Annotated in this window: 92 protein-coding genes, 1 tRNA gene, 2 pseudogenes and 1 riboswitch; of the genes and pseudogenes, 44 read left to right on the top strand and 51 right to left on the bottom strand. The window is 69.6% G+C overall.

Features of this window, described 5'->3' with window-relative positions:
* Window positions 1–93: pseudogene (locus ACK4JY_RS09815) on the top strand (IS5/IS1182 family transposase); the annotation flags it as partial.
* A gap of 24 nt (window positions 94–117) precedes the next feature.
* Here the strand turns inward: ACK4JY_RS09815 and ACK4JY_RS09810 are convergent.
* The 3 genes from ACK4JY_RS09810 to ACK4JY_RS09800 all read right to left on the bottom strand — a co-directional run bounded on the left by ACK4JY_RS09810 (window position 118) and on the right by ACK4JY_RS09800 (window position 3108).
* Window positions 118–1959 carry a DUF885 domain-containing protein gene (locus tag ACK4JY_RS09810; protein ID WP_409605150.1) on the bottom strand — a complete coding sequence of 614 codons (1842 nt, stop codon included), beginning with the start codon at window positions 1957–1959 and terminating at the stop codon, window positions 118–120.
* 89 nt (window positions 1960–2048) lie between these two features.
* Entirely contained in the window at window positions 2049–2621 is a 573-nt protein-coding gene (locus tag ACK4JY_RS09805; RefSeq protein WP_409605148.1) for a DUF6655 family protein, read from the bottom strand.
* A gap of 49 nt (window positions 2622–2670) precedes the next feature.
* Window positions 2671–3108 (bottom strand): VOC family protein, encoded by a 438-nt coding sequence (locus ACK4JY_RS09800; protein ID WP_409605146.1) that lies wholly within the window; start codon window positions 3106–3108, stop codon window positions 2671–2673.
* A 153-nt stretch (window positions 3109–3261) separates the two neighbouring features.
* On the opposite strand from ACK4JY_RS09800, the gene ACK4JY_RS09795 reads away from it, so the two are divergent.
* The 3 genes from ACK4JY_RS09795 to ACK4JY_RS09785 all read left to right on the top strand — a co-directional run bounded on the left by ACK4JY_RS09795 (window position 3262) and on the right by ACK4JY_RS09785 (window position 6101).
* Window positions 3262–3837: a YqaA family protein gene (locus tag ACK4JY_RS09795; protein WP_409605144.1), complete on the top strand. Its 576-nt coding sequence runs from the start codon at window positions 3262–3264 to the stop codon at window positions 3835–3837.
* Between the two features lie 172 nt (window positions 3838–4009).
* Window positions 4010–5065 carry a ribonucleotide-diphosphate reductase subunit beta gene (locus ACK4JY_RS09790; protein WP_409605142.1) on the top strand — a complete coding sequence of 352 codons (1056 nt, stop codon included), beginning with the start codon at window positions 4010–4012 and terminating at the stop codon, window positions 5063–5065.
* Between the two features lies 1 nt (window position 5066).
* Window positions 5067–6101: an oxidoreductase gene (locus ACK4JY_RS09785; RefSeq protein WP_409605156.1), complete on the top strand. Its 1035-nt coding sequence runs from the start codon at window positions 5067–5069 to the stop codon at window positions 6099–6101.
* 115 nt (window positions 6102–6216) lie between these two features.
* Here the strand turns inward: ACK4JY_RS09785 and ACK4JY_RS09780 are convergent, their stop codons facing one another.
* The 6 genes from ACK4JY_RS09780 to ACK4JY_RS09755 form a co-directional block, all read right to left on the bottom strand.
* Window positions 6217–7782 carry a carboxylesterase/lipase family protein gene (locus ACK4JY_RS09780; RefSeq protein WP_409605140.1) on the bottom strand — a complete coding sequence of 522 codons (1566 nt, stop codon included), beginning with the start codon at window positions 7780–7782 and terminating at the stop codon, window positions 6217–6219.
* A complete protein-coding gene (locus tag ACK4JY_RS09775; RefSeq protein ID WP_409605138.1) occupies window positions 7779–8537 on the bottom strand; it encodes a molybdopterin-dependent oxidoreductase in 759 nt (252 codons plus the stop codon). Before ACK4JY_RS09775 ends, ACK4JY_RS09780 begins: the two co-directional genes overlap by 4 nt.
* A complete protein-coding gene (locus ACK4JY_RS09770; RefSeq protein WP_409605136.1) occupies window positions 8534–9355 on the bottom strand; it encodes a cytochrome b/b6 domain-containing protein in 822 nt (273 codons plus the stop codon). Before ACK4JY_RS09770 ends, ACK4JY_RS09775 begins: the two co-directional genes overlap by 4 nt.
* 6 nt (window positions 9356–9361) lie before the next feature.
* Complete coding sequence (locus ACK4JY_RS09765) at window positions 9362–9853, bottom strand: hypothetical protein (RefSeq protein ID WP_409605134.1); 492 nt, start codon at window positions 9851–9853, stop codon at window positions 9362–9364.
* Window positions 9854–9917: 64 nt separating this feature from the next.
* Complete coding sequence (locus ACK4JY_RS09760) at window positions 9918–11378, bottom strand: sensor histidine kinase (RefSeq protein ID WP_409605132.1); 1461 nt, start codon at window positions 11376–11378, stop codon at window positions 9918–9920.
* Window positions 11379–11418: 40 nt separating this feature from the next.
* On the bottom strand, window positions 11419–12144 hold the full coding sequence (locus tag ACK4JY_RS09755; RefSeq protein ID WP_409605130.1) for a TVP38/TMEM64 family protein: 726 nt from the start codon (window positions 12142–12144) through the stop codon (window positions 11419–11421).
* A gap of 119 nt (window positions 12145–12263) precedes the next feature.
* On the opposite strand from ACK4JY_RS09755, the gene rpmH reads away from it, so the two are divergent.
* The 4 genes from rpmH to yihA all read left to right on the top strand — a co-directional run bounded on the left by rpmH (window position 12264) and on the right by yihA (window position 15381).
* Window positions 12264–12398: a 50S ribosomal protein L34 gene (rpmH, locus tag ACK4JY_RS09750; RefSeq protein WP_123288089.1), complete on the top strand. Its 135-nt coding sequence runs from the start codon at window positions 12264–12266 to the stop codon at window positions 12396–12398.
* A 130-nt stretch (window positions 12399–12528) separates the two neighbouring features.
* Window positions 12529–12933, top strand: a complete 405-nt coding sequence (rnpA, locus tag ACK4JY_RS09745) for a ribonuclease P protein component (protein ID WP_409605128.1) — start codon at window positions 12529–12531, stop codon at window positions 12931–12933.
* 5 nt (window positions 12934–12938) lie between these two features.
* Window positions 12939–14738 (top strand): membrane protein insertase YidC, encoded by a 1800-nt coding sequence (yidC, locus tag ACK4JY_RS09740; protein ID WP_409605126.1) that lies wholly within the window; start codon window positions 12939–12941, stop codon window positions 14736–14738.
* Window position 14739: 1 nt separating this feature from the next.
* A complete protein-coding gene (gene yihA / locus ACK4JY_RS09735; protein WP_409605124.1) occupies window positions 14740–15381 on the top strand; it encodes a ribosome biogenesis GTP-binding protein YihA/YsxC in 642 nt (213 codons plus the stop codon).
* Here the strand turns inward: yihA and ACK4JY_RS09730 are convergent.
* Window positions 15378–16409 carry a phytase gene (locus ACK4JY_RS09730; RefSeq protein ID WP_409605122.1) on the bottom strand — a complete coding sequence of 344 codons (1032 nt, stop codon included), beginning with the start codon at window positions 16407–16409 and terminating at the stop codon, window positions 15378–15380. The genes yihA and ACK4JY_RS09730 overlap by 4 nt on opposite strands.
* 103 nt (window positions 16410–16512) lie before the next feature.
* Here ACK4JY_RS09730 and ACK4JY_RS09725 point away from each other — a divergent pair, with 103 nt between their 5' ends.
* Window positions 16513–17484 (top strand): alpha/beta fold hydrolase, encoded by a 972-nt coding sequence (locus ACK4JY_RS09725; RefSeq protein ID WP_409605120.1) that lies wholly within the window; start codon window positions 16513–16515, stop codon window positions 17482–17484.
* On the opposite strand, the gene ACK4JY_RS09720 is transcribed toward ACK4JY_RS09725, so the two are convergent.
* The 4 genes from ACK4JY_RS09720 to ACK4JY_RS09705 all read right to left on the bottom strand — a co-directional run bounded on the left by ACK4JY_RS09720 (window position 17481) and on the right by ACK4JY_RS09705 (window position 21549).
* Window positions 17481–18953, bottom strand: coding sequence for a S41 family peptidase (locus tag ACK4JY_RS09720; RefSeq protein WP_409605118.1), 1473 nt, complete (start codon window positions 18951–18953; stop codon window positions 17481–17483). The genes ACK4JY_RS09725 and ACK4JY_RS09720 overlap by 4 nt on opposite strands.
* A gap of 95 nt (window positions 18954–19048) precedes the next feature.
* Window positions 19049–20035 carry an LLM class flavin-dependent oxidoreductase gene (locus ACK4JY_RS09715; protein WP_409605116.1) on the bottom strand — a complete coding sequence of 329 codons (987 nt, stop codon included), beginning with the start codon at window positions 20033–20035 and terminating at the stop codon, window positions 19049–19051.
* A gap of 46 nt (window positions 20036–20081) precedes the next feature.
* Window positions 20082–21023: a pirin family protein gene (locus tag ACK4JY_RS09710; protein ID WP_409605114.1), complete on the bottom strand. Its 942-nt coding sequence runs from the start codon at window positions 21021–21023 to the stop codon at window positions 20082–20084.
* Window positions 21024–21060: 37 nt separating this feature from the next.
* A complete protein-coding gene (locus ACK4JY_RS09705) occupies window positions 21061–21549 on the bottom strand; it encodes an Lrp/AsnC family transcriptional regulator (protein WP_409605112.1) in 489 nt (162 codons plus the stop codon).
* Between the two features lie 144 nt (window positions 21550–21693).
* Between ACK4JY_RS09705 and ACK4JY_RS09700 the strand changes: the two genes are divergently transcribed.
* From ACK4JY_RS09700 to ACK4JY_RS09680, 5 genes are all read left to right on the top strand, one after another.
* A complete protein-coding gene (locus ACK4JY_RS09700; RefSeq protein ID WP_409605110.1) occupies window positions 21694–22926 on the top strand; it encodes a 3-methyl-2-oxobutanoate dehydrogenase (2-methylpropanoyl-transferring) subunit alpha in 1233 nt (410 codons plus the stop codon).
* A gap of 59 nt (window positions 22927–22985) precedes the next feature.
* Window positions 22986–24056 carry an alpha-ketoacid dehydrogenase subunit beta gene (locus ACK4JY_RS09695; RefSeq protein WP_409605154.1) on the top strand — a complete coding sequence of 357 codons (1071 nt, stop codon included), beginning with the start codon at window positions 22986–22988 and terminating at the stop codon, window positions 24054–24056.
* A gap of 1 nt (window position 24057) precedes the next feature.
* Window positions 24058–25809 carry a 2-oxo acid dehydrogenase subunit E2 gene (locus ACK4JY_RS09690; protein ID WP_409605108.1) on the top strand — a complete coding sequence of 584 codons (1752 nt, stop codon included), beginning with the start codon at window positions 24058–24060 and terminating at the stop codon, window positions 25807–25809.
* Window positions 25810–25982: 173 nt separating this feature from the next.
* Window positions 25983–27377, top strand: a complete 1395-nt coding sequence (gene lpdA, locus ACK4JY_RS09685; protein WP_409605106.1) for a dihydrolipoyl dehydrogenase — start codon at window positions 25983–25985, stop codon at window positions 27375–27377.
* Between the two features lie 262 nt (window positions 27378–27639).
* A complete protein-coding gene (locus tag ACK4JY_RS09680; RefSeq protein WP_409605104.1) occupies window positions 27640–28701 on the top strand; it encodes a substrate-binding domain-containing protein in 1062 nt (353 codons plus the stop codon).
* A 181-nt stretch (window positions 28702–28882) separates the two neighbouring features.
* On the opposite strand, the gene ACK4JY_RS09675 is transcribed toward ACK4JY_RS09680, so the two are convergent.
* The gene (locus ACK4JY_RS09675) at window positions 28883–29968 is read right to left on the bottom strand and encodes a glycosyltransferase family 4 protein (RefSeq protein WP_409605102.1); all 1086 of its coding nucleotides are present in this window, start codon (window positions 29966–29968) and stop codon (window positions 28883–28885) included.
* 126 nt (window positions 29969–30094) lie between these two features.
* Between ACK4JY_RS09675 and putA the strand changes: the two genes are divergently transcribed.
* Window positions 30095–33253 (top strand): bifunctional proline dehydrogenase/L-glutamate gamma-semialdehyde dehydrogenase PutA, encoded by a 3159-nt coding sequence (gene putA / locus ACK4JY_RS09670; RefSeq protein WP_409605100.1) that lies wholly within the window; start codon window positions 30095–30097, stop codon window positions 33251–33253.
* Between the two features lie 52 nt (window positions 33254–33305).
* Here the strand turns inward: putA and ACK4JY_RS09665 are convergent, their stop codons facing one another.
* The 3 genes from ACK4JY_RS09665 to ACK4JY_RS09655 are packed head-to-tail and all read right to left on the bottom strand — an operon-like array spanning window position 33306 to window position 34739.
* Complete coding sequence (locus ACK4JY_RS09665) at window positions 33306–33800, bottom strand: hypothetical protein (RefSeq protein ID WP_409605098.1); 495 nt, start codon at window positions 33798–33800, stop codon at window positions 33306–33308.
* 28 nt (window positions 33801–33828) lie between these two features.
* Window positions 33829–34146: a hypothetical protein gene (locus tag ACK4JY_RS09660; RefSeq protein ID WP_409605097.1), complete on the bottom strand. Its 318-nt coding sequence runs from the start codon at window positions 34144–34146 to the stop codon at window positions 33829–33831.
* A complete protein-coding gene (locus ACK4JY_RS09655; protein WP_409605095.1) occupies window positions 34146–34739 on the bottom strand; it encodes a hypothetical protein in 594 nt (197 codons plus the stop codon). The genes ACK4JY_RS09660 and ACK4JY_RS09655 overlap by 1 nt, the downstream gene beginning before the upstream one ends.
* Before the next feature lie 155 nt (window positions 34740–34894).
* Here ACK4JY_RS09655 and ACK4JY_RS09650 point away from each other — a divergent pair, with 155 nt between their 5' ends.
* On the top strand, window positions 34895–35197 hold the full coding sequence (locus ACK4JY_RS09650) for an autorepressor SdpR family transcription factor (protein WP_409605093.1): 303 nt from the start codon (window positions 34895–34897) through the stop codon (window positions 35195–35197).
* The gene (locus ACK4JY_RS09645) at window positions 35194–35568 is read left to right on the top strand and encodes an ammonium transporter (RefSeq protein WP_409605091.1); all 375 of its coding nucleotides are present in this window, start codon (window positions 35194–35196) and stop codon (window positions 35566–35568) included. Before ACK4JY_RS09650 ends, ACK4JY_RS09645 begins: the two co-directional genes overlap by 4 nt.
* 22 nt (window positions 35569–35590) lie before the next feature.
* Here ACK4JY_RS09645 and ACK4JY_RS09640 read toward each other — a convergent pair whose 3' ends face one another.
* The 3 genes from ACK4JY_RS09640 to ACK4JY_RS09630 form a co-directional block, all read right to left on the bottom strand.
* On the bottom strand, window positions 35591–36865 hold the full coding sequence (locus tag ACK4JY_RS09640; protein ID WP_409605089.1) for a hypothetical protein: 1275 nt from the start codon (window positions 36863–36865) through the stop codon (window positions 35591–35593).
* Between the two features lie 79 nt (window positions 36866–36944).
* Window positions 36945–37862: a hydroxymethylglutaryl-CoA lyase gene (locus tag ACK4JY_RS09635; RefSeq protein ID WP_409605087.1), complete on the bottom strand. Its 918-nt coding sequence runs from the start codon at window positions 37860–37862 to the stop codon at window positions 36945–36947.
* Complete coding sequence (locus ACK4JY_RS09630; RefSeq protein WP_409605085.1) at window positions 37859–39532, bottom strand: ArnT family glycosyltransferase; 1674 nt, start codon at window positions 39530–39532, stop codon at window positions 37859–37861. The genes ACK4JY_RS09635 and ACK4JY_RS09630 overlap by 4 nt, the downstream gene beginning before the upstream one ends.
* 100 nt (window positions 39533–39632) lie before the next feature.
* Between ACK4JY_RS09630 and ACK4JY_RS09625 the strand changes: the two genes are divergently transcribed.
* Entirely contained in the window at window positions 39633–40361 is a 729-nt protein-coding gene (locus ACK4JY_RS09625; protein WP_409605083.1) for a glycosyltransferase family 2 protein, read from the top strand.
* A 109-nt stretch (window positions 40362–40470) separates the two neighbouring features.
* Complete coding sequence (locus tag ACK4JY_RS09620) at window positions 40471–40896, top strand: hypothetical protein (protein WP_409605081.1); 426 nt, start codon at window positions 40471–40473, stop codon at window positions 40894–40896.
* 115 nt (window positions 40897–41011) lie between these two features.
* Here the strand turns inward: ACK4JY_RS09620 and ACK4JY_RS09615 are convergent, their stop codons facing one another.
* Entirely contained in the window at window positions 41012–41761 is a 750-nt protein-coding gene (locus ACK4JY_RS09615) for a phosphatase PAP2 family protein (RefSeq protein WP_409605079.1), read from the bottom strand.
* 278 nt (window positions 41762–42039) lie between these two features.
* Between ACK4JY_RS09615 and ACK4JY_RS09610 the strand changes: the two genes are divergently transcribed.
* Window positions 42040–43923 carry a ribonucleoside-diphosphate reductase subunit alpha gene (locus ACK4JY_RS09610; protein WP_409605152.1) on the top strand — a complete coding sequence of 628 codons (1884 nt, stop codon included), beginning with the start codon at window positions 42040–42042 and terminating at the stop codon, window positions 43921–43923.
* Between the two features lie 441 nt (window positions 43924–44364).
* Here the strand turns inward: ACK4JY_RS09610 and ACK4JY_RS09605 are convergent, their stop codons facing one another.
* Window positions 44365–45654, bottom strand: coding sequence for an MFS transporter (locus ACK4JY_RS09605; RefSeq protein WP_409605077.1), 1290 nt, complete (start codon window positions 45652–45654; stop codon window positions 44365–44367).
* A complete protein-coding gene (locus ACK4JY_RS09600; RefSeq protein ID WP_409605075.1) occupies window positions 45651–46127 on the bottom strand; it encodes a cupin domain-containing protein in 477 nt (158 codons plus the stop codon). The genes ACK4JY_RS09605 and ACK4JY_RS09600 overlap by 4 nt, the downstream gene beginning before the upstream one ends.
* Before the next feature lie 48 nt (window positions 46128–46175).
* On the opposite strand from ACK4JY_RS09600, the gene dapE reads away from it, so the two are divergent.
* The gene (gene dapE / locus ACK4JY_RS09595; protein WP_409605073.1) at window positions 46176–47372 is read left to right on the top strand and encodes a succinyl-diaminopimelate desuccinylase; all 1197 of its coding nucleotides are present in this window, start codon (window positions 46176–46178) and stop codon (window positions 47370–47372) included.
* Here the strand turns inward: dapE and ACK4JY_RS09590 are convergent.
* Window positions 47369–47506: a hypothetical protein gene (locus tag ACK4JY_RS09590; RefSeq protein WP_409605071.1), complete on the bottom strand. Its 138-nt coding sequence runs from the start codon at window positions 47504–47506 to the stop codon at window positions 47369–47371. The genes dapE and ACK4JY_RS09590 overlap by 4 nt on opposite strands.
* Window positions 47507–47630: 124 nt before the next feature.
* Here ACK4JY_RS09590 and ACK4JY_RS09585 point away from each other — a divergent pair, with 124 nt between their 5' ends.
* Window positions 47631–48926 carry an MFS transporter gene (locus ACK4JY_RS09585; RefSeq protein WP_409605069.1) on the top strand — a complete coding sequence of 432 codons (1296 nt, stop codon included), beginning with the start codon at window positions 47631–47633 and terminating at the stop codon, window positions 48924–48926.
* Window positions 48927–48971: 45 nt separating this feature from the next.
* Window positions 48972–49400 carry an SRPBCC family protein gene (locus ACK4JY_RS09580; RefSeq protein WP_409605067.1) on the top strand — a complete coding sequence of 143 codons (429 nt, stop codon included), beginning with the start codon at window positions 48972–48974 and terminating at the stop codon, window positions 49398–49400.
* A 4-nt stretch (window positions 49401–49404) separates the two neighbouring features.
* On the opposite strand, the gene ACK4JY_RS09575 is transcribed toward ACK4JY_RS09580, so the two are convergent.
* The 9 genes from ACK4JY_RS09575 to ACK4JY_RS09535 form a co-directional block, all read right to left on the bottom strand.
* A complete protein-coding gene (locus tag ACK4JY_RS09575) occupies window positions 49405–50391 on the bottom strand; it encodes a type II secretion system F family protein (RefSeq protein WP_409605065.1) in 987 nt (328 codons plus the stop codon).
* Between the two features lie 9 nt (window positions 50392–50400).
* Entirely contained in the window at window positions 50401–51378 is a 978-nt protein-coding gene (locus ACK4JY_RS09570; RefSeq protein WP_409605063.1) for a type II secretion system F family protein, read from the bottom strand.
* Between the two features lie 4 nt (window positions 51379–51382).
* A complete protein-coding gene (locus tag ACK4JY_RS09565) occupies window positions 51383–52999 on the bottom strand; it encodes a CpaF family protein (protein WP_409605061.1) in 1617 nt (538 codons plus the stop codon).
* Window positions 53000–53002: 3 nt separating this feature from the next.
* On the bottom strand, window positions 53003–54574 hold the full coding sequence (locus tag ACK4JY_RS09560) for a CpaE family protein (RefSeq protein WP_409605059.1): 1572 nt from the start codon (window positions 54572–54574) through the stop codon (window positions 53003–53005).
* 7 nt (window positions 54575–54581) lie between these two features.
* Window positions 54582–55241 (bottom strand): CpaD family pilus assembly protein, encoded by a 660-nt coding sequence (locus ACK4JY_RS09555; protein WP_409605057.1) that lies wholly within the window; start codon window positions 55239–55241, stop codon window positions 54582–54584.
* Between the two features lie 11 nt (window positions 55242–55252).
* Window positions 55253–56686 carry a type II and III secretion system protein family protein gene (locus ACK4JY_RS09550; RefSeq protein ID WP_409605055.1) on the bottom strand — a complete coding sequence of 478 codons (1434 nt, stop codon included), beginning with the start codon at window positions 56684–56686 and terminating at the stop codon, window positions 55253–55255.
* Window positions 56683–57597 carry a Flp pilus assembly protein CpaB gene (gene cpaB / locus ACK4JY_RS09545; protein ID WP_409605053.1) on the bottom strand — a complete coding sequence of 305 codons (915 nt, stop codon included), beginning with the start codon at window positions 57595–57597 and terminating at the stop codon, window positions 56683–56685. The genes ACK4JY_RS09550 and cpaB overlap by 4 nt, the downstream gene beginning before the upstream one ends.
* 132 nt (window positions 57598–57729) lie before the next feature.
* The gene (locus ACK4JY_RS09540) at window positions 57730–58242 is read right to left on the bottom strand and encodes a prepilin peptidase (RefSeq protein WP_409605051.1); all 513 of its coding nucleotides are present in this window, start codon (window positions 58240–58242) and stop codon (window positions 57730–57732) included.
* 113 nt (window positions 58243–58355) lie between these two features.
* Entirely contained in the window at window positions 58356–58535 is a 180-nt protein-coding gene (locus tag ACK4JY_RS09535) for a Flp family type IVb pilin (RefSeq protein WP_409605049.1), read from the bottom strand.
* A gap of 296 nt (window positions 58536–58831) precedes the next feature.
* Between ACK4JY_RS09535 and ACK4JY_RS09530 the strand changes: the two genes are divergently transcribed.
* Genes ACK4JY_RS09530 through ACK4JY_RS09520 form a run of 3 tightly spaced genes read left to right on the top strand, consistent with a single transcriptional unit; the run spans window position 58832 to window position 60375 of the window.
* Window positions 58832–59248, top strand: coding sequence for a pilus assembly protein N-terminal domain-containing protein (locus ACK4JY_RS09530; protein WP_409605047.1), 417 nt, complete (start codon window positions 58832–58834; stop codon window positions 59246–59248).
* A gap of 3 nt (window positions 59249–59251) precedes the next feature.
* Window positions 59252–59836, top strand: coding sequence for a TadE/TadG family type IV pilus assembly protein (locus ACK4JY_RS09525; protein WP_409605045.1), 585 nt, complete (start codon window positions 59252–59254; stop codon window positions 59834–59836).
* Window positions 59833–60375, top strand: coding sequence for a TadE/TadG family type IV pilus assembly protein (locus tag ACK4JY_RS09520; RefSeq protein ID WP_409605043.1), 543 nt, complete (start codon window positions 59833–59835; stop codon window positions 60373–60375). Before ACK4JY_RS09525 ends, ACK4JY_RS09520 begins: the two co-directional genes overlap by 4 nt.
* Here ACK4JY_RS09520 and ACK4JY_RS09515 read toward each other — a convergent pair.
* From ACK4JY_RS09515 to ACK4JY_RS09500, 4 genes are read right to left on the bottom strand one after another with little or no spacing between them, the layout of a single operon-like run.
* A complete protein-coding gene (locus tag ACK4JY_RS09515; protein ID WP_409605042.1) occupies window positions 60372–61661 on the bottom strand; it encodes an anthranilate synthase component I family protein in 1290 nt (429 codons plus the stop codon). The two genes, ACK4JY_RS09520 and ACK4JY_RS09515, sit on opposite strands and share 4 nt — an antisense overlap.
* On the bottom strand, window positions 61658–62437 hold the full coding sequence (locus tag ACK4JY_RS09510) for a tyrosine-protein phosphatase (protein WP_409605040.1): 780 nt from the start codon (window positions 62435–62437) through the stop codon (window positions 61658–61660). The genes ACK4JY_RS09515 and ACK4JY_RS09510 overlap by 4 nt, the downstream gene beginning before the upstream one ends.
* Before the next feature lie 44 nt (window positions 62438–62481).
* Window positions 62482–62796, bottom strand: coding sequence for a winged helix-turn-helix domain-containing protein (locus ACK4JY_RS09505; RefSeq protein WP_409605038.1), 315 nt, complete (start codon window positions 62794–62796; stop codon window positions 62482–62484).
* A 2-nt stretch (window positions 62797–62798) separates the two neighbouring features.
* On the bottom strand, window positions 62799–63299 hold the full coding sequence (locus ACK4JY_RS09500) for a hypothetical protein (protein ID WP_409605036.1): 501 nt from the start codon (window positions 63297–63299) through the stop codon (window positions 62799–62801).
* Between the two features lie 196 nt (window positions 63300–63495).
* Between ACK4JY_RS09500 and ACK4JY_RS09495 the strand changes: the two genes are divergently transcribed.
* Complete coding sequence (locus ACK4JY_RS09495; RefSeq protein ID WP_409605034.1) at window positions 63496–64146, top strand: glutathione S-transferase family protein; 651 nt, start codon at window positions 63496–63498, stop codon at window positions 64144–64146.
* On the opposite strand, the gene ACK4JY_RS09490 is transcribed toward ACK4JY_RS09495, so the two are convergent.
* Window positions 64143–66305, bottom strand: coding sequence for an ATP-binding protein (locus tag ACK4JY_RS09490; RefSeq protein ID WP_409605032.1), 2163 nt, complete (start codon window positions 66303–66305; stop codon window positions 64143–64145). The two genes, ACK4JY_RS09495 and ACK4JY_RS09490, sit on opposite strands and share 4 nt — an antisense overlap.
* Window positions 66306–66458: 153 nt before the next feature.
* Between ACK4JY_RS09490 and ACK4JY_RS09485 the strand changes: the two genes are divergently transcribed.
* Together ACK4JY_RS09485 and ACK4JY_RS09480 are read left to right on the top strand one after the other, a co-directional pair.
* Complete coding sequence (locus ACK4JY_RS09485; protein WP_409605030.1) at window positions 66459–67235, top strand: hypothetical protein; 777 nt, start codon at window positions 66459–66461, stop codon at window positions 67233–67235.
* Window positions 67219–68016: a metallophosphoesterase gene (locus tag ACK4JY_RS09480; protein WP_409605028.1), complete on the top strand. Its 798-nt coding sequence runs from the start codon at window positions 67219–67221 to the stop codon at window positions 68014–68016. The genes ACK4JY_RS09485 and ACK4JY_RS09480 overlap by 17 nt, the downstream gene beginning before the upstream one ends.
* Here the strand turns inward: ACK4JY_RS09480 and ACK4JY_RS09475 are convergent.
* The 5 genes from ACK4JY_RS09475 to trhA all read right to left on the bottom strand — a co-directional run bounded on the left by ACK4JY_RS09475 (window position 67995) and on the right by trhA (window position 71045).
* The gene (locus ACK4JY_RS09475) at window positions 67995–68360 is read right to left on the bottom strand and encodes a hypothetical protein (RefSeq protein ID WP_409605026.1); all 366 of its coding nucleotides are present in this window, start codon (window positions 68358–68360) and stop codon (window positions 67995–67997) included. The genes ACK4JY_RS09480 and ACK4JY_RS09475 overlap by 22 nt on opposite strands.
* Before the next feature lie 32 nt (window positions 68361–68392).
* On the bottom strand, window positions 68393–68956 hold the full coding sequence (locus ACK4JY_RS09470; RefSeq protein WP_409605024.1) for a TMEM165/GDT1 family protein: 564 nt from the start codon (window positions 68954–68956) through the stop codon (window positions 68393–68395).
* Between the two features lie 53 nt (window positions 68957–69009).
* Window positions 69010–69152: riboswitch (yybP-ykoY riboswitch) on the bottom strand.
* Between the two features lie 161 nt (window positions 69153–69313).
* A complete protein-coding gene (locus ACK4JY_RS09465; protein ID WP_409605022.1) occupies window positions 69314–69664 on the bottom strand; it encodes a hypothetical protein in 351 nt (116 codons plus the stop codon).
* 2 nt (window positions 69665–69666) lie between these two features.
* On the bottom strand, window positions 69667–70275 hold the full coding sequence (phaR, locus tag ACK4JY_RS09460) for a polyhydroxyalkanoate synthesis repressor PhaR (RefSeq protein WP_409605020.1): 609 nt from the start codon (window positions 70273–70275) through the stop codon (window positions 69667–69669).
* 56 nt (window positions 70276–70331) lie between these two features.
* On the bottom strand, window positions 70332–71045 hold the full coding sequence (gene trhA / locus ACK4JY_RS09455) for a PAQR family membrane homeostasis protein TrhA (protein ID WP_409605018.1): 714 nt from the start codon (window positions 71043–71045) through the stop codon (window positions 70332–70334).
* A 197-nt stretch (window positions 71046–71242) separates the two neighbouring features.
* On the opposite strand from trhA, the gene ACK4JY_RS09450 reads away from it, so the two are divergent.
* Entirely contained in the window at window positions 71243–72418 is a 1176-nt protein-coding gene (locus ACK4JY_RS09450) for an acetyl-CoA C-acetyltransferase (protein WP_409605016.1), read from the top strand.
* A gap of 21 nt (window positions 72419–72439) precedes the next feature.
* On the opposite strand, the gene ppa is transcribed toward ACK4JY_RS09450, so the two are convergent.
* Entirely contained in the window at window positions 72440–72997 is a 558-nt protein-coding gene (gene ppa / locus ACK4JY_RS09445) for an inorganic diphosphatase (protein ID WP_409605015.1), read from the bottom strand.
* Between the two features lie 134 nt (window positions 72998–73131).
* Here ppa and ACK4JY_RS09440 point away from each other — a divergent pair, with 134 nt between their 5' ends.
* Window positions 73132–73830 carry a DUF599 domain-containing protein gene (locus tag ACK4JY_RS09440; protein ID WP_409605013.1) on the top strand — a complete coding sequence of 233 codons (699 nt, stop codon included), beginning with the start codon at window positions 73132–73134 and terminating at the stop codon, window positions 73828–73830.
* Between the two features lie 233 nt (window positions 73831–74063).
* Here ACK4JY_RS09440 and ACK4JY_RS09435 read toward each other — a convergent pair whose 3' ends face one another.
* The gene (locus ACK4JY_RS09435) at window positions 74064–74930 is read right to left on the bottom strand and encodes an N-formylglutamate amidohydrolase (protein ID WP_409605011.1); all 867 of its coding nucleotides are present in this window, start codon (window positions 74928–74930) and stop codon (window positions 74064–74066) included.
* Between the two features lie 135 nt (window positions 74931–75065).
* Here ACK4JY_RS09435 and cpdR point away from each other — a divergent pair, with 135 nt between their 5' ends.
* The 3 genes from cpdR (at window position 75066) to ACK4JY_RS09420 (ending at window position 76820) form a co-directional block, all read left to right on the top strand.
* Window positions 75066–75425, top strand: coding sequence for a cell cycle two-component system response regulator CpdR (cpdR, locus tag ACK4JY_RS09430; protein WP_055826880.1), 360 nt, complete (start codon window positions 75066–75068; stop codon window positions 75423–75425).
* A gap of 121 nt (window positions 75426–75546) precedes the next feature.
* Window positions 75547–75621: transfer RNA gene (locus ACK4JY_RS09425), tRNA-Val, on the top strand.
* Between the two features lie 56 nt (window positions 75622–75677).
* Window positions 75678–76820 carry a DNA cytosine methyltransferase gene (locus tag ACK4JY_RS09420; RefSeq protein ID WP_409605009.1) on the top strand — a complete coding sequence of 381 codons (1143 nt, stop codon included), beginning with the start codon at window positions 75678–75680 and terminating at the stop codon, window positions 76818–76820.
* Window positions 76821–76822: 2 nt separating this feature from the next.
* On the opposite strand, the gene ACK4JY_RS09415 is transcribed toward ACK4JY_RS09420, so the two are convergent.
* A complete protein-coding gene (locus ACK4JY_RS09415; protein ID WP_409605007.1) occupies window positions 76823–77041 on the bottom strand; it encodes a hypothetical protein in 219 nt (72 codons plus the stop codon).
* 121 nt (window positions 77042–77162) lie between these two features.
* Here ACK4JY_RS09415 and ACK4JY_RS09410 point away from each other — a divergent pair, with 121 nt between their 5' ends.
* The 4 genes from ACK4JY_RS09410 (at window position 77163) to ACK4JY_RS09395 (ending at window position 81518) form a co-directional block, all read left to right on the top strand.
* The gene (locus tag ACK4JY_RS09410; RefSeq protein WP_409605005.1) at window positions 77163–77357 is read left to right on the top strand and encodes a hypothetical protein; all 195 of its coding nucleotides are present in this window, start codon (window positions 77163–77165) and stop codon (window positions 77355–77357) included.
* Window positions 77358–77626: 269 nt separating this feature from the next.
* Window positions 77627–80071, top strand: a complete 2445-nt coding sequence (locus ACK4JY_RS09405) for a membrane-bound PQQ-dependent dehydrogenase, glucose/quinate/shikimate family (RefSeq protein WP_409605003.1) — start codon at window positions 77627–77629, stop codon at window positions 80069–80071.
* Complete coding sequence (locus ACK4JY_RS09400; protein WP_409605001.1) at window positions 80068–80811, top strand: cytochrome c oxidase assembly protein; 744 nt, start codon at window positions 80068–80070, stop codon at window positions 80809–80811. Before ACK4JY_RS09405 ends, ACK4JY_RS09400 begins: the two co-directional genes overlap by 4 nt.
* Window positions 80808–81518, top strand: coding sequence for a cytochrome b (locus tag ACK4JY_RS09395; protein WP_409604999.1), 711 nt, complete (start codon window positions 80808–80810; stop codon window positions 81516–81518). The genes ACK4JY_RS09400 and ACK4JY_RS09395 overlap by 4 nt, the downstream gene beginning before the upstream one ends.
* 19 nt (window positions 81519–81537) lie before the next feature.
* On the opposite strand, the pseudogene ACK4JY_RS09390 reads toward ACK4JY_RS09395, so the two are convergent.
* Window positions 81538–81990: pseudogene (locus ACK4JY_RS09390) on the bottom strand (c-type cytochrome); the annotation flags it as partial.
* 210 nt (window positions 81991–82200) lie between these two features.
* On the opposite strand from ACK4JY_RS09390, the gene ACK4JY_RS09385 reads away from it, so the two are divergent.
* The 4 genes from ACK4JY_RS09385 to ACK4JY_RS09370 are packed head-to-tail and all read left to right on the top strand — an operon-like array spanning window position 82201 to window position 86369.
* A complete protein-coding gene (locus ACK4JY_RS09385) occupies window positions 82201–82572 on the top strand; it encodes a c-type cytochrome (RefSeq protein WP_409604997.1) in 372 nt (123 codons plus the stop codon).
* Window positions 82562–83524 (top strand): cytochrome c oxidase subunit II, encoded by a 963-nt coding sequence (gene coxB / locus ACK4JY_RS09380; RefSeq protein WP_409604995.1) that lies wholly within the window; start codon window positions 82562–82564, stop codon window positions 83522–83524. Before ACK4JY_RS09385 ends, coxB begins: the two co-directional genes overlap by 11 nt.
* Window positions 83521–86058, top strand: a complete 2538-nt coding sequence (locus ACK4JY_RS09375; protein ID WP_409604993.1) for a cbb3-type cytochrome c oxidase subunit I — start codon at window positions 83521–83523, stop codon at window positions 86056–86058. Before coxB ends, ACK4JY_RS09375 begins: the two co-directional genes overlap by 4 nt.
* A 2-nt stretch (window positions 86059–86060) precedes the next feature.
* Complete coding sequence (locus tag ACK4JY_RS09370) at window positions 86061–86369, top strand: hypothetical protein (protein WP_409604991.1); 309 nt, start codon at window positions 86061–86063, stop codon at window positions 86367–86369.
* On the opposite strand, the gene ACK4JY_RS09365 is transcribed toward ACK4JY_RS09370, so the two are convergent.
* Window positions 86356–87069: a glutathione S-transferase N-terminal domain-containing protein gene (locus tag ACK4JY_RS09365; protein WP_409604990.1), complete on the bottom strand. Its 714-nt coding sequence runs from the start codon at window positions 87067–87069 to the stop codon at window positions 86356–86358. The two genes, ACK4JY_RS09370 and ACK4JY_RS09365, sit on opposite strands and share 14 nt — an antisense overlap.
* A gap of 233 nt (window positions 87070–87302) precedes the next feature.
* Here ACK4JY_RS09365 and ACK4JY_RS09360 point away from each other — a divergent pair, with 233 nt between their 5' ends.
* Window positions 87303–88691, top strand: a complete 1389-nt coding sequence (locus ACK4JY_RS09360) for a methylmalonyl-CoA mutase family protein (protein WP_409604988.1) — start codon at window positions 87303–87305, stop codon at window positions 88689–88691.
* On the top strand, window positions 88688–90829 hold the full coding sequence (gene scpA, locus ACK4JY_RS09355) for a methylmalonyl-CoA mutase (RefSeq protein WP_409604986.1): 2142 nt from the start codon (window positions 88688–88690) through the stop codon (window positions 90827–90829). The genes ACK4JY_RS09360 and scpA overlap by 4 nt, the downstream gene beginning before the upstream one ends.
* 3 nt (window positions 90830–90832) lie before the next feature.
* Here the strand turns inward: scpA and ACK4JY_RS09350 are convergent, their stop codons facing one another.
* The gene (locus tag ACK4JY_RS09350; RefSeq protein ID WP_409604984.1) at window positions 90833–91255 is read right to left on the bottom strand and encodes a hypothetical protein; all 423 of its coding nucleotides are present in this window, start codon (window positions 91253–91255) and stop codon (window positions 90833–90835) included.
* Window positions 91256–91278: 23 nt separating this feature from the next.
* The coding region (locus tag ACK4JY_RS09345) for an FAD-dependent oxidoreductase (protein ID WP_409604982.1) at window positions 91279–92367 on the bottom strand (1089 nt) is incomplete at its 5' end.

Below are 92367 nucleotides of genomic sequence, written 5' to 3'. Positions count from 1 at the left end.
ACCCGCTTCGACAAGCTGGCCCGCAACTTCCTCGCCGCCGTCCTGCTCGCCTCAACACGCCTCTGGCTCAGGGCTTATGAGTCCAGAACCTAGCCCCTAGCCCCTAGCCCCTAGCCCCTAGTTTACGCCCCCCGCCGCGATCCACGCGTCCACCTGATCCTCCAGCACGTCCAGCGGCACCGAGCCGGAGCCCAGCACCACGGCGTGGAAGTCCTTGATGTCGAACCGCTCGCCCAGCGCGGTCTGCGCCTTCTGCCTCAACTCCATGATCTTCAGCTCGCCGATCTTGTAGCTGGTCGCCTGGCCCGGGCTGGTGATGTAGCGCTCCACCTCCTTGACGATGTCGCGCTCGCTCAGCAGCGAGTTCTGGCGGAAATAGGCGATGGCGTCCTCGCGGCTCCAGCGCTTGGCGTGCAGCCCCGTATCGGTCACCAGCCGCACCGCCCGCCACAGCTCGGTCGAGAGCCGGCCGAAGTCCGAATAGGGGTCTTGGTAGAAGCCCATCTCCTTGCCCAGCCGCTCGGCGTACAGGCCCCAGCCCTCGGCGTAGGCGCCGTAGCCGCCGAAGCGCCGGAACGACGGCAGGCCCTGCATCTCCTGGGCGTAGGCGATCTGGAAATGGTGGCCCGGCGCGCCCTCGTGGTAGCTGATGCCCTCGATCTGCGGCTTCAGCACCTGGGTCATGTCCGACAGGTTGACGTAATAGATGCCCGGCCGCGAGCCGTCCGGGGCGGGGGAATAGTAGAAGGCGATCGACGCCGTCGCCTCGCGCCACGCCTCGACGGCCCGCACCTCCAGCGCCGCCTCGGGCAGGTCGCTGAACCACTGCGGCGCGACCGCCATCACCTGGGCGATGAAGGCGCGGCTGTCGCTCAGATACTGCTCCTTGCCCTCCGGCGTGTTTGGATACTGGAAGCGCGGATCGGTCTTGAGCAGGGCGAACATCTCCTGCAACGTGCCCTCGAACCCGACCTGGTCCATGATCGTCTGCATCTCGCCCTGCAGCCGCGCCACCTCGGCGAGACCGATCTGGTGGATCTGGTCGGCCGTCAGGTCGGTGGTGGTCGAGAGCTGCAGGCGGGCGTTGTAATAGGCCTCGCCGTCAGGCAGCCGCCAGACGCCGCCGTCACGGTCCGGCATGGCCGCCGCCTGCTGCTGCACCTCGACCAGGGCCGTCAGCACATGCTCATAGCCGCGCTTCCACTCACCGGTCAGGGCCGCGCGCCCCTCGGTCAGCAGCCGGTCCTTCTCGACCTGATCGGCGGTCAGCGCCGCGACCTTCTTCTGGAAATCGGCCCAGACCGGATTGTCGGCCGCGTCGTCGAACGGCGCGCCGGCGATGATGTTGCGGGTGTTGGCGATCGACGGCTCGAACACGAAATTCGGCGAGATCACCCCCGCCGCCGCGCGCTGGCGCAGTTCGGCGGCGATCTCGCCCATGACCCGTTCGGAGTCCTTCAGGCGCGAGACATAGGCCTCGGCGTCGCCGACGCTGTCGACGCGGTGGTTGTTGATCAGGAAGGCCGGCAGGCCGGTGGTAGGATTGCCGTTGGCGGCGAACTGATAGCCCCAGTCGCGCCAGCGGTTGGACAGCCGCGCCTGTTCGACGCCGTATTCGAACAGCCGCCACGACATCCGGCTCTCGTCGCTCAGCGCCTGCGGATTGAACTGGTCGTTCAGCTGCGCGACCTGCCGCTCCATCAGCGCCAGCCCGCGCTCGGCCGCGGCGTCGGTGACCTCGTCCAGCTTGTCATAGTCGCGCTTGATGCCCAGCGAGGTCATCGACTGCGGCGACAGGGCGATCCGCTCCTGGAACGCCTGTTCGAAGAAGGCCGCCAGCCGCGCGTCCTCGCTCTGGGCCGCCGCCGCCGGAGCCGCGGCCTCCTGGGCCAGAACCGCGACGGGCGCGCCCGCCAGAACGGCGACAGCGCAGACGGTGGAAACGAGCAGACGACGCATGGAAACCCTCCCGGAAACTTCAGCCCGGGACCATCGGCGCTCGCGGTCCGGCGCGCAAGTTACGGTGGCGTCAGGACTTGCGGTTCGTCCTAGAACTCCCGCCAGCTGTCGCCCGGGTCGCGTTCGCCGGGCTCGACGCTCTGCTGGCCCCAGGCGACGATCATCAACAGCTTGTGGCTGCGGATGCGGAATTCGCCGGTCATCGGCATGACGGCGCCGAGCGGGGCGCCGGTTTTCGGCTCGTAGAGGAAGGCCGAGAACTCCGCCACGCCGACCCGGTCGCGGCGGCTGTAGACCGACAGTTCGGGCACCGAGACGACGTTGAAGGTGTCGTTGATCGGGATGCGCATCTCGGGAATGCCGAAGACGCGGCGCATCTGCTCCAGCGACAGGGCCCCGGCGCGCAGCTCCAGCACCGCCTCGGACTCGGCCTTCGAGGCCGCGAGGAAATAGCCGGCTTCGGACAGGGCCGAGCGGATCGCGCTGACCGCATAGGGCGCGTTTTCGGCGCGGAAGTATGCATCGTCGATGAATACCCGGGCGCCCTTGGGGATCGGCAGGGTCAGGCCCTCGACGGCGCGGTCGGCGGCGCGGGCGACCAGCAGTTGTTCCGTTGCGGTGCGCGAGGGATAGGTCTCGGAGGTCGAAGCGCAGGCCGCCACAAGCGACAGGCTCAGCGCGGCCGCCGGGGCGAGGGTCAGGAGTCTCAGCTTACCAGCTCCCGGTGTTGGGCATGGAGGCCCACGGTTCGGCGGGCGGCAGGGCCGCGCCCTCCTGAAGCAGTTCGACGGAGATGCCGTCCGGCGAGCGGACGAAGGCCATGTTTCCGTCCCGCGGCGGGCGATTGATGACCACGCCGCCGTCCATCAGCCGCTGGCAGGCGGCGTAGATGTCGTCGACCTTGTAGGCCAGATGGCCGAAATTGCGGCCACCGTCGTAAACTTCCGGATCCCAGTTGAAGGTCAGTTCGACCTCGGGCGAGCGTTCGGCCGCCGAACGGTCGCGGTCGGCGGGGGCGGCGAGGAAAACCAGGGTGTAGCGCCCCGCCTCATTCTCCATCCGCCGCACCTCCTGCAGACCCAGCAGGTCGTAGAAGCGCAACGATGCGTCGAGGTCCGTCACGCGGACCATGGTGTGCAGATAGCGCATGATCTTCAGTCCCGGGGGGAGAGGGGAGGCGGCCTCTATAGCGACCGATGGCCGCGTCGGCGACTCACGCCCTGTTTCGACAGGTGCACGGGCGGTCGCCGCCTGCTAGAGCCGGGGGCTCCGTCGCCCCCATGGGCCGCCACCGGGACTCGCATGCTTCGCAAGCTTTACGACTGGGTATTCTCGCTCGCCCGCAGCAAACACGCCACGCCGGCTCTGGCGGTGGTGTCGTTCACCGAGAGCTCCTTCTTCCCGGTGCCGCCCGACGTGATGCTGGCCCCGATGATCCTGGCGCGGCCGGACCGGGCCTATTTCTACGCCGGCGTCTGCACCGTCGCCTCGGTGCTGGGCGCGATCCTCGGCTACGCCATCGGCTATTTCCTGACCGACGTCGGCATGACCATCCTGTCGTGGCTGGGCAAGGCCGACACCTTCGAGGCGTCCAAGGCCCTGTTCCAGCAGCACGGCGCCTGGGTGATCCTGATCAAGGGCCTGACGCCGATCCCGTTCAAGCTGATCACCATCGCCTCGGGCATCTTCCAGTTCAACTTCCCGCTCTTCGTCGCCCTGTGCGCCATCACCCGCGGCGGGCGCTTCTTCGCCGAGGCCTGGGTGCTGAAGCGTTGGGGTCCCTCCATGCTGGCCATGGTCGAGAAGCGGCTGGCGATGTGGAGCATCATCGGCATCGTCGTGCTGGTCGGCGCCGTCGTGGCGGTGAAGCTGATCTGACGGCGGCGTCCGCGGTCGATCCCCAGCTTCCTCCCCAGATATCGTGGGCCCGCCTACTACATGTAGCGGTCGCAAAAAAAGTGATCGCAATATAGCCGTATTGCAGCTTGGCGCCCGGCCTCCGGAGTCGCATGGTGAACCACCTTCCGGATTCGCCGACAGAGTTGCTTCGATGAACGCGCACGCCCCGATCCCGACCCCCAAAGGCGCCACGACCGCCGGCCTGCTGACGCCGTCGGCGGCCTACAAGCCGTTCCGCTATCCGTGGGCCTTCGACATGTGGAAGAAGCAGCAGCAGGTCCACTGGATGCCCGAGGAGGTGCCGCTGGGCGAGGACATGAAGGACTGGGCGGTCAATCTGACCGACAATGAGCGCAACCTGCTGACGCAGATCTTCCGCTTCTTCACCCAGGCCGACATCGAGGTGCAGGACAACTACATGGAAAAATACGGTCGGGTGTTCAAACCGACCGAGGTCAAGATGATGCTGGCGAGCTTCGCCAACATGGAGACCATCCACATCGCCGCCTACGCCCTGCTGCTCGAGACCATCGGCATGCCGGAGAGCGAATTCGGGGCCTTCATGGAATATGAGGCCATGCGCGACAAGCATGATTTCATGGGGAAATTCGGCGTCGAGACCGACGGCGACATCGCCCGCACCCTGGCCATGTTCGGCGGCTTCTCGGAAGGGCTGCAGCTGTTCGCCAGCTTCGCCATGCTGATGAATTTCCCGCGCCAGAACAAGATGAAGGGGATGGGCCAGATCGTCAGCTGGTCGGTGCGCGACGAGAGCCTGCACTGCGACGGCATCATCAAGCTGTACCACGCCTTCAACAAGGAGACGGGCGCGGTCACGCCGCAGGTCGCCGCCGACATCGTCGACTGCTGCCGCACCGTGGTCGAGATGGAAGACCGGTTCATCGACCTGGCCTTCGAAATGGGCCCGGTGAACGGCATGACGCCGGACGACATCAAACAGTACATCCGCTTCATCGCCGACTGGCGCCTGCGCCAGCTACACCTGCCCGAGATCTACGGGGTCAAGGAAAACCCCCTGCCGTGGCTGCAGTCGCTGCTGTCGGGTGTCGAGCACGCCAATTTCTTCGAGGCCCGCGCCACCGAATACTCCAAGGCCGCCACCACCGGCTCGTGGCACGGCGCCGAGGGCGTCTGGGGCAGTTTCGACGCCCTGATGAAGAAGCGGGCCGAGGGCGCGGAGGCCTGATCTGGCGGCCGCCCCCGTCAACGTCGCGCTCGTCGGCTTCGGCTACGCCGGCCAGACCTTCCACGCGCCGCTGATCTCGGCCTGCGCCGGCCTGCGGCTGCATACGGTGGTCACGAGTCAGGCCGAAGCCCTCGCCGCGGTCTGGCCGGACGCGCGGCCGGCGGCGACGCTGGACGAGGCCCTGTCCGATCCCGCCATCGGCCTGGTGGTCATCGCCACCCCCAACGCCCTGCACGCGCCACAGGCGCTGGCGGCGCTGGACGCCGGCAAGGCGGTGGTGATCGACAAGCCCTTCGCCCTCGATCTGGCCGAAGCCCGCGCCGTGGCCGCCCGGGCCGAGGCCCTGGGCCTGTTGCTGTCGGTCTTCCACAATCGCCGCTGGGACGCCGACTTCCTCGCGCTGAAGGCCGAGCTGGCCAGCGGCCGGCTCGGTTCGGTCCAGACCTTCGAGAGCCATTTCGACCGCTTCCGGCCCGAGGTGCGCGACCGCTGGCGCGAGCGCGACGAACCCGGCGGCGGCATCTGGCACGACCTTGGGCCGCATCTGATCGATCAGGCGCTGGTGTTGTTCGGCCGGCCGCTGGGCGTGACCTGCGACCTCGCCGTGCTGCGCGAGGGCGGACGGGCGATCGACTGGGCCCATGCGGTGCTGCGCTACGCCGACAGGCGGGTGATCCTGCACGCCGACATGACCACCCCGGCGCCCGACATCCGCTTCGCCGTCCACGGCGCCCGCGCCAGCTGGCTCAAGTCCGGCCTCGACGTGCAGGAGGACCAGCTCAAGGCCGGCCTGCCGGTCGGCGGGCCGGGCTGGGGCGTCGATCCCGCGCCTGCGGTCCGCGTCGACGGGGCGTCCGGGCGCCGCGAGACCGTTCCGGGCCCGCCAGGCGACTACCTCGCCTTCTACGACGCCGTAGCCGCCGCTCTCGCCGACGGCGGTCCGAACCCGGTTCCGCCGGCCGAGGCGCTGGCGGTCATGGCGGTGTTGGAAGCCGGGATCGAGAGCGACCGGCGGCGGGCCGAAGTGGCGCTCTGACCGGCGCGAACCGGGCCCAATCCGACCGGGACATTCGCGGCGGGACAAGCAAGACACCGCCGCCCGGGACAACCGCGACACCGGGGACAACCGGGACATCGGTCCGTGACGCCCCTCAGGTCCCCGGCTGGATATAGGGAATGCGCCCGAAGAAGCGCCGCTCGTCGCCGCGCGGGTCGTTCTCCATCCGCGGCGGCAGGTCCATCACCAGCGTCTCGCGCCGCGCCAGCGAATACGGCGTCCACACCGGCAGGCCGGCGTGGTTCGGATCGCCGGTGCGGGCGAAGGCCAGCAGGGCCTCGCTCATGACGTCGGCCATGCCCTGCGCCCGCGGCCCGATCGCGCCCGAGCCCTCGGCCGACAGGGTGTCGAACATCAGCGGAATGTCCGAGGTGTGGAAGGCCCCGGTCCGGCCGTTGGCCAGCCGCGCCGGCCAGTCCAGCTGATAGACGAAGGCGGGCGAGCCCTGCGCCGCCCGCATCTCCGCCTCGATCACCGCCGCCCGCCACGACCGCGCCGCCGTCGTCGCCCGGATCAGCACCTGATCGGGGCTCAGCTCGGGATGTTCGCGGCGGTACCAGGCGACCACGGTCTCGGGGGCCACGTCAATGCGCATCTGCGCCGGGGTCAGGCGGCCGGGCAGCGCCTCCCATGTCAGGCCGGCGTTGGCCGGGTCGGCGCCGAGAAAGGCGAGGGTCTCCTCCCGCGTATTGCCGATCATCATCGGGATGTGGGCGGACTGCGCCGGGGCGTCGGGCCAGAACGGGTGGCGGGTCAGGTTTCGCTCGTCCAGCACCGGACCGAAATACAGCGACCCGCCGAGGATCGGATCGGTCGCCCCCGACGCCTCGATCAGCCGTTCGACCGGCATCGCGCGGACCTCGTCGATCCGCTCCGGCGTCAGCCCCAGGGCCGCCAGCCAGACCTCGGCCCGTTGGGTTGCGTTCAGCGGGCCCGAGGCGGTCACCTGCTGGCCGCTCATGGTCGCGGCGCGGTGGAACAGGCCGGCGGCGGCGGGCATGGCCATCAGGGTGGCGATCTTGGCCCCGCCGCCCGACTGGCCGAAGACGGTGACGCAGCCCGGGTCGCCGCCGAAGGCCGCGATATTGTCGCGCACCCATTCTAGGGCGAGGATCAGGTCCAGCTGACCCAGATTGCCGCTGTCGCCGAACCCCCCGGCGAGTCGCGCCAGATAACCGTAGCCGAGGGCATTGAGGCGGTGGTTGACCGTCACCACCACCACGTCGCCGCGCCGCGCCAGTCGCACGCCGTCGTACAGCGGGCTGGACCCGGACCCGTTCGCATAGGCGCCGCCGTGGATATAGACCAGCACGGGCCGCCGGGCGCGGTCCGTCCCCGGGGTCCAGACGTTCAGATACAGGCAGTCCTCGGACTGGTCGGGCTCGTCGCTGCGCTGAGGGGCGGCGTGGCCATAGCTGTGGCACGGGCGCGGCTCGCGCCAGGGCGTCGGCGGAACCGGAGGCAGGAACCGCCTCGGGCCGGTGTCGGCGCCGTAGGGAAGGCCCCGGAACACGGCGACGCCGTCGTCGGTGACACCGGTTACCGGGCCGGACGTCGTCAGCGCCGCCGGGGTCGACCGGGCGGCCCTCACGGAGCCGGCGGAAAGCAGTACGGCCGCGCCGGCGCCGAGGCCGAGCGCGCGTCTGGTTGGATGGATCATATGCCCGCGTACCACTCGTACCCCCGGTCTTCCCAATAGCCGCCCTTGCCCCGGCCGATGTGGGCGAAGCTTTCCACCGCCTCGATGCGGCGGATGTATTTGGCGTGTTTGTAGCCCAGCTGGCGCTCGACCCGCAGCCGCAGCGGCGCCCCGTGCGGCACCGGCAGGGTCTCGCCGTTCATCTCATAGGCCAGGATGGTCTGCGGGTGTCCGGCGTCGATCAGGTCGATGCTCTCATAATAGCGCTCGCCGTCGGGCTGCTGATCGAGGGCGTCGAAACAGTGGAAGACGATGTATTTGGCCTCGGGCTTCAAGCCTGCCTCGTCCAGCAGGGTCTCCAGCCGCACCCCGGTCCATTCGGCGATGGCGGTCCAGCCCTCGACGCAGTCGTGTTTGGTGATCTGGGTTTGCGAGGGTCGGGCGCGCAGCTCGGGCAGGCTCAGCGACAGGGGTCGTTCCACCAGCCCGTCGACGACCAGCCGGTAGCCGGCGAATCCTTCGGCCTTCAGCGCCAGATAGTCCGGCGCGGCCGGATCGATCGAGCCGTTGGCGCGGAAGTCGGGCGAGATCTCGGCCCGGCTGTAGGTCGGGGCCAGGGCGTCGCGCGGGATGAGCAGCCGCTGGGCCCGCCGCGTCAGCCCCTCGCCCATGCGCCGCGCCTGTTCCGACAGCCGCCAGCTGGCCTCGCCGCAGGCGCTGACCAGCGATGCGGCGGCGGTCGCCAGGGCGCCGGTCAGCCAGCGGCGGCGGTTCATGGGGCGTCTCCCGCATCGGTCGGCGGCTTGCGCCGCAGTCTGGGCCCGGCCGTGGAGCCCGGCGGCTGGATCACGAACCAGCCGGTGATCATCGCCCGCATATTGTTGAGGAAGCCGGTCCAGATCACCAGCCCGACATGGACGACGATGAAGCCGACGATCAGGCCGGCGGAGATGAAATGCAGCGTCCGCGCCGACTGCCGGCCACCCAGCAGCTCCAGCAGCAGCCCGCCGACGGCGTTGAAGGCGGGCGACATCGACAGGCCGGTGATCAGCATCAGCGGCAGGATGACCAGCACCATGGCCAGATAGGTCAGCTTCTGGATGACGTTATAGGCGCGGGCGTGGTCGTCGGCCGGGAAGTGGAAGCGGGCGTGTTCCTTCACCGACGGCCAGAAGCCGCGCAGCTCGGCCCCGGTGGGCCACAGCCGGCGCCGGAAGCGGCCGGAGACCACGGCCCAGACCAGATAGACGAGGCCGTTGGCGACGAAGATCCAGGCGAACAGGAAATGCCAGTTGCGCGCCTCGGCGAGGTTGCGGCCTTGGGGGATCAGCAACCAGTCCGGGACCGTCGGCGTGCTCAGCCACGGATCGGCGAAGGTCGAGCGGATGCCCCAGTACAGATGCGGATGGGCGGCGAGGATGTTCAGCCCGCTCATCAGCAGCACCACCACGGCGACCACGTTCAGCCAGTGGGTGATCCGCACGGCGGCGGGATGGCGCCAGACCGCGACGCGGCCGTCGTGCAGCGGCCGGTCGGCGTGGCGGCTCAAGCGGGCGTCGACGACGGGATCAGGGGGTGGCTCGGCGGCGGTCATGAGCGATCAGGGCCAGGGCGGGGGCGAGGCGATGCAGACGCGGCCGCTGCGGCGGCAGGCCTCCATTTCCGCGGCCCAGGCGGCGTTGTCCCGCTCCCATTGCTCGCGCGCGGCATTGGCGGCGGCGGCGTTGGCCTCCCACTGCACCCGCTCGGTCTCCAGCCGAGCGCTCTCTTCGCGCCAGCGGGCGTTCTCGGCGTTGTAGGCGGACTGGGCCGCGGCCTCCTCCTCCTCGGCGGCGGCGAGGCGGGCGGCGATCTCGGCGTTGAGGCGGGCGGTGGCGGCCAGTTCGGCCGGATCCTGTTCGGCGTCGGAGGCCTGTCCGTAGATCTCGCCGCGCTGCTGCAGCCATTCCGCCGAGCCGTGCTGCACGGTGGAGGCGGGCGGCGGCGGCGTGCTGGGCGCTGTCCGGGGCGCTGTCTGGGGCGTCGTCTGCGCCGCGACCGGGGCGACGGCCAGCGTCAGGGCGAGGGCGGCGCTCAGGGTCGGACGGATCATCACGGGCTCCTTCGGGGGCGACGGTCCGGGCAGGATAACGTCGACGGCCGGATTTGGCGCGGGTTTAGTCGGGCAGGCGAAGTTCGAAACGGGTGCCGCCCGGGCCGGTGTCGACCAGCACCAGCTCGCCGCCGTGGCTGACCGCCAGCTCGCGCGAAATGGTCAGACCCAGACCCGTGCCGTCCGAGCTGCGGCCGCTGACGAAGGGTTCGAACAGGCGTTCGGACAGGCGCGGCGGAATGCCCGGCCCGTTGTCGGTTATGCGGATGACGACGACGCCGTCCTCCTGCCCCGCGCTGACCTTGATCACGCCCGGACGACCGACCCGGGTGGCGTCGCCCTCGATCGCCTGACGGGCGTTGCGCATCAGATTGACGAGGATGCGGTTCAGCTGGTCGGGATCGGCGTTGACGGTGAAGCGGGCCGGGATGGCGCGAGCCAGCTTGACCCCTTCGTCGGACAGGCCGGAGTCCTCGGCGGCGGCGGCCACGGCGGGTCCGAGGGCGAAGCGGCTGAGTTGCGGCTCGGGCTCCTCGCTGCGGCCGTACTCCAGCACATTGCGCGACAGGGCGGCGGCGCGGCCCAGCGCCCGCTCCAGCCGCGGCAGGGCCTTGGCCACCTGTGGATCGGGTGAATCGGCCAGACGCTCGGAGGCGATCTGGGCCGAGGTCAGCATGTTGCGCAGATCGTGGTTGATCTTGGCCACCGCCTCGCCCAGCGCCACCAGCCGGGCCCGGGCGCGCAGCGACTGGCGCACCTCGCCCTGCATGCGGGCCAGTTCGCGCTCGACCCGGCCGATCTCGTCGTGCCGGTCGCTGGGCGGATCGCCTTCGGCCTCGGGGTCGAGGGCGAAACGCTCGATCGACCGCGTCACCCGCCGCAGCGGCTGCAGCACGAGGAAGGCGAGGCCGCCGTACAGCAGGCCGCCAGCCACCAGCGAGATCATCAGCGACATCAGCAGGCTGTTCAGCAGATAGGTCTGCAGCTCCAGCTTCAGCGGCTGGGCCGGGGCGAGGATCTCCATGAAGTCGCCCGAGCGGTAGCGTGGCCGGGCCTGGACCCGCACCGAGCGGTCCGGGTGGCCGACCAGGGTCCGCCACGGGTCGATTAACCGGGCCACCGGCCGGTTCTGGCGCAGGTCGATCAGATCGGGCGTGCGCGGTAGGTTGGGGGCCTGCAGCAGCAAGCGCCGCACGCCCTGGTCGCCGACCACCACCGCCTGCACCCCGCCGATGGCCAGCAGTTGTTCGGCGACGTCGTCCTCGACCGCGGAATAGGGCAGGGCCTCGACCCCGACCGAGGCCAGTTCGGCCGACTGCAGCCGGTCCAGCAGCCAGCGCTCGTGGAAGCTGGCGGCGCTGGGGGCGATGATCAGGATCTCGACCACCACGGTGAACAGGAAGGTCAGCAGCAGCAGCCGCCACGCCAGGGCGTCGGGCGCGTGGAAGCCCAGCCGCTCGCGCCAGTCGGCGGGCAGGCGCAGGCGCTGTCCGACATCGCGCAACAGGGGCCGCCCCTCGCTCATGCGGGCTCCAACGCAAGGCCTGGGCCAATGGCTGCGACCGTCACGAGGGCCGCCCCCGCCGTTTCATCGCCGCCTGGGCGGCCTTCATGGCGAAGGGCAGGACCACCGCCAGCACGAACACCCCCGCCATCGGCGCCCAGAACTGGCCGAACAGGGCCTGGAAGTCCGGATTCGGATCGTTGGCCAGCAGGGTGCTGAGCCGCGCCCCGATCCAGCAGTAGATGATGTGCGCCGGCAGCAGGCCGATCACCGTGGCGGCGGCATAGGGGGGCAGGCGCACGGCCATCATGCCGGCGGCGATGTTGATCATGTGGAAGGGCACCACCACCGCCAGGCGGGCGCCGAGCACGTACCAGAAGGTGTCGCGGTCGATCGCCGTGCACACGGCTTGCATCAGGCCAGCGTCGCGCTCGGCCTTCTGGCGCAGCGCCGCCCCCAGCGCCGACCGGGTGACGGCATAGACCACCAGCGCCCCGCCGGTGGCGGCGATGGCGGTGGCGACCCCGCCGACCCACGGTCCGAACAGATAGCCGGCGGTGATGGTCAGGAAGAAGACCCCGGGCACGACGCTGGCCGTCAGGGTGGCGAACAGCAGCATCAGGATCAGCAGGCTGACCAGATAGTTGTCGGCGGTGAAGTCGCGGAAGGTCTGGCCGTGGTCGCGCAGGGTGTCCAGCGACAGGTAGCGGTTCCAGCCCATGGCGAAGATCAGTATGATGACGCAGGCCAGCGCGATCAGGGGCAGGAAGCGTTTGACGCGGTCCATGGTCTCTCCGCTGACGCCCCGCGGCGTTGACACCCCGGGCTTCCCCGCTTATACGCCCGCCCTTCCCGCGACGGACCACTTTCCGCCGCCCACCTTGATTTCAGTCCCAGGAGCCGAACGTGAAGCGGACCTATCAGCCGTCGCGACTCGTGCGCAAGCGCCGACACGGCTTCCGTTCGCGGATGGCCACCAAGAACGGACAGAAGATCGTCCAGCGCCGCCGCGCCAAGGGCCGCAAGCGCCTGACGGCCTGACCTTCCATTCCTCCCCTTCGGGGGAGGGGGACCATGCGAAGCATGGTGGAGGGGGCCTGACCCGGATTCGGTGGATGCGGTTAACCCCCTCCACCGCTTCGCGGTCCCCCTCCCCCAATGGGGGAGGAATATGCAGCAGACATTCAAAATCGAACGCCTGACGTCGCGGCCCCAGTTTCTGGCGGCCGCGAAGGGCGTTTCAGAGGCCCGCGGCGCCGTGGTCGTGCAGCGGCTGGACCGCGGCGACGGCGATCCTTCGGTGCGGCTGGGTTTCACCGCCACCCGCAAGGTCGGCAACGCCGTCATCCGCAACCGCGCCAAGCGCCGCCTCAGGGAGGCCGCGCGGGCGATGGCCCCCCTGCTGGCCCGGCCCGGCAGCGACTATGTCTTCATCGCCCGGATGGGCACGGCGGACCGTCCGTGGGACCGTTTGCTTGACGATGTGAAATCGGCGCTTACAAGGCTCGCGACCCCGCGGCCGGCGCCCCATGTCGCGCCCCACGCACCGACATCGCCCGCCGGCCAGGATTCCTGATCTCCATGCCCCCCCACGACAACAGCCGTAACACGATCCTCTTCGTCGTGATCGCGGGCCTCATGCTGCTGGCCTACAGCTATTTCGTGATGGAGCCGCAGGCGCAGAAGCGCCGTGTCGCCCAGGAGTCCGCGGCCGTTTCGGCGACCGGCCCCAGCACCGCCCCGCCGGCCAGCGCCGCCGTCTTCACCACCGACCGCACCGTCGCCCTCGGCGGCGGGGCGCGGGTGCCGATCCGCACCGGCACCCTGACCGGCTCGCTGTCGCTGACCGGCGGCCGCATCGACGACCTGTTCCTGACCCGTTACCGCGAGACCATCGACGCCGACTCCCCCGCCGTCGAACTGTTCCGCCCCGAGGGCATGCAGCACGCCTTCTTCGCCCAGTTTGGCTGGAGCGGCCCCAACATCCCGGGCGGCGTTCCTGGCCCCTCGACGCCGTGGCGGCTGACCGGGGGTTCCACCCTGACGCCGACCACCCCGGTGGTGCTGACATGGGACAACGGCGCCGGTCTGCGCTTCACGCGGCAGGTCAGCATCGACGACCAGTATCTGTTCACCATCACCGACACGGTCGCCAACTTCAGCGCCCAGCCGGTGACCCTGACCCCGGCCGCCGCCGTCCTGCGGCAGGGCGTGCCGGCCAGTCTCGGCAAGAACCAGGTCCTGCACGAGGGCGCCATCGGCACCTTCGGCGACGGCGAGGCCTATTCGACGACCCAGCTCAAATACGGCGGCTGGGCCAAGAACGACGGCCCCGAGGAACGCGAGTCCGTCGGCGGCTGGCTGGGCATCACCGACAAATACTGGATGGCCGCCCTGATCCCGGCGCAGGACGAGCGCATCAAGGCCGAGTTCCGCGTCAGCGGCCCGGGCGAGCCGGCCGACCGGGCCCACATCGCCGGCATGCTGGGCGAGGCCCACACCATCCAGCCGAACACCCAGATCACCGAGACCCGCCGGCTGTTCGCCGGCGCCAAGCGCGCCGAGATCCTGACCGGCTATCAGGACAGCCTCGACCTGCCGCGCTTCATCTATGCGATCGACTGGGGCTTCCTGTGGTTCCTGACCCGGCCGATCTTCATCGTCATCGAATTCTTCTACGGCATCCTGGGCAATTTCGGCCTCGCCATCCTCGCCCTGACCCTGGTCGTGCGCCTGATCATGTTCCCGCTCGCCAACAAGAGCTACGAGAGCATGTCGAAGATGCGCAACCTCCAGCCCAAGATGGAGGAGATCAAGAAGAAGCACCCGGACGAGCCGCAGAAACAGCAGCAGGAGCTGATGGCCCTGTACCAGAAGGAGAAGATCAATCCTCTGGCCGGCTGTCTGCCGCTGCTGCTCCAGATTCCGGTCTTCTACGCTGTCTACAAGATGCTGTTCGTGACCATCGAGATGCGGCACCAGCCCTTCTTCGGCTGGATCCAGGACCTCTCGGCGCCCGACCCGACCACCATCTGGAACCTGTTCGGCCTGCTGCCGTGGGACCCGTCCGCGGCGCCGCTGATCGGCGGCATGCTGGGCGGCACCTTCGCGCTCAGCGTCCTGGCTATCTTCTACGGCCTGACCATGTGGCTGCAGATGGCGATGAGCCCCCAGGCGCCGGATCCGATGCAGCGCCGCATCTTCCAGCTGATGCCGATCGTCTTCACCTTCATCATGGCCACCTTCCCGGCCGGCCTGCTGATCTACTGGGCCTGGTCGAACATCCTGACCATCCTGCAGCAGTACATCATCATGCACCGGCTGAAGGCCGAGAACCCGATCGACACATTCATCGCCCGCATGAAGACGGCGAAGGCCTGAGTTGGACGATTTCACGCCCGAGCAGCTGGAACAGGCGCGCATCCTGTTCGCGCGCCCGGCCACCTTCGTCATGGGCGCGGCCAAGATCGAGCAACTGCCCGATCCCGACCTGCCCGAGATCGCCTTCGCCGGCCGGTCCAATGTCGGCAAGTCCAGCCTGATCAACGGCCTGGTCGGCATGCACAAGCTGGCCCGGGCCTCGAACGAGCCGGGCCGCACGCGCGAGGTCAATTTCTTCGATCTCGACGGCAAGCTGCGGCTGGTCGACCTGCCCGGCTACGGCTGGGCCAAGGCGTCGAAATCGACGGTGAAGAAATTCCAGGACCTCGGCCGCGACTATCTGCGCGGTCGGGTCACGCTGAAGCGGGTCTATCTGCTGATCGACGCCCGTCACGGGCTCAAGAAGGTCGACGACGAGGCGCTGGACGCGCTGGATCTGGCCGCCGTCAGCTATCAGATCATCCTGACCAAGGCCGACAAGCTCAAGAAGGGCGAGGCCGAAAAGGTCCAGGCGGCGACCCTGAAGGGCGTTTCCAAGCGCGGCGCCGCCTATCCGGCGGTCATCGTCACCTCGGCCGAAAAGGGCGACGGCATGCCCGAGCTGCGCGCCGAGATCATGCGCACGACGGGCGTCGAGCTCTAGAGGCCCAGCGCGATCCTGACGGCGGACCAGTCGACGAATTTCAGGTTCGGCGGGCCATCGTTCGCCTCGTCCTGAACAACGACAAGCCCTTCCTTGAAGGGGCCGATGTCATCCCCATAGGCGTCAATCCCGCCAAGGCTTCGGACCGGGCGTCCACCGGGTCCGTCCAGCACCCGGAACCGGCCGACCCAGGCCAGATCCTGTCGCTGGATCCGCCACACGGAGAAGCCGGCCGCATCCTGGTCCAGACTGGCCAGATAACCCCCGAAATCGCGGTGCAGGAACGACACGCCGGTACTGCGGGGAGCGTTGCGGGGCGTCGGGGCGATCATCCGGATCGGCGGCGCGCTGGCGTCCGGATCAAGCGGATAAGCCCAGAATCCTTGACGCGCATGGCTGAAGAAGATGCGGCCGCCGGGATCGATGGCGCAACCCTGTCCGGCCCCGGCGACCCGGAAGCGCCGCGTCTCCGTGAGCGCGGGCTCGCCTGAGGGATCTTGCGTCACGGTGAACTGCCGGGCCTCGCCGCGGCGGTCCACGACTACGGCCTGAAGGACGCCGCGCCACTGCCTCATGCAGAACCCAGCGGGTTCGCCCAGGTCCGTGCCGACCTCTCCCCAGGTTCGAACCATCTGGTCCGCTCCGCGATCAAGCCGGAACAAGGCGATGCTGGTCCGGCCGGACCTGCGTCGCGTTCCGGCCACGACCACGGCATAGCTGTCCTCAAGAGGGAGCACGGCGACTTCAAGATCGCTCAGGGGCGCGCCGGGGACCCTTTGAAGGATCGCCCCCTCGAAGTCATGGATGATCAGGCTCTCCGAGCGCGCCGCGCTGGCCACGAAACCCGCTCGAGCCATGCCAGGCTCGTTGCCGAGGCCCCCGGACCAGATGGCCGCGCCTGTGACCCGGTCCTGGCTTCCCCTGGGTGTGACCGTTTCGGAACCCGAGATCACGGTGGCCGGCGGCGGGAGGCTGGCGCACGAGGCGAGCAGCAGGGCGCAGAGGATTGTCGCGAGAAAGGTCTTCACAGGTGGCGCTCCGGCGATGCGTCACTCAGCCCTGATTTGTCCGGATGGACAACCGCGCCCCGGTCAGACCTTGCGGGATCGGCGGGGTGGTGCACCCTTGGGCATGACCTCACAGACGCGCCTCCTCCAGACCGACGGCCTGACCCAGCACATCCTCGAGGCCGGCTCCGGTCCGCTGGTGCTGCTGATCCACGGCTTTCCCGAGCTGTCGATCAGTTGGCGCGCCCAGGTTCAGGTGCTCGCCGACGCCGGCTATCACGCCGTCGCCCCGGACATGCGCGGCTATGGCGGGACCGACAAGCCGGCCGGGACCGACGCCTACGGCATCCTCGACCTCGTCGGCGACATGGTCGATCTGGTCCGGGCGCTGGGCGAGACGTCGTGCGTCGTCGTCGGCCACGACTGGGGCGCGCCGGTGGCCTGGCACTGCGCCCTGCTGCGGCCGGACCTCTTCCGGGCGGTCTTCGGCCTGTCGGTGCCGTTCCAGCCGCGCCGGGCCAAGGGGCCGCCGACGCCGGCCATGGCGGCGATCTCGAAACGGCTGGGGCGCGGCGATCTCTACATCAGCCGTTTCCAGGCGGCGGACGCCCACGAACCCTTCGACGCCGATCCGGCCACGGCCCTGCGCAAGGGCTTTTACGGCTACGACGGCGCCACCCCCGACGAGCGCCAGTCGACCGGCTTCATCCCCGAGGGCGAGGACTTCATCTCCGTCGTCCCCGACGACGCGACCCTGCCGCCGTGGATGGGCGAGGCGCATTTCGCCGGATATGTCGCCGCCTTCTCCGCCGGCGGCTTCAAGGGCCCGCTGGACTGGTACCGCCGGCTCGACGCCAACTGGGCCGCGACCGCCTTCCTGCAGGACGCCCGCATCACGGTCCCGGCCGCCTTCGTCGTCGGCGAGCGGGATCCGGTGCGGAACTATTCAGGTCAGCACGAGGCCGGGCTCAAGGACTGGATCCCCGATCTGCGCATGCAGGACGTCATCCCCGGCGCCGGCCACTGGCTGCAGCAGGAACGGCCCGACGAGGTGAACCGGCGGCTGCTGGAGTTTCTGCGCGGCCTGCCGGCCTAGCGGTCAGCCGCCTGCCGCTGCGCCCGGTCGATCGCGACCGGCAGGGCCGCCGCCAGCCGCTTGACGCGCCGCGTCGGGCCGTCGTTCTGGCGGAAGCCGATCAGCACGTCCGGATCGATCCCCGCCACCTCATTGCTCCCGTCGGCCCGGAAGCGGGCGCAGTCGGGCAGGCGCAGGGTGGCCCCGCTGTGCCGAAGCACCACATCGATGCCGCCGCGCGTATGCCCGCAGCCGGCCCCGACGGTCGGCGCGCCGAGAATGATCGCCGCCTGGTTGTCCTGCAGCAGGGCGGCGAACTCCTCGCTGGCCGAGGCCGTCGCGCCGTCCACCAGAACGACCAGCGGCCCGCGCCAGACCCCGGGCTCGAAGGCGAAGGCCAGCGGCGTGAACACCTCGGCCGCCCATGGCTTGCCGATGATCGCCGGGTCGAGCGCCGCCATCGGGCCGGTGCTGTACAGGTCGCCGCGGCCCAGCCATTCGCAGTCGAGGGTCTGACCCTCGAACAGGGGCGCGGGATCGCACGGCTGTTCCGCCTGCGCCCGGGCCGCCGCATAGGCCGCGGCATAGCCTTCCAGCCGGGCGCGGTCTGCCGCCGGCTGGCCCACCGCCGCCTCGCGCATGCGTCGCTCCCCATCGGCGAAGGCCTCGACCCAGTGGGGATGACGCACGAAGCCGACCCGCGCCGAGCGCAGCGGGACGGGCGTCACGATCCGCGCCACCGCCTCGACCCATTCCGTCCCGCCGCCGTTCCCGGCGATATCGACCATCAAACTCGTGGCGCCGGCCGCCTTCAGCGCGCGCAGCCGGTCCGAAAGGTCTGCCGTCACCCGGTCGGCGGCGAGGGTCCATAGCCGGTCCGCGCAGGCCTCGTCGCACGGCTCGCCGGCGGGCCTCAGCTCCGCAAGCGCCGCCGCGCAGGCCGTCGGATGGGCCTGCGGCGAGAACAGGGCGATGCGGATCACGCCGACCGTCTGGCCGTCGACCTCGACGACGCCGGCGGGGAAGCCGCTTTCGCCGTCCAGCGGGCGATAGCCGGGCAGGCGGGTGGCGACGGCGCCGCCGTCCCGCGGGTCGGCGCGGAAGCCCAGTCGTTCGCACGGCGGGCGCGTGTCGGCCTCCGGGGCGCCGGCCGCCGGGCCCGGCGCGCCCGCCCGGGGCCAGACGAAGTCGACATGGCCGTCGCCGAGATAGCGTTCCAGCCGCTCGAACACCTCGCGCGCCTCGGCCTCGTGGCGGGCCGCGGCCAGCCGCTGACCGCCCGTGGCGAACAGGGCGCCCAGCGGCGCCTCCCGCTCGGTCGCGGCCCATTCCAGATTGGCGTAGTGGGACGACATCGCCTGCCGCACCTGTTCGAGGTCGGCGACCCATCCGGCCGAGTCGAAGGCCGGCGGCGCGGCGGGCGCGGTCTGGGCGAGGGCGGCGGGGCCGGCGGCGAGCGCACACCCGAGGACGACAGCGGCAAGGCGCATGGCGGAGCTCCTGATCTGCTCGCCGTATGCCCCGCCGGACCAAGCTTCACCATTTAAGGATTGGTAATGGCGGCCCGCGCTTCAGGCGGCCTCGCCTACAGCCCCTTCACCGCCTCGGCGGTGATCTCGAGGCTGCGGATGCGGTCGTCGAGGTCGAACACCATGCCGGTGACCATGACCTCGTCGACGCCGGTCTGGCCGGCGAAGGCGGCCAGCTTGTCGCGCACCGTCTCGCGCCCGCCGATGGCGGCATAGGTCAGCCGGCTCTGCACCGCCGCGATCTGGCGCGCGTCCAGCACCCGGGTGATGTCGTCGACCGGCGGCTTGACCTTGCCCGGCATGCCGGTGACCACGGCGGCGAAGGCCTGTTGCATGGAGGTCGAAAGCCGCAGGGCCGCCGCGTCGTCCTCGGCGGCGAAGACGTTGATCGCAGCCATGGCGTACGGCTCGGCCAGCGCTTTCGACGGCCGGAAGCCGGCGCGATAGGTCTGCAGCGCCTGCATCAGCAGCTCGGGCGCGAAATGGCTGGCGAAGGCGAACGGCAGGCCCAGATGGGCGGCCAGTTCGGCGCTGAACAGGCTCGAGCCCAGCAGCCAGATCGGCACCTTGGCGCCCGCGCCGGGCCAGGCCGTAACGCGCTGGCCCGGGACCGGATCATCGAGGAAGGCCTGCAATTCCATCACGTCGCGCGGGAACTGGTCGGCGGCCGAGAAATAGCGACGCAGCGCCTTGGCCGTCTCGCCGTCCGTGCCGGGCGCCCGGCCGAGGCCCAGATCGATCCGGCCCGGATACAGCGCCTCCAGCGTGCCGAACTGTTCGGCGATCACCAGCGGCGGGTGGTTGGGCAGCATGACCCCGCCCGAGCCGACGCGGATCCGTTCGGTGGCCCCGGCGATCTGGCCGATGACGATGGCGGTCGCGGCGCTGGCGATGCCGGGCATGTTGTGGTGCTCGGCGACCCAGAAGCGGTTGAAGCCCAGCCGGTCCGCCGCCTGGGCGAAGGCGGTGGTCTCCAGCAGGGCGCGTCGGGCGTCGCCGCCCTCGACGATGGGCGACAGGTCGAGAACGGAAAATGCGGTCATGGCCCCTAGATCGGGTCAGGCCGTTGCGATTCAAGACCCGCTCGGCTCAGACCGGGTGGGTCGGCTCCGGCTTCGTGGCCGCCGGGGCCGGTTCGGGCGTCGACGGCACGTCGGGCAGGGGGATGAATTCGATGTCGTCCTCGGTCGGCAGACGCATCCGGCCGGCCTGCCAGTCGGCCTTGGCCTGATCGATCCGCTCCTGTTTGGAGTGGACGAAATTCCACCAGATCAGCCGCGGTCCGACCGGCTCGCCGCCCAGCACCATGACCGACGAGGGCCGCAGCGCCCGCACCGTCGGCTCGGCCGTCGGCTCCAGCACGATCATCTGGCCTTCGTGGAAGACGCGGTCGCCGACCTCGATCTCGCCCTTCGCCACATACAGGGCCCGCTCCGAATAGCCGCCGGCGACGCCCCGGCCTGGCGGCGGGGTGGTGCGCACCCCCTCGGCCAGATCCCAGTGGACATAGAACAGCGGCGACGACACCGGCGCGGCCGCCCTGGCGCCATAGGCCTCGCCGGCCACCAGCCGCGCGAACAGGCCGCCGTTTTCATAGGCCGGCTGGCCCTCCTCGCCGTGGTGATGGAAGGATGGATCGACCTCCTCGGCCTCCTCCGGCAGGGCGATCCACGCCTGCATGCCGTGCATCCGCCCGCCCTGGCTCTTCTTCAGCGGATCGGTCCGTTCGGAATGGACGATGCCCTTGCCCGCGGTCATCCAGTTGACCTCGCCCGGGCGGATGGCCTGGGTCGCGCCGGTGTTGTCCCGGTGCATGATCTCGCCCTCGAACAGATAGCTCAGGGTCGACAGGCCGATGTGCGGATGCGGCCGAACATTGATCGCCTCGGCCCCCGGCGCGAACTCGGCCGGCCCCATCTGGTCGAGGAAGATGAACGGCCCGACCATGCGCCTGGCGTGGAACGGCAGCACCCGGCCGACCTCGAAACCGCCGAGATCCTTGCGCCGGGCGTCGATCACCATTTCGATCATGTCGAATCCCCCACGGCGCCGCGCGCGCCGAACCGGACTATCCGACGTGCGGGGTGATGATGCCAAGAGGCAGGGAGGTCACATTCTTCACGCCGCGGGTGACGATGTGGCTCTCGCAGTCCGAGACGATGCCGAGGCTGAGCAGTTTCTCGCGCAGGAACAGGTCGAAGGCGTGCATGTCGGAGGTGATGATCCGCAGCACATAGTCCTCGCGCCCGGTGATGGTGGCGCACTGCACCACCTCCGGCCAGTTGGCGACAGCGGCCTCGAAGACGTTCAAATTGTCCGTCGACGGCAGGTTCAGCTTGACGATGGCGTAGACCTCGAAATCGAGGCCCAGCTTGGCGGCGTCCAGCAGGGTCACCCGCTTGCGGATGAAGCCGGTATCCTCCAGTCTCTTGATCCGGCGCCAGCACGGCGAGGCCGACAGGCCGACGCGCTCGGCCACCTCGGCGACCGACAGCCCTGCGTCCTGTTGCAGGATGTCCAGAATTCGGGCGTCTACGGGATCCAGGTCATCAGCCAAGGCGTTCCTCCGGTTCTTATTATGACGCAATAAAATACCTCCGATCCGCACAGTGCAAGGTCAAATTCAGGCGAGCCTTGCCGGGCGCCTCGTGCTAAATCGCTCGCAGGAAACGCGGTCGGATCAACCGGACGGCAGGACGGAATGACGAAGAACAGCCAACGTTTGTCGCTGCGCGTGCCGGAGCCTTCGGGCCGGCCGGGCGATCCGACGGATTTCAGCCATCTGAAGCTGGACCCGGCGGGCGCCGTCGAACGCCCCGAGGTCGCGACCGCGCCATTCGACATGCGCGACCACGCCTTCCGCCTGATCCGGGTGCTCGACGACGCCGGCCAGGCCGTCGGGCCGTGGAATCCCAGGCTGGACGCCGACACCCTGCGCAAGGGCCTCAAGGCCATGATCCTGACCCGCGCCTTCGACGACCGGATGCATCGCGCCCACCGTCAGGGCAAGACCAGCTTCTATATGAAATGCACCGGAGAGGAGGCCATCGCCGTGGCCCAGGGCATGATCCTGTCGCGCGAGGACATGGGCTTCCCGACCTACCGCCAGCAGGGCCTGCTGATCGCGCGCGGCTATCCGCTGGCGACGATGATGAACCAGATCTATTCCAACGCCGAAGACCCGATCAAAGGCCGCCAGCTGCCGATCATGTATTCGGCGAAGGACTACGGCTTCTTCACCATCAGCGGCAATCTCGGCACGCAAGTTCCTCAAGCGGTCGGCTGGGCCATGGCCAGCGCCTACAAGGGCGACGACAAGATCGCCATCAGCTGGATCGGCGACGGGGCCACGGCCGAGGGCGATTTCCACAACGCCCTGACCTTCGCCAGCGTCTATCGCGCCCCGGTGATCCTCAACATCGTCAACAACCAGTGGGCCATCAGCTCCTTCCAGGGCATCGCCGGCGGGCTGGAGACCACCTTCGCCTCCAAGGCCATCGGCTACGGCCTGCCGGCCCTGCGCGTCGACGGCAACGACTTCCTCGCCGTCTGGGCCGCGACCCAGTGGGCCGAGGAGCGGGCCCGCTCCAACCAGGGCGCGACGGTCATCGAGCTGTTCACCTACCGCGGCGCGCCCCACTCGACCTCGGACGATCCCAGCCGCTACCGCCCCGCCGACGAGCACGACAAATGGCCGCTCGGCGACCCGATCGCCCGGCTGAAACAGCACCTGATCGCCCTCGGCGAATGGTCCGACGAGCAGCAGACGGCCGCCGAGGCCGAGGCCGTCGACCAGGTCCGCGCCGCCGGCAAGGAGTCCGAGGCCATCGGCACCCTGGGCCAGTCGCGCCCCTCGGTGAAGACCATGTTCGAGGAGGTCTACGCCACCGACGACTGGCGCATCACCGAACAGCGCCGCGAGGTGGGGGTCTGACCATGAGCGAGCAAACCACCTTCACCGCCTCCGACCGCGTCGACGGCGTCGAGCCCGACATGGTCGACCAGAACAACGCCCCGAAGTCGGAGGCGCCCACCGCCGCCGCCGTCATGCCGATGAACATGATCCAGGCGCTGAACTCGGCCCTGCACGTCAAGATGGCCGAGGACCCCAATGTCCTCAGCTTCGGCGAGGACGCCGGTTATTTCGGCGGCGTCTTCCGCGTCACCGATCAGCTGCAGCAGAAGCACGGCCTGACCCGCAGCTTCGACGCCCCGATCAGCGAATGCGGCATCGTCGCCGCCGCCATCGGCATGGGCGCCTATGGTCTGCGCCCGGTCGTCGAGATCCAGTTCGCCGACTACATCTACCCGGCGTACGACCAGATCGTCTCGGAGGCGGCCAAGCTGCGCTACCGCTCGGCCGGCCAGTTCACCTCGCCGATCGTCGTGCGCAGCCCCTATGGCGGCGGCATCTTCGGCGGCCAGACGCACAGCCAGTCGCCCGAGAGCCTGTTCACCCACATCGCGGGCCTCAAGGTCGTCATCCCGTCCAACCCCTATGACGCCAAGGGCCTGCTGACGGCGGCCATCGAGGACGACGACCCGGTCATCTTCTTCGAGCCCAAACGCCTCTACAACGGCCCGTTCGACGGCTGGCACCAGAAGCCGGTCTCGCCGTGGAAGGCCCAGGAACTGGCCCAGGTCCCGACCGGCAAATACGTCGAGCCGATCGGCAAGGCGCGCATCATGCGCGAGGGCGCCGACGTCACCATCCTCGCCTATGGCACCATGGTCTGGGTCAGCCTCGCCGGCGCCGAACACGCCGGCGTCGACGCCGAGGTCATCGACCTGCGCACCCTCGTGCCGCTGGACATCGAGACCATCGAGGCCAGCGTCAGGAAGACCGGCCGCTGCGTCATCGTCCACGAGGCGCCGAAAACCTCCGGGTTCGGAGCGGAACTCAGCGCCCTCGTCCAGGAGCGCTGCTTCTACCATCTCGAGGCGCCGATCGCGCGGGTGACCGGCTGGGACACCCCCTATCCGCACGCCTTCGAGTGGGAATATTTCCCGGGACCCGAGCGGGTCGCCACGGCCCTGAAGGCCGTCATGACCGGAGGGCGCTGAGATGGGTCGTTACGTCTTCAAACTGCCCGATGTCGGCGAGGGTACGGCCGAGGCCGAACTGGTCGCCTGGCATGTCGCGGTCGGGGACACGGTCGCCGAGGACCAGATCATCGCCGACATAATGACCGACAAGGCGACGGTGGAGCTGACCTCGCCTGTGGCCGGCAAGGTGCTCGCCGCGCATGGCGAGCCGGGCCAGCAGCTGGCCGTGGGCTCGCCGCTGGTGGAGTTCGAGGTCGAGGGGGCGGGGAACGCCAGTGCTGTCGCCGACAGCCCCTCCACCGCTTCGCGGTCCCCCTCCCCATCCGCAAGCGCGGACGGGGAGGAGACGGCCGCCGTCGTCGCTTCCGTCTCCTTCCCACGCAGTGGGGAGGGGGACCAGCCGAAGGCTGGTGGAGGGGCGCCCGTCGCCGCATCCCCCGGAAACCACGTCTTCAAACTGCCCGACGTCGGCGAAGGCACGGCCGAGGCCGAGCTGGTCGGCTGGCACGTCGCGATCGGCGACGTCGTCGCCGAGGACCAGCTTCTCGCCGAGGTCATGACCGACAAGGCCACCGTCGAACTGACCTCGCCGGTCGCCGGAACCGTCGTCGCCCTGCACGGCGAGGCGGGCCGGCAGATCGCCGTCGGCGGGCCGCTGGTCAGCTTCCAGGTCGAGGGCAAGGGCAATCAGGGCTCCGCGCCCGCACCGGCCCCCTCCACCGCGCAAGCGCGGTCCGGTCGTCAGGCCGGCTCCGCCGACCTCTCCTCCACCCCCGATGGGGTAGGAATGGCCCCGCCGCCGGCGGCTCCTCATTCTCCCCCCACAGGGGGGAGTACCCGCGAAGCGGGGGAGGGGGGCAAGGCCCGCACCCTCTCCGCCCGCGGCGAACGCCCGCTCGCTTCTCCCGCCGTGCGCAACCGCGCCCGCGAGCTCGGCGTCGAACTGCAGTTCGTGCCCGGTTCCGGCCCGGCCGGCCGCATCGAACACGGGGACCTCGACGCCTATGTCGCCCAGGGCTCCAGCGGATCGTCCGCTCTCGGATCATCCAACGCCTCCACCTACGCCCGCGCCGAGGGAACCACGGAAACCCGCATCATCGGCCTGCGCCGCAAGATCGCGGAGAAGATGGCGGACAGCGTCCGCCGCATCCCCCACATCACCTATGTCGAGGAGATCGACGTCACGGCCCTTGAGGAGCTCCGCGCCCACCTCAACGCCAACCGCAAGGGCGACCAGCCCAAGCTGAACGTCCTGCCGTTCATCGCCCGCGCCATCGTCGTCGCCCTGCGCGACCAGCCGACGATCAACTCGCACTACGACGACGAGGGCGGCGTCCTGATCACCCACGCCGCCGTCCACCTCGGCATCGCCGCCCAGACGCCGAACGGCCTGATGGTCCCGGTGGTGCGCCACGCCGAGGCCCGCGACCCCTACGACACGGCCGCCGAGATCGCCCGCGTCTCCAGCGCCGCCAAGTCCGGCAAGGCGACCCGCGACGAACTCAGCGGCTCGACCATCACCATCACCTCGCTGGGCACCCTGGGCGGGGTCGTCCACACCCCGATCATCAACCACCCCGAGGTCGCCATCGTCGGCCCCAACAAGATCGCCGAGCGGGTCGTCGTGAAGGACGGCCAGATGGTCGTGCGCAAGATGATGAACCTGTCTTCCAGCTTCGATCACCGCATCGTCGACGGCCACGACGCGGCTGTGTTCGTGCAGCGGATCAAGGGCCTGCTGGAGCATCCCGCGACGCTGTGGATGGGGTGACCGTGCCTTCCCTTCTCCCTTAGGGAGAAGGTGGCGGGGCGGAGCCCCGTCGGATGTGGGGTTACGGCGCCGGACGGCCCTGGCGCCGTAACCCCACACCCTCCCACCCGGCGGCGCCGGGCGGGCCCCTCCCTCTCCCTCAGGGAGAGGGGTCAGACTGGCGAGTGAGTGAAATGCAGCAGATCTCCACCAAAGTCCTGATCATCGGCGCCGGCACCGGCGGCTATGTCGCCGGCATCCGCTGCGGCCAGCTCGGGCTCGACACGGTGCTGGTCGATGGCGGCGACGGCCTCGGCGGCACCTGCCTCAACGTCGGCTGCATCCCTTCCAAGGCGATCATCCACGCGGCGTCGAAGTTCGAGACGGTGGCCAAGGCGGCCGACGGCGGCACGCTGGGCATAACCGCCAGCAAGGCCGCCATCGACCTGAAGGCCACCGTGGCCTGGAAGGACGGCATCGTCCGCAAACTGAACACCGGCGTCGCCGGCCTGCTGAAAAAGGCGAAGGTCAAGGTCATCAACGGCTGGGCGACCTTCTCCGACGCCCGCACCTGCACGGTGAAGACCGCTGACGGCGACATCACGATCACCGCCGAACACGTCATCCTCGCCACGGGTTCGGACCCGGTGGAGCTGCCCTTCCTGCCGTTCGGCGGCGACGTCCTGTCCTCGACCGAGGCCCTGTCGCTGGACACGGTCCCCGGCAAGCTGGTCGTGGTCGGCGGCGGCTATATCGGGCTGGAGCTCGGCATCGCCTTCCGCAAGCTGGGGGCCGAGGTCGCCATCGTCGAAATGGCCGACCGTCTGCTGCCGCTCTACGACAAGGCCCTGACCGATCCGGTGCGCAAATGGCTGGAGACGCACGGCGTCGAACTGCACCTCGGCGCCAAGGCGGGCACCTTCGAAAAGGGCCAGCTCGACGTCACCACCAAGGACGGCCAGGCGCTCAAGCTCAAGGCCGACAAGGTGCTCGTCACGGTCGGCCGCAAGCCGCGCACACAGGGCTGGGGCCTCGAGAACATGGCCGTGGCCATGGCCGGGCCGTTCGTCAAGATCGACGACCGTTGCGCCACCAGCATGAAGAACGTCTGGGCCGTCGGCGACCTGACCGGCGAACCGATGCTGGCCCACAAGGGCAGCGCCCAGGGCGAGATCGTCGCCGAGATCATCGCGGGTCACGACAAACGCTTTGATCCCGTGACCATCGCCGCCGTCTGTTTCACCGAGCCCGAGATCGTCTCCGCCGGCCTCGGCCCGCAGGACGTCGACGGCCGCGACGACGTCATCACCGCGGTCTTCCCGCTGATGGCCATCGGCCGCGCCCTCGCCATCGAGGCCGGCGACGACGGCGGCTTCGTCCGGGTGCTGGCGTCAAAGACCGACCACCGCCTGCTCGGCGTCCAGGCGGTCGGCCAGCACGTCTCCGAACTGTCCAACAGCTTCGCCCAGATGCTGGAGATGGGCGCGGTGCTGGAAGACGTCGCCGGGACCATCCACGTCCACCCGACCATGGGCGAGGCCTTCCACGAGGCGTCGCTGCGGGCCCTGGGGCATGCGATCCATATCTAGGGATTAGGGATTAGGGATTAGGGATTAGGGATTAGGGATTAGGGATTAGGGATGAGGGATGAGGGATGAGGGATTAGGCGGAGCGGCCGTCTCGGCGCCTTCGTCTCTATCCTCGACCCTCGACCCTCGATCCTGGACCCTGCCTCTCATCTCTCATCCCTAATCCCTAATCCCTCATCCCTCGCCCCTCCCCCCTCGCTCCTCTCCTTCGTCCAACCGTCACAAAGCTCTGGTCTAACCCCCTGAACCTCGGAGACCGATCATGGCCCGCACGCTTCTCGCCGCCGCCTCAGCCATCGCCCTGCTCGCCCTCGGCGCCTGTGGCGAGAATTCGGGCGGCGCCCAGGGCGAACGCGCCGGGGTCTGGGCCGCCGGCTCCTCGACCGTCTTCCCCTTCACCACGCGCGTGGCCGAGAATTTCGCCCGCACCTCGGGCGGCGCCGCGCCGCGCGTCGAATCGCTGGGCACCGGCGGCGGCATCCAGGCCTTCTGCCGCGGCGTCGGATCGAACACCCCGGACATCGCCAACGCCTCGCGCCGGATGAAGAAGTCCGAGTTCGAGATGTGCCAGGCGAACGGCGTCACCGACATCGTCGAACTGAAGATCGGCTATGACGGCCTGGTTATCGCCACAGCCCTCGACGCGCCGGACTACGGCTTCACCGGCGACGACCTCTACCTCGCCCTGGCCAAGCAGGTGCCGGGACCGAACGGCACCTTCGTCGCCAATCCGAACACCACCTGGAACCAGGTCAATCCCGGCCTGCCGGCCACCCGCATCATGGTCTACGGCCCGCCGCCGACCTCCGGCACGCGCGACTCCTGGATCGAACTGGCCATGGCCCCGTCGGCCAAGGCCATCCCGGCGCTGGCCGCCATGGCCGAGAGTGACCCCGACCGGTTCGAGGCCATCGCCCACACCCTGCGTGAGGACGGCGGCTGGATCGACTCGGGCGAGAACGACAACGCCATCGTCCAGACCCTGACCCGCACCCCCGGCTCGACCGGCGCCTTCGGCTATTCCTTCCTCGAGCAGAACTCCGACTCGGTGAAGGCGCACAGCGTCAATGGCGTCATGCCGACGCTCGAGACCATCGCCTCCGGCGAATATCCGATCTCCCGCTCGATGTTCATCTACGTCAAGAAGGCCCACATCGGCGTGATCCCGGGCGTGAAGGAGTTCGTCATGGAATATATGTCGGAAGCCTCGGCCGGCCGCGGCGGCTATCTGCAGGACCGCGGCCTGGTGCCGCTGCCCGCCGACGAACTGGCCGCCCAGCGCGCCATCGCCACGGCGATGACCTCGATGACCAGCCCGGAATAGCCCGCATCACCTCCCCGTCGGCGAAGGCCGATGGGGAGGACAGATCGCGGAGCGATCAGGAGGGGGCGGCTCGGTGATCGGGGATTGGCGCCGGGCTGGCCGACGCCGGCGCCGCCCCCTCCGGGTCGCCGCTTCGCGTCGACCGTCCTCCCCATTCGCCTTCGCGAACGGAGAGGTGAGCCTACGCCGCGACCTTCTTGCGCAGCCGGGCGATGCGCCGCAGCCGTCGCCAGAAGCGGCCGCGCTCGGGCTCGGGATAGGGCTGCAGGTTCTCGACGAACTGCTCGGCCGAGGCGCGCCAGCTGAACTTTTCGGCATAGGCCCGCACCGCCGTCCGGTCGCATTCCAGCGCCGCCATACAGGCCACCCGCAGGTCCTTGTCGATGGCCCCGGCGTTCGAGCCCGGGATGATGTCGATCGGCCCGTGCGCCGGATAGGCCGCCACCGGCGTGCCCGTGGCCATGGCCTCGAGGATCACCAGGCCGAAGGTGTCGGTCCAGCTGGGGAAGACGAAGACGTCGGCGTCGCGGAAGCAACGCGCCAGCTCCTCGCCAAACCGCGCTCCGAGGAATTTCGCCTCCGGATATTTCTCCTGCAGCTCGGCCCGCGCCGGCCCGTCGCCGACGACGATCTTGGTGCCCGGCAGGTCGGTCTTGAGGAAGGATTCGATGTTCTTCTCGACCGCCACCCGGCCGACATTGAGCCAGAACGGCCGCGGCCAGTCCTCGCCGCCGAGCTCGTCATAGATGCGCTCGAGATCGGGATTGAACTGGATGGTGTCGACGCCGCGCGACCACGGCGACACATTGCGGAAGCCGTGCGCCAGCAGCTCGTCGCGCAGCGTCGGCGTGGCCACCATCAGCCGGCCCGACGGCTTGTGGAACCACTTCATATAGGCGTAGCCGACCTGCACCGGGATCGGGAACCGGGCCGAGACATACTCGGGGAATTTGGTGTGGTAGCTGGTCGTGAACGGCAGTTTCCACTCGACGCAGATGCGCCGCGTGGCGATGCCGATCGGCCCTTCGGTGGCGATATGCACCGCCTCCGGCTCGAAGGCGCGCAGCCGTTCGCGGATCTCCTCCTCGGCCCCCAGCGCCAGCCGGATCTCCGGATAGGTGGGGCAGGGGATGGTCTTGAACTGGCTGGGTTCGATGACCTCGACCTCATGGCCCATGCCGCGGCATTCGGCGATGGTCCGGGTCAGGGTGCGGACGACGCCGTTGACCTGGGGCTCCCAGGCGTCGGTGGCCAGAACGATGCGCATGTGGGCCGGGTGGCTCCGCCGTTGATCGGGCAAAACCTCTAGCGCCTCGCGCGCCGGTTGGCGAGACATCGGGACGCGGCACAAGCTCTCTCCCTTTCCCGTAAGGAAAGGTGTAGGGGGCCGATCATGACCACGATCGCTTCCTCCGCCCCGGCCCTCTCGCAGGACTGGGACACCCTCGACCACGGCAAATTCGCCGACGAGACCGCCGCCGTGCGGGCCATTCTGGGCCGCGTCCCGCTGACGCCGGACGGCCGCGAGACGGTGGTGCGCGAGGCGATCGACCTGGTCGAACGGGCCCGGCGCAGCAACCAGCGCCAGGGCGTGGTCGAAAGCTTCCTGCAGGAATTCAGCCTCGGCACCCGCGAGGGCCTGGCCCTGATGTGCATGGCCGAGGCCCTGCTGCGCATCCCCGACGAGGACACCCGCGACAAGCTGATCGCCGAAAAGATCGGCTCGGCCGACTGGGCCAAACACCTCGGCCAGTCCGACAGTCTGTTCGTCAACGCCTCGACCTGGGGGCTTATGCTGACCGGCAAGCTGGTCGACGTCGACGAGGACGCCAAGCGCGACCTGCCCGGCTTCCTGCGCCGCGTCGCCGGCCGCGTCGGCGAGCCGGTCATCCGCCAGGCCGTCGCCGCCGCCGTGCGCATGATGGGCGAGCAGTTCGTCGTCGGCCGCACCATCAACGGGGCGCTGAAGCGCTCGGCCCGCGAGGGCTGGCTGTGCAGTTTCGACATGCTGGGGGAGGGCGCCCGGACCACCGCCGACGCCGAACGCTATGAGGTGGTCTACGCCGAGGCCATCGAGGCCGTCGGCAAGATCCGTCGCGACACGCCGGAGATGCGCGGGCCCCAGACCGGCCACGGCGTCTCGGTCAAGCTGTCGGCCCTGTCGCCCCGCTATGAGGCGACGCACGAGCCGCGCGTCTGGGACGAGCTGTATCCGCGCGTGAAGCGGCTGGCCCTCATCGCCGCGAAATATGACATCAATTTCTGCATGGACGCCGAGGAGTCCGACCGCCTCGCCCTGTCGCTAAAGCTGCTGGACGCCCTCGCCCACGACCCCGAGCTGGGCGAGTGGAAGGGCCTCGGCCTCGCCGTCCAAGCCTATCAGAAGCGCGCCCCCGAGGTCATCGCCCGCGTCGCCGACCTCGCCCGCGCCTCCCGCCGCCGCATCATGGTCCGGCTGGTCAAGGGCGCCTATTGGGACACCGAGATCAAGCGCGCCCAGGTCATGGGCCGGCCCGACTATCCGGTCTTCACCACCAAGGTCGCCACCGACGTCAACTATCTGGTCAGCGCCCAGGCCATCATCGACGCGGCGCCGCACCTGTACGGCCAGTTCGCCACCCACAACGCCGTCTCCCTCGCCGCCGTGCACCGCATGGCGAAGGAGGCCGGGGTCGCCATCGAATTCCAGCGCCTGCACGGCATGGGCGAGCCTCTCTACGACGCCGCCGAGGCCGCCTGGTCCGACGAAAAACTGACCATCCGCGCCTACGCCCCGGTCGGCGGCCATGAGGAGCTGCTGCCCTATCTCGTCCGCCGCCTGCTCGAGAACGGAGCCAACTCCTCATTCGTCCACGCCCTGCTGGACGAGCGCGTCCCCGCCTCGACCGTCGCCTTCGACCCCGTCGCCGCCCTCGAAAGCCAGCCCGGCCCCCACCCCAAGATTCCGGTCCCCCAGCACATGTACGGCAATCGCCTCAACTCCCTCGGCCGCGACTACAGCCAGCTCGACCAGCGCGAGCGCCACGCCGTCGCCCTCGACCTGATCGACCGCGAAAAGCTCAACTCGGGCCCGATCGTCAGCGGCGTGCTGCGCGCCGGCCAGAACCCGACCGACGTGACCAGCCCGTCCGATCGCGAGGACGTGCTCGGCTATGTCTCCGAGGCGACCGAGTCCGAGATCCATCAGGCCATCGAACTGGCGGCCCGCGCCCAAGTCGTCTGGGACGACGCCGGCGGCGCCGCCCGCGCCATCGTGCTGCGCTGCATGGCCGATGCGCTGGAGGCGGACATGGACCGCTTCGTCGCCCTGCTGGCCCGCGAGGCCGGCAAGACCCTCAACGACGGCGTCGCCGAGGTGCGCGAGGCGGCCGACTTCTGCCGCTACTACGCCATGCTGGCCGAACGCGACTTCGGCGGCCCCGAGACCCTGACCGGGCCGGTCGGCGAGACCAACCAGCTGGTCCTGCACGGCCGCGGCGTCTTCGCCTGTATCAGCCCGTGGAATTTCCCGCTGGCCATCTTCACCGGCCAGATCGCCGCCGCCCTCGCCGCCGGCAACGCCGTGCTGGCCAAGCCGGCCGAACAGACCCCGCTGGTCGCCGCCGAGGCGGTTCGCCTGTTCCACAAGGCCGGGCTCAAGCCCGACCTGCTGGCCCTCGTCCCCGGTCGGGGCGAGACCGTCGGCGCCGCCCTCGTCTCGCACCCGGGCATCGACGGCGTCGCCTTCACCGGCGGCACCGACACCGCCCGCGCCATCAACACCGCCATCGCCAAACGCGAAGGGGCGATCATCCCCTTCATCGCCGAGACCGGCGGCCTCAACGCCATGTTCGTCGACACCACCGCCCTGCGCGAACAGGTGCTGGACGACGTCGTCCTGTCGGCCTTCGGCAGCGCCGGCCAGCGCTGCTCGGCCCTGCGCATCCTCTATGTGCCGAAGGACTCGGCCGAGGGGCTGATCGAGGGGCTCAAGGGCGCCCTCGCCGTCCAGGTCGTCGGCGACCCCGCCGACCCCGCCACCGACATCGGCCCGGTCATCGACGCCGAGTCGCGGGAGAATCTCGAGGCCCACCTCGCCCGGCTGGAGAAGGAAGCGAAGGTTCTCGCCCGCGCCACCCTGTCCGACAGCGCCAACGCCGGCGCCGGCCCGGGCGACTATTTCGCCCCGACCCTGGCCGAGATCCCGACCCCGGACTTCCTCGAACGGGAGGTCTTCGGCCCGATCCTGCACATCTACCGCTACGATCCGAAGGACCTGGCCTCGGTCGCCGGCAAGCTGGCCGCGCGCGGCTACGGCCTGACGCTGGGCGTGCACAGCCGCATCGAGGCCTTCGCCGCCCAGGTCGTCCGCCTGGTGCCGGCCGGCAATGTCTATATCAACCGCTCGATCACCGGCGCGGTGGTCGGCGTCCAGCCGTTCGGCGGCGAGGGCCTCAGCGGCACCGGCCCCAAGGCCGGCGGCCCCTACAGCCTGATCCGCTACGCCTCCGAAAAGGCCATCAGCAACAACATCGCCGCCCAGGGCGGAGACCCGGCGTTGCTGAACCTGTAGGGGGCCGGACGGGGCGGAGTGTACGACCGCAACGGGAGGAGGGCCCTGGAACCTAGCTAAAAATCATCAAGCCCAGGCGGCAAGCCAGGAAAACGTAGACGGCGCCGAAGGCGGCGAAAAAGCCGGCCGAAGCGTCCCAGCCTCGCGTCATCGCCGCCACTTGTGGCGGGATTGCAGGCCCGAGCCCTGCTGGACCCATAGCGATCAGCGCGCAGACGAAGGCTGCCCCGGTGCCGATGCAAGCAATACGTAAAGCAGCCTCTGGGGCTCCCCATACCACGATAGCGAACGCAGCAGAGGTCAGAGCCCCTGAACCCACAGCCGTGAGCCAGTAGAGCCAGACGTTGCGCGTCCGAGCCTGGATCGCGACAAGCAACCCCGTGAAGATGGCGGGACCCAGCCCAAGTACGTACGCCGCCAGAACGGGTATGCCGCCGAGCATCAAAGACAGCCACAGGATCGGCAGCCCCCCGATCAGGAGCAGTCCAACAAGAGGGCCTGCAGCAGCGAATATCGCCGTCGTTTTGAGGATTGAATTCCATCTCATGGCAGCGCGAGCCATGCGGCGCCCGACCCTAAACCTCCCATGGGTCCGTCTCCCCCCGCTCCCCCTCCGCCGCCCACCGCAGCGTCCCGATCCGCAACCCCGCCGCCCCGGCCCGCAGCCGCGATTGCAGCTCCAGCCCGGAGCCCGGGGCCAGCCGCTCGGCTCGCCCGCTCAGACCGCCCGCCGCCCGGCCGTCACGATCGACGAAGCGGATTTCCACCGTCAGCCCGGTGTACAGCCGGTCGCCGAGGTTGGTCAGGGCTCCGCGCCAGGTCCGGCCGCCCAGCGGCTCCTCGACCAGCTGGCTGCGGGTCAGCGCTACCCGATCCCTTCCGGCCGCCGCCATCACCGGTCCGCCCCCTTCACCGCCGCCGGATGGCGCGCCGCCTTGCGGAACAGCCAGGCCGACAACAGCCACAGCCCGCCGAAGAAGCCGGTCATGACATAGATGACCTGCGGCCAGTTCTCGCTGCCCGCGCCCCAGCCGGCGGCCAGGGCCGCCGCGCCGGCGAGGCCCTGCAGCACCGCCATGGCCAGCAGCGCCCGCGCCATCCCGCGCGCCCGGAAGTCCGCCGCTAAGCCGCCGATGACGCCGGCGGCGAGGATGCCGAAGAACATCAGATTGGCCGGATCGTCCTCGCCGCCGATGATCCCGACCGCCAGATTGACCCAGACCAGCAGGAAGCCCGCCCCGACCGCGACCACCACCCCGGCCCGGTAGGCGAGGTCGCCGGTCGCCCGCAGCGCCAGTTCGCAGACCCCCGCGGCGATCAGCAGCATCACGCCCCAGATGACGAAGTCCAACACGCTCCAGTCCATGCCGTCGACAAACTGCTGCGCCGCCAACGGCGCCAGCCACAGCGCGGCCGCCCCGCCCCAGAACAGCGTCCTCAACATCCGGTCCAGTCCCGTCCCGGTGGTCGCCAGATTACCCGTCATTTCGCCCTGCCTCGATGATTGCGTGAGGCCCCAACCTGCGCCGCCGGCCGGGTGAGCGGCATGAGCAAACCCTGAGCAAACGCTGAAAACGGCGCCGCGACGGCCCCGCGACATCTTCGCTTGACTCATTTCGACGATTAGCTAATCATCACACTGTGAGCTCGGTCTTCAAAGCCCTTTCCGACCCGACCCGCCGCCGCGTGCTTCAGCTGCTGCGCGCGGGCCCCCTGAGCGCGGGCGAGCTCAGCGACCGCTTCGACGTCTCGAAGCCGACCATGTCGGCGCATTTCGCGGTGCTGAAGGAGGCCGACCTCGTCCACGCCGAAAAGGCCGGAAAGTCGGTCATCTATCACCTGAAGCTCACGGTGCTCGAGGACGCGCTGCTGGGCTTCGTCCATTCCGTCGGCCTCGGCGCGGAGACGCCCGAGGCCGGACCCAGCAAGGAGACAGCCAAATGAACCGGGATCTGATCGGCAATCTCGCCTGGGGCGGCGGCATCGTCGCCCTCGCCCTCGCCGACAGCTTCGCCCGCCGCGAGGGCTATATCGACGCGGACATGGTCAACCGGATCGTGCTGGGCGCGACCGGACTTATGATCGCCTGGCAGGGCAACCGCCTGCCCAAGACCTTTGTGCCCAGCGCCTGCGGCCGTGAGGCGCGGCGGGTCGCCGGCTGGTCCATGGCCCTCAGCGGCCTCGTCTACGCCGCCCTGTGGGCCTTCGCCCCCTTCCAGGTCGCGCTGATCGGCGGCTGCGGCGCGATCATCCTCGGGATGGCCGTGACGTTCGGCTACGGCTTCTGGCTGCGGGGCCGGGCGAGGCCGGCCTGAGAGGCCGATCGGCGGAACCGGCTCAGGCGGCGACCTCGATCTCCCCATAGGCGGAATCGAACCCGTCCGGCCGCTCCAGCCGCAGGACATAGCGGCCGGGGTGCAGCGCCAGTGTCGCCCGCGACTGGCCGGGCGTCAGCAGGAACTGGTCGGCCGGAACGCCTGCGGCTCCTTCGCTCCGCCACAGGGCCTGAAGCAGGCCGGGCCCCTCGAACGCCGGCACATCCACCTCGACCAGCCGCCGCGCCGGATCGGCGGTCAGCCACTCAGGACGGCCACGGACGGAGTCCAGCCGCGGATGAAACACGGACAGGTCGGTCTGCGGCTCGGTCAGGGGCATGCCGACAACGGAACCGTCCGCGCGTCGGACGATGATCGGCCGATCCGGCGCGAAGGCGGCCTGCACCGCGGCGACGTGGGGTTCGTCGTCCTCGGGGCGCAGTCCGGGCGCGCAATAGGCCTGCTCGATCGTCAGCGGGTCGATCCCGGTCTTGCGTTTCAGTCGGGAGGCGAACCATTCGCCATGATCGGTCGGGGCCTCCATCAGGTGGCTGTAGCCGCAATAGACGAACACCCGCGCCTCGGGATGCGGGGCGAGAACATTGGCGATCAGATTCTCCGCCTGGGCCTCCTCGCGCAGGGCCGTTCGCGCGTCCATGTCGATCCCGTCCGGTCCGCGCTGATCGTGGCGGAACTCGTAATCGGCGAAGCGATAGCCGAGCCGGGCGGCTTCCCGCACCGTTTCGGCGAGGACGGGGTCGCGCGAATAGTAGCCGTAGGTCCGCAGGAAGGGCATGCCCGGCCGGTAGTCGCCGATCCGGGGCGCGGGCGCGGGCTGGAGCGGTGCAAAGGCCTCCGCGGCGAACCAGTCGAACCCCATCGGGCGCAGCCGACGCATCACCCGGGCGGCGAAGGCCCGATGGCGCGAGTGGTTGTGGGCTTCGTTCAGGATGACAATGCGTCGGCCGGCGGCCGCTTCAGCGATAGCGTCCAGCGCATCGGACGCGGAGGCGTCGCTCAGGTCGGGCAGGGCCGCGTCCGGCCGACGGGGCCGCGCCACCGAGCCGATCGCGGTCTCCTCGTCGCCGAGGAAGGACGCATACTGGCTCAGTTGCCAGCGCGCCGCCTCCTCGCCGGCCGCCGCCCTAGCCTTCAGATCGAGGTACTGCGGCAGATACCGGCCCTCGACCTCCAGCCGCTGGACCACGCCCAGCGGGACCTGAGCGCGGACGCCGCCGGCCAGACCGATCGCGGGAACCGCCGCGCACAGGGCGCCGAAACGTCGTCTGGTCAGCATGGTCGATCCTCCGTTGACACCAGATCAGACCAACGAGGGGATCAAGGCAAGGTCGAGGCCCGGGATCTCGGCGGCCGGCTCAGCCCCTCGGCCATCCCCCCGCCCGGCTCAGGGCGCTCGGGGCCGGGCGGCCGATCAGGCCGCCGATCCAGCGGGCCGTGTCGATCAGGGCGTCGAGGTCATAGCCGGTCGAAAACCCGGCCCGCTCCAGCATATAGACCAGGTCCTCGGTGGCGATATTGCCGGTGGCTCCCGGCGCGAACGGACAGCCGCCGATGCCGCCGACCGAGGCGTCCAGCACGTCGACCCCCGCCTCGACGCCGGCGTACGCATTCGCCAGCCCGGTGTTGCGCGTGTCGTGGAAATGCAGCCGCAGCGCCGCCTCGGGCGCCGCCTTGCGCGCCGCCTCGACCTTGCGTGTCACGCTCCACGGATCGCCGACCCCGATGGTGTCGGCCAGGGCGATCTCCTTCACCCCCAGCGCCGCGATCCGTCCGACCAGATCGGCGACCTGGTCGTCGGACACCTCGCCGTCGAACGGACAGCCCCAGACGCACGACAGGGTCGCCGACAGCGCCGGCCCGGCCCCCGCGCCGCCCTCCGAGTTCGCCCGCCCCGTCAGGATGTCCGACAGCATCGACACCTGCTGGTCGACGCCCATGCCCTGGTTCTTCAGCCCGAAGCCGTCGGTCGCCGACATCGCCACATTGACCTCGTCGACACTGGTCCCCAGCGCCCGGTCGTAGCCCTTGCCGTTCAGCACCAGGCCGATGCGGCTGCGTCCGGCCTGATGGGGCAGGGCGGCCATGACCTCTTCGGCCCCGGCCATCTGCGGCACGTATTTGGGATGGACGAAGCTGACCGCCTCGATGCGCCGCGCCCCCGCCGCCTCCAGCCTTTGCACCAGATCGGCGCGGACGGCGGGTTCGAGCACCGCCTTCTCGTTCTGCAGCCCGTCGCGCGGCCCGACCTCGACGATGGTAATCGCCCGCCTCACGGTCGGGCTCCGGCGGCCGCGCTCCCCGACGGCGCATAGACCGTCAGGCTGACGTCGTCGCCGCGCGAATAGTTGTGGCCATTGACCACCCCGACGGCCCGGCCGGTCACCCCCAGCTCGGCCGAGGCGGCGCTGAAGGCGTCGGCGTCGCGCGCCTCGACGATCACGGGCCGGCCCTCGGCCAGCGCCCGCGCCGCCCCGGCGGCGTCGGTCAGCTCGGTCTCGCGCCCGGTCAGGAAGACGAAGCTCGGCTCATGGAAGCCGGTGATCGCCACCGGTCCCGGCCGCCCCTGCCGCGGATGCAGGTCGGCCTGCTCCAGCACCTTCTGCAGCTGCGGCGCCACGGCCAGCGGGCGCAGCTGGCGCAGCGTCCCGGCCAGTCCGGCATGGGCCACCAGCCCCAGGGCGATGGAGACGATCACCGCCGCCGTCGGCGCCCGCTGGACCAGCAGGAAGGCCCCGATCAGCGCCGCCAGGGCCGCGAAGACGATGGTGATGGTCGCCCAGGTCTGGGCTGTCGACCGCCCGTATTCGGTCAGGCCGAAGACGGTCAGCAGCACGATCACCAGCCCGCCGAACAGCGCCAGCCCGGCGCCTGTATAACGCGAGACCGGCCCGATCGGCCGCGTCAGCGCCGCCGCCGCCAGCAGGGCCAGGGCCCCATAGGTCGGCAGGGTGTAGTGGGCCAGCTTGGTCGGCGTCAGCTCGAAGATCAGCCAAGCCGGAACCAGCCAGCAGACGAGAAACCGCACCGCCGGCTCGGCCCGCCGGCTCCAGCCCGTCGACACCGCCGCCGGCAGCATCAGGGTCAGCGGGAAGAACATCAGCAGCACGCCGATCAGATAATAGCCCGGAGGCGCGCCATGGCTCTCGTGGCCGCCGGCGATCTTGGGGGCCAGGTCGCCGATGATGGCCTCGCGCCAGAAACCGCCGTCGGTGGCGATGGTGATGGCGATGGCCCACGGTCCGACGATCAGGGCCACCAGCGGCAGGCCCCAGCCCCAGCCCAGCCGCGCCAGCCATTTGACGTCGCGGTCCCACAGCGACAGCAGCAGTATGGCCGGAACCACCACGATCAGGCCGATCGGCCCCTTGATCAGGATCGACAGGCCGATGCCCAGCCAGAACATCAGCTTGTGCGGCCGTCGCGGTTTCTCCCCGGCCCGCGTCGCCAGATAGATCCGCGCCAGCCCGGCCATGGCGATGGTCACCGCCGCGCACAGCATGGCGTCGGTCTTGGCGATGCCCGCCTCGGTCGACAGCAGGAAGGTCGCCCCCAGCATGGCCCCGGCGAGGAATCCGGCCCTCTGGCCGAACATCGCCGCCCCGGCCCAGGCGCAGGCCGCCGCCGCCAGCATGGCCCCCAGCAGCGAGGGGAGGCGGTACGGCTGGATGTCGCGGTTCTCGACGCTGGAGGTCGCGGCCACCGCCGCCGCCTGCATCCAGTAGATGCCGACCGGCTTCTTCCAGCGCGGATCGTCCTGGAAGCGGATGTCGACATAGTCGCCGCTCTCCAGCATCTGAGACGTGGCCTGGGCGTAGCGGCTCTCGTCGCGGTCCAGCGGCGGCATCAGCATCAGCACCGGCAGGCCGGCGAACAGGGCCACCAGGGCCGCCAGCAGCGGTCCGCGCCAGCCGGCGATGAATCGGTCGAGATCGGGGCGCATCATGGCCGCATTCCTATCACGCCGTTTCACGCCGCGTCATAGCCCCCTCCATCGCGCCCCGCGCGGGCCTCCCGCCCGGTCGCGAAACCCGCTACAGGACGGCATGATCGAAGCGACCCCCGACATCTCCGTCGTCGTTCCCGTGCATGACGAGGAAGGCGCCGCCGGCCCCCTGGCCCGCGACATCGCCGCCGCCTTCGCGGGCCGGTCCTATGAAATGGTCTTCGTCGACGACGCCTCGAAGGACGCCACCCTGGCCGAGCTGCGCGCCCTGATGGCCGAGCTGCCGGCCCTGCGCGTGCTCAGCCACGGCGCCAACGCCGGCCAGAGCCGCGCCGTGCGAACCGGGGTGCTGGCCGCCCGCGCCCCGATCGTCGTCACCCTCGACGGCGACGGCCAGAACCCACCGGCCGACGCGCCCCGCCTCGTCGACCTGCTGATCGCCTCGCCGCCGAATGTCGCCCTCGTCGGCGGGGTGCGCGCCAAACGCCAGGACTCCGGGGCCAAGCGCCAGGCCTCGCTGTGGGCCAACCGCATCCGCAAGCGGCTGCTGGCCGACGACGCCGACGACACGGGCTGCGGCCTCAAGGCCTTCCGCCGCGACGTCTTCCTGCGCCTGCCCTATTTCGATCACCTGCACCGCTACCTGCCGGCGCTGATGATCCGCGAGGGCTATGAGAACCGCTATCTCGAGGTCGATCACCGACACCGCGAGACCGGGCGGTCGAAATACACCAACTGGGGCCGGCTGGTCGCCTCCCTGTCGGACCTGCTGGGCGTGATGTGGCTGAAGTCGCGCTCGCGCCGGCCGGGGACGGTCACCGAGCTCTGACGCGGGCCCCGGGCCACGACCATGGCGGCGCGGCGCAATCGGCGCTATTCAGGGTTAACAAGCGCGGCCGTACCGGCCCGTCCGCGCCCCTGAAGATGGAGCTCCAGCCATGCTGATCGCCCTGCCGCTGCTCGTGATCCCGGTGGTGCTGTACAATATCGTCGTCCTGACCGGCCTGATGGGCGCGTCCGGCGTCGTCGGCACGGACAGCGGCCTGCGCGACATCCTGTTCACCATCCCCATGGCCTCGGGAGCGGGCTGGAGCGTCGGCGTCGGCGACATGATCCTGTTCCTCGCCCTGATCCTGCTGTTCTTCGAACTGCTGAAATCGACCTCCAGCCAGAAGGTCGCCATCGTCAATCACGCCCTGTCGATGATCCTGTTCGTGGTCTGCCTGGTCGAGTTCCTGCTGATCAAGGGATTCGCCACCTCGACCTTCTTCCTGATCGTCACCATGGTCATGCTCGACGTCCTCGCCGGCTTCATCGTCACCATCATCTCGGCGCGGAAGGACCTGGAGTTCGGGGCGGGGTAAGGGCAGGGATGAGGGATGAGGGATGAGAGGCTTGGCCGCCGGGCATGCTCAGGAGCATCGCCGTCCCTCTCGTCACCCCGCCCCACCTAATCCCTCATCCCTCATCCCTAATCCCTCATCCCTCCTCATCCACCGGCAACACATGCGGCTCCTGCGGCCGCGACGACTGGCGACGCTGCACCGCATAGGCGACCAGCCACAGCGCCATGGCCCAGGCCGCGCCGACGCTCCATCCGGCCAGCACGTCGGTCGCCCAGTGCGCCGCCAGATAGACCCGCGTCAGTCCGACGATCAGGGTCAGCAGCACCGCCACCCCCATGACATAGGCCTTGAAATGCCGCTCCGGGAACGCCCGGGTCAGCATCACCCCGATGCTCAGATAGAAGACCGCCGACAGCAGGCTGTGGCCCGAGGGGAAGCTGGCGTTCAGCGTCTCGACCGCCTGCAGCGCCTCGGGCGGCCGTTCCCGCCCGAACACCGCCTTCAGCCCCTCGCTCAGCGCCACCCCGCCGGCCAGGCCGACGACCAGCAACAGGGCCGACAGCCGTTTGCGCTGCATGAACAGGAAACCGATCGTCACCAGGGCGAACAGCCCCAGCACGGCGATCCCGCCCAGCGCCGTCAGATCCATGGCCGCCTCTTCCAGCCAGCCCGGTCCCCAGGGATCAATCATGGCTCCGGGCCGCAGCGCGTCCAGCACCGACTGGTCGAAGGCCCGGCCGTCGGCCTCGGTCATGTCGTCGGCCAGTTCGACGAAGATCATCACCCCCAGGGCGACGATGAACAGCGCGCTGACGGCGGCGATTTCAGCGCGGGCGATGCGCAACGCGCGGCGGGCGAAGGCGACAAGTTGATCGGAGGTCATCGGCCCGAAACGGTCCCGCTTGCGGGACGTTCCCCTCACGCGTTCGTGATCGGTTCCGGCGACCGGCGTCACGCCCCCGTCATCCTGTCGTCGCGGCCTGTCCACAGGCTCATCCCCCGTCTTGATGGCGATTCGCTCACAAAGTGATCGTCAACCCCGTTGACGGTTGGTTAGCCATCTGCGCGCTATATGTGGGCTTGGGGAGCGCTTCGGCCACTAGATGATGTGGTCACCGGCGCGGACATCTCATTCGATATCAGTTCAGGGCAGTGACGATTATGGCCGGCGGCGAAGCGTTGAAGACAGTGGATTTCCAGTCGGTTGCGGCCGCGGACGGCGCTGATCGACCCGTGCTCAAGGTGGTTCCGTCCATCCAGTTGGACCGGTCGCGCGACGACCTGCTGACCGATTTCGGCAAGAAGACGCTGGAAGACCGCTACCTGCTGGCCGGCGAGTCCTACCAGGACATGTTCGCCCGGGTCGCCACGGCCTATGCCGACGACTCCGACCATGCCCAGCGCGTCTATGACTATATGTCGAAGCTGTGGTTCATGCCGGCCACCCCGGTGCTGTCCAACGGCGGCGCCGATCGCGGCCTGCCGATCTCCTGCTTCCTCAACGCCGTCGGCGACAGCCTCGACGGCATCCAGAGCGTCTGGAACGAGAACGTCTCCCTCGCCTCCAACGGCGGCGGCATCGGCACCTACTGGGGCGGCGTCCGCTCCATCGGCGAGAAGGTCAAGGGCGCGGGCCAGACCTCGGGCATCATCCCCTTCATTCGCGTGATGGACTCCCTGACCCTCGCCATCAGCCAGGGCTCGCTGCGGCGCGGTTCGGCGGCCGTCTATCTCGACGTCCACCACCCCGAGATCGAGGAGTTCCTCGAGATCCGCAAACCGTCGGGCGACTTCAATCGCAAGTCGCTGAACCTGCACCACGGCATCAACATCACCGACGAATTCATGTTCGCGGTCCGTGACGGCAAGACCTTCGATCTCAAGTCGCCCAAGGACGGCGAGGTTCTCAAGACCGTCGACGCCCGCGCCCTGTGGCAGAAGATCCTCGAGATCCGCCTGCAGACCGGCGAGCCCTATCTGATCTTCTCCGATACGGTGAACCGCCAGATGGCGCCGCACCAGCGCGAGCTGGGCCTGTCGGTCAAACAGTCCAACCTGTGCGCCGAGATCATGCTGCACACCGGCCGCGACCACCTCGGCGTCGACCGCACCGCCGTCTGCTGCCTGTCCTCGGTCAATGCCGAGACCTTCCTCGAATGGCGCGAGGAGCCGAAATTCGTCGAGGACGTCATGCGCTTCCTCGACAATGTGCTGGAAGACTTCATCCGCCGCGCCCCGCCGGCGATGGCCGCAGCCGTCTATTCGGCCAAGCGCGAGCGCTCGGTCGGCCTCGGCCTGATGGGCTTCCACTCCTTCCTCCAGGCCCAGGGCGTGGCCTTCGAATCGGCCATGGCCAAGTCGTGGAACATGCGGCTGTTCAAACACCTGCGCCGCGAGGCCGACAAGGCCAGCCGCCTGCTGGCCGAGGAGAAGGGCCCGTGCGAGGACGCCGCCGAGCGCGGCGTGATGGAGCGGTTCAGCCACAAGATGGCCATCGCCCCGACCGCCTCGATCTCGATCATCTGCGGCGGCACCAGCGCCGGCATCGAGCCGATCCCGGCCAATATCTACACCCACAAGACCCTGTCGGGCTCCTTCGCGGTCAAGAACCCCTATCTCGAGAAGGTGCTGGCCTCGCGCGGCGCCGACACCGACATCATCTGGTCCTCGATCCTCGAGCACGAGGGCTCGGTCCAGCACCTCGACGTCCTCGACGAGGACGAGAAGGCCATCTTCAAGACCGCCTTCGAGCTGGACCAGCGCTGGGTGGTCGAACTGGCCGCCGACCGCGCGCCGGAAATCTGCCAGGCCCAGTCGATCAACCTGTTCATCCCGGGCGACGTCGACAAATGGGACCTGCACATGCTGCACTGGCGCGCGTGGGAGACCGGCGTGAAGTCGCTCTACTACCTGCGCTCCAAATCGGTGCAGCGCGCCGCCTTCGCCGGAGCCGAGAACAAGGCCGAGGTCGAGGTCGACGTCAACCAGCCCGACCTCTTCAGCGCCGCCCGCACCGACTACGACGAGTGCCTCGCCTGCCAGTAGGAAAGAGAGGGCGGCCAGCCGTTCACCTCCCCGTCGGCGAAGGCCGATGGGGAGGACAGATCGCGAAGCGGTCAGGAGGGGGCGGCTCCGTCAGATGTGGGTTCGCGCCGGACTCCCTCACCGTCGGCGCCGCCCCCACCTGATCGTCGCTGACGCGCCGATCTGTCCTCCCCATTCGCCTTCGCGAATGGAGAGGTGAGCCCATGACGCTGTGCTGACAATCCGCGAATCCATAGTCGGGTTCAGCAGGTCAATTCTCTTCAGAATCAACCCCATGACCTGTCGCTAAACCGGTCTTCCTGTGCACAGGAACGGACCGGCGTATAATGCGTCCCTCCCGCCGCAAGCGGGGTGATCGCGCCGGTCTTTGACAATCGAACCCACCCCCGGGCTCAAGGGACTCTAGAGACTCATCGGACTGTTTTTCACTCCGGTCGGGGATCAGCTCAGCCGGTCGGCCTTCCTCAGCCCCGGGAACAGCTTGGCCCAGATCCCCGTCGCCGCCAGCGCGCCGAAGCCGCCGAAAACCGCCGCCCCGATCGGGCCGAGGAAGCGCACCGCCACCCCGGAATAGGCCTCGCCCAGCTCGTTCGAGGCGCCGATGAACAGCATCGACACCGAACTGACCCGGCCGCGCATATGGTCGGGCGTCGACAGCTGGATCAGGGTCTGGCGGATGTTGACGCTGATCATGTCGGCGGCTCCGCCGAGGAACAGCACCGCCCCCGACAGCCAGACGCTCTTCGACAGGCCGAAGGTCAGGGTGCAGACGCCGAACACCGCCACGGCGGCGAACATCCACCGCCCGGCGTGTTTCACGATCGGGAAGCGGCTCAGATACAGCGCCACCAGAAGCGCCCCGGCGCCGAACGAGGCCCGCAGCAGGCCGAAGCCGACCGCCCCGACATGCAGGATGTCGCGCGCGAAGATCGGCGTCAGCAGGGCGACCCCGGCCAGCAGCACCACGACCAGGTCCAGCGAAATGGCGCCCAGCACGATCTTGGTGTTCCAGACATAGGCCAGACCCTCCTTGACCTGATCGACGACCTTGACCCGCGTCGGCGACGGGGCCGGCTTGCCGCTGGTGCGGATCAGCAGCAGGCTGCCGATGCCGACGGCGAACATCGCCAGGGCCGAGGCATAGGCCAGCGGAATCGACAGGGCGACAATGACGCCGCCCAGGGCTGGGCCGGCGATGGCCCCGGTCTGGAAGGCGATCGACTGGGCCGCGATGGCCGGGGGCAGGGCCCGACGCCCCACCACCATCGGCAGAAACGCCTGGCTGGCCGGGGCGAGGAAGGCGCGCGCCGCGCCGAACAGGGCGGCGACCGCCAGCAGCCCCCACAGCGGCGGGTTCCCGTGCAGCGCCATCAGCAGGAAGCCGACGGCGCAGCTGGCCTCGACCAAGATCGACAGGGTGACGGTGTTCTTGCGGTCGCGCCGGTCGGCCAGGGCTCCGGCCGGCAGGGTCAGGGCCAGCAGCGGCAGGAACTGGCACAGGCCGACGAGGCCCAGATACAGGCTGGCCTCGGCGATCGGATGGTCGCGCCGGGCGATCTCATAGACCTGCCACAGCAGGGCCGAGGACTGGATCTGGATGCCCAGCACCGCCGCCACCCGCCCGACCCACAGCAGGCGGAAGTCGCGGATGGCCCACGGGCTGGACGGCCCTCCGTCTCCGGGCGGAACCGGCGGGGTCGGCGCCCCCGTGTCTACGCTCTCAACCGTCACGTCCGCCGCTCAACCTTCGCATAGGGGGTCCCGTCCCGGCGGGCATAGCCCTCGGCCCCCGCCGGCAGGACCATGTCGATATCGGGATAGTCGCAGGCGTCGGTCGTCGCCGACCGCGTCCCGACCTCCAGCAGAACCGCCTCGGCCCCCGACCGGTTCTCGATCTTGTGGCCGTTCTGGACGCCGGCCTTGAACCCCGCGCAGTCGCCGGCGCGCAGCACCGTCTCGCCGTCCTCCTCGACCAGCACCACCTCGCCCGACAGCACCCAGACGAACTCGTCCTCGCCCGCGTGCCAGTGCCTCTGGCTCGACCAGGCGCCGTCCGGCAGGCGCAGCAGATTGACCCCGAACTGGTCCAGTCCGGCCGCGTCGCCCAGCCGCCAGCGCCGGCGCGGCTTGCACGGCCCGGCGAATTCCTCGGGATAGGCCGTCCCGTGTCCGGTCGGCGCCCTGTCGATATCGATCTTCGGCATGGAGACAAGCCTTCTCGCCATCGTCCGAACCCCCTAAAGCACAGGTCCATGAGCGCCGCATCACATCCGGTTATCGATCCTGTCGAACTGACCCGCGACCTGATCCGCAAACCGTCCGTCACCCCCGCCGACGAGGGCGCGATGGACCTGATCGAACGCGTCCTGACCGGCCTCGGCTTCCACTGCCGCCGTCTCCCGTTCGGCCCCGCCTCAAGTAGCGAAGCGGTAGGCGACCGGAATGTCATCGAGAACCTCTACGCCCGGCGCGGGACGGCCTCGCCCAACCTCTGCTTCGCCGGCCACACCGACGTGGTCCCGACCGGCGCCGCCGAGGCCTGGTCCGCCGGCCCGTTCGAGGCCGAGGTCCGCGACGGCGTCCTCTACGGCCGCGGCGCCGTCGACATGAAGGGCGGCATCGCCGCCTGGATCGCCGCCGTCTCCCGCGTGTTGGCCGAGGGCGAGGTGGCGGGCTCCCTCTCGTTCCTGATCACCGGCGACGAGGAAGGCCCGGCCCTGCACGGCACCAAGCGCGTGGTCGAGACCCTGATGGCCGAGGGCGAGGTGATCGACGCCTGCATCGTCGGCGAGCCCTCGTCGCAGCACGCCCTCGGCGACATGATCAAGATCGGCCGCCGCGGCTCGCTCAACACATGGATCACCGTCCACGGCAAACAGGGCCACGTCGCCTATCCCGACCGCGCCGCCAACCCCGCCCCGGTCATGGCCCGGCTGATGGCCCGGCTCGCCGATCACCGGCTCGACGACGGCTATCAGGGCTTCCAGCCGTCCAACCTCGAGATCACCACCATCGACATCGGCAATCCGGCGACCAACGTCATTCCCGCCGAGGCCCGGGCCCGGCTCAACATCCGCTTTAACCCGACCCATACCGGCGACAGCCTGATCGCCTGGCTCAACGCCATGGCCGGCGAGGCCCAGGCCGACAGCGGCCTGCGCATCGAGCTGGAGCACCTGTGCTCGGGCGACGCCTTCCTGACCGAGCCCGGCCCCTTCGTCACCGGGGTGCAGGACGCGGTCGAGGCCGCCGCCGGCCGCCGCCCCGAGGCCTCGACCACCGGCGGCACCTCCGACGCCCGCTTCATCCGCGCCATGGCCCCGGTGCTGGAGCTCGGCCTCGTCGGCCAGACCATGCACCAGATCGACGAGCGCGCACCGGTCGCCGAGATCGAGGCCCTGACCGAAGTCTACCGCCGCGTCATCCAGACCTTCTTCGACCGCCCCTAGATCAGCAGGTCGAGGCCCAGCATCGCGCCGCCGAACATCGCGACGAAGGCGACGAGGAAGAAGAAGGCCTCGCGCAGGGGACCACCCCGCCGCTGCAGCGTCATCGGCCGCATCTGAACACCAAGTTGTCTCATGGGCGCCTCCTCAGCCGAACGAGGCTGCGCCCCGATCCTTGCCGGACGATTGAGAAATGTGGTTTCCACCCGCCGCCGCCCGACAGGGGATGACCCCGCCGCCGGACCGTCCTAACGTCGCCTGGTGAACCTCCGCTCGCCCGCCTTCGCCATCCTGTTCTCGGTCAGCCTGATCGCGGCCGCGGGGAATATGGCGCTGCAGTCGGTGCTGCCGGCCATCGGCCGCGAGTTTCGGCTGGCCGACACCCTCGTCGCCGCCGCCTTCGCCATCTCCGCCCTGATGTGGACCGTCGCCTCGCCCTTCTGGGCCCGGCTGTCGGACCGGCTGGGCCGCAAGAAGGTGATGATGATCGGCCTCGCCGGCTTCATCCTGTCGATGAGCGGCTTCGGCCTCGCCGCCACCGCCGGGCTCGAACAGTGGCTCGGCGCCGGCCTCGCCTTCATCCTGATGGCCGTGGCGCGCGGGATCTACGGCGTCTTCGGCTCGGCCGCGCCGATCGCCTCCCAGGCCTATGTCGCCGACCGCACCACGCCGGAACAGCGTACCCAGGCCATGTCGATGCTGGCCTCGGCCCAGGGTCTCGGCACGGTGATCGGTCCGACCTTTGCGCCGCTGCTGGTTTTGCCGATCGTCGGCCTCGCCGGCCCAATGTACGCCTTCGCCCTGTTTGGCGCGATCGTCCTGCTGGTCGTGTGGCGCCGCCTGCCAAGTGGCGAAGTGACCCGCACCCCCAGCCCCAGCGGCCGCCGCGCCGACAAGGGGCTGTGGAAGGACCCCCGGGTCCGTGACTTCCTGCTGTATGGCCTGCTCGTCACGGGGGCCCAGGCCATCAACATCTCGGTCCTCGGCTTCCACGTCATCGACGTGATCACCCAGCCGGGAGCCGGCCCCGACGAGGCCCTGCCGTTCATCAGCATCGCCATGTTCGCCGGCGCCGCCGCCACCCTGCTGGCCCAGTGGGGTCTGATCCCGCTGCTGCGCCTGCAGGCGGCCGACCTGATGCGCTGGGGGGCCGGCCTGGCGATGCTCGGCAACATCCTGACCATCCTCGCCCCCGGCTACTACGGCGTGGTGGTCGGCTATGCCGTGGTGTCCATGGGCGTCGGCTTCGCCCGCCCCGGATTCACCGCCGGCTCGTCCCTGTCCGTCGGGCCGCACGAGCAGGGCGCCGTGGCCGGTCTGATGATGTCGCTGGCCGGGCTCAGCTTCCTCGGCCCGCCGGTCATCGGCGTCGCCCTCTACGAACTGGCCGAGCCGGCGCCCTTCGTCGCCAACGCCCTGCTGCTGGCTGTCGCCACCGCCCTGTGCTTCATCAGCCCCCGCCTCCGCCTCGGCCCGCCCGACCTGTCCGATCGCGACGAGACCCCCTCGCCGGAGACACCGCCGGCCTCGCAGCCGGGGCCCGAGGGCAATCGCTAGGCCGGCGGCCTTTTCAGCGTCGAAAAGCCGTGTCAGATCGGGGCCATGGAAACCGCCCGTATCGAAAAGCGCATCGGCGTCCGCGCGCCGCCCGACCGCATCTGGGAGATCATCGCCGACCTGCCCGCCTGGGATCGCTGGAACCCGGTCGAGACGGCGGTCGAGGGCGCGATCGCCTTCGGCGGCGCCATCGCCCTGACGGAGGCCGTTCCCGGCCTGCCCGAGCGCCGGGTCAGCGTCCGCGTCGGCGAATGGCAGCCCTACGCCCAGCTGGTCTGGGTCGAGAAGCGCGGCCTGTGGTTCAACGCCTTGCGCTATTTCGAGATCGAGGAGCTGGAGCCGGGCAGCTGCATCTTCGCCAACGGCTTCCTCTTCTCCGGCCTGCGCGGCGAGATGCATTTCGATCGCCACCGCAAGGCCCTGCGCTCGGCGGTCAATTCCGTGGCCGAAGGCCTGAAGACCGCGGCGGAATAGGGCCTCAGCCGCCCTTGGCCATGGTGTCCTGGATACTGATGATCGCCGGCGTCAGGATGACGATAAACAGCACCGGCAGGAAGAACAGGATCATCGGCACGGTCAGCTTGGCGGGCAGGGCGGCGGCCTTTTTCTCGGCGGCCGACAGGCGCATCTCGCGGTTCTCCTTGGCCATGGTCCGCAAGGCCGAGCCCAACGGCGTGCCATAGGTCTCGGCCTGGGTCATCGCCGTCGCCACGGACTTGACGCCCGGGTGGTTGGTGCGTTTCGCCAGCCCCTCATAGGCCATGCGGCGATCGGGCAGATAGCTCAGCTCGGCCGACAGCAGGGTCATCTCTTCGGCGAGATCGATCGACGAGCCGCCGATCTCCTGGCTGACCTTCTGGATCGCCGCCTCGATCGACATGCCGGCCTCGACGCAGATCAGCAGCAGGTCCAGCGCGTCGGGGAAGGCCTGCATGATCGAGGTGCGGCGTTTGGCGATGCGGTTGGCGAGGAAGATGTTGGGCGCATAGAAGCCGGCCACCGCCGCGAACATGCAGATGGTGACCCGGATCATCACCGACAGGCCGAAGTCGTTCAGGACGAAAACATAGAAGACCGCCAACGCGAGCATCACGAACGGCATCGAGAAGCGGAAGAAGTAGAAGGTGGTCAGGGGCTTGGGCCCGCGATAGCCGGCCTGGGCCATCTTGTCGGCGACCTTCGGATCCTCCAGCAGGGTGGTCAGGTTCAACCGGTCGACGACGCGCTTCTTGAAGCCGTCGTCGGTGTGCCGCAGTCCCTGGGGGCCGCTGTTCTGACTGGCGATCGCCTGCCGCGAGCGGCGCTTCAGCTCCTCGCGGCGCACCGCGACGGCCTTCATCCGCCCCTCCAGCTTGGCCTCGCCGCCGAGCGAGCCGAGCAGGGTGACGAGGGTTGCGAATACCAGCACGCCGACGCCGATGCTGAGCAGGTTCTGCAGATTGGTGAAGAAGCCGACGACGTCCATCCGGCCCTCCTAGAACTTGAACGAGATCATGCGCTTCATCACGAAGACGCCGAGGGCCATCATCATCACGGCGACCAGCAGCATGAACTGTCCGCGCGGATCGGTGAAAAGCTTGGCCATGTAAGCCGGGGTGGTGACGCTGACGAGGATCATCACCGCCGGCGGCAGCGAGCCGATGATGCCGGCCGAGGCCGTCGCCTCCGACGACAGGGCCTTGATTTTCTCGCCCATCATCTTGCGGGCGCGCAGCACGGCGGACAGATTGCCCAGCGCTTCGGCCAGGTTGCCCCCGGTCTTCTGCTGGATGCCGATGACGATGGCGAAGAATTTCAGCTCCGGCGTCGGCATCCGCTCGTACATCTTGTCCAGCGCCTGCTGCAGCGTCAGGCCGACGCCGAGGCCCTCGACCAGGGTCTGGAACTCGCCGCCCAGCGGCGCGGGGCTCTCGCGGGCGATGATCTTGAAGCAGTCGTGGACCGGCAGGCCGGACTTGATGCCGCGCACGATGACGTCGACGGCGTCGGCGAAATGGCTGCTGAACTTCTTGCGCCGGCTCTTGCCGAGGAAGCCGACGACCCAGCGCGGCAGGCCAAGGCCGAAGACCATGGCGGCGCCGAGGGCGATGAGGATGTTGGGAACGAACAGCAGCGTCGCCAGCAAGGCGATTACGCCCAATACCCCGCTGATGATCCAGAAGGTCCTGACAGTGGTCCCCAGCCCGGCCTGCTTCAGCTTGGCGGTCAGGCTGACGCGCGCCTTGCGCTGCGCCCGTTCCGACTCCTGGAGCTGCAGCATGATCTGCTTGCGGCGAGCCTCGGGCGTATTGGCGGCGGCCGCCTTGCGGGCGGCGGCCATGTTCTGTTTGGGGCCGCCAAAGCTCTGGGCGCGTTTGACCGCGACGTCGCTGGAGTCGCCGCCGCCGACAAAGGCCCAGCCGAGGCCGCCTATGGTGATGAAGGCCAGTACGGCGGCGAGTATCGGGAGCATCGGCCTACTCCGCCGCGTCGAGGGCTTCGGCGAGCTCGCGCTCGAGGCCGTAATAGCGGGCGCGGTCCCAGAAGCGCGGGCGCGCGATGCCGGTCGAGCGGTGGCGGCCGATGATCTTGCCGTTCTCGTCCTCGCCGGTGATCTCGTAGACGAACAGGTCCTGGGTGACGATCACGTCGCCTTCCAGCCCGACCACCTCGGTGATGTGGGTGATGCGGCGCGAGCCGTCGCGCAGACGCGCCGCCTGGATGATGACGTCGACCGATCCGACGATCATCTCGCGGATGGTCTTCGAGGGCAGGCCGTAGCCGCCCATGGTGATCATCGACTCCATCCGGCTGATGGCCTCGCGCGGGCTGTTGGCGTGCAGCGTGCCCATCGAGCCGTCGTGGCCGGTGTTCATGGCCTGCAGCAGGTCGAAGGCCTCAGGGCCGCGCACCTCGCCGACGATGATCCGCTCGGGACGCATCCGCAGGCAGTTCTTGACCAGATCGCGCATGGTGATCTGGCCCTGACCCTCGAGGTTGGGCGGCCGGGTCTCGAGGCGCACCACGTGCGGCTGCTGCAACTGCAGCTCGGCCGCGTCCTCGCAAGTGATAACGCGCTCGGTCGGGTCGATGAAGGCGGTCAGGGTGTTCAGCAGGGTCGTCTTGCCCGAACCGGTGCCGCCCGAGATGACCAGATTGCAGCGCGAGGCGCCGATGACGCCCAGAACCCGCGCGCCCTCGGGACTGATGGAGGCGAACTCCACCAGGTTTTTCATCGTCAGCTTGTCTTTCTTGAACTTCCGGATCGTCAGGGTCGCGCCGTCGATGGCCAGCGGCGGGGCGATGACGTTGACGCGGCTGCCGTCGGGCAGGCGGGCGTCGCAGATGGGGGAGCTTTCATCGACGCGGCGGCCGACCTGCGACACGATCCGCTGGCAGATGTTCATCAGCTGGGTGTTGTCGCGGAAACGGACGTTGGTCAGCTGGACCTTGCCGTTGACCTCGATGAACACCCGGCCGGCGCCGTTGACCATGATGTCGGCGATGTCGTCGCGGGCCAGCAGCGGCTCCAGCGGGCCGTAGCCGAGGACGTCGTTGACGATGTCCTGGACCAGATGCTCCTGCTCGGCCACCGACATGGAGACGTTCTTGATCGCCACCAGTTCGGCGACGATGTCGCGAATCTCCTCCGCGGCCGCTTTCGGATCCAGACCGGCCAGCTGGGCCAGGTCGATGGTGTTCATCAGGGCGTTGAAGATCGTCGTCTTGGTGGCGTGGTAGTAGTCCGACTGCTCGCGGACGATCTCGGCGACCGCCTGGGCCTTCTTCAGCTGTTCAAAGCCGGGCGTCGCCTTGGGCCCCGACGTATGCCCCGGCGCCGGGGCGGCCGCGGGCCGGGGGCGCATGGCCAGGGCGTCGAGGCGGTCGGCGGCCTCGGACGCGGGCTTGGCGTTGTATGATTCCGTCCGGCGCTCTTCGCGCTCCAGCTCAGCGACGTCGCCGCCGAAGGCGAAGGCCTGGGTCTGAACGCCGGGCTCCGGCTGCAACGGGCCTGGCGAGGCGGCGGCCGGCGGCGGCGCCGGGCGAGCGGGCGCGGCGGTCGTTCCGGGCTGACCTGTGCGCTTGCCAAACACCCGTCAGGACTTCTTCTTGAACAGGCCGGAGAACATGGACTTTCCGTCGCCCTTGCCGGCCTTGCCCCGCGGTCCGGCGACCATCGGCAGTTCCCTGCGCGAAACGATCTGGGCCAGCATCTGGAAGGCGTCGGCGGCCTTCGACTTGGCGCCGGCGTCGATGATCATCTGGCCGTTGTTGGCCGCGGCGCCGAAGACCTTGGGATCGAACGGGATGATCAGGCTGGGGTGGACGCCCAGGGCGGCGCCGAACTCCTTGGCCGGAATTTCCGGACGTCCGGGCACGCCGACCTGGTTCAGCACCAGCCGCGGCGGGGCGTCGTTCGGCCGGCCCTGACGGATCAGGTCGATCATGTTCTTGGCGTTGCGCAGGCTCGCCAGATCCGGCGTCGCCACGACCACCACCTCGTCGGCGGCGATCAGGGTGCGGCGCATCCAGCCGGACCACAGGTGCGGCAGGTCCAGCACCACGAACGGGGCCGTCGAACGGATCTGGGTGGTGACTTCCTCGAAGGCCTCGGGCGAAATGTCCCAGTCGACGTCGAGGGTGGCGGGCGCGGCGAACAGGCTCAGCTTGTCGGTGCAACGAACCATCATCCGATCCAGCAGCACGGGGTCTAGACGATCAGGCTGGGTCAGGGCGTCAGCGACGCCGTTCAGCGGGTCCTGGTTGAAGTCGAGGCCGGCGGTGCCGAACGGCAGGTCATAGTCGACGATCACCGTATTGGCGCCGATCCGCTCGCTCATGGCGTAGGCGGTGTTGTGCGCCACAGAGCTGGACCCGGCCCCGCCGCGGGCGCCGACAAAGGCGATCGACCGACCGACGAAGGGTTGGGCCGGATCGGAAAACAGGCCGCCGATGGCGGCGATCAGCTGGAGCGGCTGCAACGGCGCCACCAGATATTCGCTGACCCCGCGCCGCATCAACTCGCGGAACAGCAGGATGTCGTTGGTCGCGCCGACGACTACCACCTTGGTGCCGGCGTCGCAGACCTCCGCCAGCTGGTCGACTTCCCACAGCAGGGTCTGCGGGTCCTTCAGACATTCGACGATGATCAGCGGCGGCGTCGGCTCGTGCTGATAGGCCTCGACCGCGGCGGCGACGCCGCCGACGCGGATCTGGGTGGTCGCGCGCGAGAGCCGGCGGTCCTGCCCGGCCCGTTCGGCGGCGGCGAGGGTGTCCTGGCGTTCGGCGAAGACGTGAATGGCGATGCGCGGGACGGAGACTTCGGGCCCGCCGCCGCCCGGCACGGGTGGCGAGAAGGCGGCCGAGGCGCCCGCCACCAGGTCGCCGACGGGATTGAAGCCGGCCACGGCCGGAATCTGGCCCTCGCCCGGCCCGCCGACATAGGCGGGGGCCGCTCCGGAAGCCACCGACGGCGGCGTGAACTGCAAGGGCGGACGGACCGTCTCCTCAGGGCTCATGGCCCCCGGATGCGCGGCATACGGCGCGCTGGCCTCGTCGCCCGACCGGGGGGCGTGATCAGGCGCGGGGCCGGACGCGACATAGCCCATGTCGAGATCGAACTCGTCCTCGAAGTCCTCGGCCGGCCGGGGGGCGAAGGCGTTGTTCATGATCACGCTATTCCACGGCCTGGGCGATGCGGCCCTCGACCAGGGTCTCCTGCGGAGCCGAGGTCATCTCGCCCCGGCGATAGTTGTCGAACACCACCGCGGCGCGGCCGGAGTCGGCCGGGCTGGTGGGCCGGTGGCCGACGATATCCCGCGGGTCGGCGATCTGGGCCGCCAGATTGGCGTTGATGGCGCAGCCCAGACCCATCGAGCTCTCGTTAGAGAACCGCCCGTGCATGGCGCCACGCTCGGCGGCGCAGTTCGGGATCGCGGCCCGCACGGTTTCGAAACCGGCCAGGACCGGAGCTCGCGGATCGGGCGCGGCGTAGGAGGCGACGACAATGCGCTCGGCCGGCAGGCCGGCGGACTGCAGCGCTGAGCGCGCGGCCCAGGCCTGGCGGGCGGCGACGGGATCGTCGCCATAAGGCGCCTCGACCCGCACCGAACCCACGCCCGACGCCAGATAGCGGCCCGCCAGATCGTAGAGCGCGGCCTGCTGACCCGGTGACAGGCCGGTGTCGTGAACGGCCAGGGCGATGCGATCCAGCCCCGGCTCGACGCGCAGCGAATAGCGCGACAGCGGCGTCAGCGGCGACGCATCCGGGGTCGCGGTCGTCGCGCAGGCGCCGAGGGCGACGGCTGCGGACAGGCTCAGGAGGAGGGCGCGCATCGTTGGGGGCCTCATTCGATCACATAGCCCACGGGGCCGCTCCAGCCGGCGTCGGCGGCGTCGGCGGCGACATTCGGACGGCCGTAATGCTGGTTCAGCTGTCCGAACAGGATGGTCTGGGCGTCGTTGGCGATGTGCAGGCCGTCGGCGGGCGTCTGCATGCGCCCGGGCGAGGTCGGCGAGACGATGTAGGCCTCGACGATGATCACCAGTTCGGTCTCGCCCGACAGATAGTCGCGCGAGCGGAACAGGGCGCCGAGCACCGGCAGGTCGCCGAGGGCGGGCAGTTTGTCGATGTTCTGGCGCGTATCCTCCCGCAGCAGGCCGGCGATCATCAGCGATCCTCCGGACGGCAGTTCGACGGTGTTGGACGCCCGCCGGACGCTCAGCCCGGGGATGACGAGGGCCGCGCCGCCGGCCGTGCCGCCGCCCAGGGTGAAGGCGCCGAGGGACGTCAGCTCCGAGACTTCGGTCGAGAGCTGAAGCGAGATCCGCCCCGGCGACAGCACGATCGGCCGCACCGCGAGCCGCACGCCGTAAGGCTTGAACTCGATCGTCACCTTGACGCCGTCCTGGGAGGATTCCTGTCCGACCGGCACCGGGAACTCGCCGCCGGCCAGGAATTCCGCGCTCTCGCCGTTGGCCGTGGTGATGTTCGGCTCGGCGAGGATGCGAACGAGTCCGGCCCGTTCGAAGGCGCGCAACGAGGTGTTCAGGCTGCTGCCGTCGCCGGCCGAGTCCTGATAGTCGAGGATGCCGCCGCCGAGCTGGTTGCCGGACACGGCGAAGGTGGCGACCTGGGTCAGCGACAGTCCCTCGCCGACGCTGGCCAGGACGGCGCTGGCGTCGAGGCCGAGCTGTTTGACGGCCGTGCGCTGAACCTCGACGATTCGCGCCCGGACGGTGATCTGGTCGGAGCCCTCGATGGTCATCATGTTGATGACCTTTTCGGGCGCGGACACGAAGGCGCGGGCGACCTGGCTGGCCCGGTCGGCCTCGCCGGGGCTGAACACCGTGCCCGTCAGGATGACGCTGTCATTGACCGCCTCAGCGCGGACGTCGGCGTTCGGCATGATCCGGCTGAGGGTGTCCTGAAGCGCCGAGACGCCGGCGTCGACGCGGATCCGCAGCGACAGAATGGTGCGGCCGGCATTGTCCAGCACCACGGCGTCGGTCTCGCCCGGGGCGAGGCCGATGATGGTGATCCGGCGCGGCGAATGCAGCATGGCCTCGGCCACCACCGGATTGGGCACGATCACGTCGCGAGCGTCCGCCGGCAGGTCGACGGCCATGGACGAACCGCGGGGCAGATTGATCAGCTGCGACTGCGCGCCCATGGAGACGGCCGCGCGGGTCTGGGCCTCGACCGGCGACACCGGGGCGGCGGTGGCTGCCAGCACACCGGTGAGGGCGAGGGCCGCCAGTGGCATCAGCGGGCGCTTCATTGGACCACCACGACTTCGGGGTCGCCGCCGCGGTAGACGCGGACGGCGGAGGACTGGCGCGGTCCGGCCGCGACCCGGCCGGACGGGCCGGCGGTGTCGGCATAGGATCGCAGGATCAGACTCAGAACACCCTCGGACTTGGCGAGAGCCAGGGCCTCGGCGTCGCGCGGCGCGACTTCCAGGGTCGCGGTCGCGCCGATGACGGTCTGCGCGTCGTCGCCGGCCCGGGTCGATTGATCGATGGCCAGAACCTTGATGTTCTGCATCACCGTGGCGGAGGTGAACTTGGCGCGGTCGCCCTCCGTGGCGCCCATGTTGCCGAGGTTGGATTCGCGTGTCAGCACGACATCGACCCGGTCGCCGGGCAGGATGAAGCCGCCGGCGGCGGTCTCGACCGTGACGCTGATGGCCATGGCGCGCATGCCCGGCTCCAGATAGGCGGCCATATAGCCGCTGTCGCCGGCGCGGACGATCTTGCGCAGGACAATGGGTTCGCCGGCGAGGATGGGCTCGCGTACGACCGAGCCGAGATAGTCGGCCTTGGCGCCGCCGGTCGCCATGTCGGTCGCGGCGCGGGTCACGGCGGCGACGGCGCCGGCGGGCTTGTCGTCCGCCTTTTCCGCCGCGGCGGCCTCGGCCGCCGGGATCGGGACCGAGCCGTCGGTGATGAAGGCCGGATTGACCTCATCCACGGGCCAGTCCTTCCATTCCATGTCGGACTCGTCGAGACGCCGGCCGGCCTGTAGATCCTTCGCGGCGACCAGCACCTTGGCCATCGGCCGGGCCGGGGCGGCGGCGGAGGCGACGGCGACCGGCGTCTTCGACGGCGATCCCATGGCGCGCACGACCAGGGCCAGCCCGATGGCGGCCACGGCGGCGACGCAGATCACGATGATTCGGGCAGGCTTCATCCGTTGTCTCCGGCAAGGCCGTCCGGACCCGTGAATTCGGTCCTTCGGCCCCGTACCGTTAACGAACATGCCGGGCGCGGGTTAACGCGGGCCTAAGTGCCTGCAACCTCTATGCATCGGCGGGCAAACCCGTCATCCCGCAAACGCGGCGAGCGCCAGCGGCGAGGTCGGCAAGGCCAGCAAGGCGCCTGCGGCGATGGCCACGCCGTAGGGAATGCCGCCTCCGGGCTCCATGAGGCGCACGATCCAGCCGGGTCCGCCGGCGACAAGCGGTTGGGCGTGTGCCCGGGCGACCAGCAGGGCCAGGCAGAACAGACCGCCGATGGCCGCCGTCCAAAGCACGAACGGGCTCCAGCCGGAGACGCCCAGCCACAGGCACACCGCGGCCATCAGCTTGGCGTCGCCGCCGCCGAGGAATCTGAGGGCGAACAGTATGGCGCCGGCCACCAGGGCGGCGAGGCCGACCCCGACGTGTGCCGCGATCGCCGTCGGCGACAGCCCCAGCACGAGGGCGGCGACGAAAAAGCCAGCAATCAGCAGGCCCGAGATCCAGTTCGGGATGGTCATGGACGTCAGGTCTGTCAGCCCGGCCACGATGACCAGGGCCGGAAACAGGGCGAGCAGGCTCAGTTGCAGCACTTCCATGCGCGCACCGTGCCCGACCGATCTTTAAGGTCGGGTTGCCGAACCGCACAAAAGCAAGGGGCCGGAACGTCTCCGCTCCGGCCCCCGGCCTCGTTCAGGCTGCAGTGCCTTGCTTAGACGGCAGGGCGCGTCTGCATGCCGGCGGTCACATCGTCGAAGGTCGCGACGACTTCACCGCCGAGGGCGGTGACGGCGGCGATGATGACGACGGCGATCAGGGCCGCGATCAGGCCATACTCAATGGCCGTGGCGCCCGACTCGTCGGACATGAATTTCGAAATGAACTTTTTCATGGTCATGGTCATGATCCCTTTGAAAAGAGGAAGCGAGCTAACAACGCGGGGGGAGCCGGTAGCCCGCTTGACCCCCAAAACGCACCTTGGTTATCGGCCAAACGGGTTAAGGTCCGGTCGCCGTCCATGGTTAGCGCAAGATTTACTTTGCCCGCGCGCTGGAAACCGGCGAATGGTGAAGCCTGTTCGCCCGGCGGCCAGTATTCGCCCTGGCGTTTCAAACTTTGTTGAGGTTTCGCTGGCAGGTTCGCGGTCGCGCTTCGCACCCGCGCGCGCTCAGTCTATGGACCCTCGCCATGATCCGCACCCAACGCCTGCTTCTCGGCCTGGCCGTCGCCGTCGCCATGGCCGGCCCGGGTCTGGCGCTGGCGCAGTCCGGCCGCATCAGCGTCGAGATCGACCAGGCCCAGCGGGTCCAGCTGCGCGGCGCGGCGGGTTCGGTCATCGTCGGCAATCCGGAAATCGCCGACGTGACGGTGGTCGACGCCAATACGCTGTACATAACCGGCAAGGGCTACGGCGTGACCGAGGTGGTCGCCGTCGACGCGATCGGGCGCACCCTGTTCCAGAGCCAGGTGGTGGTCACCGCGGGCGACGGCGCGGGCCGGGTCCGCGTCTGGCGCGGCGGCCAGGCCACGGAGATGGCGTGCGCGGCCTCGTGTTCGCCCTCTGTGCGCGGCGTCAGCGGCACGGCGATCGCGAGCGGCGACTGATCAATGACCCGTCGCGGCCATGGCAGGACAGGGCGGTTCTGCCGCAAACTTCTGCAAGCGCGCGACGGCGCGGCGGCGGTCGAATTCGCCATTGTCGCCCTGCCGTTTTTCTTCATGCTGTTCGCCATCATCGAAGTCGCGGTGATCTTCATTCTGAGCTCCCTGCTCGAGAACGGAACGATCGAGACCGGCCGGCTGGTTCGGACCGGCCAGGCGAGCGCCCAGGGCATGACAGCGACCCAATTCCAGGCGAACCTTTGCAGCCGGATGAGCGTCTTCGCCGATGAATGCGCTACGCGGGCGACGGTCGACGTCAGGGTCATTCCGCAGTTCAACGTCTCCCCGCCCGATCCGCTCAACGGCCCGACCTTCAATCCGAGCGGTCTGACCTACACCAACGGGCAGCCGGGCAACCTGATGCTGGTCCGGGTCTGGTACCGGCACCCGCTGTTAACGACCTTCCTGTCCCAGAGCCTGTCGCGGCTGGACGACGACACGGCCTTCCTGACGGCGACGACGGCCTTCCGCAACGAGCCGGCGGGAGCCGGGCAGCCCGCCCCCGCCCCGGCCCCGGCGCCAACGCCATGAACCGCAGCCTCATCCGGCGACTGACAGGCGACGAGCGGGGCGTCTCGGCGATCGAGTTCGCCCTGATCGCGCCCATCATGATCGCCTTCTACATGGGCATGACCGAGTTCTGTCAGGGTTTCATGGCCCAGAAGCGGATGGGCCATGTCTCGTCCATGGTCGCCGATCTAGTCGCCCAGGAGGCCACGGTGACTCCGGCGACGGTGACCGACATCTTCGACATCGGCGATCTGATCATGGCGCCGTTTCCGACCGCGACGCTGCGCCAGCGCGTCTCAAGTGTAACCATGACCAACGGCGTGGCCGTGGTGGACTGGAGCCGGGGCGAGGGCGAGGCCCCGCGGGCCACCGGCTCCGCCATGGTCATCCCCCCCGACCTTGTCACCAACGGCGAGAGCCTGATCGTCTCCGAAGTGACCTACGACTATGACTCGGCCGCCGACTATTTGATGCCCGGTCTGACGCGCTTCGCGCAAAACCAGTATCTGCGGCCGCGCAAGTCGGCGAGGACAGAGTGTCAGACCTGCCCGGCGACCTAGGGGCCGACAAGGGCCTCGCGCAGGGCGAGGATCTTGACCCCGGTCTCGGCCAGTTCGGATGCCGGGTCGCTGTCGGCGACGATGCCCGCGCCGGCGAGGGTCCGGAAGCGCCAGCGGCCTTCCGACCGTTCGAATGACGCCGTCCGGATCAGCACCGAGGCGGTCAGGCCGCCATCTGCGCCGATGTGAAACAGGCTGCCGCACCACGGCCCGCGCGGCGGCTCGTGGGCGGCGATCACCTTCATGGCCTGGTGCTTGGGAGCGCCGGTGATCGAGCCGGGCGGGAAGGTCGCCGCCAGCAGGTCGGCTACCCCCGTCTGCGGACACGCCGTCCCCCTGACCGTCGAGACAAGGTGGTGCACGGTCGGATGACTCTCGATCTCGAACAGCCGGTCCACGGCGACGGAGCCGGGTGCGGCCACGCGCGACAGATCGTTGCGCATCAGATCGACGATCATCAGGTTTTCGGCCCGGTCCTTGGCGCTGGCCTCGAGCTCGGCGGCGAGGGCGGCGTCGCGGGCCGGGTCGGCATGGCGGGGGCGGGTGCCCTTGATCGGCCGGGTCTCGATCCGGCGGCTGCGGGGATCGAAGGTCAGGAACAGTTCGGGCGAGTTGGAGACGATCGCCCGGTCACCCAGCCGCCAGAAGGCGCCGTACGCCGCCGCCCGGTCGGCCAGCCGCAGCATGACGTCGAACGGATCCGCGCCGGGGCGCAGCTCGCCCGACCAGGCGCGGGCGATGTTGGCCTGGAATAGATCGCCGGCCGCGATGCGGGCGACCACGTCGGCGACTGCGTCCACATAGGCGTCTGCGGACGTCTCGGCGGTTACGGAGACCGCCGGCGGCGCCGGCGTCGGTGCCCCGACCGCTTCAGCCAGCCAGGCTTCGGCCCTATCCACCGCCTCCATGGCGGAGGCCGCGTCGACGCCCCGGCCGGTCACGGTGACCGACCGCTCCCGGTGGTCGAAGGCCAGCATGGCCGGGTAGCGGGCCAGCATCAGATCGGGCCAGACATGGGTACGGGGACCGGTGGCCGGGCGGGCGCCCGCGTCATAGGCCAGCAGGCCGACCACGTCCCGCGCCAGCGCCGGGTCGCGCAGCAGGTCGAGGCCGCCCTCGCCGCCGGTCCAGTCAGGCTCGGCGGCGACGAACGACCAGCGCCCCAGCGGCCCGCCGTCGGACAGCAGGGCCAGGGCCCCGTCGCGGTCGCGCAGGCCGGTCGCCACGGCCAGAGGCTCGCCCCACGGGCGGACGCGCGTCTCGACTCTGGCCAGCCGTTCGATCACGCCGTCAGCCGCTCGCCGATCCGGTCGCGCAGGGCCGCGTCGACGCCCAGGGCCTGCGCCAGATAACCGTCCACCGACCCGTGCCGGGCCGCGATCTCGGCCATGGCGGTGTCCAGATACACCGGTTCGACGCCGAGGAAGGCGACCACGGCGTCGTGGGCGACGGGCCGGCCGGTCATGGTCTCGAGCTGACGGGCGATGCCCGGCGCACGGCCGGCCAGATCGACGGCGGCGTTGGTCAGCAGATAGTCCCCGACCATGTCATCCCGGTGCACGCCGAGCAGATGATGGGTCAGGGCCGCCAGCAGGCCGGTGCGATCCTTGCCGGCCGCGCAGTGGATCAGGACGGGGCCGTCGGCCTCGCCGAGGGACCTCAAATAGCGAGTGAACAGGTCGAGGTGGGCGGGATCGAACGCCAGCTCCCGATAGGTGTCGGTCATGAAGCGCCGGCCCGCGTCGATGGTCAGGTCGGCGGTCTTGAGGAAGGTGATGTGGGGCGCCTCGCGGCCGTCGTCGTGATCGCTTTCGATGACGAGGCCGGCGAAGCCGGGAGGGCGGCGCGAGGGCTGGTCGCGGCGCTCGCCGGGCCGGCGCAGGTCGACCACGGCGGCGAGTCCCAGTTCGGCGAGCCGTTCCAGATCGGCCTCGCTGGCGCGGGCGTGATGGGCGGAACGGAACAGCCGGCCGCCGGCGATGCGGCGGCCGGCGGCCGAGGCGTAGTCGCCATAGTCGCGGAAATTGTCGAGGGCGTCGAAGCGATGGAGGCGGTCGGTCATGCCGCCTGTCTAGCCCAGCCCGGCGACGCTTCCCACCGTCCGGCTCATGGACGGGCCCCGTTCGGCCCGACCAGGCCCTGCATGGCGTCGAGATAGGCCACGAACGCCCGGCGGCCCTCCGGCGTCATGGCCGCCTCGGTCAGGGGCTTGCGCCCCTCGAACCGCTTGGTCACGGCCACGAATCCGGCGTCCTCCAGCTTTCGCAGGTGCACCGAAAGATTGCCGTCGGTGGTCTGCAGCCGGGCCTTGAGCGTGTTGAAGTCGGCGGTCTCCACCACGGAGAGCACGGCCATGATGCCCAGCCGGACCCGTCCATGGATGACCTCATCGAGGCGGTTGATGTCGAAATCGTCCGCCACCCTCAGCCCCTCGCCGCCCGCATCAGCAGAAAGCCGGGCAGGGCCATCAGCAGGAACAGGGCGGCGGCATAGGCCAGATACTGTTCGGCGCCGACCAGGGCGGCGTCCTCGCCCATCCGCAGACCCAACACCGCCATCGAGGTCGAAAGGGCGAAAATGCCCCAGCCGACCGAGGCCCAGGCCGTGCCCGAGGCCCGATTGGCCGAGGTCTCGACGCCGCCGGCCCGCCTGATCGCCGCGAGGGCCACCACCAGCAGGGCGAGGAACAGCACCGTGGCGCCGATCCAGACGAAGCCCAGGGCGGACGTGTCCAGGCCGACCGCACCGCTGATGACGGCCCAATGGGCGAGGCTGGCGGCGCTATAGATCAGACCCGCCGCGAACAGGATGGACGCGCCCTGCATCGGCGCGCGCCGGCCTTCCTCGGCGAGCCGGCGCATCCAGGCGATGTCGGCGGCGGGGTCTTCGATCTTCTCGGTCATCATCGGCGTGATCCCTGTCATGGCGGCCGGAAGGGCCGCGCTTCAAACTTACGCACAGTCTGTACGAAGTACTTTGAAATGTAAAGTGCAGTGGGTGAATCGCCGGGAAGGCGCGGACCGGCCGTCCCGGAGAGCGAAGCCCTGTTTATGGACGGGTCCGAAAATCTCGCGCGCGCACCCGGGCGTTCAGGCGCAGAGAGGAGGGGAGGAGAGTCCCATGACCTACACAGTCTACGGCGCCGCGGGCTCGGGCTCGGTCCCGGTCGAGGCCGCCTTGACCCTGATCGGCGCGCCGTTCGAGGTGATTGAAGCCGTGACCTGGGAGGGTGAGGCCGAACGGGACAAGGTCGCGCCGGTCAATCCAATGCGTCAGGTGCCGGTGCTGGTCACGCCGGATGGAGAGGTCATCACCGAGAGCGCGGCCATTCTGATCTGGCTGGCCGAACGCCATCCCGAGGCGGCGCTGGGGCCAGAGCCGTGCGATCCGCGGCGGGCCCAGTTCCTGCGCTGGATGACCTTCATCCCCGCCTCGATCTATTCGATGTACTGGGTCCGCGACGACCCCGGTCGCCTCGGCGGGGATGATCCGGCGGCCCAGGCGACCATCAAGGCCCGAACGGCCGAGCGGATCGCCGCCTGCTGGGAGCAGATGGAGGCCCAGATGGAACCGGACCGCTTCCTGCTCGGACCCGAACTGACGGTGCTGGACCTGTATGTCGCGGTCGCCAGCCGGTGGACGCCGCATCGATCGCGCTTTCATCAGGTGGCCCCGCGGATGGGGCAGGTCGCCCGGCGGGTCGACGCCTTGCCGGAATTGCTGGACCTGTGGACGCGACGCTTTCCGTTCGAGGGTGCCTGGGGCGGTTAGGCGGCCGCGGAGGCGGCGGGCGAGGCCGTCAGCGGCAGGTCGCCGGCGAGGGCGCGGGAGACGATGGCGAACATCGCCGCCTGGCTGACCGGCTTGGCCAGATGGGCGTTCATGCCGGCGGCGTGGCAGCGGACGACGTCTTCGGGCATGGCGTCGGCGGTCATCGCGACGATCGGGACCCGGCCCCGGGCGTCAGGCAGCGACCGGACGCGACGGGTCGTCTCCAGCCCGTCCATGCCCGGCATCCGCACATCCATCAGCAACAGGTCGAAGACCTCGTCGGCCGCCGCCTGCAGGGCTTCATGGCCGTCTCGGGCCTCGACGACCTCGCAGCCGAAGGCCTGAAGCATGATCCGGGCGATCTCCCGATTCACGGGATGGTCGTCGACCACCAGCACGCGGGGGGCAGGCGCGGGCGCGTGGGCGCGCGCGGGGGCGACGTCCGCCGCCGGTGCAAAAGCGACGTCGGCCTCGGCCGGAGCGTCGGGCGCCCGTTCCAGCGGCAGGTGAAGTGTGAAGGTCGACCCTTCGCCGGGCCGGCTGTCCAGCTCCACCCGCCCGCCGAGCCGGCGCACATGGCGAGCGACCAGGGCGAGGCCAAGGCCGACGCCGCTATGCAGGCGGCGCGTGGAGGCGTCCGCCTGGGAGAAGGCCTGGAACAGTTCGATGTGATGGTCCGGGGCGATGCCGCAGCCCGTGTCGGAAACGCGAATGACCACGCCGTCTCCCGCCCGGTCCAGCCGCACGCAGACCCCGCCCTCGACGGTGAATTTGACGGCATTGGCGATGAGCGGCTGCAAGGCCTGTCGCAGGGCGCGGCGGTCGCAGGTGAAGCGGGCGCGCGGCGGCAGCCGGTTGTCGATTGTCAGCTCGATATCCCGGGCGTCGGCCGAGATCCGGCTGGGCGCCGTCGCCTCGCGCGCAACGGCCGCGAGATCGAGCGCTTCCGGGGTCAGTTCGGTGTCTCCGCTGGCGAAATCCAGAATGTCCTCGACCAGCACCAGCAGGCCGTCGCTGGACTCGCGGATCCGTTGCGCGTGGCGCACCGCCTCGGGGTCGAGCCCGGGACGCGCCGCCAGCAGGTCGGCGAAGCCGGCGACCCCGTTCAGCGGCGTGCGCAGCTCGTGGCTCATCATGGCCAGAAAACGCGAACGGGCGGAGGCCGCGTGTTCGGCCAGCCGCCGGGCCTCCTGCGCCGCCAGGGTGCGGGCGCGCAAACGCGCCTCCAGCCGTCGACGTTCGGACATGATCGTCGACAGGGGCAGGACTGTGGCGACCATGATCAGCAGATAGAGATTGAAGATCCCGAGTTTGCGCAGCATCGGCGGGATCGTCTCGAGGCCCGGGGTGTCGGGCAGACGGGCCAGCTGGATCGGGCCATGACCGGTCAGGGTCGCGACCCCGCTGACGAAGGCGAGGCCGAACAGGGCGGCCGCGGTCATGCCCGGCGACAGGCGCAGGGCGATCAGCAGCATGGGCGGAAAGGTCAGGAACAGGATCGGATAGTCGCCCTGCCAGAACACCTCGGCCGAGACGGCGAACGTCAGCGCGAGCAGAACGGCCGTCTCCGGCCACCGGGCTGGAGACATCCCCGCGAACCGGTGGGCCCGGGCGAACAGCAAGAGCACCGGCGTCACCAGCAGCAGGCCGGTCAGCTCGACGATGGAGAAGGACTGGATCATGAAAAGCCAGACCGGGAACGAGGGTCTGAGCACCAGGCTCGCGACCAGGCTGGCGACGAGAGCGGCGACCGCCACCGAGACGGCGCAGATCAGTGCGAACCGCACCAGCCGGACGGGGCGACGCATGTCCAGGGCGGCGCCGCAGAAGCGGCGGGCGAGGACCGCGACCAGCATGGCCAGGCCGAGGTTCAGCAGGGCGTTGAACCAGAGCAAGATGCCGGGATCGCCGCGCAGGCTGTTCGAAACGAGATTGATGGCCAGACAGATGGCGATGACGGCGAGGGCCGGCCGCCGATGCAACTGCAGCAGGGCGGCTACGAGAATGCCGTTGGACAGCCAGACGACGACCGAGCTGAAGGTCGCGACGCTCCAGTGGCCGATCAGCTGCGACAGGGCGAACAGCAGGACATAGGCCCACGCCGGCGGGCCCGCGACCCGGCCCGCTTCATGCCTGAACAGTCGCCACCGACCCCGCAAACCCCCGACCCCCGGTCCAATCCCGTGAAAGTGGTAGGGCCAAACCGTAAACAAAGCCGGGGCGCGTATATGAGGGCAATCCCCTATAGTGGAGGGGGCGGAACTCGCGCGCGAGAAGAACCGTTTCCTGACCTCGTAATCGGGGTCGGAGCCATGTCAGACGCCATCATCGACCCGTGTTTTCATCCGCCGGAGGACGCCGTCGCCTTCTACGACGAGGCCCTTGGCCTGCTGAAGGAAAGCGGCATCCCCTTCCTGCTGTCCGGGACCTATGCGGTCACGGCCTATACGGGCATCCGCCGACCGACCAAGGACCTCGACGTCTTCTGCAAGCCGGGGGACTATCCGCGCATTCTCGCCTTCTTTCAGGCGCGCGGCTATCGAACCGACGTCGAGGACGAGCGATGGATCGCCAAGGTCTGGAAGGATGAGCATTTCTTCGACGTGATCTTCGCCATGTCCAATGGCACCATCGCAGTCAGCGACAGCTGGTTCGGCAAGGACACGATCGAGGTTTACGGCCACCGGGTGGGGATCACGCCGCCGACGGCATTGATCCTGTCCAAGGTCTTCATCCAGGACCGCTATCGATACGATGGCGCGGATGTAAGCCATGTCATTCTCAAACAGTCCGACGCGATCGACTGGAAGCTGCTGCTGGACCAGATGGACCTCTATTGGGAGGTGCTGATGGGCCACCTGCTGAACTTCCGCTTCGCCTATCCGACCGAGCGCGGGCGGGTGCCGAGCTGGCTGATGACCGAACTGACGGAACGGCTGCACGCCCAGGTCGATCTGCCGGCCCCGCGGGTCAGGGTCTGCCGCGGCCGGCTGTTCAGCCCGCGTGACTATATCGCCGACATCACCGAATGGGGCTTCGGAGACGTGGTCGGCAAGGGTCTGGAGGAGCGGCATGAATCCCCCCACTGACGTGCCCGAGGGCGGCTCCCACGCCGACCCGCAGACGCCGCAGCCCGGCCTGGCTCCGGGGCCGGAGAAGAGACTCCGTGTGGCTGCGGTCGGCGACCTGCATGTCGGTGAAACCCACCAGCGGCCGTATCGCGAACTGTTCGGCCGGGTGCACGAGGACGCCGACGTGCTGTGCCTGTGCGGGGACCTGGTCAATTTCGGCAAGACCCGGGAAGTCGAAATCCTGCTGGAGGACCTGCGCGCCTGCCAGATTCCGATGGTCGGGGTGCTGGGCAATCACGAGCACGAATGCGGCCAGCCCGGCGAGGTGACGCGGATGCTCAGCGACGCCGGGGTGCAGATGCTGACGGGGCAGGCCTATGAGATCGACGGGGTTGGCTTCGCCGGCGGCAAGGGCTTCATCGGCGGCTTTGGCCGATACATGCTGAGCCCGTTCGGCGAGGCTTCGATCAAGGCATTCGTTCAGGAGGCCGTCGAGGACGCGAACCATATCGAGAACTCGATCCGCATGCTCAGGACCGGGCGGTCGGTGGTCCTGCTGCACTATTCTCCCGTCGTCGACACCGTGATGGGCGAGCCACCGGAAATCCACGCCTTCCTCGGCTCCTCCCGCCTGGCGGAGACCATCGACCGCTACGACAACATCAGCCTGGTGGTGCATGGCCATGCCCACCGCGGGGCGCCAGAGGGCCGGACCAACAAGGGCACGCCGGTCTATAACGTGGCCCTGCCCGTGCTGAAGACGCTGGGCGAGACCCCTTACCGCGTGTTCGAGGTCTGAAGCGCGGTTCGGGGCTGGAACCGGCGCCAGGTCGCCCAGAGCAGCAGGGCGACAGCGATCCCGAGCGCATCGGCCAGCAGGTCGCCCCAGCTGGCGTCCCGGCCGACCAGTCCCTGAACCACCTCGACGGCTCCGCCCAGGCCGACCGCCAACACCGCCGCCATCAGCCTCGACAGACGGGGGAACAGGATCCCGAAGCTCCACAGGATCAGGCCGAAGACAACGAAATGGGCCCCCTTGTCCCAAATCCCGCTGGCGGCCTCGACACCTCCAAAGGGTCCGATCATGGCGATCAGGGACAAGAGCAGTATGGCGACCGCCGTCAGGCGGAGAAATCGGGTCATGGGTGCAATCTGCAGGGGGAGGCCGCCCTATATCAGCCGGTCAGCAGAACCCACAGCCCTGTCGCCGCGAAACCCGCCGCCGCCGCGACCCGGATCCACTTCAGCGGCAGTCTTCGGGCCGCCGCCTCGCCCAGCAGCACCGCCGGTCCGTTGACCAGCATCATGCCCAGGGTCGAGCCGGCCACCACCAGGGGCAGGGACTGGAACTGGGCGGCGAGGACCGCGGTGGCCACCTGGGTCTTGTCGCCCATCTCGATGATGAAGAAGGCCGCGGTGGTGGTCCAGAACACGCCGGAGAAGGTCTTTTCGGTGGTGTCGGGCCGCTCTTCGAAACGGTCCGGGATCAGGGCCCAGACCGCGAAGCCGAAGAAGGCGAGGCCGACGACCCAGCGCACCCATTCGCCCTCCATGAAGTGGCCCAGCACCGTGCCGGCCAGGGCCGCGAAGGCGTGATTGACGAGGGTGGCGACCAGAATCCCGAGCAGGATCGGCAGCGGGCGCCGCCAGGCGGCCGCCAGCATGATCGCCAGCAACATGGTCTTGTCCCCGATCTCCGCGATGGAGACGAGGCCGGTCGAGATCAGGAAGGCGTCCAACTCATCTTCGTGCGCGGGGGCGTCGGCGGACAGACCTGTGGCGTTCGCAGCCGGGCCCCCGCGTGGAAGCTGCCCTGCGAAGCCAGCGGTCTTGCCGAGACCCGAAGGCCCTGCGCGCCATCCTCTCCGGGAAGAGGAAGTATGTTGACGCGAACCCCGCTGGAGATGCGGGCGGCTACTCCCCGATGACGAAGCGGGGCTTAGCCCCGCGGCGATCCGGGCGCAAGGTCAGCTGAAGGCGACGAAGATCAGGGCCACGACGGCCACGTCGACGGTGCGGGCGAGAAAGGTCAGCATGGCGGTGGTCCCGGACGGAGGCGTTTGCGCCTGTCGTCAGCAAGGACCGTGCCGGGATTCTCAGACGTCGGTGTCGGTGGCCTCGCCCGGCTTGGGACGGCGTTCCGCCACACCGGAATAGTTGGCTCCGAGATAGGTCGAGCGGGCCGCGTCCAGCACCGGCGGGCCGCCCTTCAGCCCACGTCGCTGGCCGGTCTGGCCAATGACCTGGGCGGCGAAGGCGGCGGCCGAGATGTCGCCGGGCGGCGTCGGGGCAGGTCTTGCCGGGGGGGCGGCAGGTTCGGCGGGAAAATCCGTCGGGACCAGCGCCCGCGAGGCGGAGCCGGCGCGCCGCTCGGCGGAGCGGCGCTCGCCTTCGCGGCGCTCGTCGCGACGTTGGACGGGGCCGACAGGGCGGACCTCGTCGGTCATCGTCAGTCGCCCTTGCCGGGAGGCCGGGACAGCTTGTCGAGCTGGGCGCGCATCTCGTCCATCTGGCGGCGCATCTCGGCGAGGGGATCGGCGGCCGGCTGTTCCGGCGCCGGGCTGGCCGAGCGGGCGGCTCCCGCGGCCCCGGCGGCGTTGAAGCCCGGCCAAATCTTCATCGCTTCGGCGAACATGACCATGTTGCGCTTGACCGCCTCGTCCAGCAGTCCGGCGCCGGGGGCGGCCCCGAACGCCTTGGAGAACTGGCCGCGCATCTGCTCCTGCTGCCGGCTGAAGCTGTCCAGCGACATCTCCAGATAGCTGGGCAGCACGCCCTGCATCTGGCCGCCATAGAAGCCGATCAGCTGGCGCAGGAACTGGACCGGCAGCAGGGCCTCGCCGCGGCTCTCTTCCTCGAAGATGATCTGGGTCAGGATCTGGCGCGTCAGATCGTCGTTGGTCTTGGCGTCATAGACCACGAATTCGACGCCCTCGCGCACCATCCGCGCGAGGTCCTCAAGCGTGACATAGGCGGAGGTGGCGGTGTTGTAGAGCCGCCGGTTGGCGTATTTCTTGATGACGACGGTATCGCCGGCTCCGGGCTTCTTGTCGGCCAAACTGGTCCCCGATCCTGTTGCAACGCGGCACTATGCTGCGCTGCCGACTGGAATGTCTAGCCGAGCGTCGCCGGCGCCAGTACCACGCCGACCAGCACGGCCGCCCAATGGGTCATGGCTCCGGTGACGACGAAGCCATGCCAGATGGCCCGACGGAACTTCACCTGCGGGCTGATGAAGACGAACACGCCGGCGGTGTAGATCAGGCCGCCGGCGACCAGCAGGCCCAAGGCGATCGGGTGGACGGTGTCGATCAGCGGCTTGAGCGCCAGCACGGCCAGCCAGCCGAAGCCGATATAGACCGCGCTCCAGAACGCGTCGGAAATGCGCGGCGCGATCAGTTTGGCGAACACGCCGCCCAGGGCCACGGTCCAGACCAGCAGGGTGAAGCCGATCGACCAGGCCCCCTCGAAATTCTGCGTCGTGAAGGGGGTGTAGCTGCCGGCGATCATCAGAAAGATGGCCGCCTCGTCGAGACGGCGCAGGATCGGTCGTGCGGCGCAAGGGCGGGTCTGGTTGTAGACGGTCGAAGCCGTCAGCATGGCGATCAGGCACAGGGCGTAGGCGGCCGTGGCGAGGACGGCGCCCAGGCCGGAATAGACCGCCGCCAGCACCGCCAGCACGATGCCGCCGACCGCCGCCAAGGTCAGGCCGACGACGTGGACAACCAGATCGGCCGTCTTCTCGGCCGGCGTGCGGTAGTGCTCGATCATATCGAGCTCGTCGGGCGTGCAGACGTGCCGCGCCAATCTCTTCATCTGCATGAGCATGGGCCTTTCAAGGGACCGCGCCGTCAATCGTTCCCGGTTTCTGGCACAGGATCGATGACTTTCGCCTGAACAGGCGCCGATAACGGACGGCTGCGGCGCGGGCGCCACAATGCCCTCCGCCGCTTCGGGGTTCTGGCGGCGGCGCCTCGATGGGCCTAGATGCAGGCCCTCCCCAAGACTCCTCCCCGGGTTTTCCCATGACCGACGTCGTCATCGTCTCCGCCGCCCGCACCCCTGTCGGCTCCTTCCTCGGCGCCCTGTCCAGCCTGCCCGCCGCGAAACTGGGCGAGGTCGCCATCCGCGCGGGCCTGGAGCGCGCCGGCGTCGCCGCCAACGAGGTCGACGAGGTCATCCTCGGCCATGTGCTGCAGGCCGCGGCCGGGCAGGGGCCGGCCCGCCAGGCGTCCATGGGCGCCGGCATTCCGAAGGAGGTCCCGGCCTGGAGCCTGAACCAGATCTGCGGCTCGGGCCTGCGCGCCGTGGCCATCGCCGCCCAGCAGATCGCCCTCGGCGACGCCCGCATCGTCGTCGCCGGCGGGCAGGAGAGCATGAGCCAGGCCCCGCACGCCCAGCAGCTGCGCGGCGGCCAGAAGATGGGCGACCTCGCCCTGATCGACACCATGATCCGCGACGGCCTGTGGGACGCCTTCAACGGCTATCACATGGGCCAGACGGCCGAGAACATCGCCGAACGTTTCCAGATCAGCCGCGCCGACCAGGACGCCTTCGCCGTCGCCAGCCAGCACAAGGCCGAGGCGGCGCAGAAGGCCGGTCGCTTCGACGCCGAGATCGCCCCGGTGACGATCGCCTCGAAGAAGGGCGACCTCGTCGTCGACAAGGACGAATACATCCGCCACGGCGCGACCCTCGAGGCTATGGAGAAGCTGCGCCCGGCCTTTTCGAAGGAGGGCAGCGTCACGGCGGCCAACGCCTCGGGGCTGAACGACGGCGCCGCCGCCCTGGTGCTGATGAGCGCCGCCGAGGCGAAGGCGCGCGGGCTCGAGCCGCTGGCCCGCATCGTCTCTTCGGCCACGGCCGGGGTCGATCCGGCGGTGATGGGCACCGGCCCGATCCCGGCCTCGCGCAAGGCGCTGGAAAAGGCCGGCTGGAGCGTCGCCGACCTCGATCTGGTCGAGTCCAACGAGGCCTTCGCGGCGCAGTCGCTGTGCGTGCTGCGTGAACTCGGCCTCGACCCGGACAGGGTCAACGTCAACGGCGGGGCCATCGCCCTCGGTCACCCGATCGGGGCCTCGGGGGCCCGCATCCTGACCACCCTGCTGCACGAGATGAAGCGCCGCGATGCGAAAAAGGGCCTAGCCACCCTGTGCATCGGCGGCGGCATGGGCGTGGCCATGTGCGTCCAGCGGGACTGATCCAGCCCCGCCGCGACGGCGTCAGGCGGCGTTGGCGGCCTTGGCCTTCAGCTTGTCCTGGTGGGCCCGCATGCCGATGGCGATCAGCTCGGCGGCCTCGCCGGCGTCGCCCCAGCCCTTGACCGTGACCGACTTGCCCTTCTCCAGATCCTTGTAGCGGGTGAAGAAGTGCTCGATCTGCTCGACCAGGATGGCCGGCAGCTGCCGGTAGCTGGCGATGTCGGTGTAATAGGGGTTCAGCTTGTCGACCGGCACGGCGAGGATCTTCTCGTCGCCGCCGGCCTCGTCTTCCATCTTCAGCACGCCGATCGGGCGCGAGCGGATGATGCAGCCGGGCACCACCGGCGTCGGGTTCAGCACGATCACGTCGCAGGGATCGCCGTCGTCCGACAGGGTGTGCGGGATGAAGCCGTAGTTGCCCGGATAGTACATCGCGGTGTGCAGGAAGCGGTCGACGAACAGGGCGCCCGAGGCCTTGTCCATCTCATATTTGACCGGCAGGCCGCCCTGCGGGATCTCGATGATCACATTGACGTCCCAGGGCGGGTTGGGGCCGGCGGGAATGGCGTCGATGTTCATGACGGGTCTCGTCCATGGTGCAGTGCGATACGGGGAGGCGGGCGTGATAGGCTCGCAACACGCCGGAAGCAAGGCGGACTTGCCCCGGCCGGTTCCACGCGGCACGACAGGCCGGGGCGCGAAAAGGAGCGGTCATGACGATTTCGAACGGTCTGGCGCTGGCCCTCTTCTTCCTGTGCTGGCTCGGCTACGGGCCCCTGCTGGCGGTGCTGGCGCGCCGCGTCGGCTCCCTGAACGACGACATGATCATCGTCCGGCGGGCATGGATGCGGGTCATGACCCACCGCGAGGTGCGCATCGTCGACAGCCAGCTGATGGGTCACACCATCAACTCCGGCGGCTTCTTCGCCTCGACCAACCTGCTGCTGATCGCCGCCGTGGCCAGTGTCCTGTTCGGCGGCGAGCAGGCGCTGGAGGGATTCGCCTCGGTCGGGGCCGAGGCCGTCCCGGTCCGGGTGCTGGAGGCCAAGCTGGCCCTGGTGCTGCTCTGTCTGGCCCGCGGCCTGCTGGACTTCATCTGGTCGATTCGCCAGCTCAACTACGCCTTGGCCCTGATCGGGGCCGCCCCCGAGGTCCATACCGAGGCGGACCGGGTGGCCTTGGGCGAGGCCGCGGCCAATCTGCTCAATCCCGCGCTGAGCGCCTTCAGCCAGGGCGTGCGCGGTTATTATTTCGCCCTCGCCGCCTCCGCCTGGCTGTTCGGACCGCACTGGCTCGCCCTGGGCGTGGCGGTGGTCTTCTGCCTGCTGGTCTGGCGCCAGGTCGGCTCGCCGGCGGCGCGGGCCGTGCGCGCGGCGCGTCGCCTGCTGGAGCCGCATCTGACCGGGCGGTGAGCTTGTTTCGCACGCGCTCACGTCTCGGGGTGAAATACGCCCTTGAAACCGGTTACCTGACCGCTATCCGGAATAAGCTTGCCGTTACACGGCGTGATCGCGGGTGCGAAATATCGGGTTGACGATTTGTGCACCGCACACTAGCTTGATTTTCGACGCCTCCGGGCGTCATGCCCTTCCTGGGCGTTTCCTCCCTAAAGACTTTAATGCCGCGCCTTCGGGCGCGGCTTTCTTTATGTCCGGGTGAAGCCGGACGGTCCGGACAGCAGATCGTCGATCACCCGGCTCACCCCGCGGGCGCAGCGCGACCAGCCCGGACCCGGCTCGAGGGTCGCCTCGTCGAGGTACAGGGCGCGGTTCAGTTCGATCTGCACCGCGTGAAAGCCGTCGGCCGGCCGGCCCCAGATCTGCGTGGTCCAGCCGCCGGAATAGGGCTGGTTCAGCGCCACCCGCCAGCCGAGGGCCTCGAACGCCTTGCGCAGCCGCCGGGTCAGGTCCGCCGAACACGACGATCCATGTCGGTCGCCCAGCACCACATCCGGCCCGCGCGCCCCGCCGCTCCCGCGGGTCGCCCGCGACGGCATCGAATGCCAGTCGACCAGCACCGCCTCGCCATGCCCGGTCCGCGCCGCCTGCAACAGCTCGCCGAGGGCGGCATGATAGGGCGCATGGACCCGCCGCAACCGGTCGCGAACCTCTTCGAGACCCAGTCGCCGGTCATACAGCGGGCGGCCGTCACCGGTCAGGCGCGGCAGAACGCCATAGCCGGCCGCGGTCCGCGGCGAGGCCGTCCGGCCCTCCAGCCCGTCTATAAGGACCGGGTCGAGGTCTTCGGGATCGCGGTTCAGATCGACATAGGCCCGGCCCCATCCGCCCAGCAGCAGCGCCGCCCCGCGCTCCAGACCGGGGGCGATCAGCCGGTCGACGAGGGCGTCCTCGGCGCTGCGCAGGCTGGGCGCCTCCAGCCCCGCCGCCGCCGCCATGTCGGCCGGATAGTGCCGTCCCGAATGGGGCGATGCGAACACGAACCGGGCCGGGTTCGCGGGTGCGACGACCGTGAACGCCGCCGGCTCTGTGGTGGGTTCAGGAGCGTCCGCCATGGCCGCTCCTTAGCCTGTTTCGCGCATTGATCCACAGGTTCGGGCGCCCCGTCCGCTTCGCCGCGCGGGGGATTTTCATGGCGGGTTTACCGATCCGGTCTAGCCTGCGGTCAACAAGACGGGGCGAAAGCAGACATGGCGCGCATTCTTCTGGCCGAGGACGACCACTCCTTGCGCGGATTCCTGACCCGGGCGCTCGAACGGGCGGGCCATTCCGTGGTCGACTGCGAGAATGGCGACGACGCCATCGACGCCCTCGACCAGGGCCCGTGGGACCTGCTGCTGACCGACATCGTCATGCCCGGCGCCGACGGCATCGAGGTGGCCCGGGTCGCCGCCGCCCGTCAGCCCGGCATCCGCATCATGTTCATCACCGGCTTCGCCGCCGTGGCCCTGTCAGCGGCCCAGGCCAGCCCCCAAGCCAAGGTGCTGTCCAAGCCGGTCCACCTGCGCGACCTGGTCGGCGAGGTCGAGCGGATGGTCGCCGCCGCCTGAGCCCATGTGCGGCGCCATGATCTTGAGAACGAATCGCCACGGTTTCGCCCTTGCGGTCCGCGCCCCTCAGGGGTTATAGACCGCTCCTTCCCGTTCCGGACCTGTCCGGAACCGTCTTGGCGGATGCGTAGCTCAGCGGGAGAGCACCTCGTTGACATCGAGGGGGTCACAGGTTCAATCCCTGTCGCGTCCACCATTCCTCCCCTACACTCCAATGTGTCGCCTTCGGGCCGCTGCAGATTCGGGGATGCCTTGCCCAGCTTCTATGAGTTCTTCGCCGGCGGCGGCATGGTGCGCGCCGGGCTGGGCGCGAACTGGACCTGTCTGTTCGCCAATGACTTCGACGCCCGCAAGGGCTTCGCCTACCAGGCCAACTGGGGCACGGGCAGCGAGCTGACCGTCGGCGACATCCGCGCCCTCGATGCGGCCGCCCTGCCGGGCCGGCCGGACCTGGTCTGGGGCAGCTTCCCCTGTCAGGACCTGTCGCTGGCCGGAACCGGCGCCGGGCTGGACGGCGCCCGCTCCGGGACCTTCCACGCCTTCTGGGACGTGATCCGCGGCCTGATCGATCAGGGCCGCGCGCCGCCGCTTGTGGCGGTCGAGAACGTGTGCGGGACCCTGACCTCGCATGGCGGGCGGGACTTCGAGGCCATCTGCCGGACCTTCGCCGAAGCCGGCTACCGCTACGGCGCCCTGGTCATCAACGCCGAGCTGTTCGTGCCGCAGAGCCGGCCGCGGCTGTTCGTCGTCGGCGCGCGCGAGGGGGTCAAAATCGCGCCGCACCTGCTGTCGCCGGAGCCGGTCGAGCCGTTCCACACCCGCGCGGTGCGGCGGGCGACGGCGGCCCTGCCGAACATGGTGCGCGACCGCTCGCTGTGGTGGAACCCGCCCACGCCGCCGCGCCGGGCGGAGACCTTCGCCGATCTGATCGAGGACGCGCCCGACAGCGTCGGCTGGCATAATCAGGCGGAGACCAGACGGCTGCTGGACCAGATGTCGCCGGTCAACGCCGCCAAGGTCGAGGCGGCCCGGCGCGCCGGCCGCCGTATGGTCGGCGGGGTCTACCGCCGGACGCGGGTCGAAGGCGGGGTCAAGGTGCAGCGCGCCGAGGTGCGGTTCGACGACGTCGCCGGCTGCCTGCGGACCCCGGGCGGCGGATCGAGCCGCCAGATCATCCTCGTCGTCGACGGTCCGCGGGTGCGCTCGCGGCTGATCTCGGCGCGGGAGACGGCGCGGCTGATGGGCCTGCCGGACGCCTATGCCCTGCCGCGCAACTACAGCGACGCCTATCACCTGACCGGCGACGGGGTCGCGGTGCCGGTGGTTCGCCACCTCGCCCGTCATCTGTTCGAGCCGCTGGTGGCCGCGGCCGCCGGAGCGCGTCAGGCCGCCTGAGGTCAGTCCGGGCGTTTGCGCTCGTCGGCGTCGTGGTCGCTGGATCCGCCCGCCCTGGCCTGATGTTCGATCCGCCCGCTCTCGACCTCGCTGCGGGAAAAGACTTCCTCCTGCCCGGACTCCAGCAGCTCGTCCTCCGGGCCGCCGCGACCTCCGACGACAAGGCCGGACGACCGCGCGGCGGTTCGGGCAGGGGTCTTGTCGTCAGGTTTGCGGGTCATGCCGAGCGAACGGCGGGGCGGGCGACGAGGTTCCACCGCCGCCCGCCGTGTCGGAGACCCGACACTGGACCCAAAACCGTCGCCCCGAGTTTCCGTCACAGGTCTTGAGGAGGGCCGCGCCATGGAAACCGTGTCGAACACGCCGGCCCCCGATTCAACGGCGTGGGCTCCCGGCGCGGGCCTGCCCGTCGACGACGCCGAGTTGCAACGACTGGCCAAGACCTTCGCCGTCACGCCCGAGGCGGCGCGCCTCGCGGTGGCGCGGGTCGGAACCGGCTTCCGCGAGCTCCAGCGCGAACTCGGCGGGCGACGTTGATGGCGGGCGAAAACACGCCCGATCAGGGCCGAGGAGTCCATCAGAACGCCGGCCTTGGCCAGCAGCGGGTCGGCGAGGCCGGCGCGGCGCCGCGCCAGAAATCGCCCAGGCCGCCCTCCGCCGGCGGACCGGGCTCCGGTTCCGGCGACGACGCCTCCACCAACGCCGAAAGCGAACGCCGGTCCTGAGACACCCCGGCTGACCCGGAAAAATCGGAACCCGCCCGCTCCTCGCCGGTTCACGCCGGTGAAGCTGGACAGGGGCGAGCCATGCCGGGAGTCGAAAAGAGCAGGGGCGCCGGGGCCATCGCGGTGCGAATCCTCGCGGCCTTGCTGGCGCTCATCGGCCTGGTGCTGGCCGGCGGCGGCGTCTGGTTGCTGTCGCTGGGCGGGTCCCCCTATTATCTGCTGGCCGGCCTGGGTCTGATCGCCTCCGGCGTCCTGCTGTGGCGACTGAAGCTCATTGGCGCCTGGGTCTACATCGCTGTCTTCGTCCTGACCGTCCTGTGGGCGCTGTGGGAAGTCGGGCTCAACGGCTGGGCCCTGGTGCCGCGGGTGATCGCGCCCGCCGTCCTGCTGGCCCTGGTGATCACCGCCCTGCCGGTGCTCGACAGACGCAAGGGCGGGCGACTCGCCCTCGGCGGAGCCGCTATCTTCGTCATTGGCGCCCTGATCTCGGGCGTGGTCGTGGCCCAGGTCAACCGGCCGATGCAACCCGCTGACGTCCAGGCCGCGGCCATCGCCGCCATGTCCGATCCCTCGCTCCGCGCCGCCGGCGCCGACTGGCCGGCCTATGGCGGCACCGAGGCGTCGCGACGCTACTCGCCCCTGACCCAGATCACCCCGGAGAACGTCGGCCAACTGGAGCGGGCCTGGACCTTCCGCACCGGCGACACGCCGGAAGAAAAATGGGGCGCCGAGACGACGCCGCTGAAGATTGGCGACACCGTCTATCTGTGCACGGCGCGGAATATCCTGATCGCCCTCGACGCCCGCACGGGTCGCCAGCGTTGGCGCCATGACCCCCAGGTCTCGGACGACTGGATCCCATACACCGCCGCCTGTCGCGGCGTGGCCTATTACGAGACCGGCGCATCCCCGCCGACGACCCCCGCTGGCGACGCCCCGGCGCCGTCGACCCCCGCCCTGGCGACGCCCGCCGCCTGCGCCACGCGCATCATCGAAGGCACGCTGGATGGCCGGCTGATCGCCGTCGACGCCCGCACCGGCCGTCCCTGCGCCGGCTTCGGGACCAATGGCGCGGTCGATATCAAGGTCGGCATGGGCGACGTCATCCCGGGCATGGTGTCGATCACCTCCCCGCCGACCATCGTCCAGGGCGTGATCGTCACCGGACATCAGGTGCTGGACGGCCAGTACAACTCGGCGCCGTCGGGCGTCATCCAGGGCTTCGACGCCGTCACCGGCGAACTGCGCTGGGCCTGGGACATGACGCGCCCGGACCTGAGCGGGCGCCCGGCCCAGGGCGATACCTATACGCGCGGCACCCCCAATATGTGGACCATCGCCTCGGGCGATGAACAGCTGGGCCATGTCTATCTGCCGATGGGCAATTCCGCCGCCGACTACTACAGCGGCGACCGCTCCGAGGCCGAGAACCGCTTCGCCACCGCGATGGTGGCGCTGGATGTCAACACCGGCCGCCCGGCCTGGTCGTTCCAGACCGTGCGCAAGGATGTCTGGGACTACGACCTCGGCTCGCAGGCGACGCTGATCGACTACACGACGGCCGCCGGCGTGTTCCCGGCGCTGGTCCTGCCCAGCAAACAGGGCGACCTCTACATCCTTGACCGTCGCACCGGCCGCCCCCTGACCCCGGTCGAGGAGCGGCCGGCGCCGCAGGGCGGCGTCGAGCCGCGGGAGCGCGCCGCGACCCAACCCTTCTCCCTCTTCCACACCCTCGCCAAACGCGACCTGACCGAGCGCGACATGTGGGGCATGTCGCCGATCGACCAGATGATCTGCCGCATCGGTTTCCGCCAGGCCGCCTATGACGGCATCTATACGCCGCCGACCCGCGACCGGCGCTGGATCCAGTATCCCGGCTATAACGGCGGCTCCGACTGGGGCGGGGTGGCGGTCGATCCGCGGCGCGGCTGGATCATCGCCAACTACAACGACATGCCCAACTACAACCGGCTGGTCCCGCGCGCCGAGGCCGATGCGAAAGGCTGGGCGCCGCACGGCGATCCGCAGGCCGAATCCGGCGGCGCCGAGGGCGCGGGCGATCCGCAGGTCGGCGTTCCCTACGCCATCGATGTCAACGCCGGCTGGCGGATGGGCTCGACCGGCATGCTGTGCAAACAGCCCCCCTACGGCGGCATCCGCGCCATCGACATCCGCACCGGCCAGACCGTCTGGGACCGGCCGCTGGGCACGGCGCGCAAGAACGGCCCGTTCGGCATCCCGTCGATGCTGCCGCTGGACATCGGCACGCCCAACAACGGCGGCTCGGTGGTCACCGCCGGCGGACTGATCTTCATCGCCGCCACGACCGACGACCTGATCCGGGCCATCGACATCGAGACTGGCGAGACGGTCTGGTCCGACGTGCTGCCGGCCGGCGGCCAGGCCGGGCCGATGGTCTATGAGCAGGACGGGCGCCAGTATCTCGTGATCATGGCGGGCGGGCACCACTTCATGGAGACGCCGCCCGGAGACCATCTCATCGCCTACGCCTTGCCCGAACGATGAGCTCCGCCGCATCCATCTGGGCGCCTTACTGCGGGCCGGGTCCGGGGCCGGGCGAGTGGCTGGGGCGCTGGAACCTCGACCCCGTTCTGCTCGTCGCCCTGGCGATCGGACTGGCGCTGGTCCTGCTGCGGACCTCGGGACGAGAGCGGGTTTTCGGAACCGCCGCCCTGTTTGTCCTGACCATTATCTTCGTCTCGCCCCTGTGCGCCCTGAGCTCCAGCCTGTTCGCGGCGCGGACGGTGCATCACGTCCTGCTGGTGGCGGTCTCGGCGCCCCTGATCGCCTGGGCCCTGCCGCGCGCCCGCGTTGGATCGCTGGCCCTGTCCACGGCGGTGCAGGCGGGGGTGTTCTGGGCGTGGCACGCACCGGCGGCCTATGGCGCCGCCCTGTCGAACGACGGCGTCTACTGGCTGATGCAGCTCAGCCTGCTGGGGTCGGCGGCGTGGTTCTGGACGGCCGTGCGCCGCGCCTCCGCCCCGGCCGCCGTCGCCGCACTGCTGATCGCCATGGTCGCCATGGGCCTGCTCGGCGCCCTGCTGACCTTCACCGGCCAGCCGGTCTACGCCCCGCATTTTCACACCACCGCCGCCTGGGGGTTGAGTCCGCTGGAAGACCAGCAGGCGGCCGGCCTGATCATGTGGGCCCCGGCGGCGGCGGTCTATCTGGCCGCGGCCCTGCTCGTGCTGGGGGGCTGGATCGGGCCCGACGCCCGCCCCGACGCCGACCCGAGCCCGGCATGATCGACCGGTTGATCGGCAACGTCCTCGAATGGGCGGCGGGCCATACCGACGAGGGCCGCTATTCCCCGGTCGGGATCGTGTTCCACTGGACCATGGCCGCCCTCGTCCTGTTCCAGCTGTTCTGGGGCTGGTGGATGGGCCGGCTGCCGGTCGGCGGCAACAAGGTCGCGGCGCATGATCTGCACTATCTGATCGGCGTCCTGATGCTGGTGCTGGTCATGGCGCGGCTGGCGTGGCGCACCCTGGCGCCGGGGCCCATCAACGACGCCGACAAGCCCGGGTGGGAGAGCATGGCGGCCCACGCCACCCACTATGTCTTCTACACCTGCCTGTTCGGCCTGCCCCTGACCGGCTGGGCGATGATCTCGGCCACGGCGCGCGAACAGGATCTGGCGCTGGTCGGCCTGATCCCGTGGCCGCTGATGCCGTTCGGCGACCTCGCCGCCCTTCAGCGCTGGCGGATCGAGGCGGTCGCGGAGTGGATGCACTGGGGTCTGGTTCTTGCCCTGGTGGCGCTGATCCCGATCCATGTCGGAGCCGCGCTCAAGCACCATTTCATCGACCGGGACGACGTGGTTCACGGGATGCTGCCGATCCTTCCGCAGCAGTCCGGGCCGCGGACGCGCTGGCAGCGTCGCTGGCTGGCGGCGGAGCAGTGGGTGACCGCTCGAGCCAGGCGGCTATGGTCCGCATTTCGCCATCGGTGAGCCCGGCCACGGCGTCGGTCATGACGCTGCGCGGATCGTTACGGCGCTCGGCCCGCTGGAAACGCTGCAATTGGTCGACCGTATAGGCGGCCGGCTGGCCTGAGATCGCCGGATTGCCCGCGCCGACGCCCAGGCCCTCGACCCCGTGGCAGCTGGCGCAGGCGGTCACGCCGCGCGCGGGATCGCCGTTCAGATAGATGTCCGGCGGCGCGGCGCCCGTATCGATCTTCGACGGCGGCGGCATGGCGGCGTACCAGGCGGCGACGGCCCGCTGATCCTCGTCGTCCAGCCAGCGGGCGATCGGCGTCATCACCGGATCGGCCCTCAGATCGTTGGCGTAGTCCGACATTTGCTTCTGCAGATAGCCGGCGTCGAGGCCCGCCAGCCGGGGCACGCTGACGCCATCGCCGCCGCCGTCGCGCCCGTGGCAGCTGAAACAGGCGTTGGCCGGCCCGCCCTCACCGCCGCTCATGGCGATGATCTCGCCCGTGGCGGTGAAGGCTTCGCCGGTCTGATTGGTCGCGGGCGAGCAGGCCGCGACGGCCCCGAAGGCGAGAAGGACGGGGAGAAGGCGCACCTCAGCCCAACCCCGGCCGAGCTTTGCGGTTCCCCTGGAACCGTGACGCTGAGCGCGGGTTGTTCCCCGAAAGGGGCAGGATGGCTGACCAGATCAACCAACAGCATGAGCGCGGGAGTGTGGGCGTCGCTGACGGCCCTCCTTCTGGGCGCGTGCGGCGAGGCTTCGAAGCCGGCCCGGACCATCGCCGGCGCGGATCCTGCGCGGGGGCTGGAGGTGGTCGAGCGGGTCGGCTGCGCCGCCTGCCACGCCATCCCGGGCATCGCCTGGCCGCAGGGCCGGGCCGGCCCGCCGCTCGAAGGGTTCGCCGCCCGTTCCATGATCGCGGGCCGGCTGCCCAACCAGCCCGAGGTGTTGACGGCCTGGCTGATCGATCCCCCGGCCTTGTCGCCCGACACCGGCATGCCCCCCAGCCCGATCAGCGAAGCCGAAGCCCGCGATATCGCGGCCTGGCTGTATACGCTCGATGAGCGCTGAAACCGCTTCCCCCGAGGGCATCGCCGGCTGGCCGCCGCCGGCGCTGGATCCGGCCGGCCCCTTCGCGGGCCCGCTGAACACCCTCGCCTGGGTGTTGTTCGCCATGGCCGGGGCGGTGCTGCTGATCGTTCTGATCGCCCTCGGCGTCGCCCTGTTCGGCCCGCGCCGCTGGCGCCAGCGGCTGGGCGGCGAAAAGCTGATCTGGATCGGCGGCCTCGCCTTTCCGGTCGTCGTGCTCAGCGCCCTGCTGGTCTATGGCCTCGGCCTGACCTCGCAGCTGACGCAGGAGCCGGAGCCCGGCGAGCTGCGGGTCCGGGTCACCGGCGAGATGTGGTGGTGGCGCGTCGCCTATCTGGACGCCGACGGCGTCGAGTTGGTGCAGGACGCCAATGAGGTGCACATCCCGGCCGGTCAGCCGGTGGTGTTCGAGCTTGACTCGGCCGACGTGATCCACAGCTTCTGGGTCCCGCGGCTGGGCGGCAAGGTCGACATGATCCCCGGCCGCCGCAACCTGATGCGGCTGCAGGCGGACGCCCCCGGCGTCTACGGCGGCCAGTGCGCCGAATACTGCGGCGGTCCCCACGCCCTGATGGGTCTGGTCGTCGTCGCGCACGAGCCTGCGGCCTTCGAGGCCTGGCGGGCGAAGCAGGCGGCCCCCGCCGCCCCGGCGAGTCTGCCCCATCCCGGGGCGGCGGTCTTCGACCGCGCCGGCTGCGGCGCCTGTCACACGGTGGCCGGAACCGCCTTCAATGGCCTCGCCGGACCGGACCTCAGCCACGTCGGTTCGCGCCGCACCCTCGGCGCCGGCATCCTGCCCAACAACCAGGGGACCCTCGCCGGCTGGATCTCCGACAGCCAGGCGATCAAGCCCGGCAACCGCATGCCGGCCTATCCGGTGCTGACGGGTCAGGAATTGCGCGACGTCTCCGCCTGGCTCGAGAGCCTCAAGTGAAGAGCGAAACCGGCTTCGACCCGGCCCTCTACGACCGCTTCCCGACCACCGGCAAACGCCCGGAGGGCGAGCTGGAGGCGCTTGAGGCGCAGTGGTGCAAGCCGCGCGGCTGGGGCTGGTTCACCGCCATCAACAACAACATCGTCGGCGTCTATTACGTCGGCGCGGCCATGCTGTTCTTCGTGCTGGCGGGGTCGCTGGCGGTGCTGATGCGCACCCAGCTGGCCATGCCGATGAGCGGCTTCCTGCCGCAGGAGACCTACAACCAGTTCTTCACCGTGCACGGCACGATGATGATGTTCCTGTTCGCCGTGCCGGCCGTCGAGGCGCTGGGCGTGCTGCTGCTGCCGCAGATGCTGGGCGCGCGCGACCTGCCGTTCCCGCGGCTCAGCGCCTATGCCTTCTGGGCCTATCTGATCGGCGGCCTCGCCTTCTTCGCCTCGCTGTTTTTCGGCCTCGCGCCCAGCGGCGGCTGGTTCATGTACCCGCCGCTCAGCTCGCTGCAGTTCTCACCGGGCATCAACGCCGACTTCTGGCTGCTGGGCATCGGTTTCATCGAGATCTCGGCCATCGCCGGGGCCATCGAGATCATCGTCGGCGTGCTGCGCAACCGCGCCCCCGGCATGACCCTGGACAAGATGCCGATCTTCGCCTGGGCGATGCTGATCTTCGCCTGCATGATCATCATCGCCTTCCCGTCGATCATCCTGTCGACCACCCTGCTGGAGGTCGAACGGGCCTTCGGCTGGCCCTTCTTCGATCCGCTGAAGGGCGGCGATCCGCTGCTGTGGCAGCACCTGTTCTGGTTCTTCGGCCACCCCGAGGTCTACATCATCTTCCTGCCCGCGGCGGGGGCCATGTCGACCATCATCCCGGCCGTGGCGAAGACCCCGCTGGTCGGCTACCGGCTGGTGGTGCTGGCCATGCTGGCGACAGGCTTCATCAGCTTCGGCGTGTGGGCGCACCACATGTTCACCACCGGCATGCCGACCATCTCGACCAGCTTCTTCTCGGCGGCGTCGATGGCGGTTTCGATCCCGGCCGGGGTGCAGGTGTTCGCCTGGATCGCCACGGCGGCCTCGGGCAGGATGCGCTTCAACACGCCCGGCCTGTTCATCCTCGGCGCCCTGACCATCTTCACCATGGGCGGGCTGACCGGGGTCATGGTGGCCATGGTGCCGTTCGACTGGCAGGCCCACGACAGCTATTTCATCGTCGCCCACCTGCACTATGTGCTGATCGGCGGCATGGTCTTCCCGATGTTCGCGGCCATCTACTACTGGCTGCCGATGTCCAGCAGCCGTCCGCTCAGCGAGCGGCTCGGCAAATGGGTCTTCTGGCTGATGTTCGCCGGCATGCACCTGACCTTCCTGCCGATGCACCTGACCGGGCTGATGGGCATGCCGCGGCGGGTCTACACCTATTTGCCGGACCGGGGCTGGGACCTGCCCAACATGATCTCGACCGTCGGGTCGTTTGTTTTCGGCCTCGCGGTGCTGATCTGGATCATCGACATGGCGCGGAATTTCCGCCCCTTCGGCCCGCGCGACGCCGGCAATGTCTACGGCGGACCGGGCCTCGAATGGCTGCCGACCGGCCTCTATTCCGTGCGCTCGGTCCCCATCGTCACCAGCCGCTATCCGCTGTGGGATCAGCCGAACCTGGCGCGCGACGTCGAGGCCGGCCGCTATTTCCTGCCCAACAGCGCCACCGGCGAGCGCGAGACCATCGTCACCTCGACCCTCAACGCCGAGCCCCAGTATCTGCAGCGGATACCCAAGCCCTCCGGCTGGCCGCTGTGGGGCGCCGTCTTCACCGCCGGCCTGTTCCTGCTGCTGACGGTCAAGGCCTATGTGCCGTCGATGATCAGCGGCGTTCTGGCGCTCTATTGCATCATCCAGTGGTGCTGGTTCCTCGACCGGCCGCACGCGCAGAAGACCGCCGACATCGGGGCCGGGATCAGGATCCCGACCTATGTCACCGGGCCGTCCAGTCACGGCTGGTGGGCCGCCGTCATCACCCTGGTGGTGGGCGGAATGGTCGCCGCGCTGATGGGCTTCAGCTACATCTTCCTGTGGAGCCGGAGCCCGGACATGTGGGCCCCGCCGCCGGAACTGGCGTCGATGGCCGTGGTCCTGGCCGGCTATGCCGCCGCCGCCCTTCTGGCCTGGGCCTCGTGCCGGACGCTGCGTCTGGACCGCCGTCGCAGCGGCCTGTTCGCCACCCTGCTGATGGTCGCCGCCGCCGCCCTGATCACCGCCGCCCTGGTCACGGACATCCGCGCCTGGCTCGACACCGGCCTGCGGCCCGAGGTCAACGCCCAGGGCGCGACCGTCTATGTCCTGCTGGCCTGGCAGGGCTTCTTCGCCGCCATCGTGGGCGTCATGGGCTTGTACATCGTGCTGCGCGGCATGGCCGGACATATGCAGGCCGACCGGCCCACGACCGGCGACATCATCGCCCTGTTCATCGTCTATTCGGCTGCGCAGGGCGCCTTCGCGACCGTGCTGACCCGCCTGTTCCCGGGGGGCTGAGCATGGGGCGTTGGCTCTGGATGCTGGGCGGACTGATCGTCTGGACGATCCATTTCATGGGCGTCTACGCCATCGCCAGCCTCGGCGACGTGGTCACCAGCGCCGACGACCTGGTCTGGCGCATGATCGGCCTGGGGTTCAGCGCCGCCTGTCTGCTGGTGGCGCTGGCGATCACCTACGCCGCCGCCCGCCGTGTGCGCCGGCCCGCCGAACCCTCCGTCGGATTCGGCGACCAGCTGGCCCTGCTGGGCGGGGGCATATCGGCCCTGGCCATCGTCTGGCAGGCCCTGCCGACCCTCATCGGCTATTGAGAGGCCGCTTGGGTATCTCCAGCCCGCGCTGCACCGCCGGTCGGGCCAGACCACGTTCCAGCCATGCCGGGACATTCTTCAGCGTGTCGAACTCGACGACCTCGCGCGCCTCGTAGAAGCCGATCAGATTGCGCACCCAGCCCAGCATGGAAATGTCGGCGATGGTGTAGTCGTCCATCACCCAGTCGCGGCCTTCCAGCCGGGCGTCCAGCACGCCCAGCAGGTGCCTCGACTCGGCGACATAGCGTTGCAGCGGCCGCTTGTCCTCGTACTGGCGCCCGGCGAATTTGTGGAAGAACCCCAGCTGGCCGAACATCGGCCCCAGCCCGCCCATCTGCCACATCACCCACTGGATCGTCTGATAGCGGCCGGCCGCGTCGGTCGGGATCAGCTGGCCGGTCTTGTCGGCCAGATAGATCAGTATGGCCCCCGACTCGAACAGGGCCAGCGGTTGTCCGTCCGGGCCGTCGGGATCGAGGATTGCGGGGATCTTGCCGTTGGGGTTCAGCGACAGATACTCCGGCCCCCAGGTCTCGTCCTTCCCGATGTCGACGAAATGCGGCTCATAGGGCAGGCCGGTCTCTTCCAGCATGATCGAGGCCTTCACCCCGTTCGGCGTATTCATCGAATACAACTGCAACCGGTCGGGATGCAGGGCAGGCCAGCGCTGCGTGATCGGAAAGGCGGAAAGGTCGGCCATCGGGGGCTCCTGCTGTTTCCCTGCGGATGTAGGTGGGAAGGACTCAATCGCAACCGCAGCGGTGGCGTATCGATGCGACCGATTCTGACGCAGTCGTCTGCTAGGGTCAGCCTGATGACCGGACGAAACGGACTCTCCGACTATCTGGACTCTCCGGACTCTTTGGACTCTGTTTTGAGTCTGGTTCGGGGCCTCGGCTGGACCCTGCCGGCCCGGCCGGGCATTGGAGACGCATGACTTTTCCGACCCCGTCCCCCGCCGACTGGAAGGCCCTCGCCGAAAAGGCCCTGAAGGACCGGCCGATCGAAAGCCTGATCCACCTTGACGCCGACCATCTGGCGGTCCGGCCGCTCTATGGCGCGGCGACCGGCGTCCAGCCCCTGTCCGCCCCCCGCCCGTCCGACGCCGAGGGCCGCGCCTGGGACCTGCGCACCCTGGTCGAGGGCGACGAGCCCGTGGCGGTCAACGCGATGGTGCTGGCCGACCTCGAGGGCGGCGCCGCCTCGGTCGTGCTCAAGGGCGCGATGCTGGCCGATTCCGCCCCCCTGACCGCCGCGCTCGACGGCGTGGCGCTGGAGCTGGCGCCGGTCGGTCTCGACGCCGGTCTGGACGGCCCCGAAGCGGCCAACGGCCTCGCCGTCGCGGCCAAGGGCTCGCCCCGCGCGAAGCTGATGTTCCACATGGATCCGGTCTCCGCCTTCGCCGAAACCGGCGCCGCCCCGCGATCGCTGGATGAGCACCTGAGCCTCGCCGCCAACACCGCGGCCCGCCACGCCGGGGCCTATCCGGAAGCCCGCTTCTTCCTCGCCAGCGGCCGCGTCGTCCATGAAGCCGGCGGCTCGATCGGTCAGGAACTGGCCTTCGTCGCCGCCAACGCCGTGGCGCTGGTCAAGGCCGCCCTCGACGCCGGCATGAGCGCCGAACAGGCCCTGCAGGGGACAGTGCTCGGCGTCGCTGTGGATCAGGAGTATTTCGACAGCCTCGCCAAGATCCGCGCCCTGCGCCTGATCTGGCGCTCGCTCAGCCGCGCCTTCGGGGCCGAGACGCCCGCCGTCATCGAGGCCCGCTCCTCGCGGCGGATGCTGTCCGCCCGCGACCCGTGGCCGAACCTGCTGCGCCTGACCGCGGCCGGGTTCGCCGGCGCCGTCGGCGGGGCCGATGCGGTCGTGCTGGACGCCTTCTCGCGCGCCAGCGGCCGTCCCGACGCCTTCGCCCGCCGTCAGGCGCGCAACACCCAGCTGGTGCTGATGGAGGAAGCCCACATCGGCCGCGTCGACGATCCGGCGGCCGGCTCCTGGTACCTCGACCAGCGCACCCGCGAACTGGCCGAGGCCGGTTGGGACGAGTTCCAGAAGATCGAAGCCGAGGGCGGGATCGTCGAGGCCCTGCGCGGCCATGTGATCCAGCCGCGCATCGCTCGCGCCCGCCAGACGCTCGAGCAGGCCCTCGCCAAAGGCGCGAGCCAGATGGTCGGCGTGACCAAATTCGTCGACGCCGACCCCCGCCCGGCCCCGGTCGAACCCGACCGTCCCGTCGCCCCCCGGACCGGCGGGGATGCCTGCGAGCCCCTGACCCCGATGCGTCTCGCCGCGTCCTTCGAAGCGCAGGAGGCCGGCCAGTGACCGCCCCCAACTTCACCAGAATCGCCCTCGACCTCGGCCCCACCGGCCCCGGCCCCGCGCGCGAGCCGTGGAACACGCCGGAAGGCCTGACCGTCGCCGCGGCCTATGACGCCTCGGCCCTCGACGGCCTCGACTTCATCCACGGCCTGCCGGGCATCGCCCCCTACCATCGCGGCCCCTATCCGACGATGTATGCGTCCAACCCCTGGACCATCCGCCAGTACGCCGGCTTCTCGACCGCCGAGGCCTCCAACGCCTTCTACCGTCGTAATCTCGAAGCCGGTCAGAAGGGGCTGTCGATCGCCTTCGACCTGGCGACCCACCGCGGCTACGACAGCGACCATCCCCGGGTTCGCGGCGACGTCGGCATGGCCGGCGTGGCCATCGACTCCATCTACGACATGCGCACCCTGTTCGACGGCATCCCGCTCGACAAGATGAGCGTGTCCATGACCATGAACGGCGCCGTCCTGCCGGTGCTGGCGCTCTATATCGTCGCCGCGGAAGAGCAGGGCGTGGCCCACAGCGCCCTGACGGGGACCATCCAGAACGACATCCTCAAGGAGTTCATGGTCCGCAACACCTACATCTATCCGCCCGAGCCGAGCATGCGGATCATCTCCGACATCTTCGCCTGGACGGCCGAGCACACGCCGAAATTCAACTCGATCTCGATCAGCGGCTACCACATGCAGGAGGCCGGGGCCTCGGCCGATCTGGAGCTGGCCTACACTCTCGCCGACGGCGTCGAATACATGAAGGCCGGGGTCGCCGCCGGCATGCCGATCGACCGGTTCGCCCCGCGCCTGAGCTTCTTCTGGGCCATCGGCATGAACTATTTCATGGAGGTGGCCAAGCTGCGCGCCGGCCGTCTGCTGTGGGGCGAGGCGGTGTCGAAATTCGGCGCCAAGGACCCCCGCTCCCTGTCCCTGCGCGCCCACTGCCAGACCTCCGGCTGGTCGCTGGCCGCGCAGGACGTGTTCAACAATGTCTCGCGCACCATGATCGAGGCCATGGCCGCGGCGGGCGGCCAGACCCAGAGCCTGCACACCAACAGCCTCGACGAGGCCCTCGCCCTGCCGACCGACTTCTCGGCCCGCATCGCCCGCAACACCCAGCTGCTGCTGCAGATGGAGACCGGCCTGACCCGGGTCATCGATCCGTGGGGCGGCAGTTTCTACGTCGAACGCCTGACCCACGAACTGGCGCAAAAGGCCCGCGCCCACATGGCCGAGGTCGAGGCCCTGGGCGGCATGGCCAAGGCCATCGAGGCCGGCGTGCCCAAGCTGCGCATTGAGGAATCAGCGGCGAAGACCCAGGCCCGCATCGATACCGGTCAGCAGACGGTGGTGGGGGTGAACAAATATCTCGCCGACCACATCGACGACATTCCGGTGCTCAAGGTCGACAACGCCGCCGTCCTGACCTCCCAGCTCGACAAGCTGAAACGTCTCCGCGCCGAACGTGACGACGCGAAGACGCAGGCGGCGCTGGACGCCCTGACCGCCGGTGCGCGCGGGAACGCCAACCTGCTGCAGTTGTCGGTCGAGGCCGCCCGCGCCTACGCCACCGTTGGCGAGATCTCGGACGCGCTGGAGGCCGCCTTCGGCCGCCACGTCGCCACGGTGAAGACCGTCTCCGGCGTCTATGCGAAAGAGGCCGGCGACGACCCGAAGATCGCCCGCGCCCGCGGCATGGTCGCCGCCTTCATCGAGAACGATGGCGGCCCGCCGCGCGTGCTGATCGCCAAACTCGGTCAGGACGGCCACGATCGCGGCCAGAAAGTCATCGCCACGGCCTATGGCGACCTCGGCTTCGAGGCGACTGCGGGTTCGCTGTTCCAGACCCCGGCCGAGGCGGCGAAGGAGGCCGTCGAGCGCGGCGTCCACGCCGTCGGCGCCTCATCCCTCGCCGCCGGCCACCTGACGCTGGTGCCGGAGCTCAAGGCCGAGCTGGAGAAGCTGGGCCGCCCCGACATCATGATCGTCGTCGGCGGGGTGATACCGCCGTCCGACGTCCAGACCCTGATCGATATGGGCGCCGCGGCCGTCTATCCGCCCGGCTCGGTCATCGCCGACACCGCCATCGACCTGATTGAAAAGCTGAACCTTCGACTGGGTTACGCCCAGAAGGCCTGAGCCTCAGGGCCGGTGGGCGCCCGGCAGGGCCGCCACCTCTTCGGCCGTCAGCACCCGCTCCACCCGGGCGCGGCAGACGCCGCCCGGCGCTGACGACCCCGGCACGCCGATCCGGGCCCAGTCGCCGGTGCAGATTCGGCTCCCGCCAAGCGGTGGGTCGCCGAGAATGACCAGGCTGTTGGCGGTGCTGACATCGAAGCAGCCGCCCGAGGTGTTCAGTTCGAAGACCTGGTCCCGCTGGGCCCGAATGAAGAGCTGGCCGTGCTCGCCATCGCGGAAATTGCGCACCTGGTCGGTGCTGAAGCACTGCCGCTCCGGCTGAACGGCGGCGCTATCTTCAGGGATGCCGCTCTCGGCGGTCGGTGCGCAGGACGTTCCCAGCACGGCCAAGGCCGCCAGGGCGGCGCGAGTAGTCAGACGGGTCATGGTCGATCTCCGGACGATGTGGCTCAGCCCTGCACGGAAGCCTCGCTCTCCAACGGCTGTTCCGCAAGCGGGTCGTTAAATCGGAATCGACCCGGATCGACCCGGGCGGCGAGCGCGACCGGCAAGGGCGACGGGGTGTCCAGCACCGTCGCCGCGATGTGCTCGGCCAGAAGCGGCGCGACGCAGAAACCGCGCGAGCCCAGCCCGCCCAGCACGAACAGCCCCGGCGCGACGGCGCCCGCAAGCGGCAGCCGGTCTGGGGTCGTCGCCCGAACCGCCGCCCGGCCCTGGCTCTCGCCGAGTGTCCGAATCTGTGCGGCGAGCCGCGGCAGTCGGACCGTCAGAGTTGCGAGGTTGCGAGCCGCGGATTCGGCGTCGGCCGTGGTCGTGGTCACACCCCGGTCGTGGGTCGCACCGAACAGCAGTCCGCCGCCGGTCGGCACGGCATAGCCGCCCCAGGCGACCGGCGGGACGGTCACCCCCTCCACCCAGTCCGCCTGTCCGCGCACCGGCGCCAGCGGCAGGGCGGGCGCGAGGGCCGCGGCGCCCCAGCCGGCGGCCACCACGACGACCTCCGCCTCGAGCAGGGTCTGGCCGGCGCCGTCCAGCAGCCGCCACCCCGCCGGCCCCGGTTCGATTCGCGCCACGGCCCCGGTGATCCGGCCGGCGTCGGCCAGCCACGCCTCCAGCACCGGACGGGGCGCCAGCGCGAAGGCGTCGCGCATCATCAGGGCGCCGGTCTCCACCGGCTCCTCCAGCCGCCCGGCGCAATCGGCGGCGGTCAGGGGCGTCATCGCCCCCTCTGGCCAGATATCCTGCCCCGCCACCCTGGCGAAACGTCCCGCGTCCCTTGGCGCCTGCTCCAGCTGCAGCACGCCATCGGCGAGGATCGCCCCGGGGACCGCTGCATACAGGGTCCGCGCCCGGCCGAGGGCCTGGGCGTGAAGCCCCGCGATATCGACATCGCCGGCGTCGAGCCGGGGGGTGACGAGGGCCGCGGGGAATCCCGAGCCCCCCGCGCCCGGGCCCGCCCCCTCGACCACCGTGCAGTCCGCGCCCGCGGCCGCGACGGCGCGCGCCAGGGCGGCGCCCGCTATGCCCGCGCCGATGAC

Source organism: Brevundimonas sp. (assembly GCF_046295595.1).
Classification (GTDB): Bacteria; Pseudomonadota; Alphaproteobacteria; order Caulobacterales; family Caulobacteraceae; genus Brevundimonas.
Note: the sequence above shows the minus strand (reverse complement) of the source record. Positions and strands in the feature narration are given on the sequence as shown.

Bases quoted from the DNA above. Each gene is read 5' to 3' on its own strand.
- ACK4JY_RS09485 (WP_409605030.1), top strand. From the start codon at position 66,459: ATGTCAGACGCCATCATCGACCCGTGTTTTCATCCGCCGGAGGACGCC.
- yidC (WP_409605126.1), top strand. From the start codon at position 12,939: ATGCCCCCCCACGACAACAGCCGTAACACGATCCTCTTCGTCGTGATC.
- ACK4JY_RS09435 (WP_409605011.1), bottom strand. From the start codon at position 74,930: ATGGCGGACGCTCCTGAACCCACCACAGAGCCGGCGGCGTTCACGGTC.
- ACK4JY_RS09365 (WP_409604990.1), bottom strand. From the start codon at position 87,069: ATGGCCGACCTTTCCGCCTTTCCGATCACGCAGCGCTGGCCTGCCCTG.
- ACK4JY_RS09700 (WP_409605110.1), top strand. From the start codon at position 21,694: ATGACGAAGAACAGCCAACGTTTGTCGCTGCGCGTGCCGGAGCCTTCG.
- coxB (WP_409604995.1), top strand. From the start codon at position 82,562: ATGAGCGCTGAAACCGCTTCCCCCGAGGGCATCGCCGGCTGGCCGCCG.
- ACK4JY_RS09640 (WP_409605089.1), bottom strand. From the start codon at position 36,865: ATGCTGACCAGACGACGTTTCGGCGCCCTGTGCGCGGCGGTTCCCGCG.
- ACK4JY_RS09360 (WP_409604988.1), top strand. From the start codon at position 87,303: ATGACTTTTCCGACCCCGTCCCCCGCCGACTGGAAGGCCCTCGCCGAA.
- ACK4JY_RS09370 (WP_409604991.1), top strand. From the start codon at position 86,061: ATGGGGCGTTGGCTCTGGATGCTGGGCGGACTGATCGTCTGGACGATC.
- ACK4JY_RS09810 (WP_409605150.1), bottom strand. From the start codon at position 1,959: ATGCGTCGTCTGCTCGTTTCCACCGTCTGCGCTGTCGCCGTTCTGGCG.
- ACK4JY_RS09480 (WP_409605028.1), top strand. From the start codon at position 67,219: ATGAATCCCCCCACTGACGTGCCCGAGGGCGGCTCCCACGCCGACCCG.
- ACK4JY_RS09625 (WP_409605083.1), top strand. From the start codon at position 39,633: ATGATCGAAGCGACCCCCGACATCTCCGTCGTCGTTCCCGTGCATGAC.
- ACK4JY_RS09580 (WP_409605067.1), top strand. From the start codon at position 48,972: ATGGAAACCGCCCGTATCGAAAAGCGCATCGGCGTCCGCGCGCCGCCC.
- ACK4JY_RS09570 (WP_409605063.1), bottom strand. From the start codon at position 51,378: ATGCTCCCGATACTCGCCGCCGTACTGGCCTTCATCACCATAGGCGGC.
- ACK4JY_RS09725 (WP_409605120.1), top strand. From the start codon at position 16,513: ATGACCTCACAGACGCGCCTCCTCCAGACCGACGGCCTGACCCAGCAC.
- ACK4JY_RS09535 (WP_409605049.1), bottom strand. From the start codon at position 58,535: ATGAAAAAGTTCATTTCGAAATTCATGTCCGACGAGTCGGGCGCCACG.
- ACK4JY_RS09405 (WP_409605003.1), top strand. From the start codon at position 77,627: ATGCCGGGAGTCGAAAAGAGCAGGGGCGCCGGGGCCATCGCGGTGCGA.
- ppa (WP_409605015.1), bottom strand. From the start codon at position 72,997: ATGAACATCGACGCCATTCCCGCCGGCCCCAACCCGCCCTGGGACGTC.
- ACK4JY_RS09795 (WP_409605144.1), top strand. From the start codon at position 3,262: ATGCTTCGCAAGCTTTACGACTGGGTATTCTCGCTCGCCCGCAGCAAA.
- ACK4JY_RS09665 (WP_409605098.1), bottom strand. From the start codon at position 33,800: ATGAGATGGAATTCAATCCTCAAAACGACGGCGATATTCGCTGCTGCA.
- ACK4JY_RS09765 (WP_409605134.1), bottom strand. From the start codon at position 9,853: ATGATCCGTCCGACCCTGAGCGCCGCCCTCGCCCTGACGCTGGCCGTC.
- ACK4JY_RS09350 (WP_409604984.1), bottom strand. From the start codon at position 91,255: ATGACCCGTCTGACTACTCGCGCCGCCCTGGCGGCCTTGGCCGTGCTG.
- ACK4JY_RS09660 (WP_409605097.1), bottom strand. From the start codon at position 34,146: ATGGCGGCGGCCGGAAGGGATCGGGTAGCGCTGACCCGCAGCCAGCTG.
- ACK4JY_RS09510 (WP_409605040.1), bottom strand. From the start codon at position 62,437: ATGACCGACCGCCTCCATCGCTTCGACGCCCTCGACAATTTCCGCGAC.
- ACK4JY_RS09710 (WP_409605114.1), bottom strand. From the start codon at position 21,023: ATGATCGAAATGGTGATCGACGCCCGGCGCAAGGATCTCGGCGGTTTC.
- ACK4JY_RS09385 (WP_409604997.1), top strand. From the start codon at position 82,201: ATGAGCGCGGGAGTGTGGGCGTCGCTGACGGCCCTCCTTCTGGGCGCG.
- ACK4JY_RS09495 (WP_409605034.1), top strand. From the start codon at position 63,496: ATGACCTACACAGTCTACGGCGCCGCGGGCTCGGGCTCGGTCCCGGTC.
- ACK4JY_RS09790 (WP_409605142.1), top strand. From the start codon at position 4,010: ATGAACGCGCACGCCCCGATCCCGACCCCCAAAGGCGCCACGACCGCC.
- putA (WP_409605100.1), top strand. From the start codon at position 30,095: ATGACCACGATCGCTTCCTCCGCCCCGGCCCTCTCGCAGGACTGGGAC.
- ACK4JY_RS09630 (WP_409605085.1), bottom strand. From the start codon at position 39,532: ATGATGCGCCCCGATCTCGACCGATTCATCGCCGGCTGGCGCGGACCG.
- ACK4JY_RS09560 (WP_409605059.1), bottom strand. From the start codon at position 54,574: ATGAACAACGCCTTCGCCCCCCGGCCGGCCGAGGACTTCGAGGACGAG.
- ACK4JY_RS09760 (WP_409605132.1), bottom strand. From the start codon at position 11,378: ATGAGCGAGGGGCGGCCCCTGTTGCGCGATGTCGGACAGCGCCTGCGC.
- ACK4JY_RS09590 (WP_409605071.1), bottom strand. From the start codon at position 47,506: ATGAGACAACTTGGTGTTCAGATGCGGCCGATGACGCTGCAGCGGCGG.
- ACK4JY_RS09400 (WP_409605001.1), top strand. From the start codon at position 80,068: ATGAGCTCCGCCGCATCCATCTGGGCGCCTTACTGCGGGCCGGGTCCG.
- ACK4JY_RS09755 (WP_409605130.1), bottom strand. From the start codon at position 12,144: ATGGACCGCGTCAAACGCTTCCTGCCCCTGATCGCGCTGGCCTGCGTC.
- ACK4JY_RS09575 (WP_409605065.1), bottom strand. From the start codon at position 50,391: ATGGACGTCGTCGGCTTCTTCACCAATCTGCAGAACCTGCTCAGCATC.
- ACK4JY_RS09395 (WP_409604999.1), top strand. From the start codon at position 80,808: ATGATCGACCGGTTGATCGGCAACGTCCTCGAATGGGCGGCGGGCCAT.
- cpaB (WP_409605053.1), bottom strand. From the start codon at position 57,597: ATGAAGCCTGCCCGAATCATCGTGATCTGCGTCGCCGCCGTGGCCGCC.
- ACK4JY_RS09440 (WP_409605013.1), top strand. From the start codon at position 73,132: ATGACGATTTCGAACGGTCTGGCGCTGGCCCTCTTCTTCCTGTGCTGG.
- ACK4JY_RS09475 (WP_409605026.1), bottom strand. From the start codon at position 68,360: ATGACCCGATTTCTCCGCCTGACGGCGGTCGCCATACTGCTCTTGTCC.
- ACK4JY_RS09465 (WP_409605022.1), bottom strand. From the start codon at position 69,664: ATGACCGACGAGGTCCGCCCTGTCGGCCCCGTCCAACGTCGCGACGAG.
- ACK4JY_RS09715 (WP_409605116.1), bottom strand. From the start codon at position 20,035: ATGACCGCATTTTCCGTTCTCGACCTGTCGCCCATCGTCGAGGGCGGC.
- ACK4JY_RS09620 (WP_409605081.1), top strand. From the start codon at position 40,471: ATGCTGATCGCCCTGCCGCTGCTCGTGATCCCGGTGGTGCTGTACAAT.
- ACK4JY_RS09450 (WP_409605016.1), top strand. From the start codon at position 71,243: ATGACCGACGTCGTCATCGTCTCCGCCGCCCGCACCCCTGTCGGCTCC.
- lpdA (WP_409605106.1), top strand. From the start codon at position 25,983: ATGCAGCAGATCTCCACCAAAGTCCTGATCATCGGCGCCGGCACCGGC.
- ACK4JY_RS09770 (WP_409605136.1), bottom strand. From the start codon at position 9,355: ATGACCGCCGCCGAGCCACCCCCTGATCCCGTCGTCGACGCCCGCTTG.
- ACK4JY_RS09645 (WP_409605091.1), top strand. From the start codon at position 35,194: ATGAACCGGGATCTGATCGGCAATCTCGCCTGGGGCGGCGGCATCGTC.
- ACK4JY_RS09680 (WP_409605104.1), top strand. From the start codon at position 27,640: ATGGCCCGCACGCTTCTCGCCGCCGCCTCAGCCATCGCCCTGCTCGCC.
- ACK4JY_RS09610 (WP_409605152.1), top strand. From the start codon at position 42,040: ATGGCCGGCGGCGAAGCGTTGAAGACAGTGGATTTCCAGTCGGTTGCG.
- ACK4JY_RS09555 (WP_409605057.1), bottom strand. From the start codon at position 55,241: ATGCGCGCCCTCCTCCTGAGCCTGTCCGCAGCCGTCGCCCTCGGCGCC.
- ACK4JY_RS09695 (WP_409605154.1), top strand. From the start codon at position 22,986: ATGGTCGACCAGAACAACGCCCCGAAGTCGGAGGCGCCCACCGCCGCC.
- ACK4JY_RS09780 (WP_409605140.1), bottom strand. From the start codon at position 7,782: ATGATCCATCCAACCAGACGCGCGCTCGGCCTCGGCGCCGGCGCGGCC.
- cpdR (WP_055826880.1), top strand. From the start codon at position 75,066: ATGGCGCGCATTCTTCTGGCCGAGGACGACCACTCCTTGCGCGGATTC.
- ACK4JY_RS09525 (WP_409605045.1), top strand. From the start codon at position 59,252: ATGACCCGTCGCGGCCATGGCAGGACAGGGCGGTTCTGCCGCAAACTT.
- dapE (WP_409605073.1), top strand. From the start codon at position 46,176: ATGAGCGCCGCATCACATCCGGTTATCGATCCTGTCGAACTGACCCGC.
- ACK4JY_RS09720 (WP_409605118.1), bottom strand. From the start codon at position 18,953: ATGCGCCTTGCCGCTGTCGTCCTCGGGTGTGCGCTCGCCGCCGGCCCC.
- rnpA (WP_409605128.1), top strand. From the start codon at position 12,529: ATGCAGCAGACATTCAAAATCGAACGCCTGACGTCGCGGCCCCAGTTT.
- ACK4JY_RS09415 (WP_409605007.1), bottom strand. From the start codon at position 77,041: ATGACCCGCAAACCTGACGACAAGACCCCTGCCCGAACCGCCGCGCGG.
- ACK4JY_RS09675 (WP_409605102.1), bottom strand. From the start codon at position 29,968: ATGCGCATCGTTCTGGCCACCGACGCCTGGGAGCCCCAGGTCAACGGC.
- ACK4JY_RS09655 (WP_409605095.1), bottom strand. From the start codon at position 34,739: ATGACGGGTAATCTGGCGACCACCGGGACGGGACTGGACCGGATGTTG.
- ACK4JY_RS09690 (WP_409605108.1), top strand. From the start codon at position 24,058: ATGGGTCGTTACGTCTTCAAACTGCCCGATGTCGGCGAGGGTACGGCC.
- ACK4JY_RS09600 (WP_409605075.1), bottom strand. From the start codon at position 46,127: ATGCCGAAGATCGATATCGACAGGGCGCCGACCGGACACGGGACGGCC.
- ACK4JY_RS09500 (WP_409605036.1), bottom strand. From the start codon at position 63,299: ATGACAGGGATCACGCCGATGATGACCGAGAAGATCGAAGACCCCGCC.
- ACK4JY_RS09540 (WP_409605051.1), bottom strand. From the start codon at position 58,242: ATGGAAGTGCTGCAACTGAGCCTGCTCGCCCTGTTTCCGGCCCTGGTC.
- ACK4JY_RS09800 (WP_409605146.1), bottom strand. From the start codon at position 3,108: ATGCGCTATCTGCACACCATGGTCCGCGTGACGGACCTCGACGCATCG.
- ACK4JY_RS09615 (WP_409605079.1), bottom strand. From the start codon at position 41,761: ATGACCTCCGATCAACTTGTCGCCTTCGCCCGCCGCGCGTTGCGCATC.
- trhA (WP_409605018.1), bottom strand. From the start codon at position 71,045: ATGCTCATGCAGATGAAGAGATTGGCGCGGCACGTCTGCACGCCCGAC.
- ACK4JY_RS09520 (WP_409605043.1), top strand. From the start codon at position 59,833: ATGAACCGCAGCCTCATCCGGCGACTGACAGGCGACGAGCGGGGCGTC.
- ACK4JY_RS09530 (WP_409605047.1), top strand. From the start codon at position 58,832: ATGATCCGCACCCAACGCCTGCTTCTCGGCCTGGCCGTCGCCGTCGCC.
- ACK4JY_RS09550 (WP_409605055.1), bottom strand. From the start codon at position 56,686: ATGAAGCGCCCGCTGATGCCACTGGCGGCCCTCGCCCTCACCGGTGTG.
- ACK4JY_RS09775 (WP_409605138.1), bottom strand. From the start codon at position 8,537: ATGAACCGCCGCCGCTGGCTGACCGGCGCCCTGGCGACCGCCGCCGCA.
- ACK4JY_RS09410 (WP_409605005.1), top strand. From the start codon at position 77,163: ATGGAAACCGTGTCGAACACGCCGGCCCCCGATTCAACGGCGTGGGCT.